At 69.0% G+C, this 93,449-nt stretch carries 82 protein-coding genes and 1 other RNA gene (1 of these 83 only partly in view); 55 read left to right on the forward strand and 28 right to left on the reverse strand.

Annotated elements, in window-relative coordinates; genetic code table 11:
- The 5 genes from AC069H_RS29725 to AC069H_RS29745 form a co-directional block, all read left to right on the forward strand.
- Positions 1 to 789, forward strand: the 3' portion of a protein-coding gene (locus AC069H_RS29725) for a DUF4350 domain-containing protein (RefSeq protein WP_478234527.1). It extends 336 nt beyond the left edge of the window; the window shows 789 of its 1,125 coding nt (coding positions 337–1,125); its start codon lies beyond the left edge, outside the window; it ends in the stop codon at positions 787 to 789.
- 17 nt (positions 790 to 806) lie between these two features.
- Positions 807 to 1,766 (forward strand): AAA family ATPase, encoded by a 960-nt coding sequence (locus AC069H_RS29730; RefSeq protein WP_340688791.1) that lies wholly within the window; start codon positions 807 to 809, stop codon positions 1,764 to 1,766.
- The gene (locus AC069H_RS29735; protein WP_478234528.1) at positions 1,766 to 3,052 is read left to right on the forward strand and encodes a DUF58 domain-containing protein; all 1,287 of its coding nucleotides are present in this window, start codon (positions 1,766 to 1,768) and stop codon (positions 3,050 to 3,052) included. Before AC069H_RS29730 ends, AC069H_RS29735 begins: the two co-directional genes overlap by 1 nt.
- Positions 3,053 to 3,110: 58 nt before the next feature.
- On the forward strand, positions 3,111 to 3,857 hold the full coding sequence (locus tag AC069H_RS29740) for a maleylpyruvate isomerase family mycothiol-dependent enzyme (RefSeq protein WP_478234529.1): 747 nt from the start codon (positions 3,111 to 3,113) through the stop codon (positions 3,855 to 3,857).
- A gap of 87 nt (positions 3,858 to 3,944) precedes the next feature.
- Entirely contained in the window at positions 3,945 to 4,727 is a 783-nt protein-coding gene (locus AC069H_RS29745; RefSeq protein WP_478234530.1) for a hypothetical protein, read from the forward strand.
- 39 nt (positions 4,728 to 4,766) lie between these two features.
- Here the strand turns inward: AC069H_RS29745 and AC069H_RS29750 are convergent, their stop codons facing one another.
- Positions 4,767 to 5,774 (reverse strand): stage II sporulation protein M, encoded by a 1,008-nt coding sequence (locus AC069H_RS29750; RefSeq protein WP_340684388.1) that lies wholly within the window; start codon positions 5,772 to 5,774, stop codon positions 4,767 to 4,769.
- A 61-nt stretch (positions 5,775 to 5,835) separates the two neighbouring features.
- Between AC069H_RS29750 and AC069H_RS29755 the strand changes: the two genes are divergently transcribed.
- Complete coding sequence (locus AC069H_RS29755; RefSeq protein WP_478234531.1) at positions 5,836 to 6,744, forward strand: RDD family protein; 909 nt, start codon at positions 5,836 to 5,838, stop codon at positions 6,742 to 6,744.
- 369 nt (positions 6,745 to 7,113) lie between these two features.
- Here AC069H_RS29755 and AC069H_RS29760 read toward each other — a convergent pair whose 3' ends face one another.
- Positions 7,114 to 8,280: a neutral zinc metallopeptidase gene (locus tag AC069H_RS29760; protein ID WP_478234532.1), complete on the reverse strand. Its 1,167-nt coding sequence runs from the start codon at positions 8,278 to 8,280 to the stop codon at positions 7,114 to 7,116.
- Positions 8,281 to 8,612: 332 nt separating this feature from the next.
- Between AC069H_RS29760 and AC069H_RS29765 the strand changes: the two genes are divergently transcribed.
- The 5 genes from AC069H_RS29765 to nudC all read left to right on the forward strand — a co-directional run bounded on the left by AC069H_RS29765 (position 8,613) and on the right by nudC (position 15,766).
- Complete coding sequence (locus AC069H_RS29765; protein ID WP_478234585.1) at positions 8,613 to 10,382, forward strand: DUF2207 domain-containing protein; 1,770 nt, start codon at positions 8,613 to 8,615, stop codon at positions 10,380 to 10,382.
- Positions 10,383 to 10,455: 73 nt separating this feature from the next.
- Positions 10,456 to 12,054 carry a DUF2207 family protein gene (locus tag AC069H_RS29770; RefSeq protein WP_478234533.1) on the forward strand — a complete coding sequence of 533 codons (1,599 nt, stop codon included), beginning with the start codon at positions 10,456 to 10,458 and terminating at the stop codon, positions 12,052 to 12,054.
- A 21-nt stretch (positions 12,055 to 12,075) separates the two neighbouring features.
- Complete coding sequence (locus AC069H_RS29775; protein WP_478234534.1) at positions 12,076 to 13,380, forward strand: M16 family metallopeptidase; 1,305 nt, start codon at positions 12,076 to 12,078, stop codon at positions 13,378 to 13,380.
- Positions 13,377 to 14,753, forward strand: coding sequence for a M16 family metallopeptidase (locus AC069H_RS29780; RefSeq protein WP_478234535.1), 1,377 nt, complete (start codon positions 13,377 to 13,379; stop codon positions 14,751 to 14,753). Before AC069H_RS29775 ends, AC069H_RS29780 begins: the two co-directional genes overlap by 4 nt.
- Entirely contained in the window at positions 14,753 to 15,766 is a 1,014-nt protein-coding gene (nudC, locus tag AC069H_RS29785) for an NAD(+) diphosphatase (protein ID WP_478234536.1), read from the forward strand. The genes AC069H_RS29780 and nudC overlap by 1 nt, the downstream gene beginning before the upstream one ends.
- A gap of 323 nt (positions 15,767 to 16,089) precedes the next feature.
- Here nudC and AC069H_RS29790 read toward each other — a convergent pair whose 3' ends face one another.
- The gene (locus AC069H_RS29790; RefSeq protein WP_478234537.1) at positions 16,090 to 16,452 is read right to left on the reverse strand and encodes a hypothetical protein; all 363 of its coding nucleotides are present in this window, start codon (positions 16,450 to 16,452) and stop codon (positions 16,090 to 16,092) included.
- On the reverse strand, positions 16,449 to 16,826 hold the full coding sequence (locus AC069H_RS29795; RefSeq protein ID WP_478228438.1) for a TetR/AcrR family transcriptional regulator: 378 nt from the start codon (positions 16,824 to 16,826) through the stop codon (positions 16,449 to 16,451). Before AC069H_RS29795 ends, AC069H_RS29790 begins: the two co-directional genes overlap by 4 nt.
- 334 nt (positions 16,827 to 17,160) lie before the next feature.
- Between AC069H_RS29795 and AC069H_RS29800 the strand changes: the two genes are divergently transcribed.
- The 7 genes from AC069H_RS29800 to AC069H_RS29830 all read left to right on the forward strand — a co-directional run bounded on the left by AC069H_RS29800 (position 17,161) and on the right by AC069H_RS29830 (position 24,446).
- A complete protein-coding gene (locus tag AC069H_RS29800; protein WP_478228439.1) occupies positions 17,161 to 17,403 on the forward strand; it encodes a hypothetical protein in 243 nt (80 codons plus the stop codon).
- A gap of 264 nt (positions 17,404 to 17,667) precedes the next feature.
- Positions 17,668 to 18,918 (forward strand): ROK family transcriptional regulator, encoded by a 1,251-nt coding sequence (locus AC069H_RS29805; RefSeq protein ID WP_340688789.1) that lies wholly within the window; start codon positions 17,668 to 17,670, stop codon positions 18,916 to 18,918.
- Positions 18,919 to 18,928: 10 nt separating this feature from the next.
- Entirely contained in the window at positions 18,929 to 20,311 is a 1,383-nt protein-coding gene (locus AC069H_RS29810) for an extracellular solute-binding protein (protein WP_478234538.1), read from the forward strand.
- A 4-nt stretch (positions 20,312 to 20,315) separates the two neighbouring features.
- Positions 20,316 to 21,305 carry a carbohydrate ABC transporter permease gene (locus AC069H_RS29815; RefSeq protein ID WP_478228441.1) on the forward strand — a complete coding sequence of 330 codons (990 nt, stop codon included), beginning with the start codon at positions 20,316 to 20,318 and terminating at the stop codon, positions 21,303 to 21,305.
- Positions 21,302 to 22,195, forward strand: a complete 894-nt coding sequence (locus AC069H_RS29820; RefSeq protein WP_478234539.1) for a carbohydrate ABC transporter permease — start codon at positions 21,302 to 21,304, stop codon at positions 22,193 to 22,195. Before AC069H_RS29815 ends, AC069H_RS29820 begins: the two co-directional genes overlap by 4 nt.
- The gene (locus AC069H_RS29825; RefSeq protein ID WP_340684376.1) at positions 22,192 to 23,457 is read left to right on the forward strand and encodes a 6-phospho-beta-glucosidase; all 1,266 of its coding nucleotides are present in this window, start codon (positions 22,192 to 22,194) and stop codon (positions 23,455 to 23,457) included. Before AC069H_RS29820 ends, AC069H_RS29825 begins: the two co-directional genes overlap by 4 nt.
- Positions 23,442 to 24,446 carry an N-acetylglucosamine kinase gene (locus AC069H_RS29830; RefSeq protein WP_478228443.1) on the forward strand — a complete coding sequence of 335 codons (1,005 nt, stop codon included), beginning with the start codon at positions 23,442 to 23,444 and terminating at the stop codon, positions 24,444 to 24,446. The genes AC069H_RS29825 and AC069H_RS29830 overlap by 16 nt, the downstream gene beginning before the upstream one ends.
- An 86-nt stretch (positions 24,447 to 24,532) precedes the next feature.
- On the opposite strand, the gene AC069H_RS29835 is transcribed toward AC069H_RS29830, so the two are convergent.
- The 4 genes from AC069H_RS29835 to AC069H_RS29850 form a co-directional block, all read right to left on the reverse strand.
- Entirely contained in the window at positions 24,533 to 25,057 is a 525-nt protein-coding gene (locus AC069H_RS29835; RefSeq protein WP_478234540.1) for an SRPBCC family protein, read from the reverse strand.
- Positions 25,054 to 25,395, reverse strand: coding sequence for an ArsR/SmtB family transcription factor (locus tag AC069H_RS29840; RefSeq protein WP_478234541.1), 342 nt, complete (start codon positions 25,393 to 25,395; stop codon positions 25,054 to 25,056). The genes AC069H_RS29835 and AC069H_RS29840 overlap by 4 nt, the downstream gene beginning before the upstream one ends.
- 112 nt (positions 25,396 to 25,507) lie before the next feature.
- A complete protein-coding gene (locus AC069H_RS29845; protein ID WP_478234542.1) occupies positions 25,508 to 26,875 on the reverse strand; it encodes a GntT/GntP/DsdX family permease in 1,368 nt (455 codons plus the stop codon).
- Positions 26,872 to 27,366 carry a gluconokinase gene (locus tag AC069H_RS29850; protein WP_478234543.1) on the reverse strand — a complete coding sequence of 165 codons (495 nt, stop codon included), beginning with the start codon at positions 27,364 to 27,366 and terminating at the stop codon, positions 26,872 to 26,874. The genes AC069H_RS29845 and AC069H_RS29850 overlap by 4 nt, the downstream gene beginning before the upstream one ends.
- A 103-nt stretch (positions 27,367 to 27,469) precedes the next feature.
- Here AC069H_RS29850 and AC069H_RS29855 point away from each other — a divergent pair, with 103 nt between their 5' ends.
- Together AC069H_RS29855 and AC069H_RS29860 are read left to right on the forward strand one after the other, a co-directional pair.
- Positions 27,470 to 28,165: a FadR/GntR family transcriptional regulator gene (locus tag AC069H_RS29855; RefSeq protein ID WP_478234544.1), complete on the forward strand. Its 696-nt coding sequence runs from the start codon at positions 27,470 to 27,472 to the stop codon at positions 28,163 to 28,165.
- Between the two features lie 38 nt (positions 28,166 to 28,203).
- Positions 28,204 to 29,160: a cobalamin biosynthesis protein CobD/CbiB gene (locus AC069H_RS29860; protein WP_478234545.1), complete on the forward strand. Its 957-nt coding sequence runs from the start codon at positions 28,204 to 28,206 to the stop codon at positions 29,158 to 29,160.
- A 387-nt stretch (positions 29,161 to 29,547) separates the two neighbouring features.
- Here the strand turns inward: AC069H_RS29860 and AC069H_RS29865 are convergent, their stop codons facing one another.
- From AC069H_RS29865 to AC069H_RS29875, 3 genes are read right to left on the reverse strand one after another with little or no spacing between them, the layout of a single operon-like run.
- Positions 29,548 to 30,168: an FMN-binding negative transcriptional regulator gene (locus tag AC069H_RS29865; RefSeq protein ID WP_478234546.1), complete on the reverse strand. Its 621-nt coding sequence runs from the start codon at positions 30,166 to 30,168 to the stop codon at positions 29,548 to 29,550.
- A gap of 54 nt (positions 30,169 to 30,222) precedes the next feature.
- Positions 30,223 to 31,044 (reverse strand): SURF1 family cytochrome oxidase biogenesis protein, encoded by an 822-nt coding sequence (locus AC069H_RS29870; RefSeq protein ID WP_340684369.1) that lies wholly within the window; start codon positions 31,042 to 31,044, stop codon positions 30,223 to 30,225.
- Positions 31,045 to 31,067: 23 nt separating this feature from the next.
- Positions 31,068 to 31,529, reverse strand: coding sequence for a low molecular weight protein-tyrosine-phosphatase (locus tag AC069H_RS29875; RefSeq protein ID WP_478228452.1), 462 nt, complete (start codon positions 31,527 to 31,529; stop codon positions 31,068 to 31,070).
- Between the two features lie 130 nt (positions 31,530 to 31,659).
- Between AC069H_RS29875 and AC069H_RS29880 the strand changes: the two genes are divergently transcribed.
- Positions 31,660 to 31,980, forward strand: coding sequence for a hypothetical protein (locus AC069H_RS29880; RefSeq protein WP_478234547.1), 321 nt, complete (start codon positions 31,660 to 31,662; stop codon positions 31,978 to 31,980).
- Positions 31,981 to 32,124: 144 nt separating this feature from the next.
- On the opposite strand, the gene AC069H_RS29885 is transcribed toward AC069H_RS29880, so the two are convergent.
- The gene (locus AC069H_RS29885) at positions 32,125 to 32,679 is read right to left on the reverse strand and encodes a chorismate mutase (RefSeq protein WP_478234548.1); all 555 of its coding nucleotides are present in this window, start codon (positions 32,677 to 32,679) and stop codon (positions 32,125 to 32,127) included.
- 31 nt (positions 32,680 to 32,710) lie between these two features.
- On the opposite strand from AC069H_RS29885, the gene AC069H_RS29890 reads away from it, so the two are divergent.
- The 4 genes from AC069H_RS29890 to AC069H_RS29905 all read left to right on the forward strand — a co-directional run bounded on the left by AC069H_RS29890 (position 32,711) and on the right by AC069H_RS29905 (position 37,241).
- Positions 32,711 to 33,532 carry a Nif3-like dinuclear metal center hexameric protein gene (locus tag AC069H_RS29890; protein ID WP_478234549.1) on the forward strand — a complete coding sequence of 274 codons (822 nt, stop codon included), beginning with the start codon at positions 32,711 to 32,713 and terminating at the stop codon, positions 33,530 to 33,532.
- A 16-nt stretch (positions 33,533 to 33,548) separates the two neighbouring features.
- Positions 33,549 to 34,286: a zinc ribbon domain-containing protein gene (locus AC069H_RS29895; protein WP_478228456.1), complete on the forward strand. Its 738-nt coding sequence runs from the start codon at positions 33,549 to 33,551 to the stop codon at positions 34,284 to 34,286.
- On the forward strand, positions 34,283 to 35,392 hold the full coding sequence (locus tag AC069H_RS29900; protein ID WP_478234550.1) for a bifunctional RNase H/acid phosphatase: 1,110 nt from the start codon (positions 34,283 to 34,285) through the stop codon (positions 35,390 to 35,392). The genes AC069H_RS29895 and AC069H_RS29900 overlap by 4 nt, the downstream gene beginning before the upstream one ends.
- Before the next feature lie 112 nt (positions 35,393 to 35,504).
- A complete protein-coding gene (locus tag AC069H_RS29905) occupies positions 35,505 to 37,241 on the forward strand; it encodes a hypothetical protein (RefSeq protein WP_478234551.1) in 1,737 nt (578 codons plus the stop codon).
- A gap of 62 nt (positions 37,242 to 37,303) precedes the next feature.
- Here AC069H_RS29905 and sfnG read toward each other — a convergent pair whose 3' ends face one another.
- Genes sfnG through AC069H_RS29925 form a run of 4 tightly spaced genes read right to left on the reverse strand, consistent with a single transcriptional unit; the run spans position 37,304 to position 42,229 of the window.
- A complete protein-coding gene (gene sfnG / locus AC069H_RS29910) occupies positions 37,304 to 38,395 on the reverse strand; it encodes a dimethylsulfone monooxygenase SfnG (protein ID WP_478234552.1) in 1,092 nt (363 codons plus the stop codon).
- Positions 38,396 to 38,428: 33 nt separating this feature from the next.
- Positions 38,429 to 41,263 (reverse strand): AAA family ATPase, encoded by a 2,835-nt coding sequence (locus AC069H_RS29915; RefSeq protein ID WP_478234553.1) that lies wholly within the window; start codon positions 41,261 to 41,263, stop codon positions 38,429 to 38,431.
- 31 nt (positions 41,264 to 41,294) lie between these two features.
- Positions 41,295 to 41,663, reverse strand: a complete 369-nt coding sequence (locus AC069H_RS29920; RefSeq protein ID WP_478234554.1) for a zf-HC2 domain-containing protein — start codon at positions 41,661 to 41,663, stop codon at positions 41,295 to 41,297.
- A gap of 11 nt (positions 41,664 to 41,674) precedes the next feature.
- Entirely contained in the window at positions 41,675 to 42,229 is a 555-nt protein-coding gene (locus AC069H_RS29925; protein ID WP_478228471.1) for a sigma-70 family RNA polymerase sigma factor, read from the reverse strand.
- A gap of 247 nt (positions 42,230 to 42,476) precedes the next feature.
- Between AC069H_RS29925 and AC069H_RS29930 the strand changes: the two genes are divergently transcribed.
- The 14 genes from AC069H_RS29930 (at position 42,477) to AC069H_RS29995 (ending at position 56,681) form a co-directional block, all read left to right on the forward strand.
- Entirely contained in the window at positions 42,477 to 43,127 is a 651-nt protein-coding gene (locus AC069H_RS29930) for a DUF4142 domain-containing protein (protein ID WP_478228461.1), read from the forward strand.
- On the forward strand, positions 43,124 to 43,942 hold the full coding sequence (locus AC069H_RS29935; protein ID WP_478228462.1) for a ferredoxin: 819 nt from the start codon (positions 43,124 to 43,126) through the stop codon (positions 43,940 to 43,942). The genes AC069H_RS29930 and AC069H_RS29935 overlap by 4 nt, the downstream gene beginning before the upstream one ends.
- Positions 43,939 to 45,222, forward strand: coding sequence for an NAD(P)/FAD-dependent oxidoreductase (locus tag AC069H_RS29940; protein WP_478234555.1), 1,284 nt, complete (start codon positions 43,939 to 43,941; stop codon positions 45,220 to 45,222). Before AC069H_RS29935 ends, AC069H_RS29940 begins: the two co-directional genes overlap by 4 nt.
- Positions 45,143 to 45,703: a COG4315 family predicted lipoprotein gene (locus tag AC069H_RS29945; RefSeq protein WP_478234556.1), complete on the forward strand. Its 561-nt coding sequence runs from the start codon at positions 45,143 to 45,145 to the stop codon at positions 45,701 to 45,703. Before AC069H_RS29940 ends, AC069H_RS29945 begins: the two co-directional genes overlap by 80 nt.
- Positions 45,704 to 45,717: 14 nt before the next feature.
- An RNA gene (rnpB, locus tag AC069H_RS29950) (RNase P RNA component class A) lies at positions 45,718 to 46,116 on the forward strand.
- Between the two features lie 279 nt (positions 46,117 to 46,395).
- Positions 46,396 to 47,259: an SCO6745 family protein gene (locus AC069H_RS29955; protein ID WP_340684354.1), complete on the forward strand. Its 864-nt coding sequence runs from the start codon at positions 46,396 to 46,398 to the stop codon at positions 47,257 to 47,259.
- Between the two features lie 442 nt (positions 47,260 to 47,701).
- A complete protein-coding gene (locus tag AC069H_RS29960) occupies positions 47,702 to 47,968 on the forward strand; it encodes a hypothetical protein (protein WP_007035338.1) in 267 nt (88 codons plus the stop codon).
- Positions 47,969 to 47,977: 9 nt separating this feature from the next.
- The gene (locus AC069H_RS29965) at positions 47,978 to 48,454 is read left to right on the forward strand and encodes a hypothetical protein (RefSeq protein WP_076153445.1); all 477 of its coding nucleotides are present in this window, start codon (positions 47,978 to 47,980) and stop codon (positions 48,452 to 48,454) included.
- Positions 48,455 to 48,457: 3 nt separating this feature from the next.
- A complete protein-coding gene (locus AC069H_RS29970; protein ID WP_478234557.1) occupies positions 48,458 to 51,412 on the forward strand; it encodes an ATP-binding protein in 2,955 nt (984 codons plus the stop codon).
- Complete coding sequence (locus tag AC069H_RS29975) at positions 51,409 to 53,574, forward strand: magnesium transporter (protein WP_478230377.1); 2,166 nt, start codon at positions 51,409 to 51,411, stop codon at positions 53,572 to 53,574. The genes AC069H_RS29970 and AC069H_RS29975 overlap by 4 nt, the downstream gene beginning before the upstream one ends.
- 3 nt (positions 53,575 to 53,577) lie before the next feature.
- Positions 53,578 to 54,174 carry a hypothetical protein gene (locus AC069H_RS29980; protein WP_478234558.1) on the forward strand — a complete coding sequence of 199 codons (597 nt, stop codon included), beginning with the start codon at positions 53,578 to 53,580 and terminating at the stop codon, positions 54,172 to 54,174.
- Positions 54,175 to 54,178: 4 nt separating this feature from the next.
- The gene (locus AC069H_RS29985) at positions 54,179 to 55,177 is read left to right on the forward strand and encodes a C40 family peptidase (RefSeq protein ID WP_478230375.1); all 999 of its coding nucleotides are present in this window, start codon (positions 54,179 to 54,181) and stop codon (positions 55,175 to 55,177) included.
- A gap of 93 nt (positions 55,178 to 55,270) precedes the next feature.
- Positions 55,271 to 56,449, forward strand: coding sequence for a hypothetical protein (locus AC069H_RS29990; protein WP_478234559.1), 1,179 nt, complete (start codon positions 55,271 to 55,273; stop codon positions 56,447 to 56,449).
- Positions 56,450 to 56,483: 34 nt separating this feature from the next.
- A complete protein-coding gene (locus AC069H_RS29995) occupies positions 56,484 to 56,681 on the forward strand; it encodes a hypothetical protein (protein ID WP_016331585.1) in 198 nt (65 codons plus the stop codon).
- Positions 56,682 to 56,755: 74 nt separating this feature from the next.
- Here the strand turns inward: AC069H_RS29995 and AC069H_RS30000 are convergent, their stop codons facing one another.
- Positions 56,756 to 57,721 (reverse strand): ATP-binding protein, encoded by a 966-nt coding sequence (locus AC069H_RS30000; RefSeq protein ID WP_478230373.1) that lies wholly within the window; start codon positions 57,719 to 57,721, stop codon positions 56,756 to 56,758.
- A 134-nt stretch (positions 57,722 to 57,855) separates the two neighbouring features.
- On the opposite strand from AC069H_RS30000, the gene AC069H_RS30005 reads away from it, so the two are divergent.
- Positions 57,856 to 59,265, forward strand: coding sequence for an RNB domain-containing ribonuclease (locus tag AC069H_RS30005; RefSeq protein WP_478234586.1), 1,410 nt, complete (start codon positions 57,856 to 57,858; stop codon positions 59,263 to 59,265).
- Positions 59,262 to 60,023, forward strand: a complete 762-nt coding sequence (locus tag AC069H_RS30010) for a helical backbone metal receptor (protein WP_478234560.1) — start codon at positions 59,262 to 59,264, stop codon at positions 60,021 to 60,023. Before AC069H_RS30005 ends, AC069H_RS30010 begins: the two co-directional genes overlap by 4 nt.
- 40 nt (positions 60,024 to 60,063) lie before the next feature.
- Here AC069H_RS30010 and AC069H_RS30015 read toward each other — a convergent pair whose 3' ends face one another.
- Positions 60,064 to 61,494: an aldehyde dehydrogenase family protein gene (locus AC069H_RS30015; protein ID WP_478234561.1), complete on the reverse strand. Its 1,431-nt coding sequence runs from the start codon at positions 61,492 to 61,494 to the stop codon at positions 60,064 to 60,066.
- The gene (gene gabT, locus AC069H_RS30020) at positions 61,491 to 62,822 is read right to left on the reverse strand and encodes a 4-aminobutyrate--2-oxoglutarate transaminase (RefSeq protein ID WP_478234562.1); all 1,332 of its coding nucleotides are present in this window, start codon (positions 62,820 to 62,822) and stop codon (positions 61,491 to 61,493) included. Before gabT ends, AC069H_RS30015 begins: the two co-directional genes overlap by 4 nt.
- Positions 62,823 to 62,931: 109 nt before the next feature.
- Here gabT and AC069H_RS30025 point away from each other — a divergent pair, with 109 nt between their 5' ends.
- Complete coding sequence (locus AC069H_RS30025; RefSeq protein ID WP_478234563.1) at positions 62,932 to 64,404, forward strand: PucR family transcriptional regulator; 1,473 nt, start codon at positions 62,932 to 62,934, stop codon at positions 64,402 to 64,404.
- Here the strand turns inward: AC069H_RS30025 and AC069H_RS30030 are convergent.
- Both AC069H_RS30030 and AC069H_RS30035 read right to left on the reverse strand, forming a co-directional pair.
- Positions 64,388 to 65,122: a cache domain-containing protein gene (locus tag AC069H_RS30030; protein WP_478234564.1), complete on the reverse strand. Its 735-nt coding sequence runs from the start codon at positions 65,120 to 65,122 to the stop codon at positions 64,388 to 64,390. The genes AC069H_RS30025 and AC069H_RS30030 overlap by 17 nt on opposite strands.
- A gap of 32 nt (positions 65,123 to 65,154) precedes the next feature.
- Positions 65,155 to 65,898, reverse strand: a complete 744-nt coding sequence (locus tag AC069H_RS30035) for a FadR/GntR family transcriptional regulator (protein WP_340684343.1) — start codon at positions 65,896 to 65,898, stop codon at positions 65,155 to 65,157.
- A 162-nt stretch (positions 65,899 to 66,060) separates the two neighbouring features.
- Between AC069H_RS30035 and AC069H_RS30040 the strand changes: the two genes are divergently transcribed.
- The 5 genes from AC069H_RS30040 (at position 66,061) to AC069H_RS30060 (ending at position 71,605) form a co-directional block, all read left to right on the forward strand.
- On the forward strand, positions 66,061 to 67,482 hold the full coding sequence (locus AC069H_RS30040; RefSeq protein ID WP_478234565.1) for a gamma-aminobutyraldehyde dehydrogenase: 1,422 nt from the start codon (positions 66,061 to 66,063) through the stop codon (positions 67,480 to 67,482).
- Positions 67,483 to 67,502: 20 nt separating this feature from the next.
- Positions 67,503 to 68,597, forward strand: coding sequence for an ABC transporter ATP-binding protein (locus tag AC069H_RS30045; RefSeq protein WP_478234587.1), 1,095 nt, complete (start codon positions 67,503 to 67,505; stop codon positions 68,595 to 68,597).
- A 28-nt stretch (positions 68,598 to 68,625) separates the two neighbouring features.
- On the forward strand, positions 68,626 to 69,831 hold the full coding sequence (locus AC069H_RS30050; RefSeq protein ID WP_478234566.1) for an ABC transporter substrate-binding protein: 1,206 nt from the start codon (positions 68,626 to 68,628) through the stop codon (positions 69,829 to 69,831).
- A 73-nt stretch (positions 69,832 to 69,904) separates the two neighbouring features.
- Positions 69,905 to 70,789, forward strand: coding sequence for an ABC transporter permease (locus AC069H_RS30055; RefSeq protein ID WP_478234567.1), 885 nt, complete (start codon positions 69,905 to 69,907; stop codon positions 70,787 to 70,789).
- Between the two features lie 9 nt (positions 70,790 to 70,798).
- A complete protein-coding gene (locus AC069H_RS30060) occupies positions 70,799 to 71,605 on the forward strand; it encodes an ABC transporter permease (RefSeq protein ID WP_478234568.1) in 807 nt (268 codons plus the stop codon).
- A 4-nt stretch (positions 71,606 to 71,609) separates the two neighbouring features.
- On the opposite strand, the gene pip is transcribed toward AC069H_RS30060, so the two are convergent.
- The 3 genes from pip to panB form a co-directional block, all read right to left on the reverse strand.
- Positions 71,610 to 72,563, reverse strand: a complete 954-nt coding sequence (gene pip / locus AC069H_RS30065) for a prolyl aminopeptidase (protein ID WP_478234569.1) — start codon at positions 72,561 to 72,563, stop codon at positions 71,610 to 71,612.
- Between the two features lie 89 nt (positions 72,564 to 72,652).
- A complete protein-coding gene (locus AC069H_RS30070) occupies positions 72,653 to 73,627 on the reverse strand; it encodes a right-handed parallel beta-helix repeat-containing protein (protein ID WP_478234570.1) in 975 nt (324 codons plus the stop codon).
- Positions 73,628 to 74,035: 408 nt separating this feature from the next.
- Positions 74,036 to 74,911, reverse strand: coding sequence for a 3-methyl-2-oxobutanoate hydroxymethyltransferase (gene panB, locus AC069H_RS30075; protein WP_478230361.1), 876 nt, complete (start codon positions 74,909 to 74,911; stop codon positions 74,036 to 74,038).
- Positions 74,912 to 75,154: 243 nt separating this feature from the next.
- Between panB and lysX the strand changes: the two genes are divergently transcribed.
- Positions 75,155 to 78,472: a bifunctional lysylphosphatidylglycerol synthetase/lysine--tRNA ligase LysX gene (gene lysX / locus AC069H_RS30080; RefSeq protein ID WP_478234571.1), complete on the forward strand. Its 3,318-nt coding sequence runs from the start codon at positions 75,155 to 75,157 to the stop codon at positions 78,470 to 78,472.
- A 143-nt stretch (positions 78,473 to 78,615) separates the two neighbouring features.
- Positions 78,616 to 79,203 carry a DinB family protein gene (locus AC069H_RS30085; protein ID WP_478234572.1) on the forward strand — a complete coding sequence of 196 codons (588 nt, stop codon included), beginning with the start codon at positions 78,616 to 78,618 and terminating at the stop codon, positions 79,201 to 79,203.
- Here AC069H_RS30085 and AC069H_RS30090 read toward each other — a convergent pair.
- Positions 79,200 to 79,736: a methylated-DNA--[protein]-cysteine S-methyltransferase gene (locus tag AC069H_RS30090; protein WP_478230358.1), complete on the reverse strand. Its 537-nt coding sequence runs from the start codon at positions 79,734 to 79,736 to the stop codon at positions 79,200 to 79,202. The two genes, AC069H_RS30085 and AC069H_RS30090, sit on opposite strands and share 4 nt — an antisense overlap.
- 90 nt (positions 79,737 to 79,826) lie before the next feature.
- Here AC069H_RS30090 and AC069H_RS30095 point away from each other — a divergent pair, with 90 nt between their 5' ends.
- On the forward strand, positions 79,827 to 80,453 hold the full coding sequence (locus AC069H_RS30095) for a VOC family protein (protein ID WP_478234573.1): 627 nt from the start codon (positions 79,827 to 79,829) through the stop codon (positions 80,451 to 80,453).
- Here the strand turns inward: AC069H_RS30095 and AC069H_RS30100 are convergent.
- Both AC069H_RS30100 and secA2 read right to left on the reverse strand, forming a co-directional pair.
- On the reverse strand, positions 80,424 to 82,181 hold the full coding sequence (locus AC069H_RS30100) for an NAD+ synthase (protein WP_478234574.1): 1,758 nt from the start codon (positions 82,179 to 82,181) through the stop codon (positions 80,424 to 80,426). The two genes, AC069H_RS30095 and AC069H_RS30100, sit on opposite strands and share 30 nt — an antisense overlap.
- A 149-nt stretch (positions 82,182 to 82,330) precedes the next feature.
- The gene (gene secA2 / locus AC069H_RS30105; protein WP_478234575.1) at positions 82,331 to 84,658 is read right to left on the reverse strand and encodes an accessory Sec system translocase SecA2; all 2,328 of its coding nucleotides are present in this window, start codon (positions 84,656 to 84,658) and stop codon (positions 82,331 to 82,333) included.
- A 95-nt stretch (positions 84,659 to 84,753) separates the two neighbouring features.
- Here secA2 and AC069H_RS30110 point away from each other — a divergent pair, with 95 nt between their 5' ends.
- Both AC069H_RS30110 and AC069H_RS30115 read left to right on the forward strand, forming a co-directional pair.
- Complete coding sequence (locus AC069H_RS30110; protein WP_478234576.1) at positions 84,754 to 86,379, forward strand: alpha/beta hydrolase; 1,626 nt, start codon at positions 84,754 to 84,756, stop codon at positions 86,377 to 86,379.
- 52 nt (positions 86,380 to 86,431) lie between these two features.
- Positions 86,432 to 87,982, forward strand: a complete 1,551-nt coding sequence (locus AC069H_RS30115; protein WP_478234577.1) for an alpha/beta hydrolase — start codon at positions 86,432 to 86,434, stop codon at positions 87,980 to 87,982.
- Between the two features lie 21 nt (positions 87,983 to 88,003).
- Here the strand turns inward: AC069H_RS30115 and AC069H_RS30120 are convergent, their stop codons facing one another.
- Positions 88,004 to 88,672: an LppX_LprAFG lipoprotein gene (locus tag AC069H_RS30120; RefSeq protein WP_478234578.1), complete on the reverse strand. Its 669-nt coding sequence runs from the start codon at positions 88,670 to 88,672 to the stop codon at positions 88,004 to 88,006.
- Positions 88,673 to 88,760: 88 nt separating this feature from the next.
- Between AC069H_RS30120 and AC069H_RS30125 the strand changes: the two genes are divergently transcribed.
- From AC069H_RS30125 to AC069H_RS30135, 3 genes are all read left to right on the forward strand, one after another.
- Positions 88,761 to 90,026, forward strand: a complete 1,266-nt coding sequence (locus AC069H_RS30125; protein WP_478234579.1) for an MFS transporter — start codon at positions 88,761 to 88,763, stop codon at positions 90,024 to 90,026.
- Positions 90,027 to 90,094: 68 nt separating this feature from the next.
- Positions 90,095 to 91,438 (forward strand): type I glutamate--ammonia ligase, encoded by a 1,344-nt coding sequence (glnA, locus tag AC069H_RS30130; RefSeq protein WP_340684322.1) that lies wholly within the window; start codon positions 90,095 to 90,097, stop codon positions 91,436 to 91,438.
- 14 nt (positions 91,439 to 91,452) lie between these two features.
- On the forward strand, positions 91,453 to 93,015 hold the full coding sequence (locus AC069H_RS30135; protein ID WP_478234580.1) for an amidase: 1,563 nt from the start codon (positions 91,453 to 91,455) through the stop codon (positions 93,013 to 93,015).
- Positions 93,016 to 93,449: the final 434 nt, after the last annotated feature.

The raw sequence follows: 93,449 nt of genomic DNA on the forward strand, positions 1-93,449 counted from the left end.
CAGCCGAGCCCTGGCACGGTCGAAGAAATCCTTCCCGGGGTGCGGGTGAACGGCCAGGCCGAGACCGAGACCCGCGCGCCCGACTGCGAGGCCAAGGATCCCGTCGCGGCGGGGAACGCGACGATGGGCGGCCTGAAGTATTCGGCCACGCAGCCGAGGGCGCAGGAATGCTACGGCGGCTCGTATCTCGAAGTCCCGGGTCCACAAGGGACGGTGACCGTGCTCGGCACGCCCACCCCGCTGACCAACGACTGGCTGGCCGACGAGGGCAACGCGGCGCTGGCGATGCGGCTGCTCGGGAAGCACGAGCGGCTGGTCTGGTACCTGCCGACGGCCGCCGATCCGTCGCTGGAGACCGAGAAGAAGCCGCTGTCCGAGCTGATCCCGGCGGGCTGGTCGTACGCGGCGTTGCAGGCCGGGGTCGCGGTGGTGCTGCTGGCGTTGTGGCGTTCCCGGCGACTGGGGCCGGTGGTGACCGAACCGATCCCGGTCGTGGTCCGCGCGGCGGAGGCCACCGAAGGGCGGGCGAGGTTGTATCGCAAGGCGAAGGCCGCCGCGCACGCCGGGGAAACCCTGCGGGAGGCGGCTCGCGCGCGGCTCCGGCCGTTGCTGGGGCTCACCCGCGACGCCGAACCGGCCGCGCTCGTGGAGTCCGTCGCCGCGCGGACCGGCCGGGCGCCCGCCGAGGTCGGCGCGCTGTTGTACGGGGATCCGCCCGCCGATGACGCCGCGCTCGTGCGGCTGGCGGACGGACTCGATGTCGTGGAACGAGAGGTGGAGCGGTCTTGAGTACCGAACAGTCCAGTGTGGACGCCGCGGCCGACGCGCGCGCGGCGCTGATCGCGCTGCGTACCGAAGTCGGAAAAGCCGTGGTGGGCAACGACGCGGCCGTCACCGGGCTCATCATCGCGTTGCTGTGCCGGGGACATGTGCTGCTCGAAGGCGTCCCCGGCGTGGCGAAGACCCTGCTGGTGCGGGCGTTGGCGGCCGCGCTGGACCTGGAGACGACCCGGGTGCAGTTCACGCCGGACCTCATGCCGGGCGACATCACCGGTTCGATCGTGTACGACGCGCACAGCGGCGAGTTCTCGTTCCGCGAGGGCCCGGTGTTCACGAACCTGTTGCTGGCCGACGAGATCAACCGCACCCCGCCGAAAACGCAGTCTTCGCTGCTGGAGGCGATGGAGGAGCGTCAGGTCTCCAGCGACGGCAAGACGCGGCCGCTGCCCGACCCGTTCATCGTCATCGCGACGCAGAACCCGGTCGAATACGAGGGCACGTACCCGCTGCCCGAGGCGCAGCTGGACCGGTTCCTGCTGAAGCTGACCATGCCGATGCCGTCCCGTGAGGACGAATTCGGCATTCTTTCCCGGCACGCGCAGGGTTTCGACCCGCGGGACCTGTCCGCGGCGGGGGTCACCCCGGTCGCCGGGATCGCCCAGCTCGACGCCGCGCGGCGCGCGGTCGCCGGGGTCACCGTGCGCCCCGAAGTGCTCGCCTACATCGTCGACGTCTGCCGGGCGACGCGGTCGCTGCCGTCCGTGCGGCTCGGCGTCTCCCCGCGTGGCGCGACGGCGCTGCTTGCCGCCACCCGGGCGTGGGCGTGGCTCGCGGGCCGTGACTACGCCACCCCGGACGATGTCAAAGCCTTGGCTCGCCCGGCTTTGCGGCACCGTCTCGACCTGCGGCCCGAGGCCGAGCTCGAAGGCGCGACCGCCGACGGCGTGCTGGACCGGGTCCTCGCGTCCGTGCCCGTTCCGCGCTGATGGCCGTCACCGGGCGGCTCGGGCTGCTGGCGCTCCTCGCGGCGCCGGTGGTCGGTTTCCTGCTGCCCTCGGCGGCCGGGATCGGGCTGGCCGCGGCGGTGCTGCTTTTGTTGGTGGTGGTGGATCTCCTGCTCGCCGGGAGTGTGCGGCGGTTGGAATTCGCGCGGTCCGGCGCGACGTCGGTGCGGCTGGGGGAGGCGTGCGAGGTCACGCTCACGGTGGCCAACCCCGGCGGCCGTCCGGTGCGCGCGTGGCTCCGGGACGCCTGGCCGCCCAGCGCCGGCGCGGAAGACCGGCACCGGCTGACGTTGCCCCCTGGCGAACGCCGCGTCGTGACCACGCGGCTCCTGCCGACCCGGCGCGGTGACCGGATCGCCGCCAGGGTGACCGTCCGGTCGATCGGGCCGCTGGGGCTCGCCGCACGACAGGGTTCGCATGACGTGCCGTGGACCGTGCGGGTGCTGCCGCCGTTCCACAGCCGCAAGCATCTGCCTTCGCGGCTCGCGCGGCTGCAGCAGCTCGACGGCCGCAACGCGGTGCTGATCCGGGGCCAGGGCACGGAATTCGACTCCCTGCGCGAGTATGTGATCGGTGACGACGTCCGGTCGATCGACTGGCGGGCTTCGGCGCGCGCGTCCGACGTCATGGTGCGGACCTGGCGCCCCGAACGCGATCGGCATGTGGTGCTGGTGCTCGACACTGGCCGCGTTTCGGCGGGCCGGGTCGGGGACGCGCCCCGGCTCGACGCGGCGATGGACGCGGCCCTGCTGCTGGCCGTGCTCGCCGCTCGAGCGGGTGACCGCGTCGACCTCCTCGCCTACGACCGGCAGGTCCACGCCGCGGTCCAGGGATCGACGGAGTTGTTGCCCGCCTTGGTGAACGCGATGGCACCGCTCGAATCGTCGCTGGTCGAGACCGACGCGCGAGGGATGGTCGCGGAGGTGCTGCGGCGGACCCGGCGGCGCGCGCTGGTCGTCCTGCTGACCGGGCTGGACGCGGCACCGCTGGAAGAAGGCCTGTTCCCGGTGTTGTCGAAGCTGACCTCGCGGCACCAGCTGATGATCGCTTCGGTGGCGGACCCGCGGGTCGCCGAGATGGCGGCGGGCCGTGGCGACGCGGAAGCCGTCTACGACGCGGCCGCGGCCGAGCGGGTGCTGGCCGAACGGCGCCAGGTCACCGCGCGGCTGGCGCGGCACGGAGTCGAGGTCGTCGACGCCGTGCCCGAGGAGCTGCCGCCGCGGCTGGCGGACCGGTATCTCGCGTTGAAGGCGGCCGGACGACTGTGATGTCGAGAGCCGTGGACCGGCTCCGACCCCCTGGTGAACCGATCACCAGGAGGAACCGATGGATTTCGACCGGCACTGCGCGGAGATCGTCACCCAGGCCGAGCTGCTCGCGACCGAACTGGCCGACGCCGACCTGACGACGCCCGTGCCGTCCTGTCCAGGCTGGACGCTGGGCGCGCTGGTGCGCCATCTCGGCGCCGGGCACCGATGGGCGGACGAGATCGTCCGGAGCCGGGCGACCGCGCCGGTGCCCGACGACCAGGTGCGCCAGGTGGACGGCGACGATTCCGGACGGCTGCCCGGGTCTTGGCTGGTGGACGGTGCTTCCCGGCTGGCGTCGGCACTGCGGGAAGCGGGACCGGACGCCGAGGTCTGGGTGCCGTTCCACTACCGGAACGCGTCGTTCTACGCGCGCCGCTTCACGCATGAGACGCTCGTCCACCGCGCTGACGCGACCTTGGCCGTGGGGCTGGAGTTCCGCGCCGCGCCCGACGTCGTGTTCGACGCGATCGACGAGTGGATGGAACTCGAAGCGCTGCCACCGCACTTCGAGTTCAGGCCGGAGAAGCGGGAAATCCTGGGGGCGGGCCGGTCGGTGGGTTTCGAGTCGGGGGAGCACGCTTGGTTCCTCGACCTCGACGGCTCGGCGGTCACCTGGGAGCGGGGACGGCGAGGTGCCGCGGTGACCGTGCGCGGCTCGCTGACGGATCTGGTGCTGACGCTTTACCAGCGCAGGGAAGCCAGGGACGTCGTCGGCGATCTTGAGCTGTTCAACTTGTGGCAGACCCACGTGCGGTTCGGCTGAACCCGATGGAGTGGCGCCGGTTGGCGAAGGCGGTCGCGGGCGGTTAGCTCGGAGGGAGATCCGGACCGACACGATTGGGGCCCAGGCTTGCGCAGGTTCGTGCTGTTCTTCGCGGTGGTTTCGGTGACGCTGTCCTGGGCGCCCGCTTCCGCGCAGCCCGCCGGGACACCGGTCTACCTCGCCGACGGGGGCGGCACCATCTCCTTGGCCGCGGCCGACGGCAAGCTCGCCCTCGCCGACGCCAAGGACGCCAACGCGCACTGGGTGTACGACAAGGCCGCGCTTTCCTACAAGCATGTCGCGAGTGGACAGTGCCTGGCGGCGATGAGCCCCGTCGACGGGGTCGGCGTCAAACTCGTCGCGTGCGACGGCAAGGACCGTCACCAGCAATGGCGTCGCAACGCCGGGCTGCCCGGGCTGGTGCTGCTGGCGAACGTGGCGACGGCTCGGTGCCTGACCGCGGAGGCACCGGTCGTCGGGGCTCGGCTGTACCAGGAGGTCTGTTCGCTGTCCGGACTCTCCAACACCTGGGCGGCCGGCGTGCGGACGCTCGCGATCCTGTCGGGGAACGGGCAGCGGCTGTCGACGAAGACGCCCGGTCAGCCGTTCGTGGTACGCGTGGTCGGGGAGAACGGCCAGCCCGCGGCCGACGTGCCGGTGAACTTCTTCGTCCGCGCGGCACGGCCGAAGAACGTGCTGGTCTTCGAAGGCGGTGCGGAGACGGCGACCGCGAAGACCGGGGCCGATGGCTCGGCGGCGAGCCCGAAGATCGTCCTGACCGAACCCGGCGAGTTCGAGATCCGGTTCACGGGCAGCGCGAGCCTGGAGGACGGGAACAGCATCACCTTCGAAGGTAGTTGCAGCTGCTAAGCAAGTGGTAGCAAAGGTCCCTTGCTCCCTTTCCCCAGGTCAGCCCGCTTCCGGCCGGGCGTCTCCAGCGTATCGCCAGTCGACATCGCCCACTTCGCCCGCTTTCGCGGCCCTGCGCCCGACGACGAACACGTAAAGCAGGAACGCGACCTCCGCGACCACACCGATTCCGATGCGCGCCCAGGTCGGCAGGCCCGACGGGGTCACGAAACCCTCGATCACGCCGGAGATCAGCAGCACCACGGTCAGCCCCAGCGCCATCACCACGACCGAGCGACCCTGTTCGCCGAGTGCCGCCGTCCGGGAACGGCGTCCCGGGTCGATGACCGTCCAGCCGAGCTTCAGCCCCGTCCCGGCGGCGACGAACACCGCGGTCAGCTCCAGCAGACCGTGCGGCAGGATCAGGCCGAAGAACACGTCGAGCCGCCCTGCCGAGGACATCAGGGCGGCGCCGATCGCGAGGTTCAGCGAGTTCGCCCAGAGCGCGTAGATCACCGGGACACCCAGCACCACGCCGAGGAACAGGCAGGTCGCGGCCACCCACGCGTTGTTGGTCCAGACGCGTGCGGCGAAGGAGCCCGCGGGATCGGACGAGTAGTACGTCTCGTACTTCCCGCCCGGCGCGGTCAGGTCCTTGAACTCCTCGGGCGAGGCCAGCGACGCGAGCACCTGCGGGTCACCGGCGATCCACACCGCCGCGATCGCCATCACCGCGATCGACGCCGCCGCCGACGCCAGCCACCAGCGCCGGCTCAGGTACAGCGCCGCCGGGAACCGCTGGGTGAAGAAGAGGCCGATCTCGCGCCAGGCGGGGCTGTGCGAACCGGTGACGGCCGAGCGGGCCTTCGCGACCAGGCCGGACAACTGCGCGACGAGCACGGGATCGGGCGCGACCGAGCGGATGATCGACAGATGCGTCGCGACGCGCTGGTACAGCGTCACCAGCTCGTCGGCGTCCGGGCCGCTGAGTTTCCCGGCGCGGCCCACGAGGTCACGCAGCCGGTTCCATTCGGCCTGATGCGCGGCGACGAACACGTCCACGTCCAACTCGGAGCCCTCCCGGCGATCGTCCTTGGTCGCCCAGCCTATTCGTCACTACGCTTGCCCGGTGGAACAAGAGTCCGAACTCGTCACCGGCGAGGCCGTCGTCCTGGACGTCCGCGCGGCGAAACTGGCCAGCCGCGGGCTCGCCATGATGCTCGACGTCGTTCTCCAGCTCATCGCCCTGTTCGTCGCGATGCTGGTGCTGAGCCAGGTCGCCGCGTTCGGTGACGAAGCGCTGGCGCTGACCCTGTTCCTGGTAACCGTCGTGCTGATCATGGTCGGCTACCCGGTGATCTTCGAGACGCTGACCCGCGGCCGCACCCTCGGAAAGATGGCGCTCGGCCTGCGGGTGGTCCGCACCGACGGCGGTCCGGTGCGGTTCCGGCACGCGCTGGTCCGCGGGCTCGCCGGGTTCTTCATCGACTTCTGGGCGCTGGGGATGCTCGGCGTCGTGGCGGTGGTCACGTCGCTGCTGTCGCCCAACGGCCGCCGCGTCGGCGACTATCTCGCCGGCACGCTGGTGGTCCGGGAACGCATGCCCGCCGCCAGGACGCCGTACGTCGGGATGCCGCCGCAGCTGGCGTACTGGGCCTCGCAGCTGGACTTGACCCGGCTTTCGAACGACCTCGCGCTGGCCGTCCGGCAGTACCTGAGCCGGACGAGCGAGCTTCGCCCCGAAGCGGTCGAAGCGCTCGGGTACGGGCTCGCGCAGCAGGTCGCGGAGGCGATCGGGGCGCCGGTGCCGCCAGGGGTGCCGTCCTGGGCGTATCTGTCGGCCGTGCTGGCCGAGCGGCGGCGGCGGGACCAGGCGAAGCTGCGACCGGCGGTTCAGTACGGGCCGCCGGCGCCTGCCGCGCCGGGATATCCCGCCGCGCCTGGGCAGCAGGCCTATCCTCAGGCGACCGCGCCGGTCGTCCAGCCGGAACCTCCCTCAGCGCCGGTTCCGGAGAACCCCTTCGCGCCGCCGGGCTGACCTGGCGCCCCCAAGTCCGTGAAGGCCTCCTTGCCTACCCTCAAGGTAGGGAAGGAGGCCTTCACGGACTTGACGTCAGGGGCCCGGCAAACTCGATTGGTGCAGCTCGCAGTACTTGCTTGAGTGGTACGGCGAACGCGGAATGGGGCGTAGTCCGGCACTCGGTCCTGGTGTCCCCAATGTGGCATTGGAGACGCTCAGCGTCTCCAATGCCACATTGGGGACACCGAACGAACCGGGAGGCTCGCGCTGCGCCTCTGAACCGCGTGAACACGACTTCGCCGGGACCCAGAGTCCGTGAAGGCCTCCTTGCCTACCCTCAAAGTAGGGAAGGAGGCCTTCACGGACTTGACGGAAACCCCGGCGCGGTCAGGAAACGTCGGCCGACTTCGCCGCCCAGGTGTTGCACTGGAACATCCGGTTCTTCTGCGCGCCGTGCTGCCACCACGAGGCCGCGTGCGCGTCGGAGCCGTGGTCGCGCGGGCCGCCGTTGTGGTCGCCGCGGTCCTGGGTCTGCCAGGCGTCGCGGTACATCGCCTGATCGACCGAGCCACCGCGCCCCACCGTCGAACCCAGGAACGTCCCGGACAGACACTGCGCCGAAAGCTCGTTCCGCCGCGACATCTCCAGGCCGGCCGCCGAGTCGGTGCCCGCTTCGTAGCGTGCGGTCCAATAGGCCTCCGAGATCCCCGAAAGCGCCTGAATGTGATGCGCGTACTCGTGGGCGAAGACGGCCAGATAGACCCCCGGCCGGCTGCCGTACTGGGAGACCTGAAGTCCTTCGTACGGCATGTAAAGCGTCTCGTTCTGCGAGCAGTAGAACGCCGCCACCGAACCGTTGCTGGCGTCGCCGCAGGGACTCGACCAGTTCTTGCCGGACGGGTACTTCACGGTCGGGACCCGGAACGGCAGTTTCGTGTAGTTCATGACCTGCTGCCAAACGTTGTCCAGACAGGGCCGCGCGCTGTCGAAGAAGGCCGATGCCGCGTCCGGGTTGTTCGCCCAGCGCGCGAGGTTGCACGGCTGGTTCGGCAGGCCGACTTGGGAATCGAGCCACAGCGGGTTGTCCGCCAGCTTGTGGTGCGGCCGCGGACCGGACGGCGCGCGGCTGGCCGACGTCTCGCGGGTCGAGCCCGCCGACGTCTCGCGTGAAGCGGTCGAATCGCGCGAACGGGTGCTCGTCGTCGACGTGTCGCTGGACGTGGTGGTCGTCGTGTAGTCCGAAGAGGAGGTCGTCGGATAGCTCGAGTATCCGACGTCAGCGACGTGCTTCGAGCCGCCGTTGGCGATGGTGACCACCATGAGCAGCCCGCCCATCAACGCCATCAACGCCACGATCGCGACCGCCGCGATGACCCCGCCGTTCGACTTCTTGGCTTGGTATCCCCCGTAGGGCGCGAACGCGGGCTGCGCGAAACGCGGACCGTACGGAAAGCTGCGGCGGGCCGACGGCGCCGGGCCGGAACGGGACCGGCGCGCCGATCCGCGGCGGCGGCAGCGGGGCCGCGCCCGGCGGGGGCAGCGGCATGCCGCCACTCTGCGGCCCAGGCCGGATCGGCGTCGGCTGCGAAATCGGCGGCCGAGGGTGACCGGGCGGGACGGGACCCGGCCGGTTCGGCGGAGGCATCGGCGGGCCACCGCGCGGCGGCAGCGGACGCGCTCCCGGCGGCGGGAGCGGACGGCCACCCCGCGGCGGCTGCCCGGGTGGTGACGGCGGCGGAGTCGGCCGGCGTCGCGGATCAGGCGGGCCGGGCGGCTGCTGGTTCATCGAGTGGATCCCCCATGCGATTCGGCAACGCCGTTCGCCCAGGTGGCGGATTCGGCGTTTCGGCGGTCAGCATAGATCGGCTGCCCTAGAGTGTGTGGCTGTGTTGACGAAATGGGGGACGGCGGTCGTGGCCGTCGCGGCGAGCTCGGCCTTGATGGCCCCGCCGTCGGATACGAACGTTCCGGAGGCGCCCGCGGCGGGCCCTTCGCTGACGAACGCGCCACAATTGCCGAAGCCGCCGCCGATCGGCGCGCGCGGTCAGCTCGGGCTGCTCCAGCCGCCGAGCGGCGCGGCCGCGAACGTCGTGGTGAAGGTGGAACGCGACGGTTCGTTGTCGATCACCGAGCAGGTGACCGTCCCGGGTGGACAGCACCTCGTACGCCGGATTCCCTTGAAGGTCCCCGCCGGAGAAGAGCAAGACCGCGTGTACGTCGTCCGTGACGTCTCGGTCGAGGGCGCGGGCAAGGCGGAGCCGAACGGCGAACAGCTGGTCGCCACCTTCGACGGAGGCGTGGCCACCCTAAAGTACAAAGTGGACGGTGCGGTCGCGGACGTCAACGGCGCGCAGCAGGTCCGCTGGCAGGTCGCGAGCGGCTGGGACGGCGAGCTGTCCCGGGTGTCCGCATCGTTCAGCGCGCCGACGCGTGAAATGCCCACAGTGGACTGTTTCGCCGGTCCGCTCGGTTCGGACAGGCAGTGTTCGCTCGCGGAGACCGACCACAGCGGCGTCGTCCGCATCGAACAGGACAAACTCCCGGCGGGTGAACGGGTCGACCTCGCCGTCCAGCTCCCGGCGGGCACGGTGCCCGCGAACGCGCGGTTCGAGCAGATCGCCACGGTCGGCGGCGCGTTCGCCCTCACCGCCCTCGCCGGCCTCGGTTTCGGGGCGCTGGCACTGATCCTGGTGCTCGGCGCGCTCGCCATCTGGCTGCTGCGCCGCCGCGACAAGGGCGCGCTCACCGCGGGCACCGGTCCGGTCGACGTCCTCATGCGAGAAGGCGATCGGGTCTCGTTCGTCTCGCCGGACGGTGTCCTGCCGGGACAGGTCGGCACGGTCGTCGACGAGACGGTCGACGTCGTGGACGTCAGCGGCACGGTGGTCGATCTCGCGGTCCGCAACTACCTGTGGATCGCCGAGGTCCGCGGCGCGGGCACGGTCGACTGGCGGATCGCGCGCCGCAACGCGCCGGACGAGCACCTCGCCGCCTTCGAACGCGAGATCTACACCGCGATCCTGCCCGAGGGCACCGATTCCGTGCTGCTGTCGGAACTCCGCGGCCGCGGCACCGTCGATCTCCGTGTCGCGGGCGAGGCGATGTACGCCGACGTGGTACGCAGGGGCTGGTTCTCGCGCCGCCCGGACAAGGGCAAGAGCAAACTCACGTGGGCGGGCATCGGCCTGATCGCCCTCGGCCTCGTGGGCACCGCCGTCCTGACCTTCACCATCGGGCACGCGCTGCTCGGCGTCGCGGCCGTGCTCGCCGGGGTCGCCGCGCTGCTGGGCGCTTCGTGGGTGCCGCCGCGGACCTCGCGCGGCAGGCGCCTGGTCGGCCAGGTGCGCGGGCTGCTCGAATACCTGCACACCGTCAAGGTCGCCGACATTCCGGTGGGGGACCGGGAAATGGTGTTCTCCCGGTCGCTGCCGTACGCCATCGTGCTCGGTGACGTCGATCGCTGGCTCCGGACATTCGAAGGGCTCGACCCGTCGGCGGACGGTTCGGCCGGGCTGTACTGGTTCGGCGGCCTCGAAGGCGATCGGGATCTGCGCCGGTTCGCCGCGCACCTTCCGTCGTTCCTGTCCGCTTTGGACGGTCTGCTCGCGGAATCCGGGCACCTGCGCTCGCTCCGCCCCGAACCGGTCCCCGCCTGACGTGAAGACTCGCATTTCGTCCTCTGAATGCGGTCCTTGCACGCGCAACTACCGCATTCAGAGGACGAAATGCGTGGGGTTGGCGGTGCTTCTGGTCGTGCTGGGCGCGGCACCGGCGGGAGCACAAGGCGAACCGCAGCTGCCCTCGCTGCCGAACAGCGCGGAGATCTCGCTCAAGGTGGAACGCGACGGCGCCCTCTCGGTCGTCGAGGCGGTGTCCGTGCCGAGCGAGGCGACGATGACCCGCCGGATCCCGCTCCGCACGGCGGCACCGCACGACCGTGACCGGATCATCGGCATCCGTGACGTCGTCATCGAGGGCGCGGGCAACGCCGAGCTGACCGACGACGAGTTCACCGTCAAGCTCAAGGGCGGAACCTCGGTCGTCCGGTACACAGTGGACGGTGCGGTCTCCGAAGCCGACGGCCTGACCCGGGTGAGCTGGCAGCTCGCGGGCGGCTGGGACTCCCGGCTCGAACTCGTGCGAGCGAGCTTCGCCGCGCCGTCCGTCCCGAACGCGGTCACCTGTCACGCCGGGCCCGAGGGGTCTCGCGCGCGCTGCGGCACCGCCCAGATCGCGCATTCCGGGCTGACCAGGTTCAGCCAGCAGAACCTCGCGGCCGGGCAGCGGATGGAGATCTCGGTCGAACTGCCCGGCGGGACCGTCCCGGCGAACGCGCGCCTGGAGCCGTCGAAGACCTTCGCCGGCGCGTTCGTGCTCACCGCTCCGGTCGGCTGGGCTTGGTTCGGCTTCGTGCTCGCGCTGATCGCGGCCGCGGTGGCGTTGACCCTGCTGCGGAGGCGGGACGAGCACCCTGGCGACGCGCTCCCGGTCCGGCTGCTCACCGGGAAGGACGACCAGGCCGCGTTCGCCTCACCCGACGGCGTGCTGCCCGGACAGGTCGGGACCGTGCTCACGGGTCGCGCCGACGCCGTCGACCTGGCCGCGACGGTCGTCGACCTCGCCGTCCGGAACTACCTCTGGGTGAGCGAGGAGCCCGGTGAACTGACCGGCTGGCGGCTCGTCCGCCGCAACCCGCCGGACGACCAGCTGACCGCCTACGAACGCGCCGTCTTCGACGCGCTGCTGCCCGGCGAACGCGAGTCCGTGCTGCTGTCGGAGATCCAGTCGGCGCGGATCGGGATCGAAACGGTGCGGGACGCGCTGGACGACAGCGTCGTCGAACGCCGCTGGTACACGCGGCTGCCCGGCAGGCTGACCCGCGCCGGCCTGCGGATCTGCTTCTACGGTCTGTTCCTCACCGTCCTGCTGGCCTTGACCGTCGGCTACGCCCAGCTCGGGGTGATCGTCATCGCCGCGGGCGCGGTACTCGCCGTCGCCGCCCGGTGGCTGCCGGTGCGCACCGGCGCCGGTGTCGCGCTGCACCGGCGGCTGCTCGGCGTCCGTGACGCGCTGCTGGCGACCGAGGCGACGGCCGTTCCGAAGCTCGAACGCGAGGTGCTGCTTTCCCGGGCGCTGCCGTACGCGCTCGCTCTCGGCGAACAAGCACAGTGGGTCTCCGGATTCGCCGCGCTCAAGGGGCCGCCCAAGATCTACTGGTACGGCAAGGAAGACGGCGATGAAGTCCCGATCGAGCGGGTGAGCGACTTCACGGCCGCGCTAGTGGGAACCTTCGCCGCGACCCGCCAGGGTCGTCGCCTGGAGGCCTGAGTAGCCCGTAGGGTGGTGCGCATGGCCGATCCCGAGCTTGTCCGATTCACCCTCGACAACGGTCTGCGCGTGGTGCTCGCGCCCGACGCGACCGCTCCGGTGGTGGGTGTCAGCGTCCACTACGACGTGGGCTTCCGTTCCGAGCCCGAAGGGCGCACCGGTTTCGCGCACCTCTTCGAGCATTTGATGTTCCAGGGGAGCGAGAGCCTGGAGAAGCTCGCGCACTTCCGGTACGTCCAGTCGAGTGGTGGCAGCTTCAACGGCTCCACCCATCCGGACTACACGGACTACTTCGAGGTCCTCCCCGCCGCGGCTCTCGAGCGCGCCCTGTTCCTCGAAGCGGACAGGATGCGGGCGCCGAAGCTGACGCGGGAGAACCTGGCCAACCAGATCGACGTGGTCAAGGAGGAGATCCGCCTCAACGTGCTGAACCGGCCGTACGGCGGGTTCCCGTGGATCCTGCTCCCGCCGGTGCTGTACTCCACGTTCCCCAACGCGCACAACGGTTACGGCGGTTTCGAGGATCTCGAACAGGCCACCCTCGACGACTGCGCGGCCTTCTTCGACACCTACTACTCGCCCGCCAACGCGGTGCTGACCGTCGCCGGTGACTTCACCGTCGAGGAGGCCCGCGAGCTGATCGAGAAGCACTTCGGCGACGTGCCGCACCGGCCCGCGCCGGAGCGTCCGTCGTTCGCCGAGCCCGCCCCCGAGGGCGAGCTGCGCGGCGAGCACGTGGACCCGCACGCCCCGCTGCCCGCGGTCGGCGTCGGCTACCGCATGCCGGATCCGATCAACGACCTCGACGGCTACCTGGCGAACCTCGTGCTCGCCGGCGTGCTGACCGACGGCGACGGCTCCCGCCTGCAGCAGCGCCTGGTGCACCGCGAGCCGCTGGTCGTCGACATCGGCGCGGGTGCCGGGCTGTTCGGGCCGTTCGAGGCCCGCGACCCGGACACGTTCACCATCACCGCGATCCACCCGCACGAGGTGAACACCGATCAGGTCCTCGCCGCGCTGGACGAGGAGCTGGAGAAGCTGGCGGCCACGCCGCCGGAGGACCACGAACTGAAGAAGGTCACCGCGCGCTGGGCCGCGAGCCTGCACTCCGAGCACGACAAGCTGGTGTCCCGCACGCTGGCCCTCGGCTCGTTCGAGCTGCTGTACGGCGACGCGTCGCTGGTGTACCGGCTCGCCGAGAAGATGTCGGCGGTCACCGCGGAAGCCGTTTCGGCGGCGGCGAAGGCACTGCGGCCGGACTCGCGCGCCGTCCTCGTCATCCGCCCCGGCAGTGGATCTTCAGACCAGGAAGGTACCGAGCAGTGAGCGCACCGCACCGCACCGCCGAGGAGATCGGCCGCACGGCCACCGGGCCTCGTCCGGTCCCGCCGCTGGGGACACAGCGCGCCGCCGCCGATCTGTCCCATGTGGACAGCACGCTGAGCAACGGGTTGCGGGTGCTCGCCGTCCGCAAGCCCACCGTGCCGCTGGTCGAGCTGCGCGTCTGGATCCCGTTCGCCGGTGACGACAAGTTGCACCCGGCCACCGCCGAGGTGCTGGCCGAAACCCTGCTGACCGGCACCGCCCGCCGCGACCGCATCGAGATCGACGCGGATCTGGCGCTGATCGGCGGTGACCTCGCGTCCGGCGTCGACCCGGAGCGCCTGGCCATCACCGGTACCTCGCTGGCCGACGGCCTGCCGACGATGCTCGACGTCCTCGCCGACGCGCTCACCGGCGCCTCGTACGCGGACGCCGAGGTCGAGCGGGAACGCGAGCGGCTCATCGAGCGGATCGCCGTCTCCCGCACCCAGCCGAGGACGATCGCCCGCGAGGCGCTGCAGAAGCACCGTTACGGTGACCACCCCGCGGTGCGCGAGGTCCCGCAGGCCGAAGACGTGGCCGTCGTGACGCCGGAACAGGTTCGCGCGCTGCACCGGGCTTCGGTGCTGCCGCGGGGATCCGTGCTGGTGATCGTCGGCGACATCGACCCGGAGACCGTCATCGGCGACCTGGAGAAGGCGTTCGGCGGCTGGGCTTCGGACCGCTCCGCCGTCCGCCTGCCCGCGCTGCCCGAACTCGCCGGCGGCAACGTCCTGCTGGTGCCGCGCGCCGGTGCCGTGCAGTCGCAGATCCGGCTGTCCGCGCAGAGCGTGTCGCGCACGGACCCGCGGTACCCGGCGCTGCAGCTGGCGAACCTCGTGTACGGCGGGTACTTCTCGTCGCGGCTGGTCGAGAACATCCGTGAGGACAAGGGTTACACCTACAGCGCGCACTCCGGATTCGAGTTCACCGACCAGACCGCCGTGGTGAACGTCGACGCGGACACCGCGACCGACGCGACCGCGGCCGCGCTCATGGAGACGCGGTACGAGCTGGCCAGGCTCGGTCTCGTGCCGCCGACCGCCGACGAGGTCGAGTCGGTGCGGCAGTACGCGATCGGCTCGCTGGTCACGGCGGCGTCGTCGCAAGGAGGCCTGGCCGCCCAGCTGTCCGCGCTCGCCGCGACGGGGCTGGGCGTCGAATGGCTCGCCGGGCATCCGGAGCGCCTCGCCGCGGTCACCGCCGAAGAAGTGGCGAACGCGGCGCTGGAGTTCTTCGCGCCCAAGCGGTTCACCGGTGTCGTCGTCGGCGACGCCGATGTCCTCGCGCCGAAGCTGACGGCGCTGGGCGACGTGGCCATCGGGGAGCCCGCCTGATGGAGACACCGTTCGGGTTGGGGGCGCTCCCGACGCTTTCGCGCTCCACGGCGGACCGTCAGGAATCCTTGCGCACCAACCCGGACAGGCTCGCCGAGCGCTGGCCGAACGCCAGGATCGTGTTGCTCGACGAGCACGCGCGCACCCCGGTGGTGGAGGGTTCCGGCGTGCTCGCGACCCGCAAGTCGCAGGACTTCGGCACCGAGCCGCCCGCGGACGCGGTCTTCCTGGGGGAGTGGCAGGGCACCGACTACTGGTCGATGCCCGGCCGCCCCGCCGGGGAGACCGAGACCGTCGAAATGGCGGGCAGCTGGGGTGTCGTGGAACAAGTCCAGCGCCGCGACGGCGAGATCTGGGTCGACCTGCGCGGCTACGGTGACCTGCTCGACGACACGTCGGCCGGGCTGTTCACCACCGCGCAGGCGCTGCAGGCGTGGCGGCGGCAGGCGAAGTTCTGCACGCGCTGCGGCAGCCCGACCGAGCTGATCCAGCTGGGCTGGGCGAGCAAGTGCACCGGCTGCGGCAGTGAGGAGTACCCGCGCACCGACCCGGCGGTGATCTGCCTCGTGCACGACGACGCCGGCGTCAACGGCGAGCACGTCCTGCTGGCGCGGCAGCCGATCTGGCCGCCGGACCGGTACTCGATCCTCGCCGGTTTCGTCGAGGCGGGGGAGTCACTCGAAGGGTGTGTCGAGCGGGAGATCCGCGAAGAGGTCGGCGTCGAGGTGCGCGATGTGCGCTATCTCGGCAGCCAGCCGTGGCCGTTCCCGCGGTCGATCATGCTCGGTTTCACCGCCAGGGCCGACATCTCTTCGACGATCGTGCCCGCGGAGGGCGAGATCGAAGAGGCGTTCTGGGTTTCGCGCGAGGAGGTGCGGGCCGCTTTCGCGAACAGTCAGCTGCGGAACGCGGGCGCCGTGCCGACGCCGATCGCCGGCGGTACGCGGCAGCTGGTGCTGCCGGGGAACTCGTCGATCGCGCGCGTGATGCTGGCGGCCTGGGCCGGGGTCTGACGTCTGGCGGGTAGCAAGGGACCTTGCTACCGCTGGGTGCCGGGCCGCGGTGAGCCAGCGTGTGTAGGTAGCTCCTTGGAATCCGGTTGCGGTTGATCCCACGGACTGTCCCCAATGTCACATTGGGGACACTGAGCCCTATCGCTCCTGCCTCCATGCGGAACTGCCTATGTAGGTATGAACCGCAGATCTAGTCGCGCGGTGGGTCGCCGCGTTCGCCCCACCCGCACCAGCAGTCACAACGGCTGCGCGTGAAGGCCCCCTTCCCTCGGCTCAGCCGAGGAAACTCGACCTTCACACCTTGCTGTACTCAGGCAGGTCGGTCAGGCGACCGCGATCGCGTTGTTGACCGCGGTGACGGTCTCGGCGGGATCGTCGACCGTGAGCACGAGGCGGTTGAAGTCCTCGGCCTCGTCGAGGGTGATGACGACCGTGCGGTCGAACCCGGAGACGTTCCAGAACTGCCGGTCGCCGTCGGCGTGAAAGGTGCCGGCGGGCTTGCCGGGGATCCGGAGACCCGGTCCGCGCCAGCCCTTCGGCTCGTCGCGCATCCCTGGGTCGTGTGTCGCGCCGCGTACGTGGGCGAGCGGGAATTCGAGCCGCCGGGTGAATGACCAGACCTTGTCGATCCCCACGGGTTCGACCACGAGCCGGTCTCCGCTGATGGTGACACGGTTGTTGCTCATGCCTTTTTTCCTTCGTCGTCGAAGTCCTGGACGCGGGCGCGGGCCAGCAGCCGTCGTCCCAGCTGGTCGGGGGTCGCCCCGAGGTTCTGGATGACGGCCCGCGCCCGGACGCGCAGCCGCTGGTCGGTGGGTGCCAGTTCGAGCAGCGCGACCAGCAGGATGTCGAGCTGCTCGTCGCGGTCCGCGGCGACGTGTTCCAGCACACGGGCGAACAAGCCGTGCTTGCTGCCGAACGCGCCGTAGAGGCTTCCCCGGTGGACACCCGTCGCCTCGACGAGGTGATCGACCGAAGTCGCGTTGTATCCCCGCTGCCGGAAGACCGCCGCCGCGGCTTCGATCGCTGTCGTCTCGTCGAACTGGCGTGGTCGGGCCATGGGTTTGAGAATAGTCATTCAAGAATGACTGGTCAAGAACTTCGTATCGGCCACCCTCCGTGCCGGTACGTATACCCACTGTGCGAAACACGGCAAGCGTTACCTCCTGACGATTTCGGGAGGACTGAAGTCACCTTCGCCGTGGGCGCGGTGTTGCGAAAGCCGCTTTCGCAACACCTCATGAGGCCGCAAGGCGACCGCCGCCGGTTCGCAGGCCGCAGGGGCAGACGTCGAGCCCCGGCGAAGGTTGGTGATTCGCCCTCAAGGCGGTGACGTGTCCGCTATTCTCTTGCTGTCCGTTTCAGGACCATCGAGTTAGGACACTGGGGAAAACATGAAGAACACCTTGCGGCGGCTTGCCGTCGCCGGAGCCGCTGTCGCGGCCTTCGCCTCGATCAGCGCCGTGACCGCGGGAGCGGCGCAGGCCTCGGACTACGAGTATTTCGGTACGTACAGCAAAGAGGACTGCGGGATCACCGGCCACCATGGCCAGATCGCCGGGGACTGGGACGGGTGGATGTGCTACCCCACCTCGCTTCCCTGGGAGTGGGATCTGTACGTGCAGCCCAACTTCTGATCCACCACCGCGTTGCCGAAGGGCCGCTCGGGAGGCGTTGAACCTCCTGAGCGGCCCTTTGTCGTTACTTACCAGGCAAGTCCGCCGCGCGAACACCCTCCGCGTCGGTACGCGTACCCACTGTGCGGAACACACCAAGCGTTACCTCCCTGTTTCCCCGCGCCGTTGACGGCTGTGGCTCGGCTCACTACAGTCCCCGGAAACCGTCTGTAAAGTTTCCTAACGAAGTCGGGAGCGAGCCAAGTGCGAGCCGGCAGTCCGCGAATGCTGCGCGAGATCAACGATCGCGCGGCCATCGAGGTCCTCCTCAGGGACGGTCCTCTGACGCGCTCCGAGCTCGAGGTCGCCATCGGCCTGTCGAAGCCCGCGACGGCGCAGCTGCTCACTCGGCTCGAACAGGACGACGTTGTCACCAAGGCGGGCGTCCGCGGCGGGGGCCGCGGCCCGAGGGCGCAGCTTTGGCAGGTCAACGGTGGTGTCGCCTACGTCGCGGCCGTGGACCTGACTCCGCGGCAGGCCGACTTCGTGGTCGCCGACGTCTCAGGCGCGGTGCTCGCCGAGTACCAGGTCCCGCTGCCGGTCCACGAGGGCGCGGACGTCGTCGGCACGTTCGGCGCGGCGCTCACCCACGTCGCGAACAGCGCCGGTCTCGCCGCCACCGATCTCCGCCACGTCGTCATCGGCGCCCAAGGTGCCTTCGATCCCCGCACCGGCTTGCTCTCCTCGGCGCCCCACATCCCCGGCTGGCTCGGTTTCGACGTGCCGCGCAGGCTCAGCCGCGAGCTCGGCGTCGAGGTCACCATCGAGAACGACGTCAACCTCGTCGCGATCGTCGAGATGACCGTCGGCCAGGCCGTCGGGCTCGACGACTTCGTGATGATCTGGCTCAGCGACGGCGTCGGCGGCGCGGTGGTGGTCGGCCGCAGACTGTTGCGCGGCGCGACCGGCGGTGGCGGCGAGATCGACTGGATGCGCGTTCCCGATCCGGTTTCCGTTGCCACGCCGAGGGAGAAGCCTCGCGCGGGAGATCGTTTCGGTGATCTCGTCGCCTCTCCGGCCGTCGTCGAGCTGGCCGCCGCGCACGGCATCGTGGCCGAAACCGGCGCGGACGCCGTCGCCAAGGCTCGGGAAAGCCACAACGAAGCCTTCCTCGACGACCTCGCCCGCCGTGTCGCGGGCGGAGCGGCAGGCCTGATCGCGGTCGTCGACCCCGAACTCGTGCTGCTTTCCGGCGACACCAGCCGGGCCGGTGGCGACGAATTCGCCGCACTGGTCGCGCGAAGGCTGCACGAACTGGTCCTGCCCCGCACCCCCGTCGGGGTCGCTTCGGTGCAGGGCAACGCGGTCCGCGCGGGCGCGCTCCAATCGGCGCTCGCCACCGTCCGCCGGGACGTCTTCGGCGTCAACACCCCTTCGCTCCTCGGGCCCGGGCGGTCCGGGGCGGGAGAGCCAAATCCGATCGTGGCGATCCCGGATTCACGAACAGAACCACCGTCTCCCGCCCCAACCAACTAGGAGGAGGGTCATGAGTTCCACGACCCAGGTTCGGAGAAGCGGCCGCCGTCGGCGCGGCTCGATAGTGCTCGGCGCGGTCACCGTCGCCGCACTGGTGTCCGCTTGTTCGGGCGCCGCAAGCGGCCCGAGCGGTGGGGCGGGCGACGCGGCGGCCGCCCCCGCTGCGGACGCGAAGCTCACGCTGACCGTCTACAGCAAGTTCACCGACCGCGAATACAACGTGGTCACCGCGGGGCTCAACAAGCTCAAGGCGAAGTTCCCGAACATCGAGATCAAGCACGAGGGCCAGCAGGACGACGACAAGATCACCCAGTCCATCCGCGGTGGCAATCCGCCGGACGTGGCGATCTCGTTCTTCACCGACAACCTCGGCGCGTGGTGCTCGACGGGCAGTTTCCAGGATCTCAAGCCTTACATCGACCGCGACAAGATCGACCTGACGCAGATCCCCGACGCGGTCCGTAGCTACACCGAATACCAGGGCAAGCGCTGCGCCATGCCGTTGCTCGCCGACGTCTACGGCTTCTACTACAACAAGGACATGTTCGCGGCGAAGGGCGTCACGTCGCCGCCGAAGACGACCTCGGAACTGTTCGAGGCCACCAAGAAGCTGACCGAGTTCAACGCGGACGGCTCCATCAAGGTCGCCGGCTTCCTGCCGTCGATGCCGTTCTACGCCAACATGGCGCAGTACTGGGCCCCGAACTTCGGCGCCACCTACCTCGGCCCCGACGGCCAGTCGCACCTCGCCGACAGCCCCGAGTGGAAGGCGATGTTCGACTTCCAGAAGCAACTGGTGGACTTCTACGGCGGCCACGCCAAGGTCGAGCAGTTCAAGGCCGGTCTCGGTGAGGAGTACTCGGCGGACCACGGTTTCCAGCGCGGCAAGCTCGCGATGATGATCGACGGCGAGTACCGCACCGCGTTCATCAAGGACCAGGCGCCGCAGCTCAAGTTCGGCACGGCGGCCCCGCCGGTGCTCGACAGCAAGCCCGACCGCTACGGCGGCGCGTTCACCACGGGCACGATCATCGCGATCCCCAAGGGCGCCAAGAACGCCGGTGCGGCCTGGGAACTGATCAAGCAGGTCACCCTCGACACGTCGACGCTGGTCGAGCTGTCGAACGGCCTGAAGAACGTCCCGAGCACCAAGGCCGCGCTGACCGACCCGAAGCTCGAGGTCACGCCGGAGTTCAAGACGTTCCTCGACCTGTACAACGGTGGCAAGCTGACGCCGAACCCGTCGACCCCGATCGGCGACGCGCACCTCAAGGCGGTCAACGACTTCGCCGAGAAGTGGCAGGCGGGCAACGTCCCGGACATGGTCGCGGGTCTGAAGCAGGTCGACGCTCAGATCAACGACGAGCTGGCCCAGAAGCGCGCCGGCGGCTGATCGCATGACTTCGACCCTGGATTCCAGGGCGGTCGCCTCCCCTTCCGCGTCCACCCGGACGCGGAAGGGGAACACGGCGCGCCGCCGTCGCACCGTCTTCTACTTCATCGCCCCGGCGATGCTCGGTTTCCTGATCTTCTTTGGCTACCCGCTGATCGCCACGGTGTACTACTCGTTCACCCGGTACGACCTGATCAACGCGCCGGAGTTCATCGGCTTCGACAACTACGTCCGGATGTTCACCAGCGAGCCGCTGGTCGGCACCGCCGCGTACAACACGTTGTGGCTGGTGATCGTCCTGACCGTCTGCCGGGTGGTGTTCGCGCTCGGCGTGGCCTCGGTCATCTCCCGGCTGAAGTCGGGTGTCGGCCTGGTCCGGACGCTGTGCTACCTGCCTTCGCTGGCCCCGCCGGCGGCGGCGACCCTGGCCTTCGTGTTCCTGTTCAACCCGGAATACGGCCCGGTCAACGCGTTCCTGGACTTCGTCGGCATCGACGGCGGGCTGTGGTTCAACGACCCGGCGATGTCGAAGCCGGCGCTGACCCTGCTGGTGATGTGGGGTTCGGGCGAGCTGATGATCATCATCCTGGCGGCGTTGCTCGATGTGCCGCAGGAGCAGTACGAGGCCGCCGAACTCGACGGCGCCGGGCCGATCCGCCGGTTCTGGCATGTCACGCTGCCGTCGATCTCGCCGGTGCTGCTGTTCGGCATCGTCAACTCGATCATCTTCGCGTTGCAGTTCTTCACGCAGGCGATCGTCGCGGGATCGGCCGCGGCGGGCGCGGCCGACGTCGCGGGCAACACGAAGTTCATCGGCGCACCACAGAACTCGACGCTGACCTATCCGGTTTGGCTGTACGTCCAGGGGTTCCGGTACTTCAACATGGGTTACGCGGCGGCGATGGCGGTCCTGCTGTTCATCGTCTCGGCCGGGTTCACCTGGATTCTCGTGCGGCAGCTTCGTAAGTCCCAGCATCAGGAGGAGGGGGCATGACGACACTCGCCGAACGGCGGCCCACCGCCCCGGCTTCCGAACCGCCGAAGGTGCGGATGCGGCGCCAATGGGACAAGAAGCTCTACTGGATCGCGACGCACAGCGTGGGCATCGCGATGGGCGTGATCTTCATGCTGCCCATCCTGTTCGTGTTCCTCACCGCGGTGATGTCCAGCGACCAGGCGCTTTCGTCGAACTTCTGGCCGACGGAATGGCATTTCGAGAACTTCATCGAGGTCTTCGAAAAGGCGCCGCTGCTGCGGTACTTCGGCAACAGCATGCTGTATTCGACGCTGGCCACCGTCGGTGCGCTCGTCTCGGCGATCCCGGCCGCGTACGCGCTTTCGAAGCTGAAGTTCCGCGGGCAGAACCTGTTCTTCATGCTGACCGTCGCCGCGATGATGCTGCCCCCGCAGGTCACCGTCGTGCCGTTGTACGACCTGTGGGTGCGGCTCGGGTTCACCGGGACACTGATCCCGTTGATCGCGCCGTACTTCTTCTTCGACGCGTTCTCGATCTTCCTGCTGCGGCAGTTCTTCCTCACCATTCCGAAGGACTACCTCGAAGCGGCGAAGATCGACGGCTGCAACGAATTCAAGGCGATGGTCAAGGTGCTGATCCCGATGGCGAAGCCGGGGATCGCGGCCACCGCGATGTTCTGCTTCCTGTTCACCTGGAACGACTATTTCGGTCCGCTGCTCTACACGGGTGAGACCCGGGACAGCTGGCCGCTTTCGCTGGCGATCGCGTCGTTCCGCGGCATGCACCACGTGGAATGGAACCTCACCATGGCGGCCACCGCGCTGATCATGCTGCCGGTGATCGTGTTGTTCGTGTTCGCGCAGAAGTCCTTCGTCAAGGGCATCACATTCACAGGGGTCAAGGGATGAAACTGGCAGTCGTCGGTGGTGGGTCCACGTACACGCCCGAGCTGATCGACGGGATCGCCGGACGGCGGTCCACTTTGGACGTCGACGAGATCGTGCTGATCGATCCGGACGCGTACCGGGTGGAGGCGGTCGGGGACTTCAGCAACCGCTTGCTGAGCCACGCCGGGCATCCGGCGCGGGTGCGCACCACGTCGAGTCTCGAAGAGGGCGTCGACGGGGCGTCGGCGGTGCTGATCCAGCTGCGGGTCGGTGGGCAGCGCGCGCGGCGCGGGGACGAGACGTTCCCGCACGCCTGTGGCTGTGTCGGACAGGAGACCACGGGCGCGGGCGGCCTCGCGAAGGCGCTGCGCACCGTTCCGGTGGTGCTCGACATCGCCGACAGGGTAAGGAAGATCGCCGGGGACGACACCTGGATCGTCAACTTCACCAACCCGGTCGGCATCGTCACCCGGGCGCTGCTGAACGAGGGCCACCGTGCCGTCGGGCTGTGCAACGTCGCGATCCACCTCCAGCGCACGTTCGCGCATCTGCTCGGTGCCGGCGTCGACGACGTCAAACTCGTCCACACCGGACTGAACCACCTGAGCTGGGAACGGAAGGTGCTCGTCAACGGCGAGGACCGGCTGCCCGAATTGCTCGCGGAACACGCGGAATTCCTCGGCGAGCACGTGACCGCGCCGGTCGAGTGGATGCGGCGGATGAACGTCGTGCCGTCGTACTACCTGAAGTACTACTACGGGCACGACGAGCAGGTCACGAAGCAGCGCACCGAGCGGCCGCGCGCGGACGTCGTCAGCGATGTCGAGGAGGAACTGCTGAAGGTCTACCTCGACCCGGAGGTGGTGACCAAACCGGAGCAGCTGGAAAAGCGGGGCGGTGCCTACTATTCCGAGGCCGCGGTGCAGCTCGTGCACGCGCTCACCTCGGGTGGCCCGGCGGAGGAGCACGTCGTCAACGTCCGCAACGAAGGCACTTTCGACTTCCTGCCGGACGACGCCGTCATCGAGGTACCGTCCCTTGTGGACGGTAATGGGCCGCGTCCGATCCCGCAGCCGCCGGTCGAGCAGCGGTTCGCCGGGCTCATCGCCGGGGTGACCGCGTACGAGCACCTCGCGCTGGAGGCGGCGATCAAGGGCGGCCGCGATCGGGTGGCCGACGCGCTGCTCGCGCATCCGCTGGTCGGCCAGTACACCAAGGCGGATCAGCTCGCCGACACGCTGGTGCGGACCAACCGTGAGTTCCTGCCGTGGGCGGGGGCATGACGGCCGGCTCACAGGACGTCGTCGTCGCGATCGACGGCGGCAACAGCAAGACCGACGTCCTGATCGTCTCCCGGGACGGACGGGTGCTCGGACAGTCGCGAGGGCCGGGCGCGTCCCCGCAGAACATCGGGGTCGACGGCAGCGTCCAGGCGCTGGAGAAGCTGGTCCTGGAAGCCCTTCGCGGGGCAGGGCTTCCCGGCGAACGTCCTTTCGCGACACATACGTCCGCCTATCTCGCGGGGCTGGATTTCCCGCAGGAGGAAGCGATCCTGCACGCCGCGCTGGCGGCGCGCGGCTGGAGCGACACGCTGATCGTCGGCAACGACACGCTCGCGCTGCTGCGCGCGGGGAGTTCCGACGGGACAGGGGTGGCGGTGGTGTGCGGCGCCGGGATCAACGGCGCCGGCGTCAGCGCCGACGGACGTGAGCACCGGTTTCCCGCGCTGGGCAAGATCTCCGGCGACTGGGGCGGCGGCTACCGGCTCGGCGAGGAGGTGCTGTGGTGGGCCGTCCGCGCCGAGGACGGCAGGGGCCCCGGCACGGCTTTGAAAGCCGCGGTCACTGCGCACTTCAAGACGTCTTCGGTGCTGGAAGTGGTGGAGCGCCTGCACTTCGGGGAGCTGCACTCCGATTCGATCCACACCCTCTGCCCGCTGCTGTTCGCCGTCGCGGCGGGCGGCGACGAGGTGGCGCAGGACGTGGTCGACCGGTTCGTCGAAGAGGTCGCCCTGCTGGTCTCGGTCATCCTGCGGCGGCTGGAGCTCACCGAGCAAGCACCTGAAGTCATCCTCGGCGGGGGAGTGCTGACCGGGGTCGGCGCGCAGGTGATCGCGGAGATCGAGCGGCGGTGCCTGAAGGTGGCGCCGCAGGCCTCGATCCAGGTGGTCGACGTGGCCCCCGTGGTCGGCGCGGCACTTTTCGCCCTCGACACCATCGGTGCGTCCGATACCGCCAAAGCCGCGCTGAAGGCCGCCACGAAGCGGGTCTGACGGGTCAAAGCTCGTGAGTGGTAAGGACGGTTCTAACCGTCCTTACCACTCACGAGAACGCAGGACCTTTCGTGTCGGTGCGTGGGTCAGGAAGCGGTGGGGACGAGCGGCTCGTCCGTCTCCAGCAGCGTCTTGAGGTCCGACAGGATCCACGGCCAGCCGCCACCGGCGTTCTCGCCCGGTCCGGCGTTGATGTCCTCCTGGGAGCCGTTGATCAGCGCGGCCGTCGTGGGCGCGCCGGTGACGTCGTGGGTGACGGTCAGCCGGGTGCCCGCGGTCTTCGTCTCTTCGATCTCGTAGGTGAGCTTGGTGTACGGCTCCTTGTCGAAGGACGGGTCCATCAGCAGCTTCCAGGTGATGACCAGTTTGCGAGGTGGATCGACCTCGAGGACCTCGCCGTCGACCAGGTCGTTCGTGAACCCCGCCTCGACGTATTCCGGCGTGGGGTGGGTGACGTGCTTGCCGCCCGGCCGCAGGTCGAAGTCGACGAGGCCGGTGTAGCCGTACTTCCGCGACCATTCGGGCTTCGTGATCGCGTCCCAGATCTTCTCCGGGGTGGCCTTGATGTAGACCCGGTAGACCTGGGTGGCGGCGATGGTGGTTTCGGTCATGACGGCTCCTCGTTTTCGAGATCGGGGACTTCGAGTTCGGCTTTGAGGTCGAGCAACGCGGTCACGTTGCGCTCGGTGAACTTGTCGATCCACCGGTCGTGGATCTGCCGGATCGGTACCGGGTTGAGGAAGTGCTTCTTCTCCCGGCCCTCCTTGCGCGTGACGACAAGTCCGGCTTCTTCCAGCAGTTTCAAATGCTTCATCACGCCGAACCGGCTCATGTCCACTTCGGACTCGAGATCGGTCAGCGTGCGGCCGTCACGCGTGAACAACTGGTCGAGCAGGAACCGGCGGGTCGGATCCGCCAGGGCCTTGAAAACCAGGTCGTCGTCGGGCACATCGAAAGGATAGGTGACCAAAAGGTCACGTGTCAACCGGAACATCCCGGAAGTACATGAAGGCCCCCATCCTCGCGTCTAGCACAAGGATGGGGGCCTTCATGTACTTCGGCTACAGGAGGGCGCCCAGCGGCAGGATCAGCGCGATCGCGACCACCGAGATGACCGTCTCCATGATCGACCAGCTCTTCAGCGTCTGCCCGACCGAAAGCCCGAAGTACTCCTTGACCAGCCAGAACCCGGCGTCGTTCACGTGGGAGAAGAACAGTGAACCGGCGCCGATCGCGAGCACCAGCAGCGCGCTGTGCGACGGGTCCATGGTCGCGGCGAGCGGGGCGACGATGCCGGCGGCGGACACGGTCGCGACCGTCGCGGAGCCGGTGGCGAGCCGGATCGCGACCGCGACCAGCCAGCCGAGCAGCAGTGGCGACAGGTTCGCGCCGGTGGCGAGGCTGGTGATGACGTTGCCGACACCGGCGTCGACGAGGGTCTGCTTGAACCCGCCGCCCGCCCCGACGATGAGCAGGATGCCGGCGATGGGCGGCAGCGAATCCGCCACCGTGGACGACAGCTTGTCCCGCGTGAAACCCGCGGACTTGCCCAGGGTGAACATGCCGAGCAGGACCGCGGCGAGCAGCGCCACGAGCGGGTCGCCGATGAAGTCGAGCACGCGGCGGACGTGGTTCTCCTTCTCCAGCAGGATGTCCGCGAGCGCCTTGCCCATCATCAGCACGACGGGCAGCAGCACGGTGGACAGCGTCGCGAGGAAGCCGGGCCGCCGGCCGTCCGAAGAGGACGATTCCGGGATGAGGCGTTCCGGCGCGACCGCGTCCGGGACCATCTTCGCGGCCAGCTTGCCGAACAGCGGCCCGGCGATGATCACCGTCGGGATCGCGACGAGCAGGCCGAAGGCCAGGGTGAGGCCGACGTTGGCGTTCAGCGCGCCCGCGGCGGCGAGCGGTCCGGGGTGCGGCGGGACGAGACCGTGCAGCACCGAAAGCCCGGCGAGCGCGGGGATTCCCAGCATCAGCAGCGGTTTCCCGGTGCGCATGGCGACCAGCAGGATCACCGGGATCAGCATGACCAGGCCGATCTCGAAGAACATCGGCAGCCCGATCAGCGCGGCGACCAGTGCCATCGCCCACGGCAGCGCGCGGTCGCCCGAGCGGCGCAGGATGGTGTCGACGATCTGATCCGCGCCGCCGGAGTCGGCGAGCAGCTTGCCGAGCATCGCGCCGAGCGCGATCAGCACGCCGACCGAGGCGACGGTGGAACCGACGCCGGAACTGAAGCTCTTGATCAGCTTGTCCACCGGCATGCCCCCGACGAGCCCGAGCACGCCGGAGCCGAGGATCAGGGCCAGGAACGGATGCTGCTTCGCCTTGGTGATCAGGACGACGATCACGGCGATGGCGAGCACCGTCGCGCCGATGAGACGGGTGTCATGTCCGGTCCAGGCGGCGGCGAGAGTGGTGGTCATCGGCGGTCCTTGAAAGCGGAAAGGGCGGTGTCGACGATCTCTTCCGGCTTCTTCGCGATGTCGGCGACGAGGCCGAATTCGTCCGGCTGCAGCGGTTCGAGGTCGGCGAGCTGGGAGTCCAGAAGGGACACCGGCATGAAATGACCGGAGCGGGTCTTCATCCGGTCGGCGAGCAGGTCGCGGTCGCCGTGCAGGTGCAGGAACCAGACGTCGCCGCCGCCGCGCAGGATGTCGCGGTAGCGGTATTTGAGCGCGGAGGATGTCACGACGCCGCCGGAGGACTGGTGGTCCCGGATCCAGGCGGCGATGGCTTCGAGCCAGGGGCGCCGGTCTTCGTCGTTCAGCGGGTGGCCGGAGCTCATCTTGTCGATGTTCGCCTTCGGATGGAACGTGTCCGCTTCGGCGTAGTCGACGCCGAGGCGTTCGGCGAGTGCCGTGCCCACGGTCGTCTTGCCCGAGCCGGAAACGCCCATCACCACGATGACGGTCATCCGTACCTCCCACGTCGTTGTAGCCGGGACGAGTACAGCTCAAAAGTACTACTTAAGCAACATCAAGTACTACTTAATCGAGTCAGAACGTTAGAGTTGCCTGGTGGGCAACGACAGGCATGCCGAAGTGCTCGACGCGCTCGGTTCCGCGATCGCGAACGGGGAGCTCCCGCCAGGCTCCGTCCTGCGCTCGGAGGAGCTCCAGGAGCGGTTCGGCGCGTCCCGCACGGTGGCGCGCGAGGTGGTGCGTGTACTCGAAACGATGTGCCTGACCAGCAGCAAGCGCCGGGTCGGGGTGATCGTGCGCGAGCCGCGTGACTGGAACCATTACGACCCGAGACTGCTTCGCTGGCAACTCGACGGATCCGAGCGGAAGACCGCGCTGAGGACCCTCACCGAACTGCGCTCCGGCGTCGAACCGTGCGCCGCCCGGTACGCCGCGCTGCGGGCGACACCGGAAGAAGGCGGCCGCCTCCGGGCCTTGGCGAAGAGGCTCGAGGAGACGGCGCACCGGCGGGACCTCGAAACCTTCCTGGGCCACGACGTCGCCTTCCACGATCTGCTGCTGTCCGCGTCGCGGAATCCGATGTTCGCGCAGCTTTCGGCCGTCGTCGCCGCGGTGCTCGCCGGGCGCACCGGGCACGGCCTGATGCCGGAGGAGCCGCAACCCGAGGCCGTCGCCCTGCATGTCGAGGTCGCGGCGGCGGTCGACGCCGGTGACGCAGACCGGGCCGAACGCGCGATGCGGGACATCGTCATCCAGGCGCGTGACGAGATGGCCGTCCTTCTGGGTGGATGATCTTCGAGTAATCTCTGCAGGTCTTCGAGGGATACTGCATGCAGGGGGCGATGGTGAGCGCGGCGCGCGCGATCGGCTTGGTGTTGGGGGTGGCCGCGGACGGGGTGATCGGGGACCCTCGGTCACGGCGTCCGGTGACGGCGTTCGCCAGGGCGGCTTCGGCGGTGGACACGAAGGTGCGGTCGAAGCGTCCGGTGGCCGGAATCCTGTGGACCGGTGGCCTGGCGGGCTCCGCCGTGCTGGCGGGCGTGCTCGCCGAACGCGCCGGACGGCGCAGCCCCGTTCTGCAGGCGACCACGACCGCGGTGACCACCTGGGCCGTTCTCGGCGCCGCCGGCCTGGCCGCGCACGGCACGTCGCTGGCCCGGGACCTCGAAGAAGGCGAACTCGAAACCGCGCGCGGCACACTGTCCACACTGGACCCCCGGGTCACCGACGACCTCGGTGTCATCGGCCTCTCGCGCGCATCGGTGGAGACGCTCGCCGAGAACACCGCCGACGTCGTCATCGCGCCGCTGGTGTGGGGAGCGCTGGCCGGTGTCCCCGGCCTGCTCGGCTCGCGCGTGATCAGCCTGCTGCGCGGCATCGGGCGCGGGCGTCCCGAGCGGTACCGGTGGCTCGTCGCCCGGCTGGACGAGGTCGTCCATCTCGTGCCCACCCGGGTCGCCGCCGGGCTGACCGTCCTCGCGGCCCCGGTCGTCGGCGGCTCGGCGGGCGGCGCGTGGCGGGCGTGGCGGCGGGACACCACCGCGCACCCGAGCCCGCACGCCGGCCGCGTCGAGGCCGCGTTCGCCGGGGCGCTGGAGATCCGGGTCGGCGGGCGGACGGTGTATCCGCACGGGGTCGAGGAACTGCCGGTGCTCGGCATCGGCCGGAACCCGGACGCCGGGCACGTGACGCGGGCCGTGGAACTCTCGCGGGTGGTCGGCTGGCTGGGCGCGATCAGTTCGGTGGTGCTGGCGGGTCTCGTCGGGCTTCGGCGACGACGGCGCTGACCCGCGGTTTCGGCGCCAGGGGAGCAAGGGACCTTTGCTACCGTCTGGCGCTCTGACCTGCGAAAAGAGAGCAGGGGACCTTTGCTGCCGCGGGTGACTGTGTGGATTTTGGGACATCTGACGTCCCAAAATCCACACAGTCACCGTGATCCGGTCTGGCTTCGTCGCGCCGCGGGGGAGCAAGGGACCTTTGCTACCGCCTGGCGCTCTGACCTGCGAAAAGAGAGCGGGGGACCTTTGCTGCCGCGTGGAGGTGTGTGGAAATAGAGACGTTGAGTGTCCCTATTCCCACACACCCCTTACTCCGCGTAGTGACCGTAGAGATTTTGGTGCGTTGGGTGACCAGAAATCCCACAGTGATCGCCCGAGGGGAGCAAGGGACCTTTGCTACCGCTCCCGCCGCGCCAGCTGCGCCCGCGCCCGTGCGTCCATCGGACCGTCACGTCGCGCGAGTTCCGCGTCGATCCGTGCCCGCTCGGCGGGCTGCTTGTTACCGCCGAACTTGAACTTCGCCCGCACCCCGGTGACAGTCAGTTCGACGCCCCGGATGCCGGGAAGAACCCGCTTGTCCGGCGCCTCGGTGGCGCTCACCCCCAACCGGTCCGAACCGGGCTCGAAGTGCGCGAGCTGCCGGTCCAGAAGCGCGGCCTTCTCCGCGGCGTCGTCGATCAGCCGGACGTCGCATTCGAGCTGGACGGACGCGTAGTACGACGTCGGAACCCCGTGCGGCGGGTCGGCCGGGGTGTTCCATTCGGAGCGGATGTAGGTGTGATCGTCGATCACCGACAGCAGTGCGCGCGGGTGTTCCTCCAGCAACGGCCAGACCGGGTTGGGGCGCGCGAGGTGCAGCAGGACCGTTCGGTCGCCGTCGTAGACGAAGTGCACCGGGTTGACGATCGGCAGGTCACGGCCCGCGCCCCCGGCGATCAGCTGGCCGAAGTCGTGCGCGGAGAGCCAGGCCTGCCATTCGGCGTCGTCGTGGGCGGCGTCCCATGGGTGAATCAGCATGATCGAAGGGGATCACGCATAATGGACCTATAAAAGGGCCATTTTCGCATCAGATCAGGTGGCCACTTCGGAGCGTTCGTCCTCGGCCAGCATCTCCGCGACACTCTTGCGCCGCTGCGGCCGTTCCGTGGCCAGCGCGCCGCCCGGCTTCAGCTCGCGGACGGTGAAGTACAGCCAGCCCATCAACGCCATCGCTCCGAACGCGATCCACTGGAGCGCGTAGGAGAAGAAGGGGCCGGCGTCGGTCTGCGGCAGCGGCAGCGCGCCCAGGACGCCGGGCTGGTTCACGTCGAGCTGGAAGTAGCCCGGACGGATGTCCAGCTTCGCGGCCCGCGCGACGACCTGGGAATCGACGACGTAGCTCTGCAGTTTCCCGCCGGTCGACTCGTCGGCGAAGGCGTCGCGGTTCTTCCCGTCCTTCTCGTCGTGACGGGCCCGCGTGACGATGTCGACCGTTCCCGTGGGAGGCGGGGCGAAGGGGAGTGCGCGCGACTTGTCGTCGAGCCGGACGTATCCGCGGTCCACCAGCACGACCGTGCCCTCGACGGTCCGGAACGGCGTCAGGACCTCGAAGGCCGCTTCGCCCTGTACGGAGCGCAGACGGGCCACGACCTCGCCCTCGGGCAGGTACGTTCCCTTCATCGCGACCAGGTGCCATTCGGTGCGCTGATCAGGGGCGGCGCCGTGGGGAAGCAGCTGCTCCAGCGACCGCGGCTGCCCGGAGAACGACTCCCGCAGCGCCGCGTTCTGGTGCTCGCGCTCGGTGTTGCGGGAGAACTGCCATGGCGCCAGCAGGGTGAAGCAAGTGATGGCGAAGGTGAACACCACCAACGTCAACGCCAGCCACCCGGGCTTCAGCAGGAACTTCAACCGCACCCCACCACGGTAAGCGGTCGGCCTCAGGCGTGTGCGCGCACCCAGTCGAGCAGGCCGGGAACGGCCCGCTCGATCATGCCGAGGACGTCCTCGAAACCGTCTTCCTCGCCGTAGTACGGGTCCGGGACCTCGGCGCCCTCGGGCGCGGACGGGTCGAACTCGCGCAGCAGACGGACCTTCGCCGGGGCCGACACCTTGCGCCGGAGGAACGACAGGTGACCCTCGTCCGCCGCGAGCAGCAGGTCGGCGGCCAGGTGTCCGCGGTCGACCTCGGCCGCGACGTGGCCGGTCGGGTAACCGTGTTCGGCCAGCTTCGCGCGGGCCCGCTTGTCGGCGGCCTCGCCCACGTGCCAGCCGCCGGTTCCGGCGCTGGAGACCTGGACGAGGTGATCGAGCCCCGCTTCCTCGGCCTTCGCGCGGAAGACGAGTTCGGCCATCGGGGAGCGGCAGATGTTGCCGGAGCAGACGAAGACGATGTGCAGCACCTGATCAGTGTGATGGCCGCCGGAGATCGACCGCTCACCGGCTCCGAACGGCTACCGGGCGCGCGAAGGTGGAAAGCCGGGACGAAGCGGGAGTAGACCTCCTGGAGAGAAACACGCAGGAAGGTCGCGTATGAGCGCACCAACACCCAGCGTCGAGTCCCCGGCAACCGGGCTCCGCTGGTATCGCATCACCGTCAAGCTTCCGCACCCCTACGAGGTCGGGCGGGTCCTGTCGGAGCACCACTTCGTCCAGGCGAGATCGCCGAAAGAGGCGATGACCAGGATGCCGTTGCACCTCCGGTCGAGCGCTTCCGTCGCGCCGTACGAGGTCGTCCGGCCCGACGTGCCCGATCAGGCGACGAAGGCCTACCGGGCGATGCTGTGGACGGGCCGCGTGGTGCGCGCGGCCGGCCGCTGGGCGATCAGCAAGGACGCGAAGACGCTGGACTGAGGTGGGGGCGGTAGCAAAGGTCCCTTGCTCTCTTTCCGCAGGTCAGCGGCCCGGGTGAGGCATGCCGGGAGGTTGCGAAAGTGGCTTTCGCGACACGCGGCGCGGGCAGGCGGTAGCAAAGGTCCCTTGCTCCCTTTCCGCAGGTCAGCGCCGCGAGCAGGCAGACCGCACGGACTCCCCGAGCGCGACCGAGTGCAGCCGGTCCAGCCCGCGCCGCGTGTCGGTCAGCCGCACCGCGACCACGAGCCGCGCGTCGCACGACCGCCGCACCCGTGCGTCCCGCGTCTCCGCGAGTTCGGAGAGCAGGCCTGTGTTCAGCCGGTCGATCACCGGCCGCACCTCGGTCGCCAGATCGGGCCGTCCGGGCGGCCGCGTGCCGGGCTGCTCGGTCCACCGTGCGTACAGGCCGCGCTGCACGAGCTTGTTCGCCTCGATCTGATCGCGGAAGAACCGCACCACACCGGCCGCGTCGAGACCGAGGCCGGGCGCCTTCGCGGCCACCGAGTCGAGGATCTGCTGTTCGCGCACCGGATCGTCGATCGGTGACGGCGTGCCGAACTTCGCGGCCGCGACCTTGTCGGCGATCTGCACGCGCCGCGCGGCCAGGTCGGTCAGTTGCCAGAGTCCCGGAGACGCCGATGCCGGCGCGGGTAGCACCACGAGAAGCAGCGAAGCGGCACAGAGCACCCGAAGTCGCATGCCCGGAAACGCTACATGCGAAAATCCCCGGGTGCCCGCGTTAGCCGAAGTCATCGCCGCCTTGGAGCAGGCGTACCCGCCCGAACTCGCCGAATCGTGGGACGCCGTCGGACTCGTCTGCGGTGACCCGGCCGAGTCCGTGGACAAGGTCCTGTTCTGTGTCGACCCGGTCGACGAGACCGTCGACGAGGCGATCGACGGCGGCGCGCAGCTGATCGTCGCCCACCACCCGCTGCTGTTGCGCGGCGTCCACGGCGTCCCGGCCGACAGCACCAAGGGCCGCCTCGTGCATCGCCTCATCCGTGCCGGTGTCGCCCTCTACTGCGCGCACACCAACGCCGATTCCGCGTCGCCCGGCGTCTCCGACGCGCTCGCCGGCGCCATCGGCCTGACCGTCCTCGGCCCGCTCGATCCGCGCGAGGACGGCGTCACCGGGATCGGCCGCATCGGCGAGCTGCCCGAGCCCGAACCGTTCTCCGTCTTCGTCGAACGCGTCGCGAACGCCTTGCCGCGCACGGAGCCCGGCGTCTACGGCGCGGGCGATCCCGACCGCCCGATCCGCCGGGTCGCCGTCTCGGGCGGTTCCGGCGACAGTTACCTCAAGCGGGCCACCGCCGCCGGGGTCGACGCGTACGTCACCGCCGATCTCCGGCATCATCCCGCCGGCGAGCATCTCGCCGAGATCACCGAAGTCCCCGCCCTGGTCGGCGTCACGCACTGGGCGAGCGAATGGCCGTGGTGCGAGCAAGCCTCGGCCGTCGTCCGTGCCGCGTTTGCGGGTAACGTCGACGTTCACGTCTCCACGAGGTGCACCGACCCGTGGACGCTACGGGCCACCCGAACCGAGCACTGACAATCCAAGGAGCACCGTGAAGGCCGACCCCGCCGTCCAGCGCCAGCTGCTCGAACTCGCGAAGGTGGACGCGGAACTCTCGCGTACCGCCCACCGCCGCCGCACCCTGCCGGAGATCGCCGAGATCGACGCGGGCGAGAAGACGGTGCGCGAACGACGTGACGCGCTGGTCTCGGTCCAGACCGCTGCGTCCGACCTCGACCGCGAGATCGCGCGCCAGGAGAAGGAGATCGAGTCGGTGCGCGCCCGCGGTGACCGCGACCGCAAGCTCCTCGAATCCGGTTCCGTCGCGGCGAAGCAGATGACCGACATCGAGCACGAGCTGAACAGCCTCAACCGGCGTCAGTCCGCCCTCGAGGACGACCTGCTCGAACTGATGGAGCGCCGCGAGGCGCTCGAACTCGACGCCCAGCGCACCAGCGCCGAGGTCGCGAAGGCCGAGGGCGAGGTCGCCGAAGCCGCACGTCGCCGCGACGAGCAGTTCACCGACCTCGACACCACGAAGGCACGCCGCGACGAAGACCGCGCCAAGCTCCTGCCGCGTTTCCCGGAAGACCTGCTGAAGCTCTACGAGCGGGTCCGTGCGCACAAGGGCATCGGCGCGGCACTCCTGCGGGCCCGCCGCTGCGGCGCCTGCCAGCTCGACATCGACCGCCGCGAGATCGCCGAGATCAAGGCGGCCCCCGAGGACAACGTCATCCAGTGCGAGAACTGCGGCGCCATCCTGGTGCGCACGCTGGAGTCCGGCCTGTGACCGACCACGTGCTCGTCGAGGCCGATGGCGGTTCGCGGGGCAACCCCGGTCCCGCCGGATACGGCGCGGTCGTCAAGGACGCGGCCACCGGCGAGGTGCTCGCCGAGCGCAAGGCCTACGTCGGCATCGCGACGAACAACGTCGCCGAGTACGGCGGCCTGATCGCCGGGCTCGCCGCGGCCGCCGAGCTCGGAGCGTCCACAGTGGACGTCCGGATGGACTCGAAGCTCGTGGTGGAGCAGATGTCCGGGCGCTGGAAGGTCAAGCACCCGTCGATGCAGCCGCTGAACGCCGAGGCCAAAGAGCTGGCGGCGCGGTTCTCACGCGTGCGGTACGAGTGGATCCCGCGTGCGGAGAACTCTTACGCGGACGGGCTCGCGAACGAAGCGATGGACGCCGGGAAGCAACCGGAAGCGCCGAAGAAGACCGTGAAGCAGGACAGGGTCAGTCCGGTCGGCTGGACCGGCGCGACCGGGACGCCGACCAAGCTGCTCCTCGTGCGGCACGGCCAGACGGCGATGTCGGTCGAGAAGCGGTACTCCGGCCGCGGCGACGTGCCGCTCACCGAGCACGGCAAGCAGCAGGCGGCCGCCGCCGCGAAACGCCTCGGCGCGATGGAAGGCCTGGTCGTCGACGGCGAGGCAGCGCCGATCATCGCCTCGCCGCTGATCCGCACCCAGCAGACCGCGCAGGCGATCGCGGACGCGCTCGGCGGCCGGGCCGAGACCCATCCGGGGCTGATCGAGACCGATTTCGGCGAATGGGAAGGCCTCACCTTCAAAGAGGCCATGGACCGCGACCCCGAATTCCAGACCAGCTGGCTTTCCGACACCTCGATCGCGGCGCCGGGCGGCGAAAGCTTCGACGGCGTCCACCGGCGGGTCCGCAAGGCCCGCGACGAACTGATCGCGAAGTACGGCGGCCGGACGCTCGTGCTGGTCAGCCATGTCACGCCGATCAAGGCGCTGCTGCGGATGGGCCTGGACGCCGGGCCGTCGCTGCTGTTCCGCCTGCATCTGGACCTGGCGTCGCTCTCGATCGTCGAGTTCTACCCGGACGGCAACGCGTCGGTGCGGTTGGTGAACGACATCTCGCATCTTTCCTGATCGGGAAGGTGTGGCGCGGATCACGCCTGGATATGACGTGTCGCAGGCGGCCAATGGGGTATTGGCTACAGTTTCGGCGACGGCACGTGAGCGAAAAGGCAAAGACGGGGACATGACGGCGAGCGCACTCAGCGAAGCTTCCGAAAAAGACGTGCCCGACCCGGCGGAGACGTCGGCCCGTCGTGGCCTGGCCGCCCGCGTCGCCCCGTACCTGGCGGTGCTCGCCGGGGTGGCGGCGCTGGCCTGGCACGCCACCCTCTACGGCCACTGGATCGTCGACGACGCGGCCATCACCTTCTCCTACGCGCGCAGCTTCGCCGACGGGCTCGGCCCGGTGCTGCAGCAAGGGCAGCCGTCGGTCGAGGGCTGGTCGAATTCGACGTGGCTGGTGGCGCTGGCCCTCGGCAAGCTCGTCGGCGTCTTCGACAGCGGCATGCTGTTCGGCGTTCCGGACTACGTCCTGTTCCCGAAGCTGCTGGGGCTCCTTTTCACTGCCGGGACTCTGGCCGCGTGCCACGTCGCGGCGAAGCAGATCTTCGCGCGCTTCGCTTGGCTGGCGACGCTGGTCGTCGGTCTGACGCTGGCCGCGATCCCGTCGTTCGTCATCTGGACGATCTCCGGTCTGGAGAACTCCCTGTTCGGGATGGCCGTCGCCTGGCTCGCCGTCCTGCTGTTCGTGGCCGTGCGCAAGGACACCGTGCTCACCGCGAAGGTCGCCGTCTGGTCCGGGGTGCTGGTCGCGTTCGCCGCGCTGACCCGCCCCGAAGGCCTGATCTACGGCGGTGCGTACCCGCTCGTCGTCCTGTTCCAGCTGCGGAAGCCGCTCCTGGGCCAGAGCATCAAGCTGGTCGTGGTGTCGGTCGTCGCGTTCGCGATCCCGTTCGGGGCGTACCTCGCCTGGCGGATCGCGGAGTTCGGCAGGCTGCTGGCGAACCCGTCCATCGCGAAGGGGCAGGGCCTGCCCGGGCTTTCGGCGCTGAAGCAGCCGTTCGAGCTGGTCGGCTACGCCGGTGTCGCCGGGACGATCCTCCTGGCGCTGACCATCGGTTACGCGCTGGTCCGGGCGGAATGGCGGCGCGCGCTGATCGCGCTGCTGGTGCCGCTGGCGCTGGGCATCGTGGCGTACGGCGTGATGGTCCCGGACTGGATGGGCCAGCACCGGTTCGCGACCCCGATCTGGATTCTCGCCGTGCTGGCGGGAACGCTGGCCGCCGGTGAACTGATGCGCCGCTCGCGGGCGGTGCTGCGGACCGTCGTGGTGCTCGTGCTGGTCGCGGCCGCGATCCCGTCCGGGATGGGCTTCGCGTCGGCGTCGAAGAAGTTCCAAGAGGTCCCGACGGTGCCCGCGTGCCTCATCGCCGATCGCTTCGGCCGCGGCTTCAACACCATGGCCGACATCCTCGGCCTCCAGCAGGCGTCGCTGCTGCTGCCCGACCTCGGCGGCTCGTCGATGACCAGCCGGCTGCACCTGGTCGACATGGCCGGGCTGGTCGAGGCGGACGTCGCGGACTTCGTCAAGAACGGTGACATGCCCGGCCTGCGCGACTACGTGTTCGAGAAGGTCAAGCCGACCTTCATCCACTCGTGGGGTCCGTGGGCCGCGGGCAACGGCATCACCGTCGACCCGCGGATCGACCGCGACTACGAGCCGATCTTCGTGTACCCGGGCGGTGGGCCGCGGAACGGGGACTTCGTGCGCAAGGACGCCGTCTCCGGTCCCGAGAAACTGAAGGCCGTCCAGGAGTACGCCGCGAAGACCATGCCGGACGTCGAGAAGGCGCGTTTCGGCGGCCCGCTCAAGGACTGCGGCCCGACCATGCACCCCGGCCAGACCGTCTACCTCCCTTGAAACCCCCGCGTTTAGTCCTCTGAATGCGGTAGTTGCCCCGCGCAACGACCGCATTCAGAGGACTAAACGCGTTCGAGGTCCGCCTCCTTCTCCCGGACCACCGGGAGCACGTGCTTCCCGAAGTACTCGACGTCCTCCAGGTAGTGCAGGAAACCGAGCAGCAGCAGGTTCGCCCCGCGCTTCTTGTACTCGATGGCCCGGTCCGCGATCTGCTCCGGCGTGCCGATCAGCCCGGTGCGGAAACCGTCGTTGTACTGCACCAGATCCTTGAACTCCGAGTCGGCCCACATCCCCTTCTTGTCCGAAGTGGAGCTTCCCGCCTGCTTGACGGCGGTGCGGAAGCCCTCGACGGCCTCGGTGTTCGCCTTCTCGACGATCTCGCGCAGCACGGCCTTCGCTTCGCTCTCGGTCTCTCGCGCGATCACGAAACCGTTGAGCCCGAAGCGGACGGCGTGGTCGTTCTCGGCCGCGTAGCCGCGGACCTCCGCGACCTGCTCGCTGAACCCGTCGAAGTCCTTGCCGTTGCTGAAGTACCAGTCCGAGACCCGGCCCGCGAGCTTCCGCGCCGCGGTGGAGTTGCCGCCCTGGAAGATTTCCGGATGCGGCCGCCCGGCCGGTTTGGGTTTGATGTCGAAATCGTGGATCCGGTAGAAATCGCCGGTGAATTCGGCGTGGTCGCTGGTCCAGAGTTCCTTCACCACCCGAATGAACTCTTCCGAACGACGATACCGTTCGTCGTGTTCCAGCCACGGTTCGCCGAGATTCGTGAATTCGTCCTTGAACCATCCGCTGACCACGTTGACCGCCGCACGGCCGCCGGAGATCACGTCCGCGCTGGCGATGAACTTCGCGAGTACCCCGGGATGCCACAGTCCGGGATGGATCGCCGCGATCACCTTCAGCCGCTGCGTCGCGAGCAGCAGCGCGAGGCTGAACCCGGTCGATTCGTGCTGGTAGGCGGCACCGTAGCTGGCCGTGTAGCGGACCTGGCTCAGCGCGTACTCGAACCCGCTGTTCTCCGCGAGGACGGCGAGTTCCCGGTTGTACTCGTATCCCCAGTCGGTGCGCTGTTCGATGTCGCTGGTGACCAGACCACCGCTCACATTGGGGACCCAATAGGCGAATTTGAGTGGTTCGGATTCGATTCCCGGCATGCCGCGGAGTGAACCCGCCACCCCCGGAAACCGTCAATCGGCGTCCACGCGCTGGGACCGGCCGAGCGCGGAACTCAATTCGGTGCGGCCGGTGATCCCCAGTTTCCGGTAGGCGCCGGACAAATGGAGTTCGACGGTGCGGCGGGTCAGATGCAGTGCTTCGGCGATCTCCCGGTTGGTGAGACCTTGTGACGCCATCAGCGCGACGCGGTACTCCTGTTTGGTGAGGCCGTGTTCGTTGTCCTTCGCCGTCGTGAGGCTCGTGCGCGCGTCCCGCAGCGCCTCGGCGGCCCGTCTCGCGAGCGGCCGCGCCCCGCAGTGCTTGCTCGACTGCGTGGCCCTCCGCAGCGTGCCGATCGCCTTCTCGGCCTGCCCGTGCCGGGCCTGGAACACGCCGAGTTCGGTCAGCGCCTCGGCCAGCGCCAGTTTCGCGGTCGATCCGCCGAGAACGTCGACGGCCTTGGTGAGCAGGCGTTCGGCTTCCTCCCCGAGGCCATCGTCGCGGACGAGACCGGCGGTGGTCAGCGCGCTGCCGAGGATCCTCGGCGCCCCCCAGCGTCCTGCGGCGTCGAGGTCTTCCTCGGCGAGCCGGGCCGCCGCGTCGGTGCGCCCGAGCGCCAGCGCGGTGCGGGCGGCGTGCGCGCGCCACGGGGCGAAACCGGGGAAGCGCATGCCGTGGTGTTCGAGACGGCGGCCGCAGCCGCGCAGGTCTTCGTAGCCGAGTTCGGGTTCACCGGTGGCCGCGCGGAGCCTGCCGCGGGCGTAGAGCAGGTAATTGTGCGTGAAAAGTGCTTGTGTGGCCGCGAAATCGATTTTGCCCAGCAGCGCGTTAGCGACGTCGTGGCGGCCGAGGTCGACCGAGACCTCGATCAGCCTCGCCGCGCACAGCACCGCGATCGGGCACCGGCTGGTGACGCCGCGTTCGTCGAACTGCCGCACCAGCGATTCGTAGTGGACGCTCGCCCGCACCAGATCGCCGCCGGCTTGCAGGGCGATGCCGCGGGCGAGGGTGGCCAGGGCCCCCTTCGGCACATGGAAGTCCCAAGGCAGGCGTTTCGTGTCGAGTACCTGGCAGAGCTTGTCGGTGAGCGCGGGCTCGTCGGCGAGCGCGGCCGTCGCGAGCGTGAAGAAGTAGGGCTGTTCGAACAGTTCGGGCTGCTCGCCGGACAACGCCTCCCCGAAATGCCGGACGGCGTTCGCCGAGGACTTCCCGCTTCGCACCGTGTCGAGCGCGAGCAACCCCGACCGGCTCTGCTGTGCGGCGGGATCGTTCAGCGGTGCCCACTGCCGCTCGAAGTCGCGGAAGTCCGGTGGCGGCCCGAGCCTGCTGCCCGCCTCGGCGAGATAGGTCATGCACAGCAGCGGCCAGACGGCGTCGGGCCCGCCCGCGTCGAGCCGTGCGGCGAACTGGCCCGCCGAGTTGATCGCCAGCCGCGCGTCCGGGCCGCAGCACAGCGAAAGGATCATGGCCGTCGCGACGAAGGCCGCGGTTTCGCGGTCGTCGATGTGGTCGATGGCCTCACGCACCCTGGCCGGCGCCGAGTCCGGGTCGCAGTGGAACTCCGCGTGCGCGAGCTGAAGCAGGATCGCCATCCGCTTGCGTTCGCTGAGCCGTTCTTCCAGCGCCCGCGACAGGAACCGGACGGAGAGCTCCGGGTCGCCCTCGACCACGGAATGCCGCGCGGCCAGCCGCAGGACGTCGACCGCCCACGGGATCCTGATCGCGGTCGCCTCCAGGAGATGCGCGCCGACCCGCTCCGGCGCGGCGCCCGCGTCGTGCAGGAGCCGTGCCGCCCTGGCCTGCGTGACCGCCCTGGTGGTGAGCGGCATGTCGGCGAGCACCGAGTTGCGGACGAACCGGTAGGTCAGCGACGGCCGATGGCTGTTGGTCAGCAGGTGTACGCGGACCATGGTGTCGATGGCTTCCAGCGCGGTGCTTTCGTCGACTCCGGCCAGCTGGGCCAGCAGGTCGAAGCTCGCGTCCTCGCCCAGGATCGCGACGGCTTCGAGCATCTTCGGCGCGGCGGTGTACTCGTGCATGCGGACCCGCAGCACCTCGCCGATCATCGTCGACCCCGCGGTGTCCAGGTCCATCCCCGGGACCAGACGGCGCCCCAGCGCGCCGAGCAGGAACGGGTTGCCGCCGGTGACCTCGCGGCATTCCTCGGCGAACTGCCCGGGAGGGACACGAAGGAACGCGGCGACGTGCCGGGTGCCGAGCCCGCGCAACAGGATCGTCGCCGGAGTGCAGCCGGACATCTCCAGCAGCGCGACCTCGCCGGTCTGCAGATGGCCGATCAACGAGGTCAGCACGACCAGCACCGGCAGGTGCTCGACACGATGGCGGATGTAGGCGAGACAGCGCATCGACCACGGGTCGGCGAGGTGGATGTTGTCGATGCCGAGGAAGACCGGCCCCTGTTCGGCGGCGTGCCGGACGGCGTGGAAGAACGCGTCGAGTGCCTCGGTCTGTTCCTGTTCGGTCCGGGGAGGATGGTCCGGCAAGATTTCAGTCACATGCGGCGTGCGCGGCCGCGGTGAGCCGGGGACGGCGGGCGCGTGGGTGAGCCCCTCGATCAGCTGGCGGCCGACACCGCCGCTCAGATGCGTCTCCAGCCGGGACGCGGTGGCGATCGCGACGGTGAACCCGGCCGCTTCCGCGAGCTCAGTGGCCGCGGTGAGCACCGACGACTTGCCCATGCCGAACTCGCCGACCACCACCGCGCTGACGGCCCGGCCGTTCAGGGCGGCCCGGAACAGCCCGGTGATCGTGTCGAGTTCGCTGTCGCGGCCCAGTAGCCCGGCGGCGCGGCGCTTCGGTACCGAAGGCCCGCCGAAGGGGCTCTCGGGATTTACTTCGGTATGCACCGTAGAGACCTTCGTGTCGGGTTGCGGCAGACTACTCGAACGTGAGCGGTATCGGGAGTAATCGCTGGTCATCGAGGGGAGCAGGGGTCGAGATGCCCGCATCCGACGAGATCCGCCGAAGCCGGCGGGACGACCGTTGTGACGACATCAAGGCCGCGACGACGCACGCCAGGAAGACCACGACGAGGTTGGTCGCGATCAGCGACAGCCGCCCGCACCGCGGTGAAGCGACGGGGGACAGGTAGCGCAGGTCGGCCTTCGCCAGCGCGTCTTCCACCGAAGCGAATTCCGCGACCTGGCGGCCACAGCGCACGCAGCCCTTCAAATGTGTTTCGAAGGCGTGAGCCTCGGCCTGGTCGAGCACACCGAGTACGTACGCCGCCACATCGGTGTGTTTCACCTTTCGCTTCCTCATCGCGAACCCAGCTCTCCTAACGACCGTCGCAACGTCCTCATAGCCGCGTACAGCCGTGATTTGACAGTTCCCTCCGGGATTCCCAATATCACCGCCGCCTCCCGGACCGTATGCCCGGTCAGATACGTCTCGTAGATGACAGCCTGATATTTGCTGTCCAGATAGCGTAGCGCTTCGGAAATGACGAGTGCGGACAGTGACTGCTCGGTCTGATCCGCTATTTCGGCGTTTTCGGAACTGTCCAGCTCCACCTCCTGCGGGCGCGCGCGCCGGTTTCGCCAGCCGTCGATCACGATCCGTTTGGCGACCGTGAGCAGCCAGCCGCGCAGCATTCCCGGCTCACGGTTCAATGTGTCGGAATGCTGCCAGGCGCGAATCAGTGTTTCCTGGACGACGTCCTCCGTCCATTGTTGATCATGGCCGGTCAGGTACATCACCTGGCTGAACAGGGTTTCCCGGAAATCCTTGTACAGTAACGAAATCAGCTCGTCGGAAAGCTCGCTCGACCGAGGCTCGCCGCCGAGCCCGCATTCTCTGCCCACTGCTTCCATGAAGTTCGCAACCTCCCCAGCGGTGGAGGATTTCTCAGGTTGGTACACCGTAGCGCAGACTATCGCCGTGGACCATGTGCAGTAGTGCTCTATTTACCATTAGTCATCCGGGTACGTATGTCGATGGGAAACGGTTCTAAATGTGTCATGTGATGCACGTCACACTGACTGCGACAGTGGAGATCGAACCGGCCGCTCCGGTTCGCCGTACTCCCAGTGAGGCACTTCGAGGACGGGGACGGGTGAAATGATCTATCGGCTTCTTGGAGTGGTGATCGGCTGCATGGTGATATGGGTGGGAACGCCGGCCAACGCCTTCGCGGAAATCGACTCCCACGATCGGGAACTCCTCGTCCGGGTGCGCCAAGCCGGTTTGTGGGAAGGCCCGGTGAGCCGTCAGGTGGAACAGCGCGGGAGCGCGCAGCGGGTCCGCGAGGTCGGCCGCAAACTCGCCGACGACCACGACCGCCTCGACGCGCAGGTCCGCGCACTCGCTTCGAAGGTCCGTGTCGAACTGCCCGGCGAGCCCACCGAAGAACAGCGCTCCTGGGCCGACGAGATCACCGGTGCCGCCGGCGCCGACTTCGACCGGCTCTACGTCAACCGCGCCCGCGCCGCGCACGGGAGCATCTTCGGTCTCGCCTCGCATGTCCGGGCCGCCACCCGCGACGACGCGATGCGGTCGTTCGCCCAGACCGCCGTCGACACCGTCATGCGGCATATGACCCTGCTCGAAAGCACCGGCATCGCCGAGACCACCTCGCTGATGGTCGTTCCGGCGGGCGGCAACGAACTCGACGGCGGCGACATCGCGCTCGGCATGCTCATGGTGGGGATCGCCGGTGGAGCGACCTTCGGTCTCGTCCGGGTTCTCGGCGCGCCGGGCAGGCGAGCATGACGGCCTCGCTCCTGGCGGTGATCCCGGCGTCGTCGCCGCACGACAGCGGGGTGCGGGACATCGCCGCCCTTTCCGCCCGGCTCGCCTACGTGACGATGTGCCTGACGCTGGTGTGGGGCGTGCTGAGCGCCACCGGCTGGATCAGGCGCGTCACCGGTCACGAGGCGTTGCGCGGGGGTCACGTCGTGTTCGCGACGTTCAGTCTCGCCACCGGTGCGGTCCACGGACTGTCCTATCTGTTCCTCGACGACGACTCTTTCGGCGTGCTCGCGTTGCTGATCCCGTTCGCGGGCGGCGGGTTCGCGCGGCACGCGGCAGGTGTCGTCGGGCTGGAACTGTTCGTCGCCGTCTCGGTCACCGCCGCGATACGCCGTGGCGTGACCGATCGCCGCGGGCAGCGGTTCCATCAGGCCGGCTACTTCGCGGTCGGCCTGCTGGCGATCCACTCCTGGCTCGGCGCGGCCGCGAACGGGAATCTCGCGACGGTCTGGCTCGGCGGGATCACCGTGCTCACCCCCGCCGTCGTGCTCACCGTGCTCCGCGTGCTCCCGCCGCGGGCGCTGGTCCGGCTGGGGCTGCTCGAAGGCGGAACCGGCCGGGCCGAACCGGTCCGGATCTCCGTCGACGACAAGAAATGCCACCGCTACGCCATCTGCCAGGCCGAAGCGCCGAAGGTCTTCCAACTACAGGGCGACGGTCAGCTGCGCTACCTCCGTAAACCCGGCGCCAAACAGGTGCCGCTGGTCCAGGCCGCGGCCAGAGCATGTCCGATGCGCGCGATCCGACTGAGCGGTCCGCAGGGGGCTGGACGATGAGCGAACGGATCGTCGTGGTCGGCGGCGGGCTGGCCGGGCTGCGGTGCGCGGAACGGTTGAGGGAACTGCGGTTCGACGGCGAACTGGTGATCGTCGGCAACGAGCCGGAGCTGCCGTACCACCGGCCGGCGCTGTCCAAGCAACTGCTCACCGGCGCCACCCATCCGGCGGAAACGCTGCTCACCCGGCCCGACGAGATCGACGCCGAATGGCGCTTCAACACCCCGGCGACCCATCTTCAGCCCGGCCGTCAGGTCGTCCATCTGCCCGGGGCGGAGGAACTGCCCTACGACGGGCTGGTCATCGCCAGCGGCGTCGAACCGCGTCGTCTTTCCGGTGTGCCGCACGGACATCCGCGGGTGGTCGTCGTCAGGACACTGGCCGACGCCGCGGAACTGCGCGACAACCTCGCCGCCGGCCACGGGCCCGTCGCGGTGCTGGGCAGCGGGTTCATCGGCTGCGAGGTCGCCGCGAGCCTGCGCGAGATCGGCCGGGAGGTCACCATCATCGGCCGGTCGGCGCATCTGCTCGGCGAGGTCGTCGGCAAGCACATCGGGCAGAAGCTCTCGGCGCTGCACCGGTCGCGAGGGGTGCGGCTGGCGCTGGGCGCGTCCATCGACAGCTGGCAGACCACGGCGAACGGCCTGCGGCTGCGCTCGTCCGACGGCTGGATCCTGGACGTCTCGTGTGTGGTCGTCGCCGTCGGGACCGTGCCGTCGATCTCGTGGCTGCGCGGGGCGAAGCTGCCGCTCGACGACGGCGTCGTCTGCTCGCCGACCTGCCACGTGCTCGGGATGAGCAACATCGTCGCCGCCGGCGACGTCGCGCAATGGCCGAACCTGCGTTTCGACGAGACGCCGCGACGGGTCGAGCACTGGCTCAACGCCGTCGAAATGGGCCGGGCGGCCGCGGAGAACCTGCTCGCCGGCCCGCAGGCTTCTCGCCCGTTCGCGCCGGTGCCGCGGTTCTGGTCCGAACAGCACGGCATGCGGATCCAGGCGGGCGGCATCCCGAAGCTGGGCACCGACACCGTCGCGCTCGCTTCCCCTGTCGGCGGCGAACGGCCCGTCACCGGCTTCGTCCGCAAGGGGCGTCTCGTCGGCGTCGTAGGCCTCGACAGCCCGTCCGCCGTCCTCCACTGGACCAACCAGATCGCGGAGCAGAACCCCGTCAGCCACCCGGGAGAAACGGAGACGCCTGATGCGCCGATCGCGGTTGACCATGCTCGTCGTCATCGCGGCGCTCGTCGTGGGCGCCGCGATGTGGTGGCAGGCGGCTGAACCCGCGTCGCTGACGGCTCGGGCCCCGGTCACCGAAGCGCTCCCTAGCCCGCGGGTGCCGTCGCCCGGCACCTCGCGGCCCAGTACCCCGGAGGAGGCTCCGGCCGGGACGCGGCTCACCGCCGTCTACATGACCCGGATGGGCCAGGCCGTCCTCGACGAGACCGGCGCCGTCCTCTTCCGCTACGAACGCGACAACCCGCACAAGGCCCGCTCGGCGTGCCTCGGGGACTGCGCCATCGTGTGGACGCCCGTCACGACCAGCGGCACGCCGTCGGTGACCGGCATCGACCCGGCTCTCGTCGACACCATCAAGCGTCCCGAAGGCCCCGAACAGGTGACCTTGGCGGGTTGGCCGCTCTACAAATTCGCCAACGCGCGGCCCGGCGAATGGACCGGGCAGGGCACCGACCACGTGTGGTTCGTCGTCCAGCCCGACGGGCGGCGCAACCTGAACTGCCTGCCCGGACCCGTGCAGTAGGATTCTCCGACGGACGAGTCGGCGGGGCGGCCGCGAGCCGGGAAACCGGTTCGAGGAAAGTCCGGACTCCACAGGGCAGGGTGGTTGTTAACGGCAACCCGGGGCGACCCGCGGGACAGTGCCACAGAAAACAGACCGCCTCCGTTCGCTTCGCGGGCGGAGGTAAGGGTGAAACGGTGGTGTAAGAGACCACCAGCGTCCTGGGTGACCAGGGCGGCTAGGTAAACCCCACCCGGAGCAAGGCCAAGAGGGAGCCGCGAGGCTCCTGCGCAGGCGATCGAGGGCTGCCCGCCCGAGCCCGCGGGTAGGCCGCTCGAGCCCGTCGGCGACGGCGGGCCTAGATGGATGGCCGCCACTCGCCCGGCCGCAAGGCGGGGCGAGGACAGGATCCGGCTTACACGCCGGCTCGTCCGTACTTCTTTTCTGGCCGCGGGGGTGCGGTAGGTCCGTGAAGGCCTCCTTACCTACCTTGAGGGTAAGGAAGGGGCCCTTCACGGACTTCGGTAGCGGTGAGAGGTGGGCTGGGATGGTCGTGAGTGGCGATTCGGGCTCAAGCCCGAATCGCCACTCACGACCACGCCGACCCCGTCCTTCCTGTTCCCGACCTGCGGAAGTGATAGCAAAGGTCCCCTGCTCCCGCCGCCGCCCTTTCGGACGCTGCGCCCGTCACTACTTGTCGGTAGGGTGCTCCCATGGGCGAAGCGAGTCGCGTCACGGGACGGTTCCGCGGGACGTTCGATGTACTGCATTCCCTTACCTACTTCGCCCCCGAGACGGAAGCCGCGCTCACCGGCGCGGGCCTCCGGCCGGGGCGCATGACGTACTTCGCGGGCCGCGCGGCGCCGATGGGCGCGGTGGGTCCCGGCGTGGTCGCGGCCACCTTCTACAACTTCAACCCCGAACTCGTCGCCCGCCACATCCCGCGCGCGTGGACGCTGGCCACGCCCGAAAAGATCATCGAGGCCCGGTTCGAAGCCGTCGACGCGACGCTGACCCGGCTGCTCGGCAAGGAGACGCTCGGTTCCGACGAGGTCGCCGAGGCAGCCGAGCTCGCCCGTGAGGCGACCGGCGGCTGCCAGGTCGACGGCCGTCCCCTGTACGCCGGGCACGCGGGTCTCGACTGGCCGAGCGAACCGCATCTCGTCCTCTGGCACGCCATCACCCTCTTGCGCGAGCATCGCGGCGACGGCCACATCGCCGCGCTCGTCGCCAACGGGCTCGACGGGCTCGCCGCCCTCGTCACGCACACCGCCACCGGCAAGGGGTTCCTGCCAGCCGCGGCCAAGGCATCCCGCGGTTGGAGCGACGAGCAGTGGGACAACGCCGCCGTCAAGCTTCGCGAGCAGGGCATCCTCGACGGCGAGGGTGGCCTGACCGAGGCCGGGAACGATCTTCGCGAACGGCTCGAAGTCGCCACGAACGCGGCGTCGACAGGGCCTTGGGAGCATCTCGGCGAGGAGAAGACGAAGCGGCTTCACGAGCTGTGCGGACCTTTGAGTCGCCAGGCCGTCGAAGCGGGCGCTTTTCCCGCGAATGTGTTCTCGACGGGCCGATAATCACGCTATGTAGTGAAAATATCCGCTCTGTTTTCGCTTAGGGTAACGGAAGTGTGACTTTCACTTGACCGGCGCTCAGGTTTTTTGTCGAATGCGTGCTCACCCAGCGGACTCGCGAGAAGCCACCGAACGAGTCATGTCACACTGGTCGAGGCCGGATTCTCCTCGGTCGGTCCGTACTCAGGGTGAGCAAGATGCCTCGCAAGCGAGTGAGGCCGTCAGCACACTGCGAAATACGGGTGGCCGGGGTTAATTCAGACGACCCTTGCAGCGATGATGGAGACCGAGGATGGTCGGGGTGCTGTGCCTCGCTCTGTGATCAGTAGACAAACGATATCTACAGAGCGCGCTTTGACCACTACGCCTCGTGACGCCATGATGTTCGAAGCACCACCGAGCCAGAACCGCGCGAACCCCCTCTCCGCGCACCGGGAGTAATGCGATGATGACCATGACCACCCTCGACACGCTGGCCGCCGGCGAGCTCGGCACCGGCAACGTCCGCACCTGGCTGATCGACAACATCATCCCCCTGGTGCTGCTGGCCGTCGCGCTTCTTCTGCTGTGGCTGGGCGGTGGCAAAGGGGACAACGCGGGTGTCATGCGCCGACTCGCCGGTGTCGTGATCGCGCTGGCGATCATCGGCCTCGCGGTGAGTGGCGCCGGAGTCAACGTGGGCCAGTGGATCGCCGGCCTCTTCACAGGCTGAGGGCTCGCGTTGCGTATCCGTACCGATGACGAGGTTTACCGGGTCGATGCCGTATGGCTCGGCCCGCCGAAAGCGACTTTTCCCTGGAGAGCCCGCTACGTCGCGTGGCTCGTCGGTATCCCGGTCTTCCTGCTCGTGCTCACCGTCGAACGGTGGGCGGGCTGGAGCTTCGGGTTCTTCTCGACCGCCTGGGCCTTCGTCGCCACAATTGTGATCACCAGATTGATCACGGCCAAGATCAGCCACGAGCGTCCGCTGGGCGCCGTGGCCGCGATGGCGGCGAAAGAGCTCAACACACCCAGAGAACGGACCACGGGCACAGGCGGCGCGGCCAGCGCCTCCCGTGTCCGGGTACGGGCGAACCGCCCGCTACCGAAGCACCGCAGGAGACGGCAGTACCAGCACCACGGCTACGGCGGCGGCGCCGGAGCTCAGGGAACACCACGAGCGCGTCGGAGCCGCCCTGCGGCTCGGGCCGGGAGGTAGTCGTTGTTCGGTCGCGGCGGAAGCCGAGGAAAACGTGATCGAGATCTGCAGCAAGGGGCCTGGCACGCGCCCCAGCAGGTCCGCTCCGCGCAGCCCAAGAAGGCCGGCAAGGGGAGGCGGCTGCCCGGCGAGGCGGCCATACCCTCGTATACCCCGTCGATCGCGGCGCGAAGCATCGACGGGCACCTGTTACGCACCGGTTATGAGGTGTACGCCTGGTACCGGCTCGCGCCACAGCGCTGGTCGTTCCGGTCGGACTCGCAGCGTCGCGACCTGATCGCGGCCATCGCCGGGCAGTACGCGGAGCTCCAGGGCCGCTGGCTGCACCTGCGCGTGACCAACCGGCCGTACCCGATCCGCATGTGGGCCGAGGCCCACGTGCACAACGCCGTCGGCCGTCCTCAGGACGTCCAGGGCGCACTGTCCTTCGACGACTACCTCATCGGCGAGCAGCAGCAGCTGATGGGCCGTTCGATGGCCGAAAAAGAGGTGTACCTCGGCGTCCAGGTGCAGACGAGGCGGATGATCGACCGCGCGGTCGAGAGCGCCGCCCCGGTGCTGCGCAAGATCCTGCCGGAGGCCGTCGACGCCGAGCTGGCCGCGCTCGACTCCGAGGTGGAGCACCTCGACCAGGTGATCGGCTCCGCCGGGCTCGAAGGCCGTCCGGTGCACGCCGAGGAGATGTCCTGGCTGATGCACCGTTCGTGCTCGCTGGGCCTGCCCGCGCCGCGCAACATGCCCGCGGTCCCCGGCGCGGCCTGGGAGCCCGAGGACCTCGCCAGCTTCACCGACGCGGCGGATTTCCACGCCGAGCCGTACGCGCCGACGGTGACCGTCCGCGGTCGCACGGGGTCGAACGCCGGCGTCTCGCGGCATCTCGCCGTCCTCACCGTCGGCCAGATGCACGGCCTCCAGATCCCCGAGGTCGACGACCCGTGGATCCAGCACGCGGACCGGCTGCCCGCGGCGGTCGAGGTGTCCGCGCGGATCTACGTCCGGCGGCCCGAAGAGGTCGCCGGTGAGCTGCAGCGCCAGATGAACAAGGTGCGCTCGCAGGTCAAGCACTACACCGACGAGCACGAGCTGGAGCCGCCGCAGTCGCTGGCGCGCCAGGCGGGCCGCGTGCTGGAGATCGACGACGAGATGACGTCGGGCTTCACCGCGCTGGCCACCCGGGTCCGGTCGTGGTGGCGGCTCGCGGTGTCCGGGCCGACGGAGCGGGACGCGCTGCGCCTGGCCCAGCAGCTTCTCGACCTCTACAAGCCGAAGATCGCGGTCGAGCATCCCGAAGCCCAGTACGCGCTGGCCCGGGAGTTCATCCCCGGCGAGCCGCTGGCTTCGGCGGCGTACATGCGCCGCGGTTCGGTCGTGTGGGCGGCGTCGTCCGTGCCGACGGCGACGGCCGAGGTGGGCGACCGCCGCGGCATCCTGCTCGGCGAGACCGTCACCGCGACCCGGCGCCCGGTGGCCTGGGACCCGTGGATGGCGCAGGAGATCCGCGACGGTTCCGGTCTGACGGCGATGGTCGCGGGCCTCGGTGGCGGTAAGTCGTTCCTCGGCGGCGGCATCGTCTACAAGACGCTCCGCGCGGGCGCGCACTGGACGATCCTCGACCCCTCGGGCCCGCTGTCGCGGCTCTGCGACCTGCCCGAGCTGCGCCCGTACGCCCGGCCGATCAACCTGCTCAACGCGCAGCCCGGCATCCTCAACCCGTACCGGGTGGTCGCCGAGCCGCAGCTCGAGCACTTCATGGACGAAGATGACCCCGAGCGGTCGTGGCGGCGGGAGAAGGCCCTCGCGGGCGCGACCCGCCGCCGTCTCGTGCTCGACGTCCTCACCGGCGTCCTGCCGTACGAGGTCTCGCGGATGGCGCAGACCCGGATCGTGCTGCTGCGCGCCGTCCGCGCGGTCGGCGGCCGGTTCGACGCCGACCCGGGCCAGGTCATCGACGCGCTGCGGCGCGACTCCAGTGAGCACCACGAGCACGCCGTCGTCGTCGCGGACTTCCTCGACGAGATGCGCGAGCGGATGGCGCTGCTCATCCCGGAGACCGACGCGGACCCGTACTCCGAGACCCGCGACGACCGGATGACCGTGCTGACCATGGCGGGGCTGACCCTGCCCAAGGACGGCGTCCCGCGCGAGTACTGGACGGACGCGGAATCCCTCGGCGTCGAGATGCTGAACCTCGCCGCGTGGCTGACGCAGCGGTCGGTGTACGAGAAGCCGAAGGAACTGCGCAAGGGCGTCTGGATCGACGAGGCGTTCTTCCTCTCCGAGGTCCCGACCGGTCGCGTGCTGATGAACCGCTTCGCGCGTGACTCGCGCAAGTGGAACGTCCGTGTCCTGCTGTCCTCGCAGATCCCCGCGGACTTCCTGAAGATCCAGGGTTTCGTGGCGCTGCTCGATTCGGTGTTCGTCGGCCGCCTGGACGACGACGACGCCCAGGCCGACGCGCTGCGCCTGCTGAAGGTCCCGGTCGGTGTCGGCTACGAACAGGTCGTCGCGGCGCTGGGCCGCCGCCCCGGTTCGCAACGCGATCTCCAGCGCGACGTCGAGCCGCGGCAGTTCGTCTTCGGTGACGGCGCCGGCGGCGTGGAGCGGATCCGAGTCGACTTCTCCGGCCCGCACCTGGAGCATCTGCGCCGGGTCATGGACACCACGCCGGGTTCACCCGACGCCAAACCGTCCAGGCCGGGCAACGAGCTCGCGGTCCCGGAGGAGAAGCCGTTCGTGGCTTCGCCGCCCGAGGACGACTTCGAACTCGAAGAGGACCTCGAGCTCGCGGCCGAACTCGAGGTCGGCCTCACCGACGAACAGATGCTGGGCGCCCCGGACCCGCTCGCCGCGGAGACAGGTGAGGTCCAGGGTGCCGTCCAAAATGGACACAACGGTAACGGGGGTCAAGGCGAGCACGCGCGCGCCGGCAAGGGTGGCACCGGCAGGGATGCCGCATGAACACAGTGCTGACACTGGCGTTCGTGCTCGCGTTCGCCGCCGGCTGGCACGCGCTGCGCCGCCGGCTGAAAGAGGGGCCGCGGCCCGGCAAGACCAGACCCAGCCGCCGCGCGACGATGTTCGTCGTCATGGTGATCCTGGGCCTTCAAGCCGTGGCGACCGCTCCGGCGGCGTCGGCCGCGGCCTGCGGTGAGGCGCCGAACCCGGAACGGCCGGGCGCGGGCATGGTCGGCGCGCTCGACCCGCCCGCCACCGCTCGCGGTGAAGGCGGCAGCCCGTACAACGTCTACGGGTACGCCGGACACGTCTGGGACACCTTCGAAACCGACTGCGGCCCGCTCGCGGGGATCACCTCGCCCAACTCGACGATCGACACCTGGGCGGGCAACCAGCTGTTCAACATCGGCAAGAACATCGTCGGTGCCACGAACTCGCTGCACTACACCGTGTTGCAGGGCAGCCTGCTCAGCCCGCTGTACAACGCCGTCAAGGCCGGGGCCGAGAAAGTCTACAACAACATCTATGCGCAGCTCTTCGGCCTGGCCGCGCTGATCATGTCGATCATGTTGTTCCGCAACATCTGGCGCGGTGATCTCGCGGCGGTCAGCAAACGGGCGCTGTACGGGCTGGCCGCGGTCTGGCTCGCCGCGTCTTCCTTGGCACTGCTGAGATTCCTCGATCCGATCGACAACGCGATCGTGCAGACCACGACCAACATCCAGGCCGGGTTCATCGACGAGGCCAAGACGCCGCCGCCGTCCCAGCCGCAGCCGCCCGCCGCGCAGCCGTGTCAGGCGACTCCGGAGGCCGTGGCCGCGCGCCAGCCGTGGGACCGGGTCCCGACCGAGCTGCATTGCCGGGTCGTCTACGACAACTGGCTCCGTGGAGAGTTCGGCAGCCCGGACTCGCCGCAGGCGATCCAGTACGGTCCCGCTCTCCTGGACGCGCGTGCCTTCACCTGGGGGCAGATCCAGCAGGGCGGGGACGCCGACGCCGCGCTGGTCGACTCCAAGAAGGCGGCGTTCAAGGACATCTCGACCAAACTCGGCCCGGCGACCGGGTACTTCACGGGTGAGGACGGCAGCCGCGTCGGCGCCGGTTTCCTTTCGCTGGGCCAGGGAATCTTCTACTCGTTGTTCCAGCTGCTGGCCAAGGCCACGGTGCTGCTCGCGCAGGTGCTGATCAGGATCTTCGTGCTGACGGCTCCGCTGATCGGCCTGATCGCGCTGCTCCAGCCCCAGATCATGCAGCGCATCCTGAAGGTCGTCGGCGCGGTCGCCTTCAACCTGATGGTGCTCTCGGTGCTGGCCGGTGTGCACACCCTCCTTCTGGAGGCGATCTTCACCGCGGGGAATTCGCTGTCCCTGCTGACGAAGATGGTGCTGGCCGCGATCATCACCGTCCTGCTGTTCATGGTCGGCCGTCCCGTGCGGCGGCTGTGGCAGATGGTCGAGATGTCCGTGGGCATGGTCGGCGGCGCGATGCCTTCACCGCGCGGCGGGCTCTTCTCCCGTTTCCGCAAGAAGAACAACGAGCAGACCCCGCAGGACGCTTTCTGGCAGAACGTCCGCGATACCGACGACGTCGTCGACGGCGATCTCCGCGGTCCCGTGGGCGCGACGGTCGGCGGCGGGCGGTTCCGGCCCGAGGCGACGATCTTCGCCAGCTCCCAGCGGCTCGACAACGGTTCCGGCGCGATCCGCCCCGCGGCGGCCTGGTCTGGAGCGCCGTGGCCGGGTGCCGTCGGCGGTGGCGGCGGGCTGCCCGCGCTGCCCGCCGGTGGTGGCGGAGGTGTTCCCGTGTTCGGCCAGTACAACCCGTCCGCGGGCAATCCCGGCGACTCGATGTTCACCTCCGGCGGGCGGAGCCCGATCCAGGTACCGAGCCGCCGGGTCGACACCTCGCCGGTCGCCGACCGGCGTTGGAGCGACGAACCCGAGCCGGTCGTGGTGCCGTCGCGGATGAACTCCGCGGGCGGCGGTTACACCACTCCTGACTACTCGGGTGCCGTGCCGGTGCAAGCCGGCCCGTCCACCCCGCGCCCCCGCCGCGTCGACCCCGAAGTCGTCGCGGGGAAGCCGGTCTTCGTGCTGTACCGGCCGTCGCGCGGGCTCGAAGTCCGTGAGGAAGTCCGCGACACAGACCACGCAGTGGGCCGGTGACCCATGCCGATCCGGACCAACCGCGGGCGCACCGCGGTCTACCGCAGACTGTGGGGCTGGCCGTTGCGCTCGCCCCGCCACCTCGTCGGCACGCTGGTGATCCTCGCGGTCGTGCTCACCGCCTTGGGCATCCTGCTGCCCAAGGCCATCGGAAAACCGGGAGAGACGGCCACCGGGCCGGGTTCATCGGCGACAGCCACCTCGCGTCCCGGCGTCGCGGCGCCGGTGACCGTGACGTCGACGTTGCCGCCGAGGCTCACCACCCAGCCTCCGCCGTCTTCCGCGCCACCTGACCAGGACGGTATCCGGGTCGCCAAGAATTGGGTGACGGCATGGGCGAACCATCCCGACGGTACGACGACCGAGCAGTGGCTGAGCGGCTTGCGGCCGTACACCACCGAGGAGTACCTCGCCGGGGAACTGACGACGGTGGACCCCGCGAACATCAAGGCGACCAGGGTGGCCGGGGAGCCGCAGGTGGTCTCCTCGCTCGCCGGTTCGATGGAGGTCGACGTCTCGACGGACGGGCCCAAGGTCCGGGTGACCGTCGTCAAGACGAACCCGGGATGGCGGGTCACCAAGTTCACCCAAGCGGGCTGACCCGATGAAGATCGGGCTCATCGTCGGCGTGCTGATCGCCGCGGTCTTCGCCGCGGTGGTCACCACGAGCACGGTCACCAAGGTGGTGACCGACCATGTGGAGGCGCAGTCGGGCGGGGTCGTCAAGACCTCCTGCGACGCGTCGATCGGGCCGACCCTGCCTGGACAGACCGATCGCGGTTCTTCGGACATCAACAAGCTGGACGAAGAACAGAAGGGGATCGTCGCGCTGATCATCTCGATCGGCAAGCAGCGCTCGCTGTCTCCGCGCGCGTGGCAGGTGGCGATCCAGGCCGGGATGACCGAGTCCAAGCTGCGGAACCTGACCTACGGCGACCGCGACTCGCTCGGCATCTTCCAGATGCGGCCGTCGATGGGCTGGGGCACCGTCGCCCAGGTCACCGACCCGCCGTACCAGGTCAACAAGTTCTACGACGTCCTGCTCGCGGTGCCGGACTGGGAGAACATGCGGCCCGGCGACGCCGCCCAGCGGGTCGAGCGCTCCGGCTTCCCCGACCGCTACCACAACTGGGAGCCGATGGCGGCCCTCCTCGTGCAGAACGAGGGCCAGATCGTCGACGTCGTCGGCTGCGGCACGAGCGTCGGCAGCGTGGTGCCGCCGAGCCAGGCGGCCGCGCAGGCCATCAAGTTCGCCCTCGCCGAGCAGGGAAAGCCGTACGTCTGGGGCGCCACGGGACCGAACAGCTACGACTGTTCCGGGCTGATGCTGCGGGCCTACGAGTCGGCCGGGATCATCCTGCCGCGCGTTTCCCGCGACCAGTACAAGGCGGGCGCGATGCTGCCGGTGCGGCAGGCGCAGCCGGGTGACCTGCTGTTCCTCGCCACCGTGCCGTCGAACCCGGCGACCATCCACCACGTGGCGATGTATCTGGGTGACGGCAAGATCGTCGAAGCGCAGCAGACCGGGGTGCCGGTGCACATCCGAGACTTCTCCTTCGACGAGGCCGAAGTGGTCGCGCAGGCGGTCCGCCCTGGCGTTTAGCATGGTGAGAGCGTGGTATCGCGATCGCGGGACCATCGGATTCACCCGAAGTGGCGGCCTGTCCACCGGCACGCGGCCGCACACTGGCAGAGGATGAAGAACGTGGCACGGAAATTCGGAAGGCGAGGCAAGCCCGCGGCGGGCAACGGCCCTGAGGTCGATCCCCGCGATCTTTTCGGCACCGCCCAGCCCGCGCGGCACGCGGCGCGGCCGGCGTCGAGCACGCCGTTGGCCGACCAGCTGAACCAGGGCTGGCCCGGCGTCGATCCCGGTTACGTCGTGTTGCCGCGTTCGCTGGCCGAGGGGATGTCGCTGCCCTGGCAGCAGCAGATGGCCACCCTGCTGGCCCAGTTCCACCAGGAGAACGCCAGGCTCGCCTGGCCGATCTACCGGGTGGTCCCGTCGCGCTACGAAAAGCTCGTCGATCTCGACGAGGAGCAGCTGGCGGAGGCCGGCTACCTGGTCGAGATGGACACCGAAGGCGAGATGATCTACCGCGAGCGCAGCGGCCGGAAGATCGAAGACCCGGCGAACACGACGGTGCTCGTCTCGTGTCTCGACCCGATTCCGAAGCCGTCGCAGCGTCAGGCGCCCCCGGCGCCGTCGCAGGCCGCGCCGCCCGTGACCGGGCAGCCGCCTCGCGCTCCGGCGCCGATGAACATCGGGCCCGCGCCGGTGTGGCGCACGGTCACACCTTCGGGGCCGCCGCTGCCGGGCCATCAGGGAGCGCCTGCGCCTCAGGCACCGGCCCCGCCGGCTGCCGCGCCTCAAGCACCTGCGTCCCAGGCGCCGGCCTCGCAGCCTGCTGCGCACCAACCACCTGCGTCTCAGGCCGCCGCCCCGCAGACGCCCGCGTCTCAGGCACCGTCGGCCCAACCGCCGGTGTCCCAGCCGCCGCTGCCCCAGCCCACGTGGACACAGCCGCCGTCCGGGAACCACACGTCGCCGCCTCCGCCGGTGAGCGCGCCTCCTTCCACCCTGGAAGCCCCGGCCGCCGCCGCGCCCTCCCAGGCCGAGCCGGAGCCGCCCGTGACACCGCCGTCGTCCGCGATGCCCCCGGCTCCTCCGTTGACGCAGCCGGTGTCGCCGCCGCCGGGAATTCCCGTGTCACCCGAACCGGCGACCCCGCCGCGCGGCATCCCGATGCACCGCGGCTGGTTCGACGAACTCGCGGAGAACGTGCCGGAAAGCTCGAAGGTCGACCCGCCCGAGGGCGGCGAGTTCGGCCCGACCGGCGATCCCACGGAGATCCCCTACCGCTATCGCAAGTGATGACAGGACGTCCGGGTGATGTCAGGCTTGACCCATGTCGAGCGACCCGAACCCGGATCAGGGCTGGTACTTCAACACCAAGACGAACCAGGTCGAGCACCTGGAACGAGGCCGGAGCATCGACCTACTCGGGCCGTACCCGGACGAGGCGACGGCGAGGCGCGCCCTGGAGATCGCCAAGGAACGCACCAGGCAGGCCGACGCCGAAGACGCCAAGTGGAACGGCGACTGATCACTGGTCCGTGAAGGCCTCCTTCCCTACCTTGAGAGTGGGGAAGGAGGCCTTCACGGACTCCCGGCAGCCGGTCAGGCGTCCTGCCGCGCCAACGCCGGGCCGAGCACGAACTCCGGGTCCACCTGCGCGGTGAGGTCTTCCCCGGCCCGCCCGCTGCCCCAAGCCCGCGCGTTGCGGAGGTGGAACTCGACGCCCTGTCGCTGGTAACGCGCCCAGTCCCGCTGCTCGCCGTCGACGGTCGCGAGCATCGAGCCCAGCGTCGCGAGGTTGTGCGCCTCGAGTTCGCCGATCGGGCGGGCGCGACCGCGTTCGGCGGCGCGGACGTGCCGCGAGTTCTCCATCCAGCCCAGCAGGGCGTCGCCGACCTCTTCGCGCAGGAACTCGATGTCCTCGTCTTCGGTGACCTTGTTGCCCACGACGACCAGCCGCACACCGAAGTCCCGCGCGTAGTCGGCGTACTGCCGGTACACGCCGACGCTGCGTACGGTCGGCTCGCACACCAGGAACGTCACGTCGAACCGCGTGAACAGCCCGGACGCGAACGCGTCGGCGCCGGCGGTCATGTCCATGACGACGTATTCACCCGCGTCGTCGATCATGTGGTTCAGCAGCAGCTCCGCCGCGCCGACCTTCGAGTGGTAGCAGGCGACGCCGAGGTCGTCCTCGTCGAACTGCCCGGTGACGCCGAGCCGCACGCCGCCGAACTCGCGGAAGCAGGCCTGGAAGATCGGGTTGTCCTCGAACGGCCGGACCAGCCGCGACCCGCGCCCCGGGGGCGTCGTCTTGATCATCGAGGCCGCGTCGGCGATCCGCGGGTTGTCACCGCGCAGGTACTCCTTGATCAGGCCCATGTTGTCGCCCAGCGTCGGCCACGCGATGGCCTCTTCCTCGCTCGCGCCGAGCGCGACGGCGAGGTGCTGGTTGATGTCCGCGTCGATCGCCAGAACCGGTTTCCCGCCGCCGGCCAGGTACGCGGTGAACAGCGACGCCAGCGTGGTCTTCCCGCTGCCGCCCTTCCCGACGAACGCGATCTTCACGCCACGGCCCTTCCTGTCGTTTTGAAAAGGGTATCGGTTTTCATTTCGGTCCGTAACGTACACCCGACCGGCCCGCACCCGAACGGGCGATCAACGGCGCCGGATCGGGATAGGGTTGGGTGGTGCCTCCACTCGTGATCAGGACACATGCGGCGGGAGGGGACTTCGGTCACCTTCGAGCCGAGTTCTCGCTGCCGGAGTCGTTCGGGCCCGAAGTGCTCGCCGAGGCGGAGGCGGCGGTTGTCGACCCGCTCGAGTCTGCGGGGGAACGCGAGGACGCCACCGGCCTGCCCTTCGTCACCATCGATCCGCCCGGCGCCAAGGACCTCGACCAGGCGGTGCTGATCGAGCGCGTCGAGGGCGGCGGGTTCCGGGTCCACTACGCGATCGCCGACCTGGCCGCGTTCATCCCGCCGGGTGGCGCGCTCGACAAGGAGGCGCGCCGTCGCGGGCAGACGCTCTACCTGCCCGACGGGAACGTCCCGCTCCATCCGCCGGTGTTGTCCGAGGGCGCGGCGAGCCTGCTGCCGGGGGAGACCCGGCCCGCCGTCCTGTGGACCATCGACGTCGACGCGGCCGGCGAGCCGACGGCGACCAACGTCCGCCGGGCGCTCGTCCGGTCCACCGAACAGTTCGACTACGAGACCGTCCAGGCGGCGATCGACGCGGGCGACCCGCATCCCTCGGTAGCCGCCCTGCCGGAGCTGGGCCGTCTGCGCCGCGAACTCGCGATCCGGCGCGGAGCGGTGGAGTTGCAGCTGCCGGAGCAGGAGATCGGCGGCGACCCAGACGGCGGGTGGGCGCTGATCCAGCGGCCGCGTAACGACGTCGACGCGTGGAACGCCGAGATCTCGCTGCTCACCGGCATGGCCGCGGCCAAGATCATGATCGGCTCCGGGATCGGGGTCCTGCGCACGTTGCCCCAGCCCGACGCCGAAGCGATCGAATGGCTGCGCCGGTCCGCGCAGGCGCTGAACATCGACTGGCCCGAGGGCAAGAGCGTGTCGGAGTTCCTGGCCGCGCTCGACCCCGGTCAACCCGCGTCCATGGCGCTTTTCGCCGACACCACCAGGCTTCTGCGCGGCGCCGGGTACACCGCGTTCGACGGCGAACTGCCCGCCTTGACCACGCACGCCGGGATCGGCGGCGCGTACGCCCACGTCACCGCGCCGATCCGGCGGCTGGTCGACCGGTTCGCCACCGAGATCTGCCTCGCCGTGAGCGCCGGCCGCGAGGTACCCGAGTGGGTCCGCGCGGCGCTTTCGGAGGTGCCGGAGCAGATGACCGCGTCCGACACACTGGCGGCGAAAGTCGAACGTGCCTGCATCGACCAGGTCGAGGCCTGGGTCATGGCCGAGCACATCGGCGAAGAGTTCGACGCGATCGTGCTGCGAGCCGACGACTCCAAGTCGGAGATCCTGATCGAGAATCCGCCGGTGATGGGCAAGTGCGCGGGCGAGAAGCCGCCCGAAGGCGAGCGGATCCGGGTCCGGCTCACAGCGGTGGACGTCGACAAGCGGAAACTGTCGTTCGAGCGGGCATGATCGACGACCTCGGCGAAGTGGTCCCGCTGCGCGAACCGGCGTCGCGGGTGGTGTCGCTCGTGCCGTCGCTGACCGAGGCCGTCGAGGTGAGCGCGCCGGGAAGGCTCGCGGGCGCCACGGACTACTGCACCCATCCGGTCGCTCTGGACGTCCCGAGGGTGGGCGGCTCGAAGTACCCGAACGTGGACAAGGTGCTCGAACTCGAGCCGGATCTGGTGCTGGCCAACTCCGAGGAGAACCGGCCGGAAGACGTGGAATGCTTACGCGCCAACGGGGTTCCGGTCTGGGTGATGGAGGCGTCGGCGACCGTGCCCGGCGCGCTCGCCTCGATCCGGCGGATCCTGACGCAGGCCTACGACCTCGCCGAGCCGGATTGGCTGGTCGAGGCCGAAGAAATCTGGCGGGAGACCTTGCCGGAGCGGTTCCGTGCGGTCGTGCCGGTCTGGCGGAAGCCGTGGATCGTGCTCGGCAGGGACACCTTCGGCGGCGACGTCCTGCATCGCGTCGGAATCGGCAACGTCTACGCGGACCACGAAGAGCGCTACCCGCGTCCGAAGCTCGACGAGCTCCAAGCGCGCTTCGCGGCCGGAGACGCGAACCTGCTCGTACTGCCCGACGAGCCGTACGAGTTCACTGCGGATGACGGCCCCGAAGCGTTCCCCGGCGCGAAGCACGTGCTGGTCTCCGGGCGCTTCCTGACCTGGTACGGCCCTTCGCTCGTCGAGGCCCACTCCCACCTGACGCATTTAGTCCTCTGAATGCGGTTGCAGCGCATTCAGAGGACTAAATGCGGGCAGGTCAGAGAGTCAGGCCGGTCAGGACGGTGACGCGTTCCTCGGTGAAGTCCGCCATCGCCGACGCGGGGCCCTCGCGGCCGACGCCGGAGTCCTTCACGCCGCCGTAAGGCATCTGGTCGGCGCGGAAGCTCGGCACGTCGCCGACGAGCACACCGCCGACACGCAGCTTCGCGGACACGTCGAACGCCGTCGGCAGATCGCGCGTGAACACGCCCGCCTGCAAACCGAAGCGCGAGTCGTTGATCCGGCGCACTCCGTCCTCCACCGAGTCCACGCGCGTGATCGACACGACCGGCCCGAAGACCTCGTCGGCCATCACCGACGCGTCCTCTGGCACGTTCGCGAGCACCGTCGGCTCGACGGTCGCGCCGTCGCGCTTCCCGCCGGTCAGCAGTTCGCCGCCCGCCTCGACAGCCGCCGTGATCCACGATTCCACCCGGGAAGCGGCCGCGGTGTTGATGAGCGGCCCGACGTCCACGCCGTCCGTCCGCGGGTTGCCGGTCCCGAGCGCGCGCACCTGTTCCAGCACCTTCGTCTGAAGCTCGTCGTAGACGTCGGCGTGCGCGTACACGCGCTGCACCGAGATGCACGACTGGCCCGCCTGGTACATCGCGAACGTCGCGATCCGCTGCGCCGCGAAGTCCAGGTCAGTCCAATCAGGACAGACGAGCACCGCCGCGTTGCCGCCGAGTTCGAGCGCGACGTGCTTGCGCGGCACGCTGTCCCGGATGCCCCAGCCCACCGGCACGGAACCGGTGAACGACACGACCGGCAGCCGCGGGTCCGAAACCAGCTTGGCCGATTCCTCGTTGCTCACCGGAAGAATCGACCAGCTTCCGGCGGGCAGATCGGTCTCGGCGAGGATCTCGCCGAGCAGCAACGCGGTCAGCGGTGTCGCGGGCGCGGGCTTGAGCACGATCGGCGCGCCGACCGCGATCGCCGGCGCGACCTTGTGCGCCACCAGGTTCAGCGGGAAGTTGAACGGCGTGATGCCGAGCACCGGGCCCTTCGGCACACGGCGGACCAGCGCCAGCCGTCCGGTGCCGCCCGGGTCGGTGTCGAGCCGCTGCAGGTCACCGGAGAACCGGCGCGCCTCCTCGGCGGCCCAGCGGAACGTCGACGCCGCGCGCCCGACCTCGCCGCGCGCCCACTTCAGCGGCTTGCCGGACTCGGCGGTGATCAGCCGCGCCAGCTCTTCGGACCGCTCACCCAAAACTCGGGACACGTGGTCCAACGCGCCCGCCCGGACGTGCGCGGGCAGCGTCGCGAATTCCTCCTGGGCGTCGTGCGCGGCCTGGACCGCGGTCTCGATGTCCGAAGTGGACGGAACGTGGTGCGAGCCCGCCTCGCTTCCGTCGAAGGAGTGGCGGACGACGACGGTCTCGCCGCTGGTGACCGGCTTTCCGGCTACCCAGAAAGGAAAGGTGCTCACTTGGAAGCCTCCGTGCGGACAGCGTGCTCAAGGACGGTCAGGCCCTCGTCGAGCAGTTCGGTGGACAGGGACAGCGGCGGCAGCAGGCGGACGACGTTGCCGTAGGTACCGCAGGTGAGGACGACGACACCGGCCTGGTGGCAGGCCTGCGCGACGCGCTTGGTCAGGTCGGCGCCGGGTTCCGTGGTGCCGGGCTTCACGAACTCGGCGGCCAGCATCGCGCCGCGGCCGCGGACGTCGCCGATCACGCCGGTCTCCTCGGCCAGCGCCCGCAGTCGCGGCAGCACCGTGTTCTCGATGCGCTTCGCCGACGCCGCGAGGTTCTCCTGGCGCATGACCTCGATCGAGCCGAGCGCCGCGGCACACGCGATCGGGTTACCGCCGTAGGTTCCGCCGAGCCCGCCCGGCGGGACGGCGTCGAGCAGTTCCGCGCGGCCGGTGACGGCGGCGAGCGGCAGCCCGCCCGCGATGCCCTTGGCGGTGGTGATCAGGTCGGGGACGACGTCTTCGTGCGTGGACGCGAACCACTCGCCGGTGCGGCAGAAGCCGGTCTGCACTTCGTCGGCGACGAACACGACGCCGTTTTCGGTGCACCAGCGGGAAAGCGCGGGCAGGAACCCGGGAGCGGGCTCGATGAAGCCGCCCTCACCCTGCACCGGTTCCAGCACGACGGCCGCGACCTGGTCGCCGCCGATCTGCTTCTCGATGCGGTCGATGGCGATCCGCGCCGCTTCGGGACCGGACAGCCCGTCGCGGTACGGGTACGACCCCGGCACCCGGTAGACCTCGGGCGCGAACGGGCCGAAACCGTGCTTGTAGGGGATGGACTTCGCGGTCAGCGCCATCGTCAGGTTGGTACGGCCGTGGTAGGCGTGGTCGAAGACGACGACGGCCTGGCGCCCGGTCGCGGCGCGGGCGATCTTCACCGCGTTCTCGACGGCCTCGGCGCCGGAGTTGAACAGGACCGAACGCTTCTCGTGGGTGCCCGGCGTCAGCTTGTCGAGTGCCTCGCACACCTCGACGTACCCCTCGTACGGCGTGACCATGAAACACGTGTGCGTGAACCGGCCCACCTGCTCACGGACGCGGTCCACGACGGCGGGGGCGGCGTGGCCGACGTTGGTCACCGCGATGCCGGAACCGAAGTCGATCAGGACGTTGCCGTCGGCGTCGGTGAGCAGGCCGCCTTCGGCCGAGGTGACGTAGACGGGCAGCACCGAACTCACGCCCGCGGCGACGACGGCGGCGCGTCGCTCCTGCAGGGCGCGCGAGGCGGGGCCGGGGATCTCGGTGCGCAGCCTGCGCTGGGTTTCGGTGGTGACGGTCACGGCCAGACTCCTGCGGACGCGAGGGACGGGGGCGCCCTCCAGAATGGGAGCCCGCCCGGTCCGCGTCAGCTCGACATCTTGTCGATATCGAGGCGTAGAGTTGGACAACATGGCACTGACCCTCGCCGCCCTCGTGGCCGAACGTCCGCTCGGCCTGCGGGTGCGCGCGGCCGAGTCGGGGCTCGACCGGGCGATCGGGTGGGTCCACCCCACCGAACTGACCGATCCGCAGGCCTTCCTCGAAGGCGGCGAACTGCTGCTGACCACCGGCCTCGCCCTCGATGAGACCACGTCGCCCGGGTACATCCGGCGGCTCGTCGACGCCGGCGTGGCGGGGCTCGGTTTCGGAGTCGGCCTCAGCCACGAGAGCATTCCGCGGTCCCTTGTGGACACCGCGGAAGAGGTCGGGCTGCCGGTGCTCGAAGTGCCGAGGAAGACGCCGTTCATCGCGATCACGCGGGCGGTCTCCCGCGCGGTGGCCGCCGACGAGTACGCCTCGCTCGTGCGCACCGGCAAGGGACAGCAGGAACTGACCAGGACGGCCGTCGGCAAGGGCGGGCCCGGTGGCGTGGTGCGCAAACTGGCGAAGCTGGTCGACGGCTGGGTGCTACTGCTCGACTCTTCAGGTGCCGTCACCGAAGCCTCGTCGGCATCCGCGCGGCCTTTCGCCGACGCTGTCCGGGAGGACTTGGCGCGGTTGCGAGCGGGCACACTGGTGACGGTGGCGGGGGAGCACGAGGTCATCCTGCAGACGCTCGACACCCGTGCCCGGGGCGTGCTCGCCGTCGGCACCCGCGAGCCGCTCGATGCCGCGGGGCAGCACATCGTCAACACCGCGGTGTCGTTGCTTTCCCTTGCCCTGGAACAGAACCGTGAACACGTAGGCGCGTTGCGGCGACTGAGGTCAGGGCTGTGCGACCTGCTCACCGCGGGGCACACCGAACTCGCCACGCGCACGATGAAGTCGCTCTGGGGCGGTGTTCCGGAAGCGCCGTGGTCCGTGCTGGCCGTCGCCGGTTCCGTGGGTGCGCGCCGCTCGCTCGTCGACGCGCTCGACGCCGAAGCGGCCGGAGACAAGGTGTTCTTCGGCGAGTCGGGGGCGTTCGTGGTCGCGCTCGGCGACGTGGAGACCGTCGCCCGGCAGGCTTCCCGGATCGGCGGGCTGCACGCCGGGCTGTCCGATCCGGTGTCCACAGTGGATTTCCCGGCCGGGCTCCGGCAGGCGAAACAGGCGGCGGAAGCGGCGAAGGCCGAGCGCTCGCCGTTGGTCCGGTTCGCGGAGCACGCCGGGCGAGGCTTCCTGGAGATGGTCGACCCCCAAGCGGCACAAGCGTTCGCGGACAGCCTCCTGGCGCCGCTGCGGCAGCATGACGAAACTGGCCGCGGCGAACTGGTCGCCTCACTGACCTGCTGGCTCGAACACCACGGTCATTGGGATCTGGCGTCCGCGCGGCTCGGCGTCCACCGGCACACCTTGCGCAACCGTATGCGCAAGGTCGCCGAACTGACCGGCCGTGATCTCGATTCACCCGGGGTGCGAGCCGAATTCTGGCTGGCGCTACAGGTCAGCGCCCGGACCTGACCAGGGCGATCGGCGAGTCGCCGCAGCGCCGCAGGTGGGTGCCGGTCTCCGTCGTGACCGGTTCCGCGCCGGCGGACCACCACGCGGGGACGTCGACCTCGCGGACCAGCGATCCGGTCGCCTGGCGCGCGTTGTTCGAGACGATCACCCGGCCCTGCGCGTTGACCAGCGCCGAGCGGCCGCCGAGCGCACGCAGTTTCAGCTGCAGCAGGCGCTCGACCTCGCGCACGTAGATGTCCGCGCCGACGACCCCCGCGAACGACCCGTCACGCTGGACGGGAACCGTGAAGGTCAGCGTGTACTCGTCGGTGCAGAGGTAGTCGACGTACGGGCCGTTGATGTGGCGGCGGCCGGTGTCACGCGGGACGGTGAACCACGATTGCCGGGTGTAATCCAGGAAGTTCTCGCTGTCCGGATCGAGGCTGATGACCAGTTGCACCGGCTCGGCGTCACCGGTTTCGGTCCACCATTCGAAGCCGAATTCCTGATCGGCCAGCGCGTTCGGCGCACTGATGAACCCGGCGCCGACGACCAGGCCGCCGAGGACGTCGAAGACCTGCGGCCGGAGGCGAGCCAGGTCTTCGGCGGTGGCATCGGTGGAGGCGGCCAGGAGCCCCTCGGCGCCTGCCAATAGCGGCTTCAGCCTGCCGAAGACGTCCTCGACCAGGGTGGATACCTGTTCGACGACCTCGGAACCGGCGGACGGTGTGTCGTTCACGATGCTCACCTCGGATGCGCGGATGCCGCAGCTTAAGGGGCCAGAAGGTCTAAATGCACGTCCGCCAGCCGGTCTATCGCTTCGAGGATGTGCTCCTCGGTGAGCTTTCTGGCCAGCTCGCCGTCTCCCTGCGCGATGGCGGCGGCGATCGCGCGGTGTTCGGCGTAGGCGTTCTCGCGGGTGCCGTGCGGCTCGAGCGGCAGCCACAACAATCCCCCGCGTTCGCTCTGCAACTGCACTTCTTCCCTGGTCAGCCGTGGCGATTGGGCGGCGGCGGCGACTTCGAGATGGAACTGGCGCTCGGCGCGCGACGCTTCCGCGCCGGTGGCCGTGCGGATGTCCTCGGTCGCAAGTTCGAGCCGCTCGATGTCTTCGGGCGAACTCCGCTCGGCGGCGAGTTTGGCCGCGGCGCCCGCGATGGCGAGGTAGTGATCGCCGACGTCGCGAAGCTCGGACAGCGAGACCGTGCGAAGGCGCTCTCGCCACGAAGCGGCCGAAGGGTTGACAGGCGTCTTCACGAAGCTTCCGCCGCCTCGGCCGCGTCGCGTCTCGACAAGGCCCTGCTGTCGCAAGGCCACGAGCGCTTCGCGAACCGTCACGGTGGAGACGCCGAATTGGGCGGCCAGCTCGGCTTCGCTCGGCAGCTGTTCCGAATCGGCCAGCAGCCCGAGCGTGATGGCGTCGACCAGCCGCGCGGTGACCGCTTCCGCCCGGCCGATCTGGTCGAGCGGCGCGAACATCGCTGATCGCGCGCTGTGCGACATCCCCTTACGCATGGTGGCCCTTCGCCCGTACCGCTACCCGATGGAAGCAATCTTGCCCCATCGTCTTGTCATTTAACATCTGGACTTATATGTTTTAAGACCTCGCCCCCCACAAGGGAGCAAGGGACCTTTGCTATCGCCTCACGCCCCCAGGCCCAGTAGCCAGGAGCTCTCGTGCAGCAGTTGAAGCACTTCATCGGCGGTGAGTACACCGGATCCGCGTCGGGCCAGGTCGCCGACGTCGTCGATCCCGTCACCGGCCGCCCGTATCGCACCGCGGCCGTCGCCGGCCCCGAAGACGTCGACCGCGCGCTCAAGGTCGCGGCCGCCGCTTTCGAAACCTGGCGCGAGACCACACCCGCGCAGCGCCAGCTCGCGCTGCTGAAGATCGCGGACGCCGTCGAAGCACGCGCGGAAGAGATCGTGCTCGTCGAATCGGCGAACACCGGCAAGCCGATCGCGCTCACCGCGGCCGAAGAACTGCCGATGATCGTCGACCAGTTGCGGTTCTTCGCGGGGGCCGCGCGTGTCCTCGAAGGACGGTCGGCGGGCGAGTACATGGAAGGGCATACCTCTTTCGTCCGCCGAGAACCGATCGGCGTGTGCGCGCAGGTTACGCCGTGGAACTATCCGCTCCTCATGGCGGTCTGGAAGATCGCCCCCGCGCTCGCCGCCGGGAACACCGTCGTGCTCAAACCGGCCGACACGACGCCTGCGTCGACCCTGCTCTTCGCCGAGATCTGCGCCGAATTCCTGCCGTCCGGCGTGCTCAACGTGATCTGCGGCGACCGCGACACCGGGCGCGCGCTCGTCGAGCACGAGATCCCCGCGATGGTGTCCATCACCGGCTCCGTGCGGGCAGGGATCGAGGTCGCCGCTTCGGCCGCGAAGGACGTGAAGCGCGTACACCTCGAGCTCGGCGGTAAAGCGCCCGTAGTGGTCTTCGCCGACGCCGACATCGAAGCGGCCGCTGAAGGCATCGCCGCGGCCGGGTACTTCAACGCGGGCCAGGACTGCACCGCGGCGACGCGGGTCCTGGTCGCCGACGAAGTCCACGACACCTTCGTCGCGGCTCTCACCAGGCAAGCGCAGGCGACCACCACCGGCAAGCCCGACGACAGGTCGGTCAGCTACGGACCGCTCAACAACGCCGCCCAGCTCGACCGGGTCGCCGGCTTCGTCGACCGGCTGCCCGAGCACGCGATAGTCCACTGTGGAGGTAAGCGGCATGGGGACGAGGGTTACTTCTACGAGCCGACGGTGATCTCCGGGGTCCGGCAGGACGACGAGATCAGCCAGACGGAGATCTTCGGTCCGGTCATCACCGTGCAGCGCTTCGGGACCGAAGCCGAAGCACTCGCCGCGGCCAACGGCGTCGAGTACGCGCTCGCGTCGTCGGTGTGGACCACCGACCACCAGCGGGCGATGCGGTTGGCCAGGAAGCTCGACTTCGGCTGCGTGTGGATCAACACGCATATCCCGCTGGTCGCCGAAATGCCGCACGGCGGCTTCAAGAAGTCCGGCTACGGCAAGGACCTCTCGCTCTACGGCCTCGAGGACTACACCCGCGTCAAGCACGTGATGAGCGCGCTGTGACGACCACCGAAAGGCACGCCATGCCTCATCAAGCGCCCACCTCCGCCAAGGGGGAGCAAGGGACCTTTGCTATCACTTCCGCAGGTGGAGGCGCGATTCCGGCCATCCGGCTGCGCGGGCTGCGCAAGGAGTTCGGCCAGGTCCACGCGGTCGACGGCGTCGACCTCGACATCCCGCCCGGCGAGTTCTTCTCGATGCTCGGCCCGTCCGGCTCAGGCAAGACGACCGTGCTCCGCATGATCGCCGGCTTCGAGCTCCCGACGGCGGGCACGATCGAACTGCACGGCCGCGACGTCAGCCGTCTCGCGCCGTTCGATCGCGACGTGAACACCGTCTTCCAGGACTACGCGCTCTTCCCGCACATGACCGTGCAGCAGAACGTCGAGTACGGCCTCCGGGTGAAACGCGTCCCCCGCGCGGAGCGCCGTCAGCGCGCGAAGGACGCTCTCGACACCGTCCGGCTCGGAGAGTTCGGGGAGCGCAAACCCGACCAGCTCTCCGGCGGCCAGCGGCAACGGGTGGCCCTCGCCAGGGCACTGGTCAACCGGCCGAAGGTGCTCCTGCTCGACGAACCGCTCGGCGCCCTCGACCTGAAACTGCGCCACACCATGCAGACCGAGCTGAAACAGATCCAGCGCGACGTCGGCATCACCTTCATCTTCGTCACCCACGACCAGGACGAGGCGTTGACGATGAGCGACCGCATCGCGGTGTTCAACGCCGGCCGCATCGAACAGGTCGGCTCACCGGTCGAGGTCTACGAACGGCCCGCGTCCGCGTTCGTCGCCGGCTTCGTCGGCACCTCGAACCTGCTCAGCGGCGGCGGCGCCGAGAACATCGTCGGCAAACCCGGTGTGTTCAGCATCCGCCCCGAGAAGATCCGCATCGACGCCGATCTCTCGAAATCCGCCGAGGTCGGCGAGACCAGCGCCACCGGCACCGTCACCGACACCGTCTACGCCGGCGCGACCGTGCGCTACGAGGTCACGCTCGACGCCGGAGGCCAGCTCTCCGTGGTCCGGCAGAACACCGCCGAACCCGCGGACTTCGAAGGCGGCCGGGTCCGCCTGAGCTGGCCGCACGAACACAGCTTCCGCGTCCCCGAAGCCGGTTAGTTCTCCCCCTGTACCGAAAGGTTGTTCAATGAAGAACAGGAAACTCGCGCTCGCTGGCCTGCTCGGCGCCGGCCTGCTCGTGGCCGCCTGCGGAACCTCAGGATCCAGTTCGACCGCCGCCGCGCCCGGCGGACAGGGCTTCACCCCGCCGAAGCTCGACGCGCTCGCGCAGCTCGGCCAGCCGGAAGGCCAGGTCAACGTGCTGGCCTGGCCCGGCTATGCGGAGAACGGTTCCAACGACCCGGCCGTCGACTGGGTCACCGGCTTCGAGAAGGAGACCGGCTGCAAGGTCAACGTCAAGGCGTTCGGCACCTCCGACGAGGCCGTGAGCCTGATGAAGACCGGACAATACGACGTCATCTCCGCCTCCGGTGACGCTTCGCTGCGGCTCATCGCGTCCGGAGACGTCGAACCGGTGAACACCGCGCTCGTGCCGAACTACGCAGACGTCTTCGACTTCCTCAAGAATCGCCCGTGGAACAGCGTCAACAACGTCTCCTACGGCGTGCCGCACGGCTGGGGCGCGAACCTGCTCACCTGGCGCACCGACAAGGTGACCCCGGCGCCGACATCGTGGTCCGTCATGTTCGACGCGAACAGCCCGTACAAGGGCAAGATCACCGCCTACGACTCGCCGATCTACATCGCCGACGCCGCGCTGTACCTGCAGACGCACAAACCCGAACTCGGCATCAAGAACCCGTACGCCTTGGACGACAAGCAGTTCCAGGCCGCCGTCGACCTGCTCAAGCAGCAACGCCCGATGGTGGCGGAGTACTGGTCGGACTATCTGAAGGAGAGCCAGGCGCTCAAGAGCGGCGACGCCGTCGTCGGCACCGCCTGGCAGGTGACGGTGAACCTGACCAAGAGCGAGGGAGCACCGGTCGAGTCCGTGCTGCCGTCCGAGGGTGCGACCGGCTGGTCGGACACCTGGATGGTGGGCGCGAAGTCGCCGCACAAGACGTGCTCCTACAAGTGGCTGAACCACATCGTCAGCCCGAAGGCGAACGCGCAGGTGGCCGAGTACTTCGGTGAATCGCCCTCGAACCCCAAGGCGTGCGCCGAAACCAAGAACAAGGTGCACTGCGAGACCTTCCACGCCGGTGACGCCGCGTACGCCTCGAAGATCCAGTACTGGACGACGCCGATCGCGCAGTGCCTCGACGGCCGCACCGACGTCAAGTGCAAGGACTACGGCGAGTGGACCCGCGCCTGGACCGAGATCAAGGGCTGACCTCCCGAACCCCGGGAGCGGCCGGTGGGCCCCCACGCCGGCCGCTCCCGGTCCCATTCCTAGGTGGAAAAAGATGACGACCACCCTCGATTCGCCGAGGCGGAGAACCTCCGCCTTCCTGTATCGCAAACCCAGGCTGCGACTGTGGATTCTGCTCTCCGCGCCTATGCTGTGGCTCGGCCTCGCCTACCTCGGCGCACTGGCCGCGTTGTTCGTGACCGCGTTCTGGAGTACCGACGTCTTCACCGGCCAGGTCGTGACCGAGTGGTCGCTGAACAACTTCGTCACCCTCTTCAGTGACGCGGTGTACCGCACGATCACCTTCCGGACGGTCGGGATCGCCGCGCTCGTCACGGTGGTCACCGCGATCATCGCCTTCCCGATGGCGTTCTACATGGCCAAATTCGCCTCGCCGAGGGCGCGACGGCTCCTGGTGATCGCCGTCATGACCCCGCTGTGGGCGAGCTACCTGGTGAAGGCCTACGCCTGGCGGACCATGTTGTCCGGCAACGGGGTCCTGCACTGGCTGCTGAACCCGTTCGGCCTCGACACCCCCGGTTACGGCGTTCTCGCGACCGTGATCACCCTGTCGTATCTCTGGCTGCCGTACATGATCCTGCCGATTTACGCGGGCCTGGAACGGCTGCCGAGCTCGCTGGTGGACGCCTCGGGCGACCTTGGTGCCCGGCCGTTCAGGACGTTCCGCTCGGTGGTGCTGCCGGTGACCTTCCCGGCCGTCGTCGCCGGCTCGATCTTCACGTTCTCGTTGTCGCTGGGCGACTACATCGCGGTGAAGATCGTCGGCGGCACGTCGCAGATGCTCGGCAACGTCGTCTACGACAACATCGGCGCGGCCAACAACCTGCCGTTCGCGGCGACCGTCGCGACCGTACCCGTGGTGATCATGCTCGCCTACCTCGCCGCCGTGCGCCGCACGGGCGCGCTGGACAACCTGTAGGAGCGCGCGATGCGGCTTTCCCGGACGACCAAATACCTGCTGCTCGCGGCGCTGGTGCTCGGCCTCGCGGTGATCTACTTCCCGCTGCTGGTGGTGCTGCTCAATTCCTTCAACGCCGACACCACCTTCGGCTGGCCGCCGTCCAGCTTCACCCTCGAATGGTGGGGCCGGGCCGCGGAGAACGAAGGCGCGCTGAACGCACTCGGCACGAGTGTCCAAGCAGGACTCGCGGCCACGGCGATCGCCTTGGTACTCGGCACGATGGCGGCCTTCGCCCTGCAGAGGTACCGCTTCTTCGGCCGCAACCAGGTGTCGCTGCTGATCATCCTGCCGATCGCGCTGCCCGGTATCGTCACCGGTATCGCGCTGAACAACGCCTTCCGCACCATTCTCGGCATCGATCTCGGCCTGTTCACCGCGATCGTCGCGCACGCGACGTTCTGCATCGTGGTGGTGTTCAACAACGTCGTCGCCCGCCTGCGGCGGATGGGCGGCAACCTCGAAGAGGCGTCGATGGACCTCGGCGCCGACGGGCTCACGACGTTCCGGCTGGTGACCTTCCCGATGCTGCGTTCGGCCCTCCTGGCAGGCGGCCTGCTGGCGTTCGCCCTGTCGTTCGACGAAATCATCGTCACGACGTTCACTCTCGGGACCGGGCTGGAGACGCTGCCGATCTGGATCCTGAACAACCTGTTCCGGCCGAACCAGGCGCCGATCGTCAACGTCGTGGCGGCGGTGCTGATCCTGGCCTCGACCGTGCCGGTGTATCTGGCGCAACGGCTGTCCGGCGACACGGCTTCGGGCGGCCGGTTGTAGTCGCTTAGCGAAAGGAATCCGTCGCGGCCCGGAGCGCCGCCGGCATCCCCGGATCCGTCACCGCGTGCCCGGCCGCCTCGACCAGCTCCAGCTTCGAATCCGGCCAGACCTGGTGCAGTTCGTAAGCCGTCGTCGGCGGGCACACCGCGTCGTACCGACCCTGCACGATCACGCCGGGAATCCCGGCCAGCTTCCCGGCTTCCCGGATCAGCTGCCCTTCCTCCAGCCACGCCCCGTGGCAGAAGTAGTGCAGCGCGAGCCGCGCGAAGGTGACCGCGAAGTCCGGGGACGCGTACTGGTTGCGGAAGGCCGGATCCGGGCGCAGGCAGACGATCGCGCCTTCCCAGGCGCTCCACGCGATGGCGGCGCGCTCCCGGATCGCCCGATCGTGGTGATAGACGAGCTCGCGGTACGCAGACAGCGGGTCGTCGCGGCGGTCTTCGGGGATCGGCGCGAGGAACGCTTCCCACTCGCGGGGGAAGAGATTCGCGGCGCCGCCGTTGTAGATCCAGTCGAGTTCACTGCGGCGGACGGTGAAGACGCCGCGCAGGATGATCTCGCTGACGCGGCTCGGGTGGGTTTCGGCGTAGGCGAGGGCGAGGGTCACGCCCCACGAGCCGCCGAAGAGCTGCCACTGGTCGAGATTCAGCCGTTCGCGCAGCTTTTCCATGTCCGAGACGAGGTGCCAGAGGGTGTTGGCCGACAGGTCGGCGTCCGGCGTGCCGATGTGCGGGGTGCTACGGCCGGCGCCGCGCTGGTCGAACAGGATGATCCGGTAGGCCTCGGGGTCGAAATGCCGCCGGGCCATCGGGGAGGTGCCGCTACCAGGGCCTCCGTGCAGGACGACCACGGGTTTGCCGTCCGGGTTCCCGGCTTCCTGGCAGTAGATCCGGTGCCCGTCGCCGACGTCGAGCATGCCCTCGGCGCGCACATGGATCGGCGGGTACAGGTCTTCCATAAGGACACTCTGCCCGAATCGGCGAGTGTCCGAAGGGTGGGGGCCCGCCCCCGCCGCCGGGCTGAGCGGGCCCCCGGTCTTCGGTCGCGTCAGCAGCCCGCCGTGGCGGCCACGTTCGCGAATCCCTTCCCGGCACCGGTCACCTTGTTGCTCGCGCAGACCTTGTTCCCGGTCGCCGCCTTCACGAGATAGAAGCCGTACGCGTAGGAGGACTGCACGTCCGCGGTGTTGCCGGAGAAGGTGTTGCCGCGGCCCCAACCGTCGAGCTGGACATGGACCTCGAAGCCGCCGTAGGTCGCGTCGTGCACGAAGACCTTGCTGCCCCGGTTGTCCGCGATCACGTAATTGTTGCCCTTCATGTCCACCCAGCTGTCGGCGAAGTGCTCGCCGCTCTGCCCGGTCCCGTCGAAGACGTTGCCGCGCAGTTCGCCGCCGGTGGTGCCTTCCTTGATGTCGATCGACTCGGCTCGCACGTTCGGGCCGATCTTGTTGTTCAACGCCTTGTTCCGGTCGCTCCGGTCGGGCGTGCCGCCGGGCCAGTTGCCCTTCGCGGAACCGAAGTAGATACCTTCGCCGTAGCCCGCGTACTCGCGGCCGGTGTCGGTCACCTCTGAGTTCTTCACGACGTTGTCGGTGCTCGTGTACTGGAAATGGATGCCCTCGTGGCCGACGCCGGTGACCTTGATGCCGTCGACGACGGTGTTCTTGACGCCTGTCGCCATCAGGCCCTTCTGGCCACCGGTGAGAGTGAAGCCGGTCAGGTTCCAGTAGCTGCCCGTCAGCTCCAGCGTGCGTCCGGCCGAGGCCTTGATGACCGCGCTTCGCGGCCCCTTCAGCGTGATACGGCTGCTGGACGTGCCGCTCTTCGCCGCCTTGAAGTTGCCCGTGAAAGTCGTGTCTGCCGCGAGTTCGATGACGGTACCCGGAGTGACCGAAGCGAGCGCCGCCGTCAATTGCTCCGCAGTCCCTACGCGGACCGTCGCGGCCTGTGCCGGGTACGCCGCAAGCGTCGACAGCAGGGCGGCACCGGTCGCAATGGCCAGAACCCGCTCACGAACACGCATCCGTGGTCCTCCTCGTCGAGGTATCGAAGCTCGGTCGTGGCGGCGACGGGCTAGACGTTAAGCCTCTTTACGAACGTGAGTCAAGGACATGATTCAAGTTCATATATGTGAACAACTAAAGGAGGGTCGCCCTGCGTGGCCCACCCGAAAAGAGAGCAAGGGACCTTTGCTACCGCCTTCCGGCGGACGGGGTGTGTGGAAATAGGGACGTTGAGCGTCCCTGTTTCCACACACCCTGTACTCCGCGTAGTGGCGCTGACTGACTGTGTGGATTTTGGGGCGTTAGATGACCAGAAATCCACACAGCCAGCCGCGAGGAGAGCAAGGGACCTCTGCTATCGCCTTCCTCAACGTTGAGAGAAGTGATAGCAAAGGTCCCTTGATCTCTTTCTGCAGGTCAGAGGCGTGTTAGTCGTGGAATGAGTGCTCCGGAGCCGGGAACTCGCCTCGCCGGACGTCCTCCGCGAACGCCGACGCGGCTCCCGTCAGCACGCCGGCGAGGTCGGCATACTTCTTCACGAAGCGAGGGGTCTTGCCGCGTCGAAGCCCGGCCATGTCCTGCCAGACGAGCACCTGCGCGTCGCAGTCCGGCCCGGCGCCGATGCCGACGGTCGGGATCTTCAGTTCGTGTGTGATCCGCTTCGCCGCTTCGGCGGGCACCATCTCCATGACGACCGCGAAGGCGCCGGCTTCCTCCAGGGCGACTGCGTCGGCGAGCAGCGCTTCGGCCGCTTCGCCGCGTCCCTGGACTCGATAGCCGCCCAGATTGTGTTCACTCTGCGGAGTGAATCCGATATGTCCCATAACCGGGACACCGGCCGAAGTCAGTGCCTCGACATGCGGAGCGAATTTCCGTCCGCCTTCGAGTTTCACCGCGTGCGCGCGGCCTTCCTTCATGAACCGCACCGAGGTTTCCAGTGCCTGCTGCGGTGAGAGCTGATACGAGCCGAACGGCAGATCAGCCACGACCAGCGCCCGCTTCACCGATCGGGTCACCGCCCGGACCAACGGGAGCAGTTCGTCCACGGTCACCGGAAGCGAAGTGTCGTAGCCGAAGACGTTGTTCGCCGCTGAATCCCCGACGAGCAGCACGGGAATGCCCACTTCGTCGAACAGTGCGGCGGTGTACATGTCGTAGGCGGTGAGCATCGGCCAGGTTTCGCCGCGCTCTTTCATGTCACGAAGGTGATGTACGCGGACCTTCTTCCCAGATGTGGCCTGGGGTGCCGCGCCGGTCCCGTACGGAGCCGCGAGCTCGCCGGAATCCTTTTCGGTGGCAGACATCCTTGTCGACCGTCCTTCCCTCGAGGCCTCGAAGAGGTCCCCGGGTCGTGGAGCTGAACAGGCCAAGCGTGACATGCCGATTTGACCGTCCCAAGGCCCTGCGACCAGGTTCACACAGCGCCGTCACACCCGCGAATGAGGAAGTTCAGACCAGAGGATGATGATCGTTGACAACCACACGGGGTTGTGTGACGTCAAGTAAGTACAGCTGTCGATCTCCTGTGTGTACCGCGAAGGACCAGAATGGCAAACCCAGTGGGCCGAGTCACGCCGTGGAAGGCGAGGGCGGGCGGGATCGTCGCCACTCTCGTGCAGCTCGCGGCCGTGTTCTCGGTGATCCTCCTGCTCGCCGGCGGTGTGAAGGGGCCGGTGCTCAGGACGGGTGACATCGCCTTCTCGGCCTTGAGCATCCCGACGAACGCGAGCCTCGTGATCGTCCTGCTGCTCGTCGTCCTCGGCGCCGCGCTCCGCCGCCGCAAACGCGCCGCGCTTTACACGCTGCTGCTGTTCCAGGTCGGTGGACTGGCGGTGACGCTGGCGTTCCAGGCCGCGCTGCTGTGGTGGCCTGAGCTGCTGAAACTCGGTCCGTGGCAGGTTCGGCACATCCCGCACCAGGTGTGGGTGCTGGCCATCGCCGACCTGATCTCCCTCGGCATGATCGCGTTCCTCTGGATTCTGCGTCCGGCGTTCCCGGCCCGGCTCGCGCCCGGCGCGTGGCGCGACGGACTCACCGTCCTGTTCGGTGGCCTGGCCGTGGTCATTCTCGTCGGCTGGGGCTTGAGCGAAGCCTTTCCCGGTCGTCTCGCCGACACCTGGGCGCGCTTCGCCTGGGTCGTCAACCACACGACCGGTGAGAACATCCAGCTCCGCCGGGTCGGTATCGGTGAAGGACCGGCCTGGCTCGACCTCGTGCTCGATCTCAGCGCGACAGCCGTCGCGACGGCCGCGTTGTACACGCTCTTCCGCGGCGTGCGTAGCCGTCGCTTGAGGACAGACGAGGAAGAACTGCGTGTACGTCGCCTTCTTGCCGAACACGGCGAAGACGACTCTTTGGGTTATTTCGCCACCAGGCGCGAGAAGAGCGTCGTCTTCTCGCTCAACGGCCGTGCCGCCGTGGCCTACCGCGTGCTCGCGGGCACCAGCGTCGCGAGCGCGGACCCCATCGGCGACCCCGACGCCTGGCCCGACGCCGTCCGCGCCTGGCTGAACGAAGCGCGCACCTACGGCTGGACTCCCGGCGTGCTCGGCGCGAGTGAACGCGGTGCGAAGGTCTACGCCGACGCGGGCCTGCGTGCGCTGGAAATCGGTGACGAAGCCGTCCTCGACGTCCGTGACTTCAGCCTCGCCGGGCCGGAACGACGCTCGGTCCGCCAAGCGGTCAAACGGATCGAACGGGCGGGATACACCACGAAAGTCCGGCGGCACAGCGAAATCCCGGCCGAGGAAATGGCCAAGCTCCTGCTGCACGCGCAGCAGTGGCGCGGGGCGGAAACCGAGCGCGGGTTCTCGATGGCGCTCGGCAGGCTCGGCGATCCGAGCGATGGTCGCAGCGTGATGGTGGAGGCGTACGACGCCAAGGGCGAACTTCGCGGCATGCTGTCGTTCGTGCCGTGGGGCCGTCGCGGCCTGTCCCTCGACCTGATGCGACGCGACCGCGACGCCGAAAACGGCCTCAACGAATACATGGTCGCGGAGGTCGTCGCGGCGAGCTCACACCTTGGCGCACAAAGGATTTCGCTGAACTTCGCGATGTTCCGCGCGGTCTTCTCCGAGGGTGAGCGGATCGGCGCGGGCCCGGTGCTGCGCGCATGGCGCGGTGTCCTCAGCATGGCGTCGCGCTTCTTCCAGTTGGAATCGCTCTACCGGTCCAACGCCAAGTACGGTCCCGACTGGGAGCCGCGTTTCCTGTGCTATTCCTCGGCTCGACGGCTGCCGAGGGTCGGCATCGTCGCAGGCGCGCTCGAAGGATTCGTCCCGACAGGACGGTCGGGACGAGCGCTGAAACTGGAGACCGTCACCGACGATTTCGTCGCCGAGGTCCACAACATCGAAGCGAACGCCGCCACTCCCGCGCCGAAACAGGTGCGACGCCCCGACCAGGTCCGGGTGCGGATGGCGAAGCTGGATCGCTTGCGGGAAGCCGGGATCGACCCCTATCCGGTCGGTTTCGCCCGGGAGGACCTGCTCGGCGACGTCGTCTCGAAGTTCGGTGATCTGGGCCCGGACACCCACACCGGTCGTCGGGTCCGGGTCGCGGGCCGGGTGCTCGCGATGCGTAATCTCGGCGGGCTGTGTTTCGCCCGGGTCAAGGATTTCAGCGGTGAGATCCAGCTGATGCTCGACGCTTCCGTGCTCGATCCCGGGGGCTGGCGGCGAGGTGTCGACCTCGGCGACCACGTCGGCGTGAGCGGGCAGGTCGTGACGTCGCGGCGCGGTGAGCTTTCCGTGCTCGTCGACGAATGGACCGTCACGGCGAAGAGCCTGCATCCGTTGCCGGACAAGCGAAAGGGCCTCACCGACCCCGAGACGCGGGTGCGGCAGCGTTACCTGGACCTCGCGGTGAACCCGGATTCGACGGCGATGCTGCGAATGCGCTCGACCGTGGTGCGTGCCGTGCGGGAAAGGCTGCACCAGGGCGATTACCTCGAAGTCGAGACGCCGATGCTGCAGACGGTCCACGGTGGCGCCAACGCCCGCCCGTTCATCACGCATATCAACGCCTACGACATGCGGATGTACCTGCGGATCGCGCCCGAGCTGTACCTGAAGCGGCTGTGCGTGGCCGGCGTCGAGCGCGTTTTCGAACTGAACCGGAACTTCCGCAACGAAGGCGTCGACGCGACGCACAACCCCGAATTCACCATGCTGGAGGCGTACCAGGCGTACGCCGACTACAACACGATGCGGACGCTGACGCGGGAACTAGTGCAGTGCGCCGCGGAAGCCGCGTACGGCGCGCAGGTCGTTCGCCGTCCGGGGCCGGACGGGACGGTCGTCGAGTACGACATCTCCGGTGACTGGCCGGTGATCCCGGTGCACGAAGCCGTCTCGGCGGCGCTGGGAGAGAAGATCGACGCGAGCACCTCGGTCGCCGAACTGCAGCGGTTCTGCCGCGCGGCGGGAGTGCCGGTGAACGAGGAGGCCGGGCACGGCGACCTCGTGCTGAAGGCCCACGAGCACCTGGTCGAAGGCGCGACCGTGCTGCCGACGTTCTACACCGACTACCCGACCGACGTCTCGCCGCTGACCCGGCAACATCGCGTGGACCCGCGGCTGGCCGAGCGCTGGGACCTGATCGCGTTCGGCTCCGAGGTCGGCACGGCCTACACAGAGCTGACCGACCCGCTCGAACAGCGGCGGCGGCTGGAGGCCCAGTCGCTGCGCGCGGCGAGCGGGGACGTCGAGGCGATGGAGCTGGACGAGGACTTCCTGCTCGCGCTCGAACACGGCATGCCGCCGACCGGCGGGCTCGGCATCGGCGTCGACCGGCTGCTGATGATGCTGACCGGGGCGTCGATCAGGCAGACGGTGCTGTTCCCATTCGTCCGGCCGCAGGGGTAGCGGGGGAGCAAGGGACCTCTGCTACCAATTCTCTCAACGTCGAGAGAAGTGGTAGCAAAGGTCCCTTGCTCTCTTCCGGGCCGAATCGCCGCAAGAAGCCGGTGCCGGATGTCATGATCCCCTTCCCAACGGAAGGAGCCGCCATGGCTGGAAACGTTCCCCCGGTCGCCGACGAACGCGAAGGTCTCCTCGCCTACCTTGAGCAGCAGCGCCACGTTCTGCGGATCGCGGCGCACGGCCTCACCGAAGAACAGGCCAGAGCCGTCCCGACCAGAAGCTCACTGAGCGTCGGCGGCCTGATCAAGCACACCGCTTTCACGGAAGACGGCTGGATCGACATCCTTCTCCAGAAGCCCTCGAAGCCGATGGACGAAGCGATGAAGGAGTACGAAGCCGGGTACGTGATGACGACGGAAGAGACGGTCGAAAGCGTCCTCGCGCGCTACGACGAGGTCGCTCGCCGCACTTCGGACGTCATCGCCGGCATCGCCGACCTCGGCCAGCCGGTCCCGGTGCCGAAGGGCGTGCCCTGGTACCCGCAGGATGTCGACGCGTGGTCGGTCCGCTGGGTGCTGCTCCACCTCATCGAAGAGACCGCGCGCCACGCCGGGCACGCCGACATCATCCGCGAGCACATCGACGGCGCGACGGCGATCCCGCTGATGGCCGCCGCGGAAGGCTGGCCGGAAACGCCCTGGCTCAAGCCCTGGTCATCGGCCCAAAACAGCTAGAACAACGTCGGTTCGTCCGCCAAAGCGCCTTCGATGACCAGCATCCGGCGCTTGGTGGCGACCCCTCCGCGCGCGGAGAAGCCGCCGTCCTTGCCACCCGCGGCGAGCACGCGGTGGCACGGCACGATGATCGGGAACGGGTTCCGGCCCATGGCCTGCCCCACGGCCTGCGCGCCGCCGGGCATACCGAGGATGTTCGCGATGTCGCCGTAGGTCAGCGTCTTGCCCGCGGGGATGGTGCGGATGAATTCGTAGACCCGGTGGTGGAAGTCCGGTACTCCTTCGTAGTCGAGGCCGACGCCGGCGAGGTCCGTGCGCTTGCCGTCCATCAACGAGACGATCCCGTCGATCGCGCGCTGGATCTCGCCCGGCGGTGTGGACTCGGTCGCCTCGGGAAGGCGCGCGGTCAGTCGCGCCCTCGTCTTCTCTTCACTGCCCTCGGGGAGCTGGACCGCGACGACCCCGCGTTCGCTCCACGCGATGCCGCAGTGGCCGATCGCGGTGCCGAACACGGAGTAGCCCGGTGCCGTCATATGTCCAGGGTACGAGAGCGGTACGACAGTTTCGGATCGACGGCCATGCCGCGGTGCCGCCGAAGCCGTGGCTGCGGTAGGAGTATGCACATGAGCGACCTCGTGCTTGACCACCTCGTCTACGCCGGGCCGGATCTCGAAGAGGCCGTCGCGCGCGTCGCCGAGCTGACCGGTGTCACGCCGGTACGCGGCGGAAGGCATGTCGGGTTCGGTACGGCCAACTACCTGGCCGACCTGGGCGCCGGTGCCTACCTCGAGGTGGTCGGCCCCGACCCGGATCAACCCGAGCACATCGGGCCGCGTCCGTTCGGCATCAACGAGCTGACCGATCCCGCGCTGATCACCTGGGCCGCGCGTGCGGACGGCATCGACGAGGCGATCGCGGAAGCACGCCAACGCGGTTACGACCCGGGCGAAGCGTCCGAGATGTCGCGGACCACCGACGACGGCGAACTGCTGACCTGGCGTCTCACCGGCGCAGGCGGTCTCGATGGGCTCGCGCCCTTCCTCATCGACTGGGGGAGCACCCCGCATCCCACGACGCGGGGACTCCCGTCGATCCCGCTGCTCATGGTCACCGGCGTCCACCCCGAGCCCGCCGCGGTCGAATCCGCGGTCCGCGCGCTCGGGATGGACATGCTCGTCCGGCGTGACAAGAAGCCCGGCCTGGTGGCCGTGCTGACGAACTCAGCGGGGAAGCAGGTCGCGCTGAACTGAGGGGGTCACGACGGTGCCCTCTCGCCAGCCGTTGGTCATCGGCAGCCGCCGGTCCCGCCCGAACGCCTTGAAGGTGATCTTGGTGCCCGGCGGGTACTGGCGGCGCTTGTATTCGGCCTTGTCGACCATCCGCACCACACGGTCGATGGTCTCCGGCTCGAAGCCCGCGTCGACCAGGTCGACATAGCCGCGGTCGCCCTCGATGTAGTCGTCGAGGATGTCGTCGAGCATCAGGTAGTCGGGCAGCGAGTCGCTGTCCAGCTGACCGGGCCGCAGCTCGGCCGACGGCGGTTTGGTGATCGAGTTCTCCGGGATCGGCGGGGTTTCGCCGTTCTTTTCGGCTTCGGCGTTGCGCCACTTGGCCAGGTGCCAGACGTGCGTCTTGAACAGGTCCTTGATCGGCGCGAAGGCTCCGACGGCGTCGCCGTAGATCGTCGAGTAGCCGACGGCGAGCTCGGTCTTGTTGCCGGTGGCGAGTACCAGGTGACCGTCCTGGTTGGACAGGGCCATCAGCAACATGCCGCGAACGCGGGCCTGGATGTTCTCCTCGGCGAGGCCGGTCAGCTGAAGCTGCTCCACGTAGACCTTGACCATGTCCGCGATCGGCTCGACGCGATAGTGCGCGCCGATCCGGCGGGCGAGGTCTTCGGCGTCGCCCTTCGAGTGCTCCGAGGAGTACTCCGAAGGCATCGAAACGCCATAGACGTTGTCGCCGCCCAGCGCGTCGGCGGCCAGCGCCGCCACGACCGCGGAGTCGATGCCGCCCGAGAAGCCGAACGTCACCGACGAGAAGCCGTTCTTGTACACGTAGTCGCGCAGGCCGACGACCAACGCGTGCCACACCTCGGCTTCGTCCGACAGCGGCTCGCTGATCGCGGACTCGGTGCGCGGGGTGTACGCCGGAACCGGCTCCTCGCTGAGCACTCGGCGCTTCACCCGCAGGCCCTCGAACTCGCCTTCGGCGGTGTGCCCGCCGGCGACGAGGTCCGTGTCGACGACGAGCAAGTGCTCGACGAACTGCGGAGCGCGAGCCAGCAGTCGTCCGTCCGCGCCGACCACGATCGAGTCGCCGTCGAAGACGAGGTCGTCCTGGCCGCCGACCTGGTTCGTGTACACCAGCGCCGCCCCGGCCTCGGCCGCGCGGCGCGCGATCAGCGGCAGGCGGATGTCGTCCTTCGCCCGCTCGTAGGGCGAAGCGTTGGGAGCGACCACGAGGTCCACTCCGGCTTTGCCGAGTGCGGAGATCGGGCCGCCGTCCTGCCAGACGTCCTCGCAGATCACCATGCCGACGTCGACGCCGTGGAAGCGGACGACCTCGAGGTCGTGGCCCGGCTTGAACCAGCGGTGCTCGTCGAAGACGCCGTAGTTGGGCAGGTGGTGCTTGAACTGGCGGGCGACCACTTCGCCGCGGTACAGCGCGGCCGCCGCGTCACGCGGGCCGGCCTCGTCCAGATCGAGGTACCCGATGTAGGTGAGGACCTCGCCGCATCCGGCGGCTTCGAGCCGCTTGGCGAGCGCTTCGACCATCTGCTTCGAGGCGGAGGCGAAGGTCGGGCGGAGGGAGAGGTCCTCGACGGGGTAGCCGGTGAGGGACATCTCCGGGAAGACGACGACGTGGGCGCCTGCTTCGGCGGCTTTGCGAGTCCACTCGACCGTGAGCTCGGCGTTGCCTTCGAGGTCCCCGACGGTGGTGTTGACCTGGGCCAGTGCGATGCGCAGTTGCGGCATGCCGACATTCTCACCCACTGGCGTCCGCGGGGACGACCGGACGTGCCGAATCGCCCACCTGGGTCCGGCCGGTGCGGAAAGAGAGCGGGGGACCTTTGCTGTCGCCCTCCAAAAGAGAGTGACAGCAAAGGTCCCCCGCTCCCCGCGCGCTACTTGCGCTTGATCATGCTCCGCACCTTCTTGATGGTCTGCTCGAAGTCGGAGTCGAACGGGTTGTCGTGCACCAGGTAGGTCCACGTCGTGTTCGCCCGCCGCACGCCCGCGTCGCCGAGGTCGATCCCGTTCTCAGTGATCTCGGCTTCCTCGAGCGTCTTCGCCGCCCGCTCTGCCGCCTCCGGGATGATCTTGTGGAACTCGGGGATCGCCGCGCGGTGGAACTCGTCGATCGGCGTCTCCCGAGCCAGCGCCCGCAGGTGGATGCTCTCTCGCACGTCGGTCAGGAACGCCAGGTGGTCGGACCACAGCTGGTCGATGTGGAACAGCAGCACCTCACGGCACAGCTGCTCGACGCGGGCCTCGTCGTCGACGGCCTCCGAAAGCTCCTTGAACTTCTCCGGGTGTGCCTTTTCCAGCACCTCCGCGGCGTGCGCTGTCCGCAGCACCTTGTCCCGGTGCTCAAGCAGCTCGCCGCGCTGCCGCTCGATCAGCCGCGTGTAGCGCCACGTGTTCCGGTGGATCTCCAGGTCGACGCCCTCGGCGACACGCTGCGCGTGGTTGATCTGCCGCAGCGCCGCCGGGTCGACGATCTCGCCGCTGCCCACGTCTGAGCTGATGCCCTCGGGGATGTCCGGCGCGTTCGACAGCACGAGCTCGTCGTTCAGACTGGCGAAGAACACCGCGCTGCCCGGGTCGCCCTGTCGCCCGGACCGGCCGCGCAGCTGGCCGTCCAGCCTGCTCGACGGGTAGCGCGCGGTGCCGATCACGTGCAGGCCGCCCAGCTCGACGACCTCGTCGCGGCCTTCGCCGTCCTTGCCGCCCAGCCGGATGTCGGTACCCCGGCCCGCCATCTGCGTTGAGACGGTGACCGCGCCCTTCTTGCCGGCGTCGGCGATGATCGCGGCTTCCTCGGCGTCGTTTCGCGCGTTGAGCACGACGCATTCGAGGTCGACCTTCGCCAGCTTCTCGGCCAGCTCTTCGGATTCGGCGACGTCCTGGGTGCCGACGAGGATCGGCCGCCCGGTCTCGTGCACCCGCCGGATCTCCTCTTCGATCGCGCGCAGCTTCTGCGACGGCGATCCGAAGATCCGGTCCTCCTGGTCCTCACGGATGTTCGGCGTGTTCGGCGGGATGACCGCGACCTCGAGCTTGTAGAACTCGCGCAGCTGCTCGGCGACCGCGACCGCGGTACCGGTCATCCCCGCGACCTCCGGGTACCGCGCGAGCAGGGCCTGCACGGTGATCGAGTCGAGGATCTCGCCGCGGTCGGTCGCCTTGACCTGCTCTTTCGCCTCGACGGCGGCCTGGAGGCCGTCCGGCCAGCGCTGCAGTTCGGCGACGCGGCCGCGCGCGGCGTTGATGAGCTGCACCTTCCCGTCGCGCACGAGGTAGTCGACGTCGCGCGTGAGCAGCGCGTGCGCGTGCAGCGCCACGTTCACCGCGGGCAGCCTGTCCGAACCCGTCTCGTCGTAGAGGTTGATGTCGTCGCCGAGGGCCTTCTCGACCACCGAAGCGCCCGCCTTGGTCAGCCAGGCGTTGCGGCCGTCGGCGTCGGTCTCGTAGTGCAGCCCGAGCCGCAGCCGCCGGACGATGTTCGCGACCTCTTCGTCGGCGTCGGTGTGGTCGATCGACCCCGCCATCACCAGTGGCACGCGGGCCTCGTCGACCAGCACGGAGTCCGCCTCGTCGACGATCGCGACTTCCGGCTCGCGCTGGACCAGGTCCTCCTCGCGGGTCACCAGCCGGTCGCGCAGCACGTCGAAGCCGATCTCGCTGACGGCGCCGTACGTGACCTCCTTCGCGTACGCCTCGCGGCGCTCGTCGCGGGAGTGCGCGGGCTCGACCCAGCCGACGGAGACACCGAGCAAGTCGTAGATCGGGCCCATCCACTCCGCGTCGCGGCGGGCGAGGTAGTCGTTCACCGTGACGACGTGGACGTGCTTCCCTCGCAGGGCGTACCCGGCGCCCGCCAGCGCGCCCGCCAGCGTCTTGCCCTCACCGGTCTCCATCTGCACGATATGCCCGCTGAGCAGGCCCATCGTGCCCAGCAGCTGGACGTCGAAGGCACGCTCGCCGAGCGCCCGCCGCGCGGCCTCGCGACCGAGCGCGCAGACCTCGATCAGCTGGTCGTTGCCGAAGGAAGCCGCGTCCCGAAGCTTGCCGGCCCGCTCTGTCAGCTCCTCGTCGGAAAGCTTCTCCAACTCGGGCTCGAGCTTCTCGATGGCCGGCAGCAGCGCTTCGTAGCGGGTCAGCTCGACGCTGCCCGGCCGCTGGATGATCCGGCGCAGCTTCTTGCCCACCCGGCTGATCAGTGCTGCCACCCCTGTGCTCCCGTCTGTTCTACTGCCGTCCGCACCCGTACCACCAACGCAGTGGTGGTGCGGCCGAGTTCCACGGCCGATGGCACGATCCAACCGTGTCCACTCATGTCAGCGCCAGGTCCCGTGCCCGTCGATTCGCCGCGATCACGCTGTCCGGCCTGTTTGCCGTCACCGTCGTCGCGTGCTCGTCGGGAGAGGGTAGAACCCAGCCGCCGCCTCCGGCCACCGAGTCGCACGCTCCGACCGGACCGGTGCCCGCCGGACTCGAGAAGTTCTACGGACAGAGCCTGACCTGGGCCGACTGTGCACCCTACGCGACATCTGATGACGCGAAAGCGGCGTTTCGAGTGAAGGACGCACAGTGCGCCCGGCTCACCGTCCCGCTCGACTACGCGAAGCCCGAAGGCGACTCGATCACGCTCGGCCTGCTGCGCCGGAAGGCGCTGGATACCGACGAAAGGATTGGGGCGCTCGTGGTCAACCCGGGCGGACCCGGCGCCTCCGGGATGCAGGCCGCGGCCGGTCTCGCCTCCCGGACGGCGACGAACGAGCTGGGCAAACGCTTCGACGTGGTCGGTTTCGACCCGCGCGGCATCGGCGCGAGCCAGCCGCAGGTCCGCTGCCTGACCGACGCCGAACGCGACGCGGACCGCGCGGACGACAGCGAGACCGACGGCTCACCCGAGGGAGTGAAAAAGCAGGAGACCGAGTCCCAGGATTTCGCGGCGAAGTGCGCCGAGCGGACCGAACACGGCGCCGCGATGCTCGCGAACCTGGGCACGCGTGACGTCGTCAAGGACATGGACATCCTGCGCTCGGTCCTCGGCGAGCCGAAGCTGAGTTACCTCGGCTACTCCTACGGGACGCGGATCGGGTCCGCCTACGCCGAGGCGTTCCCGGCGAACGTCCGCGCCTTGGTGCTCGACGGAGCCGTCGACCCGGAGCAGGACGCGGTGGAGTCGCTGGTCGCGCAGGGGCAGGGCTTCGGCAAGGCGTTCGGGGAGTTCTCGAACTGGTGCGCCGCGCGTGAGGACTGTGCCCTCGGGCGCGACGTCGCCGGCGTGACGAAGGCGTTCCAGGATCTGGTGCGCCCGCTGATCGATTTCCCGGTGCCGGTCAGCGATGGCCGAAAACTGTCGTACGAGGACGCGACGACAGGCGTGATACAGGCCCTCTACCAGGAAGATCTCTGGGAGCCGCTGAACACCGCGCTCAACGACCTGAAGCGCCAGCGCGGCGACGGCCTGGAGAAACTGGCCGATCTCTACAACGAACGCGGCGCCGACGGCCGCTACGGGACGACGCAGGACGCGTTCGTCGCGATTCGCTGCGTCGACGACCCGCGGGTCACCGATCCGGCGAAGATCCTCGACGCGCAGAAGCGGTACGCGGAGGCGGCGCCGTTCCTCGACGACGGCAAGCCGGACGGTTCCGCGCGTGACGCCTGCGCCTTCTGGCCGGTGCCGAACACGTCCGAGCCGCACCAGCCGAACGTCGAAGGGCTGCCGAAGACGCTGGTCATCTCGACGACGAACGACCCCGCGACCCCCTACCAGGCGGGCGTCAACCTGGCGAAAGCGATCAAGGGAGCTTTGCTCACGTTCGAGGGCAACCAGCACACCGTGTTCCTCCAGGGCGTGTCGTGCGTCGACCAGATCGGCATCGATTACCTGGTGAACGGCGCCCTGCCGGACGAGGGCACGCGCTGCGCCGCCAAGTAACGAGTTCGGCGCTAAGGCCCCTGAGCGGCCGGGACGCTGCGAAGATCGCGAGATGAGCCTTCGCCGCGTCCCGGCCGTGCTCGTTGCTGCCGTGCTCGTCGCCTCGTGCACGACGCAGCAGCCACAGTCGGCGCCGCCGGCGTCCCCGACCACCACGGCGTCACCCACTCCGGACCCGAAGGCGCTCGAGAAGTTCGCCGAGCAGAAGCTCGCGTGGGAAGCGTGCGCGTCCTTCACAGACAAGGCGTTCGACTGCGCGAAGCTCACCGTGCCGCTCGACTACCTGAAGCCGGACCGCGAGACGATCTCGATCGGCGTCCTCCGGCACAAGACGAAGAACACCGGCCGGCGGATCGGCTCGCTCGTGCTCAACCCGGGTGGCCCCGGTGGCTCAGGCGTCTCGGCCGCGGCGCGGATCGCGAAGTCCAGGCCCGCGGCGGCGCTGGCCGAACGTTTCGACATCGTCGGCTTCGATCCGCGTGGGGTGGGGACCAGCGAACCGAAACTCGTCTGCCTCACCGATGCCGAACGCGACGCGGACCGTGCGGAGGATTCGGAAAGCGACTCGACACCCAGCGGGATCGCGAAGCAACTCTCCGACGCCAAGACGTACGCCGCGAAGTGCGCCGAGCGCACGAAGCACGGCAAAGAGCTGCTCGCCAATATCGGGACCAGGGACGTCGTCCGCGATCTCGACGTCCTGCGTTCGGCCCTCGGCGACGAGAAGCTCAGCTACCTGGGCTTTTCCTACGGAACGCAGATCGGGACCGCCTACGCCGAGGCCTATCCGGACAAGGTTCGGGCGCTGCTCCTCGACGGCGCGGTCGACCCCGAACTCGACACCGCCGAGTCACTGGTCACGCAGATGGCCGGCTTCCAGAACACGTTCGCCGAATTCGGCAAGTGGTGCGCCGCTCGCGCGGAGTGCGCGCTCGGCCGGGACGCGGGCGCGGTGACGAAGGCGTTCCAGGACCTGGTGCGGCCGCTGATCACCGAACCGGTGCCCGCGGGGTCCCGCAAGCTGTCGTTCGAGGACGCCATCACCGGGACCAGTGCCGCGCTGTACTCGCAGGACGCGTGGAAGTTCCTCAACGACGGGCTCGCCGAGCTGAAACGGGGGAGCGGCAAAACCCTGGTCGCGCTCGCGGACAACTACTACGGCCGCGAGACGGACGGCCGGTACACCGGCATCCTCGACGTGTATTTCGCGGTCCGCTGCGTCGACAGCACGCGGATCGCCGACAGGCGTGTCATCGAAGGCGCCCACCAGCGGATGCTCCAAGGCGCGCCGTTCCTCGCCGGCGGCACCCCGGACATGAGCGAGCTCGACATCTGTTCTGTGTGGCCCGTGCCCGCCACTTCGGAGGTGCACAAGCCGGACGTCGACGGCTTGCCGAAGCCCTTGGTCATCTCGACCACGGACGACCCCGCGACCCCGTACGCGTCCGGGGTGAACCTCGCGCGGGACCTCAAGGGAGCATTGCTCACGTTCGAGGGAGCGCAGCACACCGTGTTCCTCGACGGGAACGAGTGCGTCGACAAGGTCGGCATCGCCTACCTGATCGACGGCGCACTACCCGCTCCGGACACCCGCGGCTCCTAGCGGGGGAGCAAGGGACCTTTGCTACCGCCCTGCCCCGACGACCACCGCGTTATGCCTGGTCAACGCCAGTTCCAGCATCACCGCGAACTCCTCCGGCCTCGTCGGCGGCACCTGCAGCCACACCCGCACCAGCCGCCGCGGCTCGTCCTGCGAAATCCACAGCTTCACGAACACGTCCGACTTGATCTCCGGCACGATCCCGCCGATCACCGCGGCCGGCACCTTCGCCGCGATCCGGAACGACTCGGTGTCCTGCACCCGCTCCCACCGCTCACCCCGCAGCTCGGTCGCCCCGGTCAGCAGCCGCCGAAGCCCGCCTTCAGGCCCGAGCATCGCTTCAGGCGTGTACGGCTCCGAAGCCGGAATCACGCGCTCCCCGCGAGGCCCGCTGAGGGTGATCTCCGAGCCCGACAGCCGGTACTTGACCTTCACCCGTTCGAAGTCGTCCTGCAGATCGGCATTACCGACCGCGCCACCATCCAGGCTGACGTCGCCGTCGAGTCCGCGCACCGGCAGGCCGGTGACGACGCCGTTCACCCCGAGAGTGAACCGCACGCTGCGCAACGAGACGAGGGACTCGGCCGCCGCGCTCACGTAGTCCTGGGCAGGCGGCAGCGGGGGAGACCCCGCGCAGCCGCCGATGAGCCCGATCGTGAGCAGCAGCGCCGGCACGAGGTGACGGCAGCGCATGAGCAAAGCCTATGGCTTGGCCCGAATCTTTCGCACAGTGTCCTTCCGGCCGGTTTCGCCGGGCGCCGCCGCCCATGACGCTGTACCCGTGCAATCCGAGACCCGGCTCCACCGCGCGTGGTTCGTCGCCGCCGCCGCATTCATCGCGCTGCTCGCCGCCGCCGGTTTCCGCGCGGCTCCCGGCGTGCTCATCGACCCGCTTCACAACGAGTTCGGCTGGTCGCGCGCGACGATCGCGTCGGCCGTCTCCGTGAACCTCGTCCTCTACGGCCTCTTCTCACCCTTCGCCGCAGCTCTCATGGAGCGCTTCGGCATGCGACGTGTCGCCTCGACGGCGTTGTTCGTCGTCGCGATCGGCGCGGGCGGCACGGTGTTCATGAACGCGAGCTGGCAGCTCATCCTCTGCTGGGGCGTCCTGGTCGGCGTAGGCACCGGCTCGATGGCGATGAGTTTCGCCGCGACGGTCGCCGCCCGCTGGTTCGTCCGCAGTCGCGGCGTCGTCACCGGGGTCCTCACCGCGGCAGGCGCCACCGGCCAGCTGATCTTCCTCCCGATCGTGGCGAACCTCGCCGTCGACGAGGGCTGGCGGACGGCATCGCTCGTCATCGCCATCACCGCACTGGCCGTCGTGCCCGTCGTTCTCCTGGTGGTTCGCGATCACCCGTCCGACGTCGGAACGACCGCTTATGGCGCGCAGCCTGGCGAAGCCGCTCCTGTCGCCCGCACGGGTGGTTCCGTTCGCCGCGCGCTGTCGGTACTCGGATCGGCGGCGCGCACGAGGACGTTCTGGCTGCTCGCCGTCGGCTTCGCGATCTGCGGCGCAACGACGAACGGCCTGGTCAGCACCCACTTCGTGCCTGCTGCGCACGACCACGGCATGCCGCAGACGACTGCCGCCGGACTGCTCGCCCTCGTCGGGATCTTCGACGTCGTCGGCACGATCGCCTCCGGCTGGCTCACCGACCGCGTCGATCCGCGGATCCTCCTCGGCGTCTACTACGCCCTTCGCGGCGTTTCGCTCGCCCTGCTCCCGCAACTGCTGAGCGGAACGGTGGAACCGAGCATGTGGGCGTTCATCATCTTCTACGGCCTCGACTGGGTAGCGACGGTTCCGCCCACGGTCGCGCTCTGTGTCCGGCAATACGGCGCCGCCGGGCCGATCGTCTTCGGCTGGGTCTTCGCCAGCCACCAGCTCGGGGCCGGTCTCGCGGCCTTCGGCGCGGGCGCGATCCGCGATTCATCGGGCAGCTACGCGCTCGCGTGGTACATCGCGGCGAGCCTCGCCGTGATCGCTTCGGTCGCTTCGCTGGCGATCACCAAGGCAGCCAAACCCGAACCGGTGCTCGTGGGGTGATCCACCACTTCCGGTCGATCGGCGCGTCGCGAAACATGTCGTTAACACGTTCTCGTTAGGGTGCGGCCATGGATCGCCAGCAGGAGTTCGTGCTCCGTACCTTGGAAGAGCGCGACATCCGTTTCGTCAGGCTCTGGTTCACGGATGTGCTGGGGTTTCTCAAGTCCGTCGCGGTGGCGCCCGCCGAACTCGAGGGCGCCTTCAGCGAGGGGATCGGCTTCGACGGATCGGCCATCGAAGGATTCGCCCGGGTCTACGAGTCCGACATGGTCGCGAAGCCCGACCCGGCCACGTTCCAGGTCCTCCCATGGGAGACCCCGGACGGCGGCCCGTACTCGGCGCGCATGTTCTGCGACATCGCGATGCCGGACGGCTCCCCGTCCTGGGCAGATCCCCGGCACGTCCTGCGCAGGCAGCTCTCGAAGGCGGGCGAAGCGGGTTTCACCTGCTACGTCCACCCCGAGATCGAGTTCTTCCTGCTCGCCAGCCTGCCGGACGACGGGAGCGAGCCCGAGCCCGCGGACAACGGCGGCTACTTCGACCAGGCCAGCCACGCCACGGCGACGCACTTCCGCCGCCACGCCATCGAGACGCTCGAGGCGATGGGGATCTCGGTCGAGTTCAGCCACCACGAGGGGGCGCCCGGTCAGCAGGAGATCGACCTCCGGTACGCCGACGCGCTGACCATGGCCGACAACGTGATGACCTTCCGCTACGTCGTCAAGGAGGTCGCGCTCACGCAGGGCGTCCGCGCGACTTTCATGCCGAAGCCGTTCACCGACCAGCCGGGTTCCGGGATGCACACCCACGTGAGCCTGTTCGAGGGTGACCGCAACGCCTTCTACGACGCCGAAGACCCGTACGAGTTGTCGGCGACCGGTAAAGCTTTCGTGGCGGGACTGTTGCACCACGCGAAGGAGATCTCCGCGGTCACCAACCAGTGGGTGAACTCCTACAAGCGGCTGATCAGTGGCAGCGAGGCCCCGACGACCGTTTCGTGGGGCCGTGCCAACCGCTCCGCGCTGGTCAGGGTGCCGATGTACTCGCCGGGCAAGGCGTCGTCACGCCGCGTGGAGATCCGCACGCTCGACTCCGCGTGCAACCCCTATCTGGCGTACTCGGTCATCCTGGCCGCCGGTCTCAAGGGCATCGAGAAGGGGTACGAGCTCCCGCCCCCCGCCGAGGACAACATCTGGCAGCTGTCGGACGCCGAGCGCCGCGCGGCCGGGTATGCCCAGCTCCCGCAGAACCTCGGGGAGGCGCTGGCGGAGATGGAAAAATCGGAACTTCTGCCCGAAGCACTCGGAGAGCACGTTTACGACTTCTTCCTTCGCAACAAACGTGTTGAATGGGATAACTACCGCAGCGCGGTGACCCCGTACGAGCTGCGGACCCTGCTTCCGGTTCTCTAGACGAAGGAGACCTGATGGTGCGGCGGCCGGTGTTCGGAGTTCTGACGACGTTGGTCGCCGCGACCATCGCGGCAGGTGCCGCACCAGCGGCCTCCGCCGCCGGAAAACCACTCGATCTCGACGCCGCCGACATTCCCGCGCTCCAGGCCCGGATGTCCTCCGGACGGCTGACCGCGGTCGGTCTGACCTCGGCTTATCTCGATCGCATCCACAAGCTCGACCGGAAGGTGAACGCGGTCATCGCGGTCAATCCGGCCGCGGTCGCGCAAGCCGCGGAGAGCGACGTCCGGCGTCGCGCCGGCAAGACCCGCGGACCGCTGGACGGCATCCCCGTCTTGGTGAAGGACAACGTCGACACCCGCTCCATGCAGACGACGGCGGGGTCGCGCGCGCTGCGCGGCAAGCCCGCGAAGGACGCGACCCTGATCCGCCGTCTGCGTGACGCGGGCGCGGTCGTCCTCGGCAAGGCGAACTTGTCCGAGTGGGCGAACTTCCGCGCCGCCAAACCGACTTCCGGGTGGTCGGGCGTCGGCGGGCAGACAAACAACCCGTATGTGCTCGACCGCAACCCGTGTGGGTCGTCCGCCGGATCCGCCGCGGGTGTCGCCGCGTCACTCGCCCAGGTCGCCATCGGCAGTGAGACCGACGGCTCGATCGTCTGCCCGGCCGGGATGACCGCGACGGTGGGGCACAAACCGAGCCTCGGCCTGGTCAGCCGCACCGGCGTGGTGCCGATCTCGGCCGAACAGGACACCGCCGGCCCGATGGCCAGGCATGTCGTCGACGTCGCGCTCACCCTGTCCGCTCTGCAGGGCCGTGACCCGAGCGACCCGGCCACCGGCGCGTACCCGCCGAATCAGCCGGCCGACTACGCCGCGCACCTCCGGCCCGGCGTGCTGAAGGGTTCCCGGATCGGTCTCTGGCGCCTGCCCGTCCTCGGCCCGGATGTCGACGCCGTCATGACGATGACCAGGAATTCGCTGGTCAAGGCCGGTGCCGAAGTCGTCGAGGTGACGCCGCCGTACCAGGCCAGGCTCGGTGAACTGGAGTTCCCGGCGCTGCTCACCGAGTTCCACCGGGACATCGATCGCTATCTGGCCACGCGCCCCGAAGGCCCGCGCGACCTCGCCGCGCTCATCGACTACAACCGCTCCGACCCGCTGGAGCAGACGTGCTTCGCAGGGCAGGAACTCTTCGAACAGGCGCTCGCCGCACCCGGCCCGTCCGATCCCGGCTACCAGGCCATGCGCCGCGAGCTCACCGATCTGGCGAAACGCTCGATCGACGAGACCCTCGCCAAGCACCGCCTCGACGCGCTCGCCGCGCCCACGAACCCGCCCGCCTGGAAGACCGACTGCAAGACCGGCGACAACGACGTGATCCCGTCATCGACGCCGGCCGCGGTCTCGGGCTACCCCGCGGTGACGGTGCCCGCCGGATTCGTCGGCGAGCTCCCGGTCGGTGTCTCGTTCATGGCGGGGCAGTGGACGGACGCCCGAGTGCTCGCCTACGCAGCCGACTTCGAACGCGTCGCGCCCGCCCGCAAGCCGCCCCACTACCTGAAGACCGTCGGATGACGGGGGTTCATACCGGCTGACCTGCGGCGATGTCGTTAAGTGACCCCCCTGTTTTCAGGGGGTTCCGGGGCATGTAATCTTCTCTTCGTCGCCAGGAACACCGGGCCACCGGGGCCGAAAGCCCCGAGGCCAGGCGCCAGGGCCGAGCGGGTTGACACCGCGAACCGGACCAGGTAATGTTCAGCGTCGGCCCACGAGCGGCCGCCGACCCCCTACGGCTAACAGCGTAGGATTCGGCATGCTCGACCAAAAGCTTGTGAATATCGCTTTGAAACAAAGCGTGTTGCTTGAGAACTCAACAGTGTGCTAGTGAACTAAGCCAGTAGAGCTTATGTTTTATGAACCTCGTTTTGGGGTTCCTTTGAGAGCATTAGATTGCCTCGATCAAATTTGACATTGTTGGAGAGTTTGATCCTGGCTCAGGACGAACGCTG

The sequence above is a fragment of the Amycolatopsis sp. NPDC043887 genome, from assembly GCF_056435665.1.

What these genes read in the sequence shown, in the direction of transcription:
- AC069H_RS30120 (WP_478234578.1), bottom strand. Translation starts at nt 88,672, where the DNA reads ATGCGCTGCCGTCACCTCGTGCCGGCGCTGCTGCTCACGATCGGGCTC.
- AC069H_RS30100 (WP_478234574.1), bottom strand. Translation starts at nt 82,181, where the DNA reads ATGCCGCAACTGCGCATCGCACTGGCCCAGGTCAACACCACCGTCGGG.
- AC069H_RS30070 (WP_478234570.1), bottom strand. Translation starts at nt 73,627, where the DNA reads ATGCGTGTTCGTGAGCGGGTTCTGGCCATTGCGACCGGTGCCGCCCTG.
- AC069H_RS30085 (WP_478234572.1), top strand. Translation starts at nt 78,616, where the DNA reads ATGGCTGGAAACGTTCCCCCGGTCGCCGACGAACGCGAAGGTCTCCTC.
- AC069H_RS29975 (WP_478230377.1), top strand. Translation starts at nt 51,409, where the DNA reads ATGAACACAGTGCTGACACTGGCGTTCGTGCTCGCGTTCGCCGCCGGC.
- AC069H_RS30090 (WP_478230358.1), bottom strand. Translation starts at nt 79,736, where the DNA reads ATGACGGCACCGGGCTACTCCGTGTTCGGCACCGCGATCGGCCACTGC.
- AC069H_RS30045 (WP_478234587.1), top strand. Translation starts at nt 67,503, where the DNA reads ATGCCTCATCAAGCGCCCACCTCCGCCAAGGGGGAGCAAGGGACCTTT.
- AC069H_RS29860 (WP_478234545.1), top strand. Translation starts at nt 28,204, where the DNA reads ATGCAGGGGGCGATGGTGAGCGCGGCGCGCGCGATCGGCTTGGTGTTG.
- AC069H_RS30035 (WP_340684343.1), bottom strand. Translation starts at nt 65,898, where the DNA reads ATGCGTAAGGGGATGTCGCACAGCGCGCGATCAGCGATGTTCGCGCCG.
- AC069H_RS29800 (WP_478228439.1), top strand. Translation starts at nt 17,161, where the DNA reads ATGAAGAACACCTTGCGGCGGCTTGCCGTCGCCGGAGCCGCTGTCGCG.
- AC069H_RS29820 (WP_478234539.1), top strand. Translation starts at nt 21,302, where the DNA reads ATGACGACACTCGCCGAACGGCGGCCCACCGCCCCGGCTTCCGAACCG.
- AC069H_RS29930 (WP_478228461.1), top strand. Translation starts at nt 42,477, where the DNA reads ATGATCTATCGGCTTCTTGGAGTGGTGATCGGCTGCATGGTGATATGG.
- pip (WP_478234569.1), bottom strand. Translation starts at nt 72,563, where the DNA reads ATGGAAGACCTGTACCCGCCGATCCATGTGCGCGCCGAGGGCATGCTC.
- panB (WP_478230361.1), bottom strand. Translation starts at nt 74,911, where the DNA reads ATGTCTGCCACCGAAAAGGATTCCGGCGAGCTCGCGGCTCCGTACGGG.
- AC069H_RS29940 (WP_478234555.1), top strand. Translation starts at nt 43,939, where the DNA reads ATGAGCGAACGGATCGTCGTGGTCGGCGGCGGGCTGGCCGGGCTGCGG.
- AC069H_RS30135 (WP_478234580.1), top strand. Translation starts at nt 91,453, where the DNA reads ATGGTGCGGCGGCCGGTGTTCGGAGTTCTGACGACGTTGGTCGCCGCG.
- AC069H_RS29960 (WP_007035338.1), top strand. Translation starts at nt 47,702, where the DNA reads ATGATGACCATGACCACCCTCGACACGCTGGCCGCCGGCGAGCTCGGC.
- glnA (WP_340684322.1), top strand. Translation starts at nt 90,095, where the DNA reads ATGGATCGCCAGCAGGAGTTCGTGCTCCGTACCTTGGAAGAGCGCGAC.
- AC069H_RS30050 (WP_478234566.1), top strand. Translation starts at nt 68,626, where the DNA reads ATGAAGAACAGGAAACTCGCGCTCGCTGGCCTGCTCGGCGCCGGCCTG.
- nudC (WP_478234536.1), top strand. Translation starts at nt 14,753, where the DNA reads ATGGAGACACCGTTCGGGTTGGGGGCGCTCCCGACGCTTTCGCGCTCC.
- sfnG (WP_478234552.1), bottom strand. Translation starts at nt 38,395, where the DNA reads ATGCCGGGAATCGAATCCGAACCACTCAAATTCGCCTATTGGGTCCCC.
- AC069H_RS29990 (WP_478234559.1), top strand. Translation starts at nt 55,271, where the DNA reads ATGAAGAACGTGGCACGGAAATTCGGAAGGCGAGGCAAGCCCGCGGCG.
- AC069H_RS29825 (WP_340684376.1), top strand. Translation starts at nt 22,192, where the DNA reads ATGAAACTGGCAGTCGTCGGTGGTGGGTCCACGTACACGCCCGAGCTG.
- AC069H_RS29795 (WP_478228438.1), bottom strand. Translation starts at nt 16,826, where the DNA reads ATGGCCCGACCACGCCAGTTCGACGAGACGACAGCGATCGAAGCCGCG.
- AC069H_RS29790 (WP_478234537.1), bottom strand. Translation starts at nt 16,452, where the DNA reads ATGAGCAACAACCGTGTCACCATCAGCGGAGACCGGCTCGTGGTCGAA.
- AC069H_RS29865 (WP_478234546.1), bottom strand. Translation starts at nt 30,168, where the DNA reads ATGCTGATTCACCCATGGGACGCCGCCCACGACGACGCCGAATGGCAG.
- AC069H_RS29740 (WP_478234529.1), top strand. Translation starts at nt 3,111, where the DNA reads ATGGATTTCGACCGGCACTGCGCGGAGATCGTCACCCAGGCCGAGCTG.
- AC069H_RS30115 (WP_478234577.1), top strand. Translation starts at nt 86,432, where the DNA reads ATGAGCCTTCGCCGCGTCCCGGCCGTGCTCGTTGCTGCCGTGCTCGTC.
- AC069H_RS29985 (WP_478230375.1), top strand. Translation starts at nt 54,179, where the DNA reads ATGAAGATCGGGCTCATCGTCGGCGTGCTGATCGCCGCGGTCTTCGCC.
- AC069H_RS29815 (WP_478228441.1), top strand. Translation starts at nt 20,316, where the DNA reads ATGACTTCGACCCTGGATTCCAGGGCGGTCGCCTCCCCTTCCGCGTCC.
- AC069H_RS29850 (WP_478234543.1), bottom strand. Translation starts at nt 27,366, where the DNA reads ATGACCGTCATCGTGGTGATGGGCGTTTCCGGCTCGGGCAAGACGACC.
- AC069H_RS29980 (WP_478234558.1), top strand. Translation starts at nt 53,578, where the DNA reads ATGCCGATCCGGACCAACCGCGGGCGCACCGCGGTCTACCGCAGACTG.
- AC069H_RS30060 (WP_478234568.1), top strand. Translation starts at nt 70,799, where the DNA reads ATGCGGCTTTCCCGGACGACCAAATACCTGCTGCTCGCGGCGCTGGTG.
- AC069H_RS30055 (WP_478234567.1), top strand. Translation starts at nt 69,905, where the DNA reads ATGACGACCACCCTCGATTCGCCGAGGCGGAGAACCTCCGCCTTCCTG.
- AC069H_RS29845 (WP_478234542.1), bottom strand. Translation starts at nt 26,875, where the DNA reads ATGACCACCACTCTCGCCGCCGCCTGGACCGGACATGACACCCGTCTC.
- AC069H_RS29935 (WP_478228462.1), top strand. Translation starts at nt 43,124, where the DNA reads ATGACGGCCTCGCTCCTGGCGGTGATCCCGGCGTCGTCGCCGCACGAC.
- AC069H_RS29925 (WP_478228471.1), bottom strand. Translation starts at nt 42,229, where the DNA reads ATGGAAGCAGTGGGCAGAGAATGCGGGCTCGGCGGCGAGCCTCGGTCG.
- AC069H_RS30025 (WP_478234563.1), top strand. Translation starts at nt 62,932, where the DNA reads ATGGCACTGACCCTCGCCGCCCTCGTGGCCGAACGTCCGCTCGGCCTG.
- AC069H_RS29885 (WP_478234548.1), bottom strand. Translation starts at nt 32,679, where the DNA reads ATGCGACTTCGGGTGCTCTGTGCCGCTTCGCTGCTTCTCGTGGTGCTA.
- AC069H_RS29945 (WP_478234556.1), top strand. Translation starts at nt 45,143, where the DNA reads ATGCGCCGATCGCGGTTGACCATGCTCGTCGTCATCGCGGCGCTCGTC.
- AC069H_RS29735 (WP_478234528.1), top strand. Translation starts at nt 1,766, where the DNA reads ATGGCCGTCACCGGGCGGCTCGGGCTGCTGGCGCTCCTCGCGGCGCCG.
- AC069H_RS29835 (WP_478234540.1), bottom strand. Translation starts at nt 25,057, where the DNA reads ATGACCGAAACCACCATCGCCGCCACCCAGGTCTACCGGGTCTACATC.
- AC069H_RS29810 (WP_478234538.1), top strand. Translation starts at nt 18,929, where the DNA reads ATGAGTTCCACGACCCAGGTTCGGAGAAGCGGCCGCCGTCGGCGCGGC.
- AC069H_RS29805 (WP_340688789.1), top strand. Translation starts at nt 17,668, where the DNA reads ATGCTGCGCGAGATCAACGATCGCGCGGCCATCGAGGTCCTCCTCAGG.
- AC069H_RS29905 (WP_478234551.1), top strand. Translation starts at nt 35,505, where the DNA reads ATGACGGCGAGCGCACTCAGCGAAGCTTCCGAAAAAGACGTGCCCGAC.
- AC069H_RS30010 (WP_478234560.1), top strand. Translation starts at nt 59,262, where the DNA reads ATGATCGACGACCTCGGCGAAGTGGTCCCGCTGCGCGAACCGGCGTCG.
- AC069H_RS30095 (WP_478234573.1), top strand. Translation starts at nt 79,827, where the DNA reads ATGAGCGACCTCGTGCTTGACCACCTCGTCTACGCCGGGCCGGATCTC.
- AC069H_RS29955 (WP_340684354.1), top strand. Translation starts at nt 46,396, where the DNA reads ATGGGCGAAGCGAGTCGCGTCACGGGACGGTTCCGCGGGACGTTCGAT.
- lysX (WP_478234571.1), top strand. Translation starts at nt 75,155, where the DNA reads ATGGCAAACCCAGTGGGCCGAGTCACGCCGTGGAAGGCGAGGGCGGGC.
- AC069H_RS29995 (WP_016331585.1), top strand. Translation starts at nt 56,484, where the DNA reads ATGTCGAGCGACCCGAACCCGGATCAGGGCTGGTACTTCAACACCAAG.
- AC069H_RS29880 (WP_478234547.1), top strand. Translation starts at nt 31,660, where the DNA reads ATGAGCGCACCAACACCCAGCGTCGAGTCCCCGGCAACCGGGCTCCGC.
- AC069H_RS29775 (WP_478234534.1), top strand. Translation starts at nt 12,076, where the DNA reads ATGGCCGATCCCGAGCTTGTCCGATTCACCCTCGACAACGGTCTGCGC.